Source organism: Streptomyces sp. NPDC107521 (genome assembly GCF_055598485.1).
In genome coordinates, this window is record NZ_JBVKAT010000021.1 from 1 (window position 1) to 114,594 (window position 114,594).

Sequence of the window (114,594 nt, forward strand, 5' to 3'; positions counted from 1 at the left end):
GCCCCGTCGCCGCCCTCCTCGACGTCACCCCCACCACCCGCGTCCTGCGCCTGGCCCGCGTCCGCCGCACCGACCAGGGCCCCGTCGCCCTCCTCCTCAACTTCGTCCGCACCGACCTCGCCCCCGGCATCGAACGGACCGACTTCACCACCGCCAGCCTCTTCGGCACCCTCGAGGGCACCTACGGCCTCAAGATCACCACCGCCCGCCGCACCTTCAGCGCCGAAGCCGCCACCCCCGACGTCGCCCACGCCCTCGACCTCCCCGAGCACGCCCCCGTCCAGTACCTCCAGCAGGTCACCCACCTCGCCGACGACCGCCCCGTCGAATACTCCGACGTCTGGATCCACAGCGGACGGCTTCGCGCCGCCCCCTTCCTGCTGCGCCGCTGACGGGCCCCGCCCCGCGGTTCCGGGCCGGGCCGCCACGCGGCGCACCCGGGCCCGCCGCGCGCCGCCGCCCCCTTCGCGGCGGTCTCCTCCGACTGCCGTCCCCGCCCCTCGTCCCGGGGTGTCCCGGGTCCGGTGAACCGCGGCCGGCGGTCCCCTGAATTCCGGCTGCGACGTATTTCCGGCGGATGGTGGGGCGGGAGTGTTCGGGGTGTGTACCGGACGGGTGTGAGGTCATTTCCCGGGCCTTTTCCGTCCCTCTCGGAATGTGTCCCTTGAGGTGTGCCGCGGCGCCTGTTTCCGGTGCGGCAAAGGGGCGGACCGTGGCGGACGGGCCGATATTGACGCTCTTGAAAGCGCAGGTCACAGAGGTGTGCCTCGGGTCAACGGCTTATGTGAGTAGGCCCCGCTACCCGAGTGCGCAGTGGCCACCCGGCGGTTTGCGCGCCTAGGGTGATCGCGTCCTCGTGTTCCGGTATCCGCTGTTCGGAATCCACCTTGCCCTGAATCCTTTGATCACTCAGGGAAGAGAAAGGAAACCTTGTGGCTATAGGCCGCGATTTTCCGCTCACCTCGTACCAGAAAGACATCTGGGCCGCCGAATCCCAGACCCCGGACAGCCCCCAGTTCAACGTCGTGATCTGTGAGACGGTCACCGGGCCCTTGGACGCCGAAGCGCTGCGCACCGCGCTGGCCGGGACCCTCGCCCGGCACGAGGCCTTCCGGCTCCGCTTCGGTGAGCGGGACGGCGTCCCGTACCAGTGGGTCGAGGGGACCCCCGCCCTCCTCGACGACCCCCGCACGGTGGAGCTGGTCGACCTGTCCGGGGAACCGGAGCCCGGGCCGGCCTGGGAGGGCTGGCGGGAGGCCGCCTTCGTCCGGCCGTTCCCGCTGCTCGGCGCCCCGCTGTTCCGCGCGGCGCTGGTCCGGCAGGGCGCCGGGGTGCTGCACCTCCACCTCGCCGCCCACCACCTCGTCGTGGACGCCTGGACCCTCAACGCGGTCAGCCGGGACACCTGGGCCGCGTACGCCCGGCGGGCCCCGGACACACCGGCGGGCGAACCGCTCCCGCCTGCCCCCTCGTACCGGGAGTTCGCCGCCGCCGACGCCGCCTACCGGTCCTCCCCGGAGCGCGCGGCGGCGCGGGAGTTCCACCGGGCCGCGCTGGACGGCGTGGCCCCCGCCCTGTTCCGGCGCTCCCCCGACCGCCCGGCCGTCGCGCGGCGCGGCCACCACACCCTCACCCTCGGCGGCGACCTCGTCGCCCGCATCCGGGCCGGCGGCTCGACTCCCTTCGCGTACCTCGCCGCCGCCTTCGCGACCCACCTGGCCCGGGTGCACCGCTCGGACGAGACCGTCCTCGGCGTCCCCTTCCTCAACCGGACCACCGACGGCGAACTGGCCACGGCCGGACAGTTCGCCAACAACCTGCCCCTGCGCGTCCCGGTCCCCGCGGACGCCACCCTGCGCGACCTGGCCGCCCTCGTACGGGAGCGGGCCGGGGCGCTCAGGACCCACCAGCGGCTGGCCCTGGGCGACGTCCTGCGCGACCGTCCGGCGACCGGCTCCCGGCAGTTGTTCGACGTGGTCGTCTCGTATCTGCGCGGTCCGAGCCCCGAACTCCCGGAGGGGGTGGAGCGGGAGACGGCGCTCACGGCCCCGGTCCACGAGCAGGACGCCCTCTCCGTGATGATCCGGGCCGTCGACGACGACGCCGACCTGCGGATCGAACTGGACTACGCGGCGGACGTCTTCGACGACGACCTCCCCGTCGAGGCGTTCGCCGGCCAGCTCCTGACCCTGGTGCGCAACGGACTGGACGCGCCCGACCGGCCCGCCGCCGAGCTGCCGGTCCTGACCCCGGCCGAACGGCGGGCCCTCGTCGCGGCGCAGCAGGGTCCCGAGGCCCCCTACCGGTCCGACGCCACCCTGCACGGCCTCTTCGAGGAACAGGCCGACCGCACCCCCGACCGGGTGGCCGTGACCGCGGCCGACGGCGCCGTGCTGACCTTCGCCGGACTGGAGGCCCGTGCCAACCGTGTCGCGCACGCCCTGCGCGCCGAGGGGATCGCCCCCGGCGACCGGGTCGCCGTCCTGCTGGAGCGCGGGCCGCTGACCGTGCCCGTGCTGCTCGGGGTGCTCAAGTCCGGTGCCGCCTACGTGCCCGTCGACCCCTCGTACCCGGCCGGGCGGGTCGCCTTCCTGCTCCGCGACAGCCGCGCGCGGGCGGTGCTCACCGGCCCCGGGGCGGCCCCGCCGGACCTCCCCGCCGGGGTGCCCGTGCTCGACGCGGGCCCGCTGGTGGAACAGGGCCCCGCCGCCCGCCCGGAACCGGCCGCCGGACCCCGGGACCTGGCGTACGTCATCTACACCTCCGGCTCCACCGGGCGCCCCAAGGGCGTCATGGTCGAGCACCACTCCGTCGTCAACCGCCTGACGTGGACACAGCAGCGGTATCCGCTCGGCCCGGACGACACGCTGCTCCAGAAGACCCCGGTCTCCTTCGACGTGTCGGTCTGGGAACTCTTCTGGTGGGCGGTGCGGGGCGCGGGCCTGGCGCTGCTCCCGCCGGCCGGGGAGCGCGACCCCCGGGTGCTGCTGCGCACCGTCGAGGAACGCCGGGTCACCGTGGTGCACTTCGTGCCGTCCATGCTCGGCCCCTTCCTGGACCTGCTGGAGGCGGAGCCCGGTCTGGCCGCCCGGCTCTCGGGCCTGCGCCGGGTGTTCTGCAGCGGGGAGGCGCTGCCGCCCGCCCGGGTGGAGCAGTTCGCCCGGGTGCTGGGGGCGCTGCCCGGCGGCGGCCCCGCCCTGACCAATCTGTACGGCCCCACCGAGGCCACCGTGGACGTCTCCTACCACGACTGCCCCACCGGCTCCCGCCGGCCGGTGCGCAGGGTTCCGATCGGCCGCCCCGTCGCCAACACCGCGCTGCGCGTGCTCGACCCGTACGGCGAGCCGCAGCCCGTCGGAGTGCCGGGGGAGCTCTGCGTCGGCGGTGTCCAGGTGGCCCGCGGCTACCTGGACCGCACCGAGCTGACCGCCGAGCGGTTCACCGGGGACCCCTTCGCCCCCGGCGGGCGCCTGTACCGCACCGGCGACCTCGCCCGGCTCCTCGCGAACGGCGAGATCGAGTACCTGGGCCGGATCGACGGACAGGTCAAGGTCCGGGGCAACCGGGTCGAGCCGGGCGAGGTGCGCGACGCCCTGGCGTCCCTGCCCGGGGTCCGCGACGCCGTGGTGGTCGACCACCACGACACCGCCCTCGGCACCCGGCTGATCGGCTACTACGCGGCGGAGGAGGAGCACGACCCGGTGGCGCTGCGCGCCGGCCTCGCCCGCTCCCTGCCCGAGTTCATGATCCCCGCGGTCTTCGTCCGCATCGACGCCGTGCCGCTCACGCCCAACGGCAAGGCCGACCGGCGGGCCCTGCCCGAGCCCGTGGCCGCCCCCCGGCACGCCCGCACCGAACCCAGGAACGCCACCGAGGCCGCCCTCGCCGAGACCTGGGCCGAGGTCCTGGGGTCCGGACGGGTGGGGGTGCACGACGACTACTTCGCGCTCGGCGGCGACTCCGTCCTCATGCTCCGGGTCCGGGCCCTGGCCGAGCGGCGCGGCTACCGCTTCGACCTCAGCGACCTCGTGCGCAACCCCACCGTCGCCGCCCTGGCGCCGCTCACCACCGCCGGCGGCCCCGCCCCCGAGGAGCCCGCGCTGGAGCCGTTCGCCCTGGTCTCCGGCGTGGACCGGGCCGGTCTCGAGGGCCACGAGGACGCCTGGCCGGCCAACCGGCTCCAGCTCGGGCTGCTCTTCCACAGCCGGGTCGAGCCGGAGTCGGGGATGTACCGCGACGTCTTCCGCTACAGCCTCGCCCTCGGCACCTGGGACCCCGGCGCCTTCACCGCCGCCCACCGGCTGCTGGTCGCCCGGCACCCCGTGCTGCGCTCCTCCTTCGACGTGGGCGGCCGGGCCGAGCCGCTCCAGATCGTGGACGCCGCGATCGAGGGCGCCCTGGACATCGCCGACCTGCGGGACGTCCCGGCCGAGGAGGCGGAGCGGGTCATCGCGGCCCACGTCGAGGAGCGCCGCCACCACGGATACGTCTTCGACCGGCCCCCGCTGCACCATCTGCGCGTCCACGTCCTGCCCCGCGGCGTCGAGCTGGTGCTCAGCTTCCACCACGCCATCCTGGACGGCGGCAGCGTCGCCACGCTGATCCGGGAACTCCTCCAGGACTACGTCCACCTGCTGGGCGGACCCATCGGCGCCGTCCCCGCCGCCCCGGAACGGATCGCCGCCCACCACGCGCTGGCCGAACGGCGGACGCTGCGCTCCGAGGAGGCCCGCGACCACTGGGCCGGCTACCTCGCCGGGGCGCCCCGGCTGCCGCTGCCCGCCTTCCGGCTCCACGAGGCACCCGGCGGCGGGGGGCGGATCACCCGGCGGCTGGACCTGCCCGACGACCTCACCGAGGCCGTACGCGCCTTCTCCCGCGCCCACACCCTGCCGGTGAAGTCCGTGCTGTTCGCCGCCCATCTGCTCACCCTGCGGATGTTCTCCGGCCAGGACGACCTGGTCACCGGCCTGGTCACGCACGGCAGACCGGAGCTGGAGGGGGCCGAGCGCGCCACCGGGCTCTTCCTCAACACCCTGCCCGTCCGGGTCACCGGCACCCCGGCGAGCTGGCTCGACGCCGTCCGGGACGCCTTCCGCCAGGAGCAGCACAGCCACCCGTACCGCCGCTACCCGCTCAGCGCCATCCAGGAGGACGCCGGCCACAACGTCCTGGACACCGCCTTCAACTACCTCCACTTCCACCAGCTCGCCGAGGTCTTCGCCCTGCCCGGCGTCGAGTCCCTGGACTTCCGCACCTGGGAGGAGACCAACTTCGCGCTCCTGGTCAACGCCGTCACCGAACCCGGCGGCGGCGGGATCTGGCTGCGCGTCGACTACCAGGGGCAGCAGTTCACCGAGGACCAGGCCACGCTGCACGGGCGGGCCCTCACCGGCATCCTGGAGCGCGTCGTCCGCCACGGCGACGAGCCGGTCGACTTCGGCTTCCTGGCCGAGCCCCTCGGCCCCGTCCCCACCGCCCGGCCCGCCCCCGACGTGGTGCGCGCCTTCGAGGAGCGGGCCGCCCGCGACCCCGGCGCCCCCGCGCTGGTCCACGGCGACCGGCGCTGGAGCTACGCCGAACTGGACGCCGCCGCCGACCGCGCGGCCCGGCGGCTGACCGGACTCGGCGCCGGGCCCGGCACCCGCGTCGCCACCGCCATGGAACGCTCACCCGAGGTCGTCGCCGTCCTCCTCGGCATCCTCAGGGCGGGCGCCACCACGGTGCCCCTGGACACCGCCTACCCGCCCGAGCGGATCGCCGCCATGCTGGAGCAGGCCGCCCCGGTGGCCGTGGTCACCCACAGCACCACCGGCACCGACCCCGCCCACCTGCCCGGCGACGGCGGGACGACGCCCCTCGTCCGGGCCGCCGCCCTTCTCGCCCCGGCGCCCGGGGACACCGCCGAGGGCACCCCGCCCGCCGCCCTCGACCCCGCGTCCGCCGCCTACCTCCTCTTCACCTCCGGCTCCACCGGCGCCCCCAAGGGCGTCGAGATGCCGCACCGCTCCCTGGCCAACCTCGTCGCCTGGCAGAACGGCCAGCCCAGCGGCGTCACCGGGGGCATCACCGCCCAGTACGCGCCCATGAGCTTCGACGTCTCCTTCCAGGAGATCTTCTCCACCCTCTGCGGCGGCGGCACCCTCCTGCTCCTCTCCGAGGACGAGCGCCGCGACCCGCCCGCGCTGCTGCGGCTGCTCGACCGGGAACGGGTCGAACGGCTCCACCTGCCCTACGTCGCCCTCCAGCAGCTCGCCGAGGCGGCACAGGCGCTCGGCGTGGTCCCCGGCTCGCTCCGGGCGATCATCTCCTCCGGCGAGCAACTGCGGGTCACCGACGAGATCCGCGCGCTCTGCGCCGAGCTGCCCGGGGTGATCCTGGAGAACCAGTACGGCCCCACCGAGTCCCACGTGGTCACCCGCCACACGATGACCGGCGACCCGGCGGCCTTCCCGCCGCTGCCGCCCATCGGCACCCCGGTCGACGGGGCCGAGGTGCTCGTCCTGGACGCCCGGATGCGGCCCGTGCCGCCCGGCGTCACCGGCGAGATCCACCTCGGCGGGATCTGCCTCGCCCTCGGCTACGCGGGCCGCCCGGACCTCACCGGCGAACGGTTCGTGCCGAGGCCCGGGGGAGGCCCCGACGACCGGCTCTACCGCACCGGCGACCTCGGCCACCTCCTGCCGGACGGCTCCGTGGTGTGCACCGGACGGTCCGACTCCCAGGTGAAGGTGCGCGGCTACCGGGTGGAACCGGCCGAGGTGGAGCTGGCCATCACCCGGTTCGCCGCCCACCACCCGGGCCTGGCCGAGACCGCCGTGGTCGCCCGGCGCCGGGACGGCAACGACTCCTTCCTCGCCGCCTTCCTGGTCGGCGACCCCGACCGCACCGATCTGCCCCAGCTGGTCAAGCAGTTGCGCTCCGCCCTCCCGGACCACCTGGTGCCCTCCCACTTCCAGTGGCTCGACGCCCTGCCGCTCACCCCCAGCGGCAAGCGCGACGACCGGACCCTGCGCGAGATCCCGCTCACCACCGCCACCGGCTCCTCGGACACCACCGAACCCCGCGACGCCCACGAGACGGCCCTCATCGAGATCCTGCGCGAACTGCTGGGCGTGCCGCGGCTCGGCGTCCACGACGACCTCTTCGCCCTGGGCGCCACCTCCCTGACCGCGATGCGGCTGGTCGTCCTGATCGAGCAGCGGTACGGAACGGCCGTGCCCCTCTCCGAGTTCGTCGCCGCGCCCACCGTCGCCGAACTGGCCGCCCGGCTGCGGGCCGGGGGCGGCACGGCCGGCTTCGACCCCCTCGTCCCGATCCGGACCGGGGGCGCCGCCCGCCCGCTGTTCTTCGTCCACCCCATGGGCGGCAACGTCCTGTGCTACGTCCGGTTCGCCACCCATCTGCCGCCGGACCGCCCCTTCTACGCGCTCCAGGCGGCGGGCGTCGACGCGGGCACCGAACCCCTGCGCGGCGTCCCGGAGATCGCGGCGAGCTACGTCGCACGCGTCCGCGAGACGCAGCCCGAGGGGCCGTACCTGATCGGCGGCTGGTCCTTCGGCGGCTTCGTCGCCTTCGAGATGGCCCGTCAACTGCGCGCCCAGGGCCAGGAGGTGCGCCGGCTGGTGCTGCTGGACACCACCGCCCTCAACCCGGGCCGCAGGCTGCGCACCGGCGACGACGCGCTGCTGCACTGGTTCTTCTGGGAACTGCTCTGGCTGCGGCGCGGCGGCGACTCCCCCGAGGAGGTGATCCCGCCGGAACTGGTCACGCTGGACGAGAAGTTCGCCTTCATCGCCCAGCTGGCCGTCGACGAGGGAGTGCTCCCGGCCGGGGCCACCGGCGCCGTCGTCCACCGCCTGTTCCAGGTGTACGAGGCCAACTGGCGGGCCGCGTTCGCCTACCGGCCCGACGTGGTGGACCAGGACCTCGTCCTGATCCACGCCACCGAGCCGCTGCCCGAGGTGCTGGACACCATGCACACCGCGATCCAGTCCATGCACCGCGATCCCACCAACGGCTGGCGCGAACGCACCAGCGGCGAACTGACCGTGATCGACGTGCCCGGCGACCACCTGACGATCATGGAGGAGCCGCACATCGCGCACGTGGTCCGGGTCGTCACCGAACTGATCGGGGAATGAGATGACAGCGCGAACCGGAGGCAGTGGAATGGGCAGGCGCAGGGCCTTGGTCATCGGAGCCGGCATCGGCGGACTCACCGCGGCGGCAGCGCTGCGGGACGCCGGCTGGGACGTGGAGATCCACGAACGGGCCGCCGAACTCAGGGCCGCGGGGTCCGGGCTCTCGGTCATGAGCAACGCCGTCGGGGCACTGCGCTCCATCGGCCTCGACCTCGGCCTGGAACGGCGCGGACAGATCCTGGAGTCCTACCACGTGCGCACCGCGCGCGGCCGGCTGATCAGGGAGTTCCCCTTCCCCGCGATCATCCGGCGGCTGGGGGTGCCCAGTGTCCTGATCACCCGCTCCGCGCTCCAGGGAGCGCTGCTGGAGGCCACCGACGGAATCCCCCTGCACCTGGACTCCACCGCCCGGGACTTCACCACCGACCCCCGGTCCGGCGAGGTCACCGTCCGCTTCACCGACGGCCGGGAGGCCCGCGGCGACGTGCTGATCGGTGCCGACGGGTTCCAGTCCGTGATCCGCAGGCAACTGGCCGGGCCGGAGGAGTCCCGGGACAGCGGCTACATCGTCTGGCTGGCCCTCACCCCGTTCCGCCACGAGCGCTTCACCCCGGGCTCGGTCACCCACTACTGGGGCAGCGGGCAGCGGTTCGGCCTGGTCGACATGGGCGGCGGGCTCCTCTACTGGTGGGGCACGAAGAACATGCCCGCCGCCCGCTCCCACGACTGGCGGGGCGGCAAGGCGGAGGTGGCGCGGGCGTTCTCCGGCTGGGCCGAGGAGGTCGAACAGGCCATCGCCGTCACCCCGGAGGAGGACATCCTCTCCGTGCCCTCCCGCGACCGCGTCTTCCTGCGGCGCTGGGGGAGCGGCCCGGTCACCCTGCTCGGGGACGCCGCGCACCCGATGCTCACCAGCCTCGGCCAGGGCTCGGGCATGGCGATCGAGGACGCCGCCGTCCTCGCCCGGCGGCTGCGGGGCGCCACGGACGTCCCGGAGGCGCTGCGGGCCTACGAGGACGAACGCCGCGACCGCACCCGGGCCATGGTGGCCTCCTCCCGGTCGGTCAGCGACTTCGAGCAGTCGGAGAACCTGCGCCGGCCGCTGCGCGACGCGTACTTCCGCTTCATGCCGGACCGGAAGCTGACCGGCATCCTGGAGCAGTCCCTCACCTTCACCCCCGAACCCCCCGCGCTCACCGGCGCGGCGACGGAGGGAGGCCGGTGACCGTCGCCGACACACCCCGGCGGGGCGCCCGGCCGCGCCCCGCGCCCCGGACCGCCCCGGTGGTGCCGCACGGCCGGAACGTCCTGGTCACCGGGGCCTCCAGCGGCCTCGGCCGCGCCACCGCGCTCCACCTGGAGCACCTGGGCTTCCGGGTCTTCGCCGGGGTGCGCAGGGAGGCCGACGGCGACGCGCTGGCGGCGGCCTCGGCCCACGGCCGTATCGAGGCGGTGCGGATCGACGTCACCGACGCGGAGTCCGTCCGCTCGGCCGCCCGGCACCTCGCCGGGCGGACCGGCCCCGACGGGGCGCCGGACACCGGCGGCGCCCTGTGGGGCCTGGTCAACAACGCGGGGGTGTGCGTCTCGGCGCCGTTGGAGTGCGTACCGGCGGACCGGCTGCGCTGGCAGCTGGAGACCAACGTGGTGGGGCAGCTCGCCGTCGTCCAGGAGTTCCTGCCGCAGCTCCGGCGCTCCCGGGGCCGGATCGTCAACATCACCTCGGGCCTGGGCACGGTGGCGCTCCCCTACCTCGGGGCGTACGCCGCCGCCCAGTACGCCAAGGAGGCGCTGAGCGACGTCCTGCGGCGCGAGCTGAGCGGCTTCGGGGTCTCGGTGAGCGTGGTGCAGCCGGGTGCGATCGACACCCCGATCTGGGGCAAGCTCAACGAGGTCGCCCAGGAGGCGCTGCGGCACGCGGGCGACGACGTGGCCGCCCTCTACCGCGAGCGGTTCACCGGCTTCCTCGCGGGCAACGAGCAGGGCGCGAAGGAGAGCCGCACCGCCCCCGGGGACCTGGCCCGCGCCGTCGCCCGCGCCCTCACCGAGGCCCGCCCCCGGACCCGCTACCGGGTGGGCGCCGACGTGCGCAGGCTGGCGGTGCTGGCCCGGGTGCTGCCTGACCGCCTCCTGGACCGGTACCTGCGCCCGCTGACGGGCTGACGGGCTGACGGGCGCCGGCGGCCGACGGGCCCGGCGGCGGAAGGAGCCTCCCGGGGCACCGGCGGGTCCGGCGCCCCGGAGGCTCCACCGGGTCCGGGCGGAGGGGTCAGGAGGAGCGGTCCCCGGCGCGGCCGGCGCCGGCCAGGAAGTCCGTGACCAGGCGGGCCCAGTCGGCCGGCCGCTCGGCGGCGATGGCGTGGCCGCAGTCCAGGATGGCCAGTTCGGCGCCGGGGATGCCGTCCGCCAGCTCACGGGAGTGGAAGGGGGTGGCGAGCACGTCCTCCCGCGGGGAGACCACCAGGGTGGGCACCCGGACCGAGGCCAGGTCCCCCGTCACGTCGACGGTCTCCAGGAGGGCGAGCTGCCGGTCCGTGCCCGGGGGGAGCCCGGCGGCGAACTGGGCGAGCTGCTCCTCCAGTTCCTCCGGGGCGCGCTCGTCCAGCCAGCTCGCGCCGCCCACCACCAGGGACAGGTAGGCCGCCAGGGAGCGGCCGTCGCCCGACCGGCCGAGGGCCCGCCAGACGTCGACGACCAGGCGCAGCCGGGCGTTGGGCCGGGCGAACCCGGAGGACAGCACCAGCGCGGTCACCCGCCCGGGATGCCGCACCGCCGCCCGTACGGCGACGGCCGTCCCCATCGAGAAGCCCGAGACCGCGAAGGTCTCCGCCCCCGACCGCAGCCCGGCCGCCACCACGTGGTCGGCCAGCGCGTCCAGGGTCAGCGGGGCGTCGGTGAGCGGGGTGCCGCCCGAGCCGGGGTAGTCGGGCCCGATCACCGTGTGCCGCGCGGCCAGCGCGTCCAGGACGGGCCCGAAGCTGTCCCGCACGTCGCTGCCCGCGCCGTGCGCCAGGACCAGGGCGGGGCCCGAACCCAGGACCAGGGGGGCCGACGAACCGTACTGAGAGATCGTCATCCGCCCACGCTAGCGGGGGCACGGGGCTGGCCGGCGGGCGGTTTCACCGGGTTCGCGGGGGTGTGCCCGGCCGCGCTACTCGAACTGGTAGCCCGGCCCCCCGCCCCCGCGGAGCCCGGGGGCCAGTATCAGGGTCGCGGCCAGCGAGGCCGCCGCCGTCGTTACCATCCCGGTGGCCGGTGACGTCAGTTCGGCCACCGAACCGGCCACCGCCGCACCGATCCCCTGCAGGGTGAGCATCCCGGAGCTGTGCAGGCCCAGCGCCTGCCCGCTCAGCGCGTCGGGTGTCAGCGCGATCAGGCGCTCCTGCAACAGCAGCCCCGCCGCGTACCCCGGAGCGGCCACGGTGACCAGCACCAGAGCGGTCGGCAACCCCGGGCCCAGCGAGAAGAGCAGGTAGGGGGCGGCGAGCAGGACGCACAGCGGGACGGTCAGCCGCTCCCGCCACCGAGGCGGCAGGAAGCGGCCCGCGACGACGTCCCCGATCAGCATCCCCAGGGCTCCGAAGGCGAGGAGGAGGCCCGCGCCGCCCGGCGAGTAGGGGACGTAGAGCGACTCCACCCCGACGATCAGACCGTTCGGTACCCACAGCGCGAGGTAGACGTACCGGCGGGGCACCGAGGACCAGAGCCGTGCGTTGGCGCGCCACGTCGCGGCGATCGTCGCCCTCCCGGAGCCCCGGGGCGGCCGCCCGCCGAGCCCGCACCGGGCCACCAGGGCGGTCAGCGCGTACAGCCCGGCGGCCAGCAGCAGCGTGCCGCGCGCCGAAACGGCCGTCACCAGCGCCCCGCCGAGCGCGAAGCCGCAGATCTGGACGACCCCGGAGGACATGCCGAGCACGGACCGCCCCAGCAGATAGCCGTCCCGGTCCAGGATCTCGTGGAGCAGCCCGTACCGCACCCCGCCGCCGACCGACCCGATGACGCCGAGCCCCAGCAGGACGGCGAACACGGCGGGCACCGGCAGCCCGGGAACGGCCTGGACGGCCGTGCCCGCGCCGAAGAGCAGGCCGAGGCCCGTCAGGGCGGCGCGCGGCGGCAGCCGGTCCGCACCGGACAGCACCGTGACCGCCCCCACCACCTGGGCGAACGCCGTACCGAACATGGCGAGGGAGGACAGCAGCGGCGAGCCCGTCCGCTCGTACACCAGGACGCCCAGGGCCAGTCCGCCGACCGTCTGGGCGGTGGTCTGCCCGGCCGAGGCGAGGAAGAGGGGGGTGAACTCGCCGGTACGGAAGAGTTCGCGATACGAACGCATGGCGGTGAGCCTCTCCGACGGGGAACACCGGACGTCAGACTTTCGCGGGGAGGCGAAACCACATGAGCTGGTGGCGGGTCGACACGGACACCCTCGCCGGGAGCCGCTTCGTCGTCTCGCCGCTGGCGGAGGCCCTCGCCGCCCTGAAGACCCTGCACCGGGGCCGCGCCGCCCACCCCGGTGAGCACCGGTGGCTGACCGCCCACCTCCCCGGCTACCGGGACCGCCTGGCCGGTGACCCGGTCACGGCCGCGCTGGTCGGGGCCGCGCTGGGACGCCGGTGGAACGCGACCTTCCTCACCCCCACGCCGCCGGGCGACGGTGCCCGCCCGTTCGCCGAGGAGCTGGAGCGGGTCCGCGGCACCCCGCCCGCGGCGGCCCGCGCCGACCTGGAGGAGTCGCTCGCCCGCCCGCTGCCGGCTCTCCTGCGCCGCGACGACCTGCCCCGGCGGGCCGCGGACGTGCTGGAGTGGGTGTGGACCGAGGCCGTCGAGCGCTCCTGGCCGCGCCGCCTGCGGATCATCGAGGCGGACATCGTCGCCCGCACCGCCCGGCTGGGGCTGCACGGCTGGGCCACCGCCCTGAACGAGATGCGCCCGGGGATGCGCTGGCTCGGGGACGACCGCTTGCAGACCACCGAGTGCGACGGCCCACCGCTGGAACTCGCCCGGGGGCGGCTGATGTTCGTACCGGTCACCCCGGACCAGAGCTGGCTCTGCTGGGACGTCCCGCCGGCCGGCCGCCGGCCTCCGCCCGCCGTCCTGCGGTACGCGGTCGTCTACCCGTGCTCGGGGGTCCTGGCCGACGACGGCCTCCGCGCGGCGCCCAGGGCCCTGGCCGCCCTCCTCGGCACCGCCCGGGCCGGGCTCCTCACCCTGCTCGACACCCCGAAGACGACCACCCAGCTGGTGGCCCTCACCGGGCTGCCCCTGGGCTCGGTGGGCCGCCATCTGCGGATCCTGCGCGAGGCCCGTCTGGTCCAGCGCCGGCGCTCGGGCCGCTCCGTCCTCTACTTCCGCACCGCGGCGGGTCAGGGACTCGTGGCAGCGCAGTTCCCCGGACCCGGCGGTCCGTGACGGACCCGGCGGTCCGTGACGGACGGGCCCGCTCCCGTCCGGACGCTCCGGTGAGGCGGGGTGGCCGGCCCGGGGTCCCGGGGCGCTGGTGTCGGCGGCGGCGGGCGCGACGACCGCCCGGTCCCGGGCGCGGCACGGCGAACGGCCGTCCCACCGCCGTTCGGCATCCGCAGGGGCGAGGGCGAGGCCGAGGGCGCGGGCGCGGGACGGGCGGGACCGCGTCTCCACCGCCCGGCCCGCCGCCCGCCGCCCGGCCCCCGCCGCGCCCCGCCCCGTCCGTCCCCCTTCAGCGCCCCGCCCCGGCGCCGCCCGGAGTCCCGTCCCCGTCCCGCGCGGCCGGGGCTCAGGGACGTGGGGCGGCGTCCCGGCGCGACGGGCGCCGGGGGCGGGAGCGGCCGTCGCGCCGGAAGGCGGACGGGTCGACCGACGCCAGCCGTCTGACCGGCCCCGGCACGAACGCGCCCCGGTCCTCCCGCCCCTCCAGCGCCCGCTGCGCCGCCAGGGCCACCCGGGACCCGGCGTACCGCAGGGGCTCGCCGGGTATCGACCCGCCCGGGGTGCGGGCCAGGGCGGACCCGGACCACTCGTCGTCGGTGCCCAGCACCAGCGACGCCAGCACCTTGGCCATCAGCTTGGAGGGGCCCACCCCGTCGCCGGAGTACCCGGTGGCATAGCAGACGCCCGGCACCGAGCGCAGCCACCCGGCGAACGGCACGGAGGTGACCGCGTACTCGACCGGTGCCGTCCACATCATGTCGACCGGCACGTCGCGCAGGTCGGGGAAGAGCCGGAGGAACTGGCGCCGCACCTCGTCGGGGCGCAGGGCGCGGCCCCACATGGTGTCGACGCCCGTGTTGCCGCGGGCGAGCCCCACCCCGCCCTTGCCGATGAGCAGGCGGCCGTCGGCCGTGGTGCGGTAGTAGTTCAGCCGCTTGCGGGCGTCGCACACCGAGGTGGCGTCCCGCCAGCCGATCGCGTCGAGCCGGTCCGGCACCGGCACGGTGAGGACGGTGTCGCTGGCCACCGTGACCATCAGGTCCGCCAGCTCCCCGAGCCGCCCCGCCCAGGCGTTGATGGCCAGCACCACCCGGTCGGCGCGGACGTCGGCGTCCGGGGTCACGGCCACCGTGGCGCCGTTCTCCCGCCGGAGCGCGGTGAGCGGCGTGTGCTCGTGGACGCGCACGCCCCGGTCCAGCGCCACGCGGCGCAGTCCGCGCACCAGCTTGGCGGGCTGGAGCGTGGCGCAGTGCGGGTCGACCACGGCTCCGTGGTGGGAGGGGGTGCCCACCGCCCGCCGGGCCCGGTCGGCGGTCAGCTCGCGCAGCGGCTCCACCCCGGCCCTGGACAGGCTCTCCAGGGTCGTGTTCCAGGCGCCGCGCTGGGCCGCGGACGAGGCGGCCCACATCCACGGTCCGCGCCGGTGCTCCGCGTCGATGCCGTGGGCCTCGACGAAGTCGAGGATCTCGTCCACGGCGCGTTCGGACGCCTCGCCGATCCGGCGGGCCTCGGCGTGGTCGCTGATGGCCACGAGGCTGGTGAACCGGGCCCACATGGGCATCAGATAGCCCGCGTTGGCGCCGCTGGCGCCGCCGCCGCAGACATCGGCGTCGACGAGGACGACGTCGGTGCCCGGGGCCCGGTCCAGGATCTCCAGGGCGGTCCAGAGACCGGTGTAGCCGCCGCCGACCACGCACACGTCGCAGCGGACGTCCTCCTTCAGCGCGGGGGACCTTCCGTCGTCGGGTTCGGTCGCGAGGGCGTCGCGCAGCCAGGCCGTCCGGGCGGCGGGGGCGGGCAGGCGGGCGGGCCGGGAGATGGGGAGCGTCTCGGTGGTCATCTGCTGTCTCCAGGGGGAGGGAGGGGGAGGGGCCGGGACGGGGGCGTCAGCCGCGCGGGGCGGAGGAACCGGCGCCGGACAGGGCCGACGGGGGTACCGGCGCGGCCGTCGCCGGGGCGGCGGCCGGGCGGGGGGCCAGCGGTGCCAGCAGGGTGGGGGCGAGCGGGGCGCCGTCCGGGCCCGCCCCGGGCGCGACGGGGGCGCCGGCCGGGGGCCGGTGGTGTTCGGCGACCGCCCGCAGCAGGTCGATGCGGGAGTTCACCCCGTAGCTCTTGAAGAGCCTGCGCAGGTGGTAGTTGACGGTGTGGGGGGAGAGCCCGAGGCGGGTGGCCGCCTGGCGGTTGGTCAGCCCCTGGGAGACCAGGAGGACCAGCTCCCGCTGTCGCCGGTTGAGCAGCGGACCCGGGACGCCGTACCGCGGCGGCTCGGCCTCCGCCTCCCGGAACCCGTCCGGGGCCACCGTGCCGGGCGGGACCGGGGACCCGTCCGGCACGCCCCCTCTCGCGGCCCGCTCCGCCGCGGAGAACGGCCAGTGGCCGCCGGGCGGGCAGCCGTCCCAGGGGCCGGGACCAGGGCCGGGTCCAGGGCCGGGTCCGGCACCCGCCCCGGGGAGGCGCCGGACCGTCGTCGCGGGCGGCGGGGCGGCCCCGCCGTCCGGGACCCGGACCCCCGCCCGGAACGGGGCGCCGGGCCGGGCACCGCCCGACGCGCGCAGCAGGGCCGCCTCCTGGCGCAGCACCCGCTTGAGCGCGTCGGGCACCGCGTCCCGGACCGCCTGGCGCATGAACCCGCTGTGGAAGGCGAGCCGGTCGGCCGCGTGCCGGACGACTCCGGTGGCGCACGCCTCCTCCATGACCGGCAGCAGCGCCGACAGCGGGCGGCCGAGCATGGCCGACAGCTCGGTGTACTCCACCTCGGTGCCGAGCACGGCGGCCACGTTCAGGAACTGCCTGCACTCCCGGGAGTACTGGGCGAGGGTGGTGCGCAGCCGGGTGCGCACCCGGTCCGGCAGCCGCGTCCCGGTCAGCCGGGCCCGGCCGCCGTCGACGCGGAGGGTGCCCTCCTCCCGCATCCCGGTGAGCAGTTCGGTGAGCAGCCAGGGGTGGCCGCCGGCCCGCTCCACGAGCCGGGCCACCGAGGGGCCGGGCGGTGCGCCCAGCAGATCCGCCGCCAGCCGCAGTGCGGCGTCGTCGCCGAGCGGGCCCAGGACCAGGTGTTCGTGGCGGCGGCGGGGGTCGGAGAGCAGGACGCCGCGCGGGTCGTGGCCGGTGTCGGTACGGCGCGCCGCCAGCCAGACGACCCGGTCGTGCGGGAGGCCGTGCCGGGGGAGGAGCCCCGCTCCGGTCCCGGCGGCCGGGTCGGGGCCCTGGAGCCCGTCCAGGACGACCAGGACGGGGTCGCCGCCGGGGTGGCCGGTGCGGCCGGCCGGGGCCGTCCCGCCGGGTCCGGGGAGCGGGCCGGGCGCCTGGGGGCCCGCGGCGTGGCGCGGGGGAGGGCAGGGGAGGCCGCCCGGTCCGGCCAGGGTGTAGCCGAGTTGCTCGCCCAGGGCCATGGCGGCGCGCAGCAGCCGTGTCTTGCCGTGGCCCGGGGGCGCCTCGACGAGGATCAGGGCGGTGCCGCCCCGGAGGGCCGCCTCCAGGACGGCGGCGATCCGGGCCAGTTCGCGCGCGCGGCCGCGCAGCGGGAGATCGAGGGTCGGGGTGGGGGTCGAGAGCATGGGGGGTCACTCCCTGAGGGTCAGGAGGATCGCGGAAGGGGGACGCGCGGTGAGAGGCGGAGGCGGAGGGGGAGAGGGTGAAACGGCCGGGTGGGGGTGCCGCCGGGCGCGGGGGCGCGGGCCGTCCGTGTCCCCGGGACGGCCGGTGGGAGGGCGGGTGGGGAGGGCCGTCGTGTGCCGTCGTCGCGGGGCGTTCCAGCGTGGGCCGGTGGCGCGGGGGCGCTCAGTCCGGGGAGCGGTGGCGGCGGACGCCCACCGTGTGGAAGCGGCCGCCGACGAAGGCGGCGTCGCAGTAGACCGCGTCGGCCGCCGGGTTCAGCCCCGTGCCGTGCAGGTCCGAGTAGACGGCGGACTGGGTGATGTACCAGTGGCCCATCAGGTTGAGGGACAGCATGACGCCCGCCTCGGCACAGGCGTCCTCCAGCGCGGCCCGTGTCGCCGGGGAGACGGTCCAGGCGCCGGCCGAGAGCGAGCCGCGCTCCCGGGCGGTGCGGGCCAGCAGGTCGACGCCCGCCCGGGCGGAGTCGACGGCGACCGCGAAGTGCACGGGGCCCAGCCACTCGGCGGACAGGGTGGCCAGGTCGCCGGGGCGCGCCGCGTCGAGGGCGACCACGGCGGGGGTCCGGACCACCGCGTCCGGGTGGCCGGGGTGGACGATCCGGCGGGGGGCGACGGCCACCGGGCCGAGGGCGCCGGACGCGGCCCTGTCCACCCGGGCCAGCACCTCGGGCGAGAGCAGGGCGCCGAGGACGGAGACGGCGGACGCGGGGTCCGCGAGCAGCTCCGCCAGCGCGCCGCCGAGGTCCGTCAGCACCTCGTCGAAGGACTTGTGCCCCTCGTCGGTGGCGATGCCGTCCCGGGGGACCAGCAGGTTCTGCGGGCTGGTGCAGAGCTGGCCGCTGTAGAGGGCGAGGCCGAAGGCCAGGTTGGCCAGCATGCCCCGGTAGGCGTCGGTGGACTCGATGAGCAGGCTGTTGACGGCCGACGTGCTGGTGAAGACCCGGGCCCCGGAGGCGTTGCGGCGCAGCCAGTCACCGAAGCCGGTGGTGCCCGAGTAGTCCACGATCCGCACGTCGGGGTGGACGGCGAGCCGCCGGGCGAGCCCCTCGCCGGGCCGTTCGGGGGCCAGGCACACCAGATCGGGGTCGAACCCGGTCTCCGCCAGCACCTCCCGGGCGGTGCGCACGGTCAGCGCGAGCGGCAGCACGGCGCTCGGATGGGGCTTGACGAGGACGGGGTTGCCGGTGGCGAGCGAGGCGAAGAGACCGGGATAGCCGTTCCACGCGGGGAAGACGCTGTTGCAGACGAGCAGCGAGACCCCGCGGGGCCGGAGGGTGAACGTCTTGTCCAGGACGAACGGTCCGCCGTCCGGCATCGGCTTGCTCCAGACGACGGAGCCGGGCAGCCGGGTCTGCTCCGCCACGGCCTGGGCGACGGCCTCCAGCCCCCGGTCCTGGGCGTGGACGGCCCCGGCGTGGAAGGCCATCACCGGGTTGTGGCCGCTGGTGTGCTCGGCGGCCAGGGCCAGTTCGTGCGAGGCGGCGTTGAGCCGGGCCAGGATCTCCGCGCAGACGGCGGCCCGCGCCGGGACGCCCGCCTCGCGCCACCGCGGCATGGCCCGCCGCATGGCGGCGACGAGGACGTCGGGGTCGTGGTGCGGGTAGGCGATGCCCAGTTCGGGCCCGTAGGGCGAGCGCTCGCCGCCCTCGGCGGGGGACGGGCCGACGAGTCCGTCCCGGCCCGGCTGGCCGAGGTCGAGGGTACGGCCGCGCAGGGCCGCGAGGGCGTCCCGGGCGGACGCCGCCGCGTCGGGGCCGTAGGCGGCGGGGTCCTCCGGGTAGGGCGACCAGTGCGCCCGGGTGCGGAGGGTCTCGCGGGCCCGGTCGAGGGTCGGTCCGTGCCGCCGCGCCAGCTCCCCGAGAAGGGCCGCCGGGGACGTCGCACCCCCGGCCGGGGGTAAGGTTCCGGTCTTTTCCACTTCTGTGCCCCTCCCGTCGTTCGAGACACGGTCGGAGCTCCGCCGGGGCCGGCCCGGTGGGTGTCACCCGGCCCGGACGCGTCCGCGCGGCCGGATCGCGGCGGTGCGCGGACGTCCTTCCCCCGATTCCCGTGATCGCGTCTCGTCTCCATGGACCGAACGACGTCCATCCCATCACAACAAGAGCCGCAGAACGCAAGAGTTGATAGCGAATAGGTATGGAAGGAAATATTCCGTCCATACTTCGGCATACCCCTCACACGCTGCGGTTACGGCGGCGCCATGTCCAAAGGGCGGGGAGCGGGCGGGGAGCGGGCGCGGAGGGGTGCGGTCCGGTGGCCGACGGGGGACGAGGGACCACCGGACCGAGCCGGACGGCCCATGGGGAGCCGTCCGGCCGCTCTGCTCACTCCTGCGGCGCCACCGCGGCGGCCGGGGAGGGGGCCCGCCCGAGTGCGCTGACCAGGAGCGCGCCGAGGGCCAGCGCGCCGCCCAGCCAGAGCACCGACTCGATGCCCGGACCGTCCGCGGCCCGGCCGCCCGCGAAGGCGCCCAGGGCGATGGCCCCGTTGAACACGCCCACGAACAGGGAGGTCACGCCCTCCCGCGCCTGCGGTGCGGCCAGCGCCAGCCAGGTCTGGGTGCTCACCGACACCCCGCCGTAGGCAAGTCCCCACACCACCAGCAGGATCGCGGCACCGGTCACGGAGAGCCCCAGCAGCGGGACCAGCAGCACCGAGGCCGCCAGCGCCGCGCTGATCACCACGAGGACGCCCCGCACCGACCGCCCGACCCGGGCGCCGACCAGGAAGTTGCCCGCGATGCCCGCGATGCCGTAGACGAGCAGCAGGGTGCCGATCGTCGAGTCCCGGACGCCGGACACGTCCTCCAGGACCGGCCTGACATAGGTGTAGGCGGCGAAGTGGCCGGTCACCAGCAGGGCCACCACGGCGAGTCCGGAGGCCACCCGGGGGTTGCCGAACAGCCGCAGCACACCGCCCAGGGCGACCGCCCGCTCGGCGGGCAGCGGGGGCAGCAGCACCGCCATGGCGACCGTCACCACCAGCGCCAGCCCGGCGATGGCGAGGAACGCCTCGCGCCAGCCCGCCAGTTCACCGATGTACACACCGGCCGGGACGCCCAGCACCGAGGCGATGGCGATTCCGCTGAAGATCATGGAGGTCGCCGGTCCGACGGACCGGGCCGGGACCAGCCGGACGCCGAGCCCGCCCGCGAGCGACCACACGCCGCCCATGCCGACGCCGACCAGCACCCGGGCGGCCATCATCACCGCGAAGTTCGGCGACCAGGCGGCCAGCACATTGGCCAGCGCCAGGAGCAGCATCAGGGAACAGAGCACCACGCGGCGGTCGAGCCGCCCCACCGCCGAGGTGACCAGCGGCGCGGAGAAGGCGCCGACCAGCCCGGTGACGGTGAGCGTCAGCCCCGCCGTCCCCTCGCTGACGTCCAGCGCCCCGCCGATCGGCGTGAGCAGTCCCACCGGCAGCATCTCCGACGTGACCACGGTGAACGTTCCGGCCGCCACCGCGACCACCGCGGGCCACCCGCGGCTCCCGGCCCCCCTCGACGCGGGCTGCTGTACGGACAGATCCTCAACTTTTGCCATGGTCCCAGCCAACTCGGCGGCCGGAGGCGGAACAAGCGTGAACTTCTCATGCTTCCATGAGGTGGGCTAATCGATCGGCGCGCGGAGCGGACACCCGGCGACCGCGCGTGCGCGCAGTGTGGGAGGCATGACCATGACCGTCATCGGTCCGGGGGTCCCCGGGGGGAACCCCCCGTCGGGGGGTTCCGTGGAGATCCGCGAGCTGGAGTGCTTCCTGGTCCTCGCCGAGGAGCTCCACTTCGGCCGGACGGGGGAGAGGCTGTACGTCTCCCAGGGCCGGGTGAGCCAGCTCATCCGCGCCCTGGAGCGGCGCATAGGCGCCCGCCTGGTCGACCGCACGAGCCGCAGGGTGCGGCTCACCCCCCTCGGCGAGGACTTCCTCGGCTCCCTGCGCCCCGCCTACGCCGCCCTGCGCGCCACCGTCGAGAACGCCCGCGCCGCGGCCCTCGGCGGCGGGCCCCTGCGCATCGGCTTCCAGGGCGTCGCGGGGTACGGCTTCATGGAGGTGGTGCGGGAGTTCGAGGACCGCCACCCCGGCTGCGAGTCCCGGATCACCGAGCTGCCGCTCTCCGACCCCTTCGGGCCGCTGCACCGCGACGAGGTGGACACCGCCGTCGTCCTGCTGCCGGTCCAGGAGCCCGACTTCGTCCTCGGGCCGGTCTTCTCCCGCCAGCCGCAGTACCTGGCGGTCTCCCGGCGCCACCCCTTCGCCGGGCGGGCCGTCCTGGACGCGGAGGAGCTGGCCGACTCGCCCCTCGTCGGGGTGGCCGCCCCGGCGCCCGGCTACTGGCGCGAGGTCCAGGCGCCCACCCGCACCCCGGGCGGTGCCCCGGTCCCGCAGGGCCCGGCGGTGGGCACCCTCCAGGAGGGGCTGTCGCTGGTCGCGGCGGGCCGGGGCGTGATGCTGCTGTGCCGGCCGACCACCGAGTACCACCACCGCCGGGACGTGTCGTACGTCCCGGTCACCGGGGTCCCCGAGTCCGCGCTCGGCCTGGTCTGGCACGGTGACCGGGAGAACGCGCGGGTCCGCGCCTTCGCGGAGGCGGTGGCGGGCGACCTCTCCCGGCTGGGGCTCTGAGCCCGGCGCCCGGCTCCACGGGCCCGGGTTCCACGGGCTCCCCGGCTCCCGGACGGCGATCGCGGCCCCGGCTCCCGGCTCTCCGGCGGCGACCGCCTCCCCGGCTCCCGGCCCGGGGACCGCGCTTCACCGCCGTCATCGCACCCGGTCCCCGCGCCGTCACCGGGCGCTCCCCCGGCTCTTGCCCGGCGGGCGGAAAGCCGCCACACTGGTACCGAACGAATGGTCGGTTGGGAAGCTGGTACTCGATGACGACGACACACTCCACCGGGGCGCCGGACACCGCCCCGGACCCGCTGCTGGAGCACTTCGACGCCACCATCGCGCGGGACCGGCGCGTCGAGCCGCGCGACTGGATGCCGGACGCCTACCGGGCCACGCTCGTGCGGCAGATCGCCCAGCACGCGCACTCGGAGATCATCGGCATGCAGCCCGAGGGCGAGTGGATCACCCGCGCCCCCTCCCTGCGCCGCAAGGCGATCCTCTTCGCCAAGGTCCAGGACGAGGCCGGCCACGGGCTCTACCTGTACTCGGCGGCGGAGACCCTGGGCGTCGACCGCGCCGACCTCACCCAGCGGCTCGTCGAGGGGCGCCAGAAGTACTCGTCGATCTTCAACTACCCCACGCTCGGCTTCGCCGACGTCGGAGTGATCGGCTGGTTCGTGGACGGCGCCGCCATCTGCAACCAGGTGCCCCTGTGCCGCAGTTCGTACGGCCCCTACGCGCGCGCGATGGTCCGCATCTGCAAGGAGGAGTCCTTCCACCAGCGCCAGGGCTACGAGCTGCTGATGACCATGATGCGCGGCACCGACGCCCAGCGGGAGATGGTCCAGGACGCGGTGGACCGCTGGTGGTGGCCGTCCCTGATGATGTTCGGGCCGCCCGACGACGCCTCGCCCAACTCGGCCCGCTCGATGGCCTGGAAGATCAAGCGGCACAGCAACGACGAACTGCGCCGGCGCTTCGTCGACATGACCGTCCCCCAGGCCGCCCGGCTCGGCGTCACCCTCCCCGACCCCGAGCTGCGCTGGAACGAGGAGCGCGGCCACCACGACTTCGGCACCCCCGACTGGGACGAGCTGACCCGTGTCATCAAGGGCGACGGCCCGTGCAACGCGCAGCGGATGGAGCGGCGCCGCACCGCCCACGAGGAGGGCGCCTGGGTGCGCGAGGCCGCCACCGCCCACGCGGCCAAGCGGGCCGCCCGTGCCGGGAAGGGAGCCGCGGCATGACCGCCGGACAGCAGGGCTGGCCGCTGTACGAGGTGTTCGTGCGCGGCAAGCGCGGCCTCAACCACGTCCACGTCGGCTCGCTGCACGCCGCCGACGACGCGATGGCGCTCACCCACGCCCGGGACCTCTACACCCGGCGCAACGAGGGCGTGAGCATCTGGGTGGTGCGCTCCGAGCACATCGCCGCCACCACGCGCGACGAGAAGGACCCCTTCTTCGCCCCCAGCGCCGACAAGGTCTACCGCCACCCCACCTTCTACGACATCCCCGAGGACGTCCCGCACATCTAGGAGCAGGGCATGAGCGACGACCACGTCTACCTGTCCCTCACCGAGGGGCACGAGGACGACGCCCGCTGGGCCTACGGCACCGGCTTCGAGTCCCCGCTGCACGGTGTCGACACCACCGTGCCCGAGGGCGTCGACACCGCCGCCCTGGCCGCCGGGTGCGTGGCCCTCGGGGACGACGCCCTGGTCCTCGCCCAGCGGCTCGCGGAGTGGACGACCCGGGCCCCCGAGCTGGAGGAGGAGGTCGCGCTCGCCAACATCGGCCTCGACCTCATCGGCCAGGCCCGGCTGCTCTACTCCCGCGCCGGACAGGCCGACGGCACCGGCCGGGACGAGGACGCCTACGCCTACTTCCGGGACGCCGACGCCTTCCGCAACGTCCGCCTGGCCGAACTCCCCAACGGCGACTTCGCGTTCACCGTCGTCCGGCTGCTGGTGCTCGCGAGCTGGCGCCTCGCGCACTTCGAGCGGCTCCTCCCGCACCCCGACCCCGTCCTCGCCGCGGTCGCCGCCAAGGGCGCCAAGGAACTGGCCTACCACCGCCAGTACGCCGCCGAGTGGGTGGTGCGCCTCGGTGACGGCACCGAGGAGTCGCACCGCCGCACCCGCGCCGCCCTGGAGCAGGTGGCCCCCTACCTGGACGAGCTGTTCGCCGCGTACGACGTGCGCGCGCAGGTCGACGCCGTACTGCGGCAGGTCACCGAGGAGGCCGGCCTCCCCGCGCCGCGGGGCCCCGGGCTGCCCGGCTCCGGCCGCGACGGCGTCCACACCGGCCATCTCGCGCCCCTGGTCGAGGAGTTGCAGAGCGTGGCCCGCGCCCACCCGGAGGCGACATGGTGACCACCCCGCCGGACGTCCGCCGCGCCCGCCGCGTCGCCGGACGGGTGCCGGACCCCGAGCTCCCCATACTCACCCTCGCCGACCTCGGCGTGCTGCGCGGCGTCGAGATGACCGGGGACGGCACGGTCGTCGCGAGCCTCACCCCCACCTACTCCGGCTGCCCCGCCATGGCCGAGATGCGCGCCGACGTCGCCGCGCGGCTGCGCGGGGCGGGATACCCCCGGGTGGAGATCCGCACCGTGCTCAGCCCGCCGTGGACCAGCGACTGGATCACCGAGGAGGGCCGCCGCAAGCTCGCCGAGCACGGCATCGCCCCGCCCGGCGCCGCGCCCCGGGGCCCGGTCCCCCTGGTGCTGTCGCCCACCCGGCGCACCGTGCCCTGCCCCCGCTGCGGCTCGGCCCGGACCGAGGAGACCTCCCGCTTCGCCGCCACGGCCTGCAAGGCGCTCTGGCGCTGCCTGGACTGCCGCGAGCCGTTCGAGTACCTCAAGGAGATCTAGATGGCCCCGACCGCCCCCGCCGCGCGGACCCCCGCCGGCGTCCGCCGCCGTCCCCGCTTCCACCGGCTGCGTGTCGCCGCCGTCCAGCGGCTCTGCGCGGACGCGGTGGCCGTCGGCTTCGAGGTGCCGGACGAGCTGGCCGGGGAGTTCGCCTTCGCGCCGGGCCAGTCGCTCACCCTGCGGCGGGAGGTCGACGGCCGGGACGAGCGGCGCACGTACTCGATCTGCTCCCCGGCCGGATCGCCGCCCCGGATCGGGGTGCGGGCGGTGCCCGGCGGCCTCTTCTCCTCCTGGCTGGTCGACGGGGTGCGCCCCGGCGACACCGTGGAGGTGATGGCCCCCACCGGCCTGTTCACGCCCGACCTGACCGTCCCCGGGCACCATGTGCTGATCGCGGCCGGCTCCGGCATCACCCCCATGATGTCCATCGCCGAGTCGGTCCTGGCCGCCGACGACCGCTCCACCGTCACCCTCTTCTACGGCAACCGCCGCACCGACACGGTGATGTTCGCCGACGAACTGGCCGACCTCAAGGACCTCCACCCGGCCCGCTTCCAGCTCGCCCACGTCCTCTCCCGGGAGCCCAGGGAGGCCGAGGTGCTCTCCGGACGGCTCGACGCGGAACGGCTCGCGGCCCTCGTCGGCGCCCTCGTCGACGTACGGGCCGCCGACCACTGGTGGCTGTGCGGCCCGCACGGCATGGTCCGCGACGCCCAGCGGGTCCTGACCGGGCTGGGCGTCCCCGCCGGCCGGGTCCACCGGGAGCTGTTCCACGCCGACGACGAACCCGTGCGGGAGATGCGGCACGAGGACGCCGGTCCCGACGGGCCGGTCAGCGAGGTCACCCTCACCCTGGACGGCCGCTCCACGACCCTCACCCTCCCCCGGGACCGGACCCTCCTCGACGGGGCCCAGCGGCACCGGCCCGACCTGCCCTTCGCCTGCAAGGGCGGCGTCTGCGGCACCTGCCGCGCCCTCGTCACCCGGGGCACGGCCGACATGCGGCGCAACTTCGCCCTCGAGGAGTCCGAGGTCGACGCCGGTTATGTGCTCACCTGCCAGTCGTACCCCGTCTCCGACACCCTGGCGGTGGACTACGACGGCTGACGGCCCGGGCGTGCCCTCCCGGGTCCGGAGGGCACGCCCGCCACGGTCACCGAACGTGACCGTTTCCGATCGGGTCCGACCGGTCGGACCCCCTTGGGGAACGGATGCTTCACCGGGTTATCGGGCTGTCGTACGACGCCTCATTCCAAGGCGGGACGCGGCCGGGGGACTTTGTCAACTGGCCACCGGGCAGGTCGCTCGGGCGACTACTGTCGGTGCCCGTCGGCCGACGCGGGACCGGGCCTCCGGTCCGTTCGGCCGGCGCCGCGATGACGCGTGCCCGCGTGACGTCGCGTGCCCGCGTGGCGTCCGCCGTACCCCGAGCGGCCGCCCAGGCCCGACGGACCAGTACGAGGATCCTCGATGTCTCACCTCCGCGCCCCCGCCGCGCGAGCGGACCGCCGTGAGGGCGGACGGCACGGCCGCCCCGCCGCCCGTACCGCCCCCGCGCTGCCCGAGACCCACATACGGCCCCAGCTCCTGCGCCTCGCCGTGCTGCCGCCCATCGCGGTGGCCCTCGGCGGCTGCGCGGCCGTGCTGTTCACCGTCCGGTCGACGGCCGTCCCGCCCGGCCCCGCGCTGTGGGGGGTCCTCGCCGGGGCCGTCTCACTGACCCTCGCGGCCGTCGCCATCGCGGCCATCGCCGCCGACCGCGCCGCGCGCTCCGTCCACGAGCGGGTCGGCGCGCTGCGCCGCGACACCGTGCGCGACGAGGGCGAACTGCGCGCCGTGGTCGAGGCGATGCGGCGCGGCGAGGGCCCGCCCCCGCGCACCCCGCGCGGCGGCCCCCCGAAGGACGCCGACGACTTCGACCTGCTCGCGGGCGACCTCGCCCGGGCCCACGACGGCGCCCTCACCGCCGTCGTCGAGGCCGCGCAGCTCTCCAGCCAGACCGGCAGCGAACAGAAGCTGGAGGTCTTCGTCAACCTCGCCCGGCGGCTGCAGTCGCTCGTGCACCGGGAGATCTCGATCCTGGACGAGCTGGAGAACGCGATCGAGGACCCGGACCTGCTCAAGGGCCTCTTCCACGTCGACCACCTCGCCACCCGCGTCCGCCGCCACGCCGAGAACCTCGCCGTGCTCGGCGGCGCCGTCTCCCGCCGCCAGTGGAGCAACCCGGTCGACATGACCGAGGTGCTCCGCTCGGCCATCGCCGAGGTCGAGCAGTACTCCCGGGTCCGCCTGGTGCCGCCCATCGACGGCACCCTGCGCGGCCACGCCGTCGCGGACGTCATCCATCTGCTGGCCGAACTCGTCGAGAACGCCACCGTGTTCTCCGCGCCCCACACACCCGTCCTGCTCCGCGCGGGCCTCGTCACCTCCGGGCTCGCCGTGGAGGTCGAGGACCGGGGGCTCGGCATGCCCGCCGACGAGCAGCACCGGATGAACGCCCTGCTCGCCGACCCCGACCAGGTCAACGCCGCCCGGATGCTCGCCGACGGCCGCATCGGGCTCTACGTGGTCTCCATGCTGGCCAGACGGCACGGGATCACCGTGCGGGTGCAGTCCAACATCTACGGCGGGGTCCAGGCCGTCCTGGTCCTGCCGCAGGACCTGCTGGGCGCGGCGGCCACCGGGCCCGCCGACGGGCTCCGTCCGGAGGAGGCGCCCGGCGCGGCTCTCGGCGCGGGTCCCGGCGCCGGGGCGTCGGCGGGGGCGGTGGTGGAGGCGGTGGCCGTGGCACCGCCGGTGGAACCGCGCCCGGCGGTGCCCTCCCCGGCCGCCGCGCCGCGGGCCGCCGGGGACCGGACCGCCGGACACCCGGCCGCCGCGGGGCCGGACACCGCCGGGCGGAACGGTTCCGCCCCGCACGTCCCGGCGCCCGGGGTGCCGCCCGGGAACGACGGAGCCCCGCCGCGGCTGCCGGTGCGGGGGGCCCGGGGGGAGCGGTCCGGATCGCCCGCCGTGTTTTCGCCGTCCGCTGCCGTGCCGTCCGTCGCCCCGCCGTCCGCTGCCGCGCCGTCCGTTTCCGGGCCGGACGCCCGGTCCGACGGTGCCCGGGGCCCCGGGGGTTCCGTCCGCCCCGTCGGAACCCCGGCCGCCCCGCCCGCGCCCCGAGGTCTTCGGGACGGGGCCGCGGACCGGCCCCGGCTGCCCCGCCGCCGGGCCCTGGAGCATCTGGTGCCGCAGTTGCGCGGCGGTCCCGCACCGCGCCAGGAGCCCCGCCCGGAGCACCCGGCCGGGCACGACCCCGGTCTGATGGCGGCCTTCCGGCGCGGTATCGGCCTCGCGGAGGCCCGGCACGCCCTGACGGACACCGACGCCCCGGTGGCACCGGACCCCGGGGCGGGCCCTGCCCCGGAACCGGGCCACGGCTCCATGGACCGATCTCCGCTGCTCCCGCTCCGAGGGGAACCGCGCCCCCCGGCGCCCGGGTACAACGGGTCCGGGCCCATCGGCCCGGGGCACACCGGGGCCGGGGACACGGAGCCCGGCCGTACGGAGCCCCGCCTCGCGGACCGCGGGGAGCCCGGTCCCGGTCACATGGACCCGAGCTTCATGGAGCGGGGCCTCAGGGACTCCGGCCACGCGGAACCGGGCTTCCTGGAGCAGGGCCATGGGCAACCGGGCCTCAAGGCAGAGGGATCCGGTCACGGTGAACCGCGTCCCGTGGAGTCCGGCCACCGTGAAAGGGGCCCCTTGGGGTCCGGCCACGGCGAACCGGGCCCCGTGGAGCCGGGCCACCCGGCGATCGGGTACGAGGGGAGCGGGCGGTTCCTTCCCGCTCCCAGGGACCCCCGTCACCCGGAACCCCCTCGCCCGGGGGCCGGTCCGGCCGAACCGGGGCGGAGCGGCCCCCGTCCCCCGGAGCCGCGCCCGGCGGAACCCTTGCGGACGGAACCCCGTCACATGGAGGCCCGTCCCCTGGAACCCCGTCACATGGAGCCCCGGTACAGGGAGTTCAGCGACATGGAGACCCGCACGGCGGACCCCGGTCCGCGGCATGCCCCTGCGGGGGAACCCCGTCCCACCGACCCCCGGCACGCGGCACCCCGTCCGCCGGAGCCCGGTGGCCCCACGGCGCCCCCGTACCCGGCCCCCGGCTCCGTGGACAGCGCGCACCCCGGCCTCCTGGAGCCGTCCCGTGCCGCCTGGCGCCGCACGGCACCCGCCCGCACCACCCGGGGCCGGGCGGAGGACGGAACCGGAACCGGCGCACCGGCCCGCGGCGAGCCGCCCCACCGGGGCGCGGCGCGGGACCTCCCCCCGGACGCGCCCCCCGCGGCCCCGCCTCCCCCCGGCGGACCCGTGCCCGCGCCGCCCGCTCCCGGGGACCCCGCCGGATGACCGCCCCGCCGGGCGGCCCGGCCCTCCCCGTCCGTCCGACCACCGCCCCCACCAGGGCTCCCGCAGCACTTCCCACCCCAAGGAGTCGATCCACCATGGCGAGCGACGCGCCGACGCGCCCCGCATCCGACCTCGACTGGCTGATGAGCGGCCTCGTGCAGCGCGTGCCGCACACCACCAGCGCGGTGCTGCTGTCCTGCGACGGACTGGTGAAGTCCGTCCACGGGCTGGACGGGGACAGCGCCGACCACATGGCGGCCCTGGCCTCCGGCCTGTACTCGCTCGGCCGCAGCGCCGGAGTCCGCTTCGGCGACGGCGGCGACGTGCGCCAGGTCGTCGTCGAACTGGACTCGACCCTCCTCTTCGTCACCACCGCGGGCTCCGGCACGTGCCTCGCCGTGCTGGCGGGCCGGGAGGCCGACGCCGCCGTGCTCGGCTACGAGATGGCCATGCTGGTCAAGAGCGTCCGGCCCTATCTGGTCACCGCGCCCCGCCAGCACACCGGCGAACCCGCGGCGATGAGGCCGTGAGCGTGTCCGTCGCCGACGAGCCCTGGATCGACGACGCGGCCGGACGGCTGGTCCGCCCCTTCACCATCAGCAACGGCCGTACCCGGCCCAGCGTCGCGCTCGACCTGATGTCCCAGGTGCGGGCCACCGGAGCCGTCCCGCTCGGCTATCTCGGGCCCGAGCACACCCAGGCCCTCGCCCTGTGCCGGGCGCCCCGCGCGGTGGCCGAGCTGGCGGCCCGGCTCAGGCTCCCGGTGGCGGTCGCCAAGGTGCTGCTGTCGGACCTCGTCGACTGCGGCGCCCTGACCGCCGGGCCACCCGCCGCGTTCCACCACCACCCCACGGACCGGGCCCTTCTGGAGGCAGTGCTCGATGGACTACGACGACAGCTCTGACCGCGCCCGCACGGGCGGCCCCGAACCCTTCCCGACCGCGCTGAAGATCCTCGTGGCCGGCGGCTTCGGGGTCGGCAAGACCACCTTCGTCGGCGCGGTCAGCGAGATCGCGCCGCTGAGCACGGAGGAACTGCTCACCACCGTCAGCGCCGCCACCGACAGCCTGGACGGCATCGAGAACAAGCACGAGACGACCGTCGCCATGGACTTCGGCCGCATCACCCTCGACCGCGAGCATGTGCTCTACCTGTTCGGCACCCCCGGCCAGGAGCGGTTCTGGTTCATGTGGGACGAGCTGTGCGAGGGGGCGCTCGGCGCCGTGGTCATCGCCGACACCCGCCGCCTGGAGGAGTCGTTCGCCGCCGTCGACTTCTTCGAGGAGCGCGGGCTCGGCTTCGTCGTCGCGGTCAACGAGTTCGACGGCGGCCACCGCTACGACCCCGAGGAGGTGCGCGCCGCCATCGACCTGCGCCCCGACGTCCCCGTCGTGCCCTGCGACGCCCGGATCTCCAGTTCCGGGGTGCAGACCCTGGTGACCCTCGTACGCCATCTGATCGCCCGTACCCCGGCCGGTGCGGCGGGGCACGGCGTCCGCCGGTGACCACCCCCGCTCCCGCCGAACCCACCCCCACGGAGGCGCACATGACGCCCGCCCACAGCGACGGAGCCCGCCGATGAGCCACGACCCGCCGCGCCCGGCCGGACGCCTGCTGCTCACCCCGGAGGACCGGGAGGCGCCGGCCCGCGTCGGACGACTGCGCCTGCTCGGGCTCGCCGACGGCCCGGACCCCGCGCTCGACGCCTTCGCCGCCCATCTCGCCGCGCTCGTCGAGGCGCCCTACGCGATGGTCAACTTCCTGGTGGACAACGGCCAGTACTACGCCGGGCTGTGCGTGCCCGAGCCCGCGCCGCCCTCCCGCTCCGCGTCCGTCGCGCCCACCGGGGGCGCCCGTCCCGTCCTCCACCGCCTCCAGCCCCGCGACCACGGCTTCTGCCCCCATGTCGCGGTCCGCCGCAAGGCGCTGGTCCTGGACGACGTGCGCGACTACCCGAGGTTCGCCGGGAACTCCGTCGTCGACGCCTTCGGTATCCGCTCCTACCTCGGCGCCCCGCTCATCGACAGCACCGGGACGGCGCTGGGGACGGTGTCCGCCGCCGATGTGCGGCCCCGGACCTGGGGCCGGGCCGGTCTGGAGACCATCAAGGCGACCGCCGCCGATCTGGTGCGGCGCATCGAGCGCAGCGCGGAGGACGGCTTCCCGCTGTGACCGGCCGCGCCGGGCCGCGGAGGCGTGCGGCCCGGTGACGCGGGGCCACCGCGACGGAGGGCGGCCGGTGACGCGAGGGGCCGGTGCGACGCCGCGCACCGGGTGACCCCGGCGGCCCCGGCGCCCCGGCGGTGACCGCCCCGCACCCGGCACCCGCGCCCGGGAGCACCTGCGCCGGGGGCACCCGCGCCCGGGAGCACCCGCGCCAGGGGCACCCGCGTCCGGCACTCGCGCCGGGGGCACCAGCGTCCGGGCCCCTTCGGGAGCACCACTCCGGAGGCGCCGTCCGGAGCGCCCGGCCCGCCGGTGTCCCGCCGGTGCCCGCCCGGCGGCGTGAAGGAAAGCTGGGGCCGGGGTTAAGAAACGCTCGATGGACCGGGGCCGGTGCCGTACGGCAGATTGCTGTGCGCATCCACTTCCCTCCCCGGCCCCGGGTGCCTTCGGCATGCCCGGCGCCGGGACCTCACCCTCAGGAGCCCCGCGTTGAAGGCGCTGGTCAAGGACAAGGCGGAACCGGGGCTCTGGCTCGCGGACGTGCCGGAGCCCGCCGTCGGACCCGGCGACGTGCTGATCAAGGTGCTGCGCAGCGGCATCTGCGGCACCGACCTGCACATCCGGGACTGGGACGGCTGGGCGCGGCAGGCCGTCCGCACCCCTCTGATCGTCGGCCACGAGTTCGCCGGCGAGGTCGTGGCGACCGGCCGGGACGTCGTCGACGTCAAGACCGGCGACCGGGTCAGCGGCGAGGGCCACCTCGTCTGCGGCAAGTGCCGCAACTGCCTGGCCGGACGGCGCCACCTGTGCCGGGCCACGGTCGGCCTCGGCGTCGGCCGGGACGGGGCGTTCGCCGAGTACGTCGCCCTGCCCGCGTCCAACGTCTGGGTCCACCGCGTGCCCGTCGACCTCGACGTCGCCGCGATCTTCGACCCGTTCGGCAACGCCGTGCACACCGCGCTCTCCTTCCCGCTGGTCGGCGAGGACGTGCTCATCACCGGGGCCGGGCCGATCGGCCTGATGGCCGCCGCCGTGGCCCGGCACGCCGGGGCGCGCAACGTCGTGATCACCGACGTGAGCGAGGAGCGGCTGCGGCTGGCGCTCAAGGTCGGCGTGAGCCTCGCCCTCGACGTCTCGCGGGCCACCATCGCGGACGGCCAGCGCGACCTGGGCCTGCGCGAGGGCTTCGACGTCGGCCTGGAGATGTCCGGCCGCCCCGAGGCGCTGCGCGACATGATCGCCAACATGACGCACGGCGGCCGGATCGCGATGCTCGGCCTGCCCGCCGAGGAGTTCCCCGTCGACTGGGCCCGGATCGTCACCTCGATGATCACCCTCAAGGGCATCTACGGACGGGAGATGTTCGAGACCTGGTACGCCATGTCGGTACTGCTGGAGGGTGGACTGGACCTCACTCCGGTGATCACCGGGCGGTACTCCCACCGCGATTTCGAGGCGGCCTTCGCCGATGCCGCGAGCGGCAGGGGCGGCAAGGTCATCCTCGACTGGACCGCTTAATCCATCCGTCTCTTCAGGAGCCAGTGAGATGTTCGACTCCGTGCGCGACGACCTGCGCGCCACCCTCGACGAGATCCGCGCCGCCGGGCTGCACAAGCCGGAGCGGGTCATCGGCACCCCGCAGTCGGCGACCGTCGGCGTCACCTCGGGCGGCCGGCCCGGCGAGGTCCTCAACTTCTGCGCCAACAACTACCTCGGCCTCGCCGACCACCCCGAGGTCGTCGCCGCCGCCCACGCTGCCCTGGACCGCTGGGGCTACGGCATGGCCTCCGTCCGCTTCATCTGCGGCACCCAGGAGGTGCACAAGGAACTGGAGGCCCGGCTCTCCGCGTTCCTCGGCCAGGAGGACACCATCCTGTACTCCTCCTGCTTCGACGCCAACGGCGGCGTCTTCGAGACCCTCCTCGGCCCCGAGGACGCGGTGATCTCCGACGCCCTCAACCACGCCTCCATCATCGACGGCATCCGCCTCAGCAAGGCCCGCCGCCTCCGGTACGCCAACCGCGACATGCACGACCTGGAGACCCGGCTCAAGGCCGCCGGGGACGCCCGCCGCCGGCTGATCGTCACCGACGGCGTCTTCTCCATGGACGGCTACGTCGCGCCGCTGCGCGAGATCTGCGACCTGGCCGACCGCTACGACGCCATGGTCATGGTCGACGACTCGCACGCCGTCGGCTTCGTCGGCCCCGGCGGGCGGGGCACCCCCGAACTGCACGGCGTCATGGACCGGGTCGACATCATCACCGGCACCCTCGGCAAGGCGCTCGGCGGCGCCTCCGGCGGCTATGTCGCCGCCCGCGCCGAGATCGTCGCCCTGCTGCGCCAGCGCTCCCGGCCCTACCTGTTCTCCAACACCCTCGCCCCGGTGATCGCCGCCGCCTCCCTGAAGGTCCTCGACCTGCTGGAGTCCGCCGACGACCTGCGCGTGCGGCTGGCGGAGAACACCGCGCTGTTCCGCCGCCGGATGACCGGGGAGGGCTTCGACGTCCTCCCCGGCGACCACGCCATCGCCCCGGTGATGATCGGCGACGCGGCGCGGGCCGGACGGATGGCCGAGCTGCTGCTGGAACGCGGCGTCTACGTGATCGGCTTCTCCTACCCGGTGGTGCCGCAGGACCAGGCGCGCATCCGCGTCCAGCTCTCCGCCGCGCACTCCGCGGACGACGTGAACCGCGCGGTGGACGCCTTCGTGGCGGCCCGGGAGCAGCTCGACGCCTGACGGGGGCGGTGCCGGGGCCGGGCCGGTGCCAGGGCCGCGACCTGGCAGAATCGACGGTGTGATCGAAGCGCGGCGGCTGCACATCCTCCGGGCGGTGGCGGACCACCGCACCGTGACGGCGGCGGCCGCCGCGCTCTACCTCACCCCCTCGGCGGTGTCCCAGCAGCTGACCGCCCTGGAGCAGGAGACCGGGCACCGTCTCGTCGAGCGCGGCGCCAAGGGCGTCCGGCTGACCCCGGCCGGGGAGATCCTGCTCCGCCACACCAACGCCGTCCTCGCCCAGCTCGAACGGGCCGGGGCGGAACTGGCCGCCTACGGCTCCGGCGCCGCCGGTACGGTCACCGTCGCGTCCTTCGCCACGGGCATCGCCCTGGTCGTCGCCCCCGCGCTGGCCCGCCTCGCCGCGTCCGCTCCGGGCATCCGCATCCGCGTCCACGACGCCGAGGGCGACGCCAGCCTGCCCATGGTGCTGGACCGGCGGCTCGACGTCGCCGTCGCCGTCGAGTACCGGGGGGCGCCGCCCGCCGACGACCCGCGCCTGACCCACGTGCCGCTGTACGCCGAGCCCTTCGACGCGGTCGTCCCGGTCGCGCACCGGCTCGCCGGAGCGGCCGAGGTGCCGCTCGCCGAGCTGGCCAAGGACCCGTGGATCGGGCCCTACCCGGGCAACCCCTGCCACGACGTGGTGGTGCTGGCCTGCGAGAGCGCCGGGTTCCAGCCCCGTCTGGAGCACTCCTCCGACGACTTCCGCGCCGTCGTCTCCCTCGCCGCCGCCGACGCCGGGGTCGCCCTGGTCCCGCGCTCCGCGCTGCTCGGGATGGATCTGGCCGGGGTGGTGGTCCGCCCGGTCGACGGCGTCGCCCCCACCCGCCGGGTCTTCGCCGCCGTGCGCCGGGGCGCCGAGGAGCACCCGCTGATCCGCCCGGTCCTGGGCGCGCTGGAGGCGGCGGCGGGGGAGTAGGACCGGGGCACGGCCCCGCGGTCCGGGAGCGGCCCCCGGGGCACGGCCCCGCGGTCCGGGAGCGGCCCCCGGGGCACGGCCCCGCGGTCCGGGAGCGGCCCCCGGGGCACGGCCCCGCGGTCCGGGGTGCGGCCCCCGGGGCACGTCCCCGCGGTCCCGGGAGCGCTTCCCGGACCGCTCCGCCCGGCGCCGCCGCCCGGGGCGCGGCTGTCAGTGGCGGCGGTTACGGTGCCTCCCATGCCGGATGCCGAAGACGTACGCCGTATCGCCCTGTCCCTGCCGGACACCACCGAGAAGACCGCCTGGAGCATGCCCACCTTCCGGGTCGCGGGCAAGATGTTCGCCACCCTGCCCGAGGACGAGACCTCCATGGCGGTGCGCTGCCCCAGGGACGAGCGCGACGAACTGGTGCTGGCCGAGCCGGAGAAGTTCTGGATCGCCGGTCACGAGGCCCAGTTCGCCTGGGTGCGGGCCCGGCTGGCCGCCCTGGAGGGGGAGGACGAGCTGCGGGACATCCTCGCCGACTCCTGGCGCCAGGCCGCCCCCGTCCGGCTGCAGGACTCCCACCCCCGGTTGGGGCTGCCCGGGGAGTGAAACCCCCTCGGGCACCGCCGGTGCCCCGTGGCATGATCCGTGGACACGCGCGGCGGCCGGGACCGGAGGGGGATCCCGGCGGCACAGGGGGCGCGGCGGTTTCCGGGGACGGCGGCAGCGGCCGGGCCGGGACGGCGATGTCACAGGGGCCGGCGGGACCGGCCGGGAGGGAAGCGGCGCGGGATGACCGGAGCCAAGCCAGCAGAGCCCACGTCCGACGGAGCGGCCGGGGCGGGTGGTGCGCGCCCGGTCTGGTCGCGGGACTTCTCGCTCTTCTTCGTCGCCCGCGCCGTCGCCCGGCTCGGGGACACCATGCTCCCCGTCGCCCTCGCCGCCGGACTCCTCCAGCACGGGTACGGCGCCGGGGCCGTCGGCCTCGCGATGGCCGCGACCGCCGCCGCGTTCGCCGGGCTGGTCGTCTTCGGCGGGGTGCTGGCCGACCGGTTCAGCACCCGCAAGCTGATGATCGGCGCGGATCTGGTGCGGCTCGGCACCCAGGCCGTCGCCGCCGCCCTGTTCTTCTCCGGGCACGTGGTGCTCTGGGAGATCTGCGCCATCGGCTTCGTCAACGGTGTCGCGGGCGCCGTGTTCCAGCCCGGCGTCGCCAGCACCGTGCCCCGGCTCGCCTCCGACATCCAGGGCGCGAACGGCGCGATACGCGTCGCCGAGTCCGCCGCCCAGCTCGCCGGGCCCGCCGTGGCCGGACTGCTGGTCGGCTTCGCCTCGCCGGGCGGCGTCTTCGCGGCCCACGCCGCCACTTACGGCGTCAGCGCCCTGTGCCTGCTGCTGCTCCGCCTGCCCCCGCCGGTCCCCGGCGCGGCCCCCGCCGCGCACGGTTCCGCCGGGGCCCGGGGATGGAAGGCGTTCCGCGGCGATCTCGGCGTGGGGTGGCGGGAGTTCCGCGCCCGCACCTGGCTCTGGGGCGTCATCGCCGTCTGGTGCGTCTACATGGTCACCGTGTGGGGGCCCACGATCCCGCTGGTGGCGACCGAGGTGGTGCAGCAGCACGGCCCCCGCGCCTACGGCCTGCTCAACTCCGCCCTCGGCGCCGGGACCGTCGTCGGCGGCCTGGTCGCGCTCCGGCTGCGCCCGCGCCGCATGCTGCGCGCCGGAGCGGTGGCCCTCTTCGGCTTCGCGGCCTTCCCGGCGGCGGTCGGTGCCGGTCTCGGGCTGCCCGCGATGTCGGCCGGGGCGGCCGTCGCCGGGGCGGGCCTGTCCTTCTGGGGCGTGATGTGGGCGACGAGCGTCCAGACGCAGGTGCCGGGCGAGGTGCTCAACCGCATCCACGCCTACGACGTGGCGGGCTCGCTGGCCATGGTGCCGGTCGGCCAGGCCCTCGCCGGTCCCGCCGCCTCGCTGCTGGGCGCCGGGAACGTGCTGCTCGTCGCGGGCTTCATGAGCCTCGTCGTCCCCGTCGCCCTGCTGCTGATCTCGGCCGTGCGCGGCCTGGTCCGCGTGGACGCGCCCCGGGCCGTGTCGACCGCCGCGGCGGAGCCGGAGCCCGCCTCCCGGCCCGGCCCCGGACCCGCTCCCGGCGCGGAACCCGCCCAGGGCCCGGCCGGGACCGCCGGGTCGGCCTGCGGCAAGCGCCGCTGACCGGGCCGGGAGGCGCCGCCGCGGAAAAGCGGTGCACGACCACCGGCCCGAGTGCGGTATGGTTTTCCTGCACGTTCGGCCGGGGGAAACCCCAGGTCAGGCGGGCATCGGGACGTGGCGCAGCTTGGTAGCGCACTTGACTGGGGGTCAAGGGGTCGCAGGTTCAAATCCTGTCGTCCCGACTTTACGAAGTCGCAGTTCAGGGGCCGTTTCAGAGCAATCTGGAACGGCCCCTGAGCCGTTTCCGGAGTCCGTCGCGCACGGGCCGGGACCGGCGGCGCCGGACCGGACCGCGGCGGGCCGTGACCGGCCGGGCCGGTCGCGTACGCCTTCCGTGGCGCGGCCCGAGCGTCCGCCCCGCGCGTCCCCGGTCTCCCGTGGCGGATGGCCGCCCTCCCGGGAGGCCGACGGGCGCCCGGTGCCCCGGCCGCGGCGCTCGTGCCACCGCCGCGGGCATGGGGGCGAGCGGCGCCCGGACGGTCGCCCGGGTGCCGCTCGCGCCGGTGGCCGGACGGGACGCACCCCCGTCGGGCACGGCGGCGGGGCCGGGAGGGGGCGGACGGAAGCGGAAGCCGCGTGCCGGCCCCGCCGCCCCGAGTCCGCCCCGGCCCCAGGGGGGGGCACCACGGCCCCGGGTCATCCGGCCCTCCGGCCGCCCCGGCGCCCCGGAGGTGCTCCGCCGCCCCTGGTCACGCCGCCCGGTAGAGCCCCGGGGCCAGGTACACGGAGAACCTGGGCTTCGGGCCGCCCCGGTACGAGACGAAGTTCTGGGTGAGCGACTCGGTGAGGGGGCCGTCCGCCAGGTCGTCCAGGAGCTTGGCGTAGGGGGCGGCGGCGGGCGAGCCCTCGGCGCGCAGGAAGGCCACGACCCGGTCGCGCGCGGCGGCGTCGTGGTCGTGGACCGGGATCATCGGGACGTACAGCGTCGCGCTGGGCAGATCGTGGACGGTGTCGAGGGTGAAGGTGGTGACGGGGGGCTTGCGCTGCCACGCCCCGGTCCCGTCGGGGCCGTTGATGCCCTCCAGGGCGCGGGCGAAGAGCCCCGGCTCGTGGTCGCGGGCGACGGCCGACCTGGCGTCGATCCCGGCCGCGCCCACCCCGGAGTGGGCCACGTACACCTGGGCGCGGAAGTCGCGTCCCCCGGTCAGGTCCAGGGCGACGGCCACCGGCTCGTGGGCCGGTCCGAAGGCGCCGCCCAGGTGGTCCACCAGTGCCCGCCAGGGGGTTTCCAGGCCGAGGGCGCGCATGGCCTCCCCGGTGCGCCGGGCGGAGTCCTCCCGCCCGGCGACCGCGGGGTTGAGGAAGACCTTGTACTGGGGGTCGGCGCCGGGCCGCCAGGCCACGGCGTGGGCGAAGGTGAAGTAGCCCTGGGGGTCGTCCCGGGCGAAGAGGTCCTCCACCGCCAGCAGCCGGTCGACCGAGACACCGGGACGTCCGGCCAGCCGCCGGGTGAGGGCCATCGCGTCGCGCATCCGGGAGACCGCGGTGCCGTCGCCCGGCGGTTCGAGGGAGATCCGGACGCCCGGGACGTCACCGGCCCAGGCGACGGAGGGCTCGAAGGGCGATCCGTCGATGGAGACCCAGCCCGCGCGCGCGGGCGGCGTGCCGACGGGGAGCCGTCCCCAGGACCCGGTTATCTCCTGGAGCAGGGCGTGTATCGCCTCCCGGCCGTCACCGCTGACGCCGAGGCTCCGCTGGGCGCGCCAGACGCGGTCGGCGGCGACCTCCGCGTAGGTCTCGGTGGGCGCGTGGCGCCGCGAGGCGAAGCGCATGGGGCGGCCGACCATCTCCGCGCTGACTCCGGTGTCCGGGCGGAAGCCGTCGCTCGTCAGTGTGGCCGTGGCGGCGGGTGAGGCGGTGGGATCCGGGGTGACCATGGGGACTCCATCGGGTGAGGGCGCTCCGGCGGACGCCGGACGCGGTGGGATCGGGCGGATGGGCCGGGGCGTGCGGGGAGGGCCGTCCGGCGCTCCCGGGCGTCCCGGCCGTGTGCGGTGCGGAGGGGGGCCGCCGCTTCTCAGGGAGCGGGCGGCGAGGTGTGCCCCCGGCTGGCGGGCGGTGTTCCCGCCGCCGGACAGGATCCGGTGCGCGGGGCGGCGCGGTGGGCCGGGAACCGCGCCGGTACGGGCGCGGCGGACGGCCGTGGCCGGGCCCGACGCGCCGGGCCGGCCGGCCCGTGCGGGAGGCCGCCCCGCCGCTGGGGAGGGGCGGTGTCGGTGACGGGTCCGGCGGGACCGTCCGCCTTCCGGCGCGGGGCCGCGGGCCCGGGTGCGTGCGGGCGGACGCCTCCCCGTCCCGCCGGTGAGCCGGTGCGGCGGGGGTGCTCCCGTACGGCGACGGAGCCCCGGCCTCCGCGCCGCGGGTGACGCGGGCGGGTCGACTCAGCCATGGGTGAACTCCTTGTCGGCATGCGGGAGTACGGGCCCGGCGCGGACGCCGGGCGCGGTACGGGAGGGGGAGCGGGCCGGAGTGGGGCGGGTCCGGCGCGCGATCTTCTCACCGGGTGGCGGTCCGTGACCGGGGTTTGCCGAAGGTTGGCCCCCGGGAGGGATCTCCGATCGCTGCTTCCGGCCAATGTCGCCGGTGCCGATGTGACACGAGGGAGCCGAGGGGAGTCTTCCGGTGGGGACGTCCTTGCGCGGAATGAACCTCTCCGTCCCCGGTACCAGCGTTCTTACCGATAGCAAACGGTAAATGACGCTTTGTGCGCAGATGAGCTGAAAGAGTGACCATGACGCAACGCTGCGTGACATTCTTTGTCGCGATCTGCGCACATCGTTGAACAGCCTGTACCCCCAGCCCGTCTGGTGTCCGTCCCCACGCCCCCGACCGGACCGCCGCTGCCGCCGTGTCCCCGTCGGGTGCGCACAGGAGTACAGAGGAGTTCCGTGCACCTGTCCGACCCGCGCCCCTCGGGGCGCCTTCGTGAGCGCCCCGAGGGGCGCCTCGCCGAACGTCCCGCCGACCGCGGCGCGAGCCTCCCCGAGGCGTTCGCCCGACAGGTCCGGCGCACCCCCGGAGCGACCGCCCTGGTCAGCGGGGCCCTGACCCTGACCTACCGCCAGCTCGACGCCCGCGCCGCCGCGTTGTCCCGGCGCCTGGTGGAGGCCGGGACCGGTCCGGAGTGCGTCGTGGCCGTGTCGCTCGACCGGTCCCCGGAACTGGTGGTCGCACTGCTCGCCGTCGCCCGCTCGGGCGGCTGCTACCTGCCGCTCGACCCGCGCCAGCCCTCGGCGCGCCTGGCCGGGATGCTGGAGGGGACCGGGGCCCGGTTCCTGCTGACCACCGGGGAACTCCCGGTGCCGGAGGCCGCCGCCGGCCTGCGCGTCCTCCTGGTGCCCCCGGCCGCCGGCCCCGAGCCGGAAGCGGCGCCCGAGGACCACGGAACCACCGTCGACGGCGGGAGGTTGGCCTATGTGATGTTCACCTCCGGGTCCACCGGCGTTCCCAAGGGCGTCGCCGTCACCCACCGGAACGTCGTGGACCTCGCCGGGGACCGGGCCTGGACGGGCGGCGCCCACGCCCGCGTCCTGCTGCACTCGCCGCACGCCTTCGACGCGTCGACCTACGAGCTGTGGGTGCCGCTGCTCACCGGCGGCGCGGTCGTGGTCGCCCCGCCCGGCGAACTCGACGCCGCCGCCGTCGCCTCGGCCGTCGGCGGCCAGGGCGTCACCGCGCTGTGGGTGACCGCCGGGCTGTTCGCGGTGCTCGCCGAGGAGGACCCGGGCTGCTTCGCCGGACTGCGCGAGGTGTGGACCGGCGGCGACGAGGTCCCGGCCGCCGCCGTGCGCCGGGTGCTGGCGGCCTGCCCCGGAACGGCCGTGGTCAACGGCTACGGACCCACCGAGACCACCACCTTCGCCACCTGCCACCGGGTGAGCGACCCCGGCACCCTCGGCGGGGCCGTGCCCATCGGCGCCGCCATGTCCGGCATGCGCGCGGAGGTCCTCGGCCCGGACCTGCGCCCCGTCCCGCCGGGCGAGGTCGGCGAGCTGTACCTGGGCGGCTCGGGCCTGTCCCGCGGCTACTGGGGGCAGCCCGCGCAGACCGCCCAGCGCTTCGTCGCCGACCCCTGCGGCACCCCCGGCGCCCGGCTGTTCCGCACCGGCGACCTGGTGCGCCGCCCCGCCGACGGGAAGCTGGAGTTCGTCGGCCGCGGCGACGACCAGGCGAAGATCCGCGGCTTCCGGGTCGAGCCCGGCGAGGTGGCGGCCGTCCTACGCACCCACCCCGGCGTCGCCCAGGCCGCGGTGGTCGTCCGCCCCGACCCCGCGGGCCAGCGGCGGCTGGTCGCCTACGTCGTCCCCACCGAGCGGACCGGGGACGGGACCGGGACCACCGACGGGACCGGGTCCGGACCCGCGGCCGGGTCCGCGGACGGCCGCGCCGACGACGACGAGTCCGTCGCCCAGTGGCGCCAGATCTACGACACCCTATACCAGGACACCGCCGCCACGGCCTTCGGCGAGGACTTCTCCGGCTGGAACAGCAGCTACGACGACCGGCCCATCCCGCCGGAGCAGATGCGCGAGTGGCGCGACGCCACCGTGGCCCGCATCCGTGAACTGCGCCCCCGCCGGGTGCTGGAGATCGGTGTCGGCACCGGCCTGCTGCTCTCCCGCCTCGCGCCCCACTGCGAGGCGTACTGGGGCACCGACCTCTCGCGGGAGGCCGTCGCCGCCCTGCGGACCCATGTGGGCCGCGACCCCGCCCTGGCCGGCCGGGTCGAACTGCGCCACCTGCCCGCCCACCGCACCGGCGAACTGCCGCACGGCCTCTTCGACACCGTCGTCGTCAACTCCGTCACCCAGTACTTCCCCGACGGCGACTACCTCGCCGAGGTGCTGACCGCCGCGGTCGAGGTGCTCGCCCCCGGCGGCACCGTCTTCGTCGGCGACGTGCGCAACCTGCGGCTGCTGCGCACCTTCCACACCGACGTCCAACTGCGCCGCCCGGGACGCCCGCAGGACCACGAGGCCCTGCGCGCCGCCGTCGAACGGAGCCTGGTCCGGGAGAAGGAGCTCCTGGTCGACCCGGCCTTCTTCACCCGGCTCGCCGGAACCCTGCCGGACGTGGTGGGCAGCGAGACCCGCGTCAAGCGCGGCCGGTACGCCAACGAACTGACCCGCTACCGCTACGACGCGGTCCTCCGCAAGGCCGGCGGTCCCGGCGACCGCCCCGCGGCGCCGCCCCCGGACGTCCGGGAGCTGGTGTACGGGCGGGACGTCACCACCCCCGCCGGCCTCGCCGGACTCACCGGCCCCGCCGGACCGGCCGGGCCGGCGACCGGGCGCGGCGGGGTGACCCTCCGGCTGACCGGCGTCCCGGACGCCCGGCTGCGGTCCGTGCACCGGACGGCGCGGGCCCTGGCGGAGGACGGGGAGGCCCCGGCGGCGGCCCGATTACCGGAGGCCGACGCCTCCGGCCCCGAGGGCGGTCCCGGACCCGGGGACACCCCGGGGCTCGGGGACAACCGCGGCACCGCCGGCACCGGCGGTGCGGACGCCACGGCCGGTTCCGGCGCGACCCCCGGTCGGGATGTCGCCCCCGGTCCCGATGTCGCCCCCGGTCCGGAGGGGTCCGGCCCGCAGGACGGTCCCGTCCCGGGGGACACCCCCGCGCCGGAGGAGCACCTGGAGGAGTTCCACCGGGCGGCCGAGGCCCTGGGTCTGCGGCTCTCCGCCCTCTGGTCGGCCACCACCCCCGGCACCCTCGACCTCGTCCTCACCGACCGGCCCCCGGGAACCCTGGTCCCGGGCACCCCCGACCCGGCGGACGCGGCCCCGGCCGCCCTGGTCAACGCCCCCGCGCGGGCCCGTGACACCGGCCCGCTGCTCGCCTCGGTCCGCACCCATCTCCGCGACCGGCTGCCCGAGTACCTGCTGCCCGCCGCCACGGTGGTGCTCGACCGTCTGCCGCTGACCGCCAACGGCAAGGTCGACCGGCGGCGGCTGCCCGAGCCCGGCACCGGCGCCGCCCCCGGCGGACGGCCGCCGCGCGACCCGCTGGAGCGGCTGCTGTGCGAGCTGTTCGCCCAGATCCTCGGCGTCGGCGAGGTCACCATCGACGACGGCTTCTTCGCGCTCGGCGGCCACTCCCTGTCCGCCACCCGGCTCAGCACCCGGCTGCGCGCCCTCCTCGGGGTGGAACTGCCGGTGCGCGGCGTCTTCGAGACCCCCACCGTGGCCGGACTGGCGGACGTGGTGCGGCGGGCCGAGGCCGGGCGGCGCCCCGCGCTCACGGCGGAGCGGCGGCCCGCGCGCGTACCGCTGTCGTACGCCCAGCGGCGGCTGTGGTTCCTCGACCAGCTCGACGACACCGGCGCGGCCTACCACGTGCCGCTCGTCCTCGACCTCGACGGGCCGCTGGACCGGGACGCCCTGGAACGGGCGCTGGCCGATGTGGTGGCCCGGCACGAGAGCCTGCGCACCGTCTTCCCGCAGACCGGCGGCGTCCCGTACCAGCAGGTCCTGACGGGCGCCGCGGCCCGGCCCCCGCTCGACGTGACCGACGTCCCGCACGGTGCGGTCCCGCCGCAGGGACGGCCCGCCGACGGCACACCCGCGGACCGCGCACCCGCGACCCCCGTACCACCGGACCGCGTACCCGCCGACCGCGTACCGGCCGACGGAATACCAACCGACCCCATACCAACCGACCCCATACCAACCGACCCCATACCAACCGACCCCATACCAACCGACCCCATACCGGCGGACCTCATGTCCGACGGCACACCGGCCCACGGCACCTCGGCCGACCGCACGCCGGCCGATGGTCCGGCGCCCGGCGCGCCGCCGCGTGGCGGCACGCGCACCGACGTCACGCGCACGCGCACCGGCACCGACGGCACGCGCACCGAGGAGTCCGCCGCCGACCGCGCCCGCACCGACGCCGCCGTCGCCGCCCTGGTCCGCGAGCCGTTCGACCTCGCCCACGACCTGCCGGTCCGCGCCCGGCTGCTGCGCCTCGCGCCCGAACGGCACGTCCTCGTCCTGGTGGTCCACCACATCGCCTGCGACGGCTGGTCCCTGGCGCCGCTCTGGCGGGACCTGGCCGACGCCTACGCCGCGCGCCGCGCCGGCCGCGCCCCCGACGCCGCGCCCCTGCCCGTCCAGTACGCCGACTACACGCTCTGGCAGCGGCGCCTGCTGGGCGGGGCGAGCGAGCCGGACAGCACGGCGGCCCGGCAACTCGCCCACTGGCGCAAGACGCTGGCGGACCTGCCCGGCCGGACGGCGCTCCCCGTCACCCGGCCCGCCGGCCAGTCGGTGCCGAAGGGCGGTCCCGGCACCCCGGACGGCCCCGGCGGCACCGTGCACTTCACCCTGGACGCCGACCTCCACCGGCGGATCGCCCTGCTGGCGGAGGAGCTCGGCGCCACCGTCTTCATGGTGCTGCACACCGCCCTGGCCGTGCTGCTGACCAAGCTCGGCGCGGGCGACGACATCGTCGTCGGCACTCCGGTCGCCGGACGCACCGACCCCGCCCTGGACGACCTCGTCGGGTTCTTCGTCAACACCCTCGTCCTGCGCACCGACACCTCGGGCAATCCCTCCTTCCGGGAGCTGCTGGCCCGGGTCCGCGAGGGCGACCTGGCCGCCTACGCCCACCAGGACCTGCCCTTCGAGCAGCTCGTCGACGCCGTCGCCCCCGTCCGCGAGGCGGGCCACCACCCGCTGTTCCAGGTGCTGCTCGCCCTGCAGAACGCGCCCGGCCGGGCCGCGCGCCTGTCCGGACTGGCCGTCACCCCGCGCCGCGCCGACACCGGCGCCTCCCGCTTCGACCTCTCGGTGAGCCTGGAGGAGCACCACGGGCCCGACCGGCGGGCGGACGGCATGACCGGCGTCGCGGAGTACCGCGCCGACCTCTACGACCGGACCGCCGTCGAGCGGCTGCTCGACCGCTTCCTCCGGCTGCTGACCGGCGCGACGACCGACCCCGGGCAGCGGATCGGCTCCCTCGACGCCCTGCTGCCCGGGGAGCGCGACCTGCTGCTCGCCCGCAGCGGCCGGCCCGACGAGGACGTGCCGCTCGGCACCCTTCCCGAGCTGTTCCACGCCCGGGCCCGCCGTACCCCGCGCGCCACCGCCGTGCGGTACGACGACGGCACGGGACGCGTCCGCACCGTCGACTACCGCACCCTGGACCGGCGCTCCAGCCGACTGGCCCGGGAGCTGATCGCGCGCGGGATCGGACCGGAGCAGGTGGTGGGCATCGCCCTGCCCCGCACCCCGCAGGCGGTCGTCGCGGCCCTCGCCGTCACCAAGGCGGGCGGCGCCTACCTCCCGCTGGACCCCGGCTACCCGGCCGCGCGGCTGACGCTCATGGCCGAGGACGCCCGCCCGGTCCTGCTGCTCACCGACACCGCCACCGCGCCCGCCCTGCCCGGGACGGCGGACGCGCCCCGGCTCGTCCTGGACGCGCCGGGGACACGGCGGGCGGTGGCCGGGCACCCCGGCACCCCCGTCACCGACGCGGACCGGCGCGCCCCGCTGACCCGGGCGCATCCCGCGTACGTCGTCTACACCTCCGGCTCCACCGGCCGCCCCAAGGGCGTGGTGGTCACCCACGCGGGCATCGCCGGCCTCGCCGGGGCGCAGAGCAGCCGCTTCGGGGTGACCGAACGCAGCCGCGTCCTCCAGTTCGCCCCGCACGGCTTCGACGGCGCGGTGTGGGAGCTGTGGGGCACCCTGCTGACCGGCGCGACCCTGGTCATGGCCCCCGCCGAGGCCACCGCGCCCGGCCCCGCGCTCACCGCGCTGGTCGCCCGGCACCGGGTCAGCCACGCGACCCTGCCCCCGGCCGCGCTCACCGTCCTGGAACCGGCCCGGCTGCCCTCCCTCACCTCCATGATCGTCTCCGGTGAGGCGTCCTCCGGCGACACCGTCCGCCACTGGTCCCCGGGCCGCCGCCTGTACAACGGCTACGGCCCCACCGAGACCACCGTCTGCGCCACGCTCAGCGGAGCGCTGTCCGCCCCCGTCGCCCCGCCCATCGGACGCCCCACCGTCAACGCCCGCGTCTACGTCCTCGACCACGGCCTGCGGCTGGTGCCGCCCGGCGTCGTCGGCGAACTGCACGTCGCCGGTGCCGGGGTGGCCCGCGGCTACCTGGGCCGCCCCGCGCTGACCGCCGACCGCTTCGTCGCCGACCCGTTCGGCGCACCCGGCGGCCGGATGTACCGCACCGGCGACCTGGCGCGCTGGAACGCCGACGGCGACCTGGAGTTCGCCGGGCGCGCCGACGACCAGCTCAAGATCCGGGGCTTCCGGGTCGAACCCGGCGAGGTGGAGGCGGCGCTGCGGGCGCTGCCGGGCGTCGCCGAGGCCGTCGTCGTACCGCGCCCGGACCGGCACGGCGGCATCCTGCTCGCCGGGTACGCCGTGCCCGCGGACCGGGTCCGGGCCGCCGACGGCCACGCGCTGCGCGCCCGGGTGTCCGCCGTCCTGCCCGACCACCTGGTCCCGGCCGTGATCACGGTGCTGGACGCGCTGCCCGTCACCGCCACGGGCAAGGTGGACCGGGCGGCGCTGCCGGAGCCGGACTTCGCCGCGCTGCCGGCCGGGCGGGCACCGGTCGGCGCCCGCGAGCGGCTGGTGTGCGAGGTGTTCGCGGACGTCCTCAAGGTCGAGCACGTCACCCTGGACGACAGCTTCTTCGCCCTGGGCGGGCACTCGCTGCTCGTGCCCCGGCTGATCAGCGAACTGCGGCGGCGGACGGGCGCGGCGGTGGGCGTGGGCACGCTCTTCGAGCACCAGACGCCGGCTGCGCTGCTGGCCGTGCTGGACGCCGGGACCCGACCGGCGTCCGCGGCCGGGCCCGGGGCCGCCGGTCCCGCCCGCCTGAGCGCGGACGCCCGCCTCGGCCCCGCGTTCGCCGTGCGGCCCCGCCCGGCCGGCCCGGGGCATCCGTCCGGCCCCGGTCACCCGTCCGGCCCCGGTCACCCGTCCGGCACGGGACACCTCCCGGGGGCCGTCCCGCCGCCCGGCACGGGGGAGCCGTCCGGTCCCGGCCACGGGTCCGGCGTCCTCCGCCCGTCCGGCCCCGGCCGCCGGGAGAGCGTCCTGCTGACCGGCGCCACCGGGTTCCTCGGCGCGTTCCTGCTGCGGGAGCTCCTTGACCGCACCGGCGCCGACGTCCACTGCCTGGTGCGGGCGACGAGCGAGAAGGACGCCCTCGCCCGGATCCAGGCCGCCCTGGACACCTACGGGCTGACGGTCGACGCCCCGTCATGGGGCCGGATCGTGCCCGTCCCCGGCGACCTCACCCGCCCCCTGCTCGGGCTCGACCCGGGGGACTTCGCGGAGCTGACCCGGCACCTGGACGCGATCTACCACAACGGCGCCCGGGTGAGCGCCGTGGACTCCTACGACCTGCTCGCACCGGCCAACGTGTCCGGCACCGCGGAGGTGCTGCGGCTCGCGGCCGAGGCGGGCGGGGTGCCCGTGCACCACCTGTCCACCGCTGCCGTGGCCGTGGCCCGGGACGACGGCGCGGACCGGGACGCGGGCGGCGGCCCGGAGCCGGGACCCGTCCCCGAGGCGCTCCGGCTGGACGCCCGGCGGCTGATCCCCGGCGGCTACCCGGCCAGCAAGTGGGTGGCCGAGGAACTGGTGTGGGCGGCGGGGGAGCGCGGCGTCCCCGTCAGCGTCTACCGCTGCGGCCGGATCGGCGGCGACACCCGCACCGGGGCCGGCTCCGACCGGGACGTCTTCTGGCACCTGGTCCGCGCCATGCTGATCGTCGGCGCGGCCCCCTTCCCCGAGCGCGACCCGCGCGGCCCGCTCCTGGTCGACATGGTGCCCGTCGACCGGGTCGCCGCCGCCGTGGTCGCCCTCTCCCGCCGCCCCGGCGGCACCGGACTGGCCCACCACCTGGTCTGCCCCGACCCCGTCCCCGTCACCGGCGTACTGGACACCCTCCGCGCCCGCGGCCACCGGCTGGACGCCATGTCCCCCGAGGAGTGGACCCGCACCGTGCGGGAGCGGGCCGACGCGGGCACGGCGGACCTCGACGCGGCGCTGCTGCTCGCCGACACCCTGCCCGCGCTCCACCGGCTCGGCCGGCTCCGCTTCGACCGGGCCAACACCACCGCCGGACTGGCCGGCACGGGCATCGACCTGCCGCCCCTCGACGCCCGGCTGCTGGGCGCCTACGTCGACCACTTCACCGGCACCGGCTTCTTCCCGCAGCCGGACCCCCGCCGGTCCGCGTGACGGCGCCGCCGCCGCGCACCGGCCCACCGCCCACCACCATCCCCCGCACCGTGGAAGGACGACACCCGTGAGTGTGAGCAACCCCTGGGACGACGCCGACGCCGTCTTCCTGGTCCTGGTCAACGACGAGGACCAGCACAGCCTGTGGCCGGCCACGACCCCCGTCCCCCCGGGCTGGCGCACCGCCCACGGACCCGCCGCCCGCTCCGCCTGCCTGGCCTACGTCGAGGAGAACTGGACCGATCTGCGGCCCAGGAGCCTCGCCGTCCCGCCCGCCCGAGTCCCGGAGGCCCGCACCGCATGAACGAGAGCACCGCGTCCCAGCCGTCCTGCCCGATGGACAGCCCCCCGGCCTATCCCTTCACCGAGGCCGTCGCCCTCGACGTCGACCCGCTCTACGAGCGGCTGCGGGAGAAGGAGCCCGTCCTGCGGGTCTCCTGCCCGTACGGCGAGGACGCCTGGCTGGTCACCCGGCACGCCGACATGAAGACCATCCTCGGCGACCCCCGCTTCAGCCGCGCCCTGGCCGCCGAGCACGACGAGTCGCGGCTGACCCCGCTGCCCATCCACACCAGCATCCTGGGCATGGACGGCCACGACCACGCCCGGCTGCGGCGGCTGCTGGCCAAGGTCTTCACCATGCGCCGGGTGGAGCGGCTGCGCCCGGGGATCGAGCGGGAGGCCGCCTCCCTGATCGACGCCCTGGAGAAGGAGGGCGCCCCCGCCGACCTGATGGAGGGCTTCGCCGTCCCCTTCGCCGGCACCGTCATCTGCGACCTGCTGGGCGTGCCCTTCGAGGACCGCGAGCAGTTCCGCGGCTGGCTCGACGCCTTCTCCGCCACGACCGTGATGTCACCGGAGGAGATCGAGGACGACACCGACCGGCTGTACGCGTACATCGGCGGACTGATGGCGCGCCGCCGCGCGGAGCCGCAGGACGACCTGATCAGCGCCATGGTCCGGGCCAGCGACGAGGAGGACAAGCTCTCCGAGCAGGAACTGGTCGAGCTGGCCAGCGTGCTGCTGATCGCCGGCCACGAGACGGTCTCCTCCCAGCTCATCGACTCCCTCCACGTCCTGCTCACCCACTCCGCCGAGCTGGCCCGGCTGAGGGCGGAGCCCGCGCTGCTGCCGGGCGCGGTCGAGGAACTCCTGCGCTACGTCCCCCTGATCTCCCACGTCACCTTCGCCCGCTACGCGAGCGAGGACGTGGAACTGGGCGGGACGCTGGTGCGCGCGGGCGAGTCGGTGCTTCCCGCCATCCCCTCGGCCAACCGGGACGCGGCGGTCTTCGAGGACCCGGACCGCTTCGACCCGGCCCGGGAGCCCAACCCGCACCTGGGCTTCGGCTACGGCATCCACCGCTGCCTCGGCGCCCCGCTGGCCCGGCTGGAACTGCTCGTCGCCATCGACGCCCTGCTCACCCGCTTCCCGGACCTGCGGTACGCGGTGCCGGTGGAGCGCCTGGAGTGGAAGGACGGGATGCAGGTGCGCAGCCTGCTGCGGATGCCGGTGGCCTGGTGAGCCCCCGCCCCGCGGCCTGACACCGCGGAACGCCCGCCCCTCGCCCGCCGGTCCGGCCGGGGGAGGGGCGGGCGTTCCGCGCCGCGTCAGGACAGCCGCCACTCCGGATCGGCGGGGCTGCTGCTCTCGGTGGCGGCCGGGTCCCGGTTCGCCACCGGGCCGAGCGCCTCCTCCACGGCCGCCACCACCCCGTCGTCGAGCCGGGCCTCCAGGGCCTTGACGTTGTCCGCGAGCTGTTCCGGACGGGAGGCGCCGAGCACGGCGGACGACACGCCCGGGTGACGCAGCACCCAGGCGAGGGCGAGCTGCGCCAGGGTCAGCCCGAGGTCCTCCGCGACCGGGCGCAGCCGCTGGACCCGCTCCAGGACGTCGTCCTTCAGCCACGGGGTCAGTACCTCGCTGCCGTCGTTGGCGTCCGCGGCCCGCGACCCCTCGGGCCGGCTCGTCCCCGGCAGGTACTTGCCGGTCAGCACCCCCTGGGCCAGCGGCGACCAGACGAACTGCCCGATCCCCAGCTCCTCGCAGACCGGCATCACCTCCGCCTCGGGCACCCGCCAGAGGGCCGAGTACTGCGGCTGGTTGGACACCAGCGGGATCCTCAGCTCACGGGCGAGGGCGTGGCCGCGCCGGATCTGCCCGGCGGTCCACTCGGACACCCCGATGTAGTGCGCCTTGCCCGAGTGCACCACGTCGGCGAACGCCTCCATGGTCTCCGCCAGCGGAGTGGAGGGGTCGTACCGGTGAGCCTGGTAGACGTCCACGTACTCCATGCCCAGGCGGCGCAGCGAACCGTCGATGGACTCCCTGATGTGCTTGCGGGAGAGCCCCATGTCGTTGCGGCCCGGGCCGGTGGGCCCGAACACCTTGGTGAGCACCTCCACCCCTTCGCGGCGCACGCCCCTGAGGGCCCGCCCCAGCGACTCCTCGGCCGCGCCGTCCGCGTAGAGGTCCGCCGTGTCGAAGGTGGTGATGCCCAGGTCCAGCGCCGCCCGGACGCACTCCTGATCGGTCTCCGCACTCCTCGAAGGCCCCCTGGTCAGCCAGTTGCCGTATGCCAGCCGACTCACGACCAGCCCGCTGCTCCCCACATGACTGAACTTCATGCGGCCACGCTAGCAACGGGCCCCGGCCCGCCGGCGCCGCTTGCGGCAACCGGTGGGGGACGGGTGGTCTCTGCCAACTTCTTTGAGACAGAAGTGAATTGACGCTATGTCAGCTACACCCCGGGGCGCTTCGGACGGTAGCCGGGCCGGGGCGACGACGCCCGTCCGGCCCCTCGGGCGCGGGGGCGGCATCCCGGCCGGCGGGTGCCACGGGGCCGGCGGCACCCGCCCCCCCCGTACGGCCCCGAGCCGCGGGGGAGCCGCCCGGGCCGGGGCGCGTGCCGGACGGCCGGGGCGACCGGGCGGTGGCGCCGCGGACGGCCCGCGATGCCGCCAGGCGGGTGCACCTGCGGCCGGGTCACCGGAATCCGGCCCCGCCCTGTCCACACTGGGCGGTGTGAGAAAGGCCCGTCCCCACGACCACGACCGCGACCGTCACCACGGCGAAGAGCACGGGGACGAACGGGACCCCGTGCCGCCCGGTCCCTTCGGCGCGCTGCCGGGGCTCGACGAGGAGCAGCTCCGGGTACTGCGCCGGGTGGGCCGCCAGTGGCGCCGGGCGGTGCCGTCCCCGGGGGCGGCGCGCCGGGCGCTCCCCGTCGACCCGGACACGGGCGCCTTCCCCCCGGCGGCGGAGATCCGCCCCACCCGGTTCGGCCAACTGGCACACATCACCTCCCGGGGCGGACCGGCCCCGCCGGGCGGGGAGACCGAGGACGCCGGGGACACCGCGCGCTCGCGCACGGGCCGCCTCGCGCACCGCGCCCGCCGGGTGGTGCTCGGCGCCCCGCTGCGGAGCACCGCCGTCGTGCGGGAGAGCATGCGCAAGCTCGTCGCGCTGCCGGTGCTGTCGGCCGACGCCCTCTCCTCGGTGGCCTACGGCCCCGAGGCGATGCTGGCGGTGCTGGTGCTCGCGGGCACGGCGGGACTGTCGTACTCCCTGCCGATCGCCGCCACCATCGCCTTCCTGATGCTGGTGGTGGGGGTGTCGTACCGGCAGACGATCCGCGCCTATCCGCACGGCGGCGGCTCGTACATCGTCGCCGGGGACAACCTGGGCCTCCTGCCGGGGCTGGCCGCGGCGGGCGGCCTGCTGATCGACTACGTGCTCACCGTGGCGGTCTCCATCGCCTCCGGGATCGCCGCGATCACCTCCGCCGTCCCCTCGCTCGCCTCCGCGACGGTACCCCTCGGACTGGCCATGATCGGCCTGCTGCTCGCCGGGAACCTGCGCGGCGTCCGGCAGGCCGGCGTCCTGTTCGCCGCGCCCACCTACGCCTTCGTCCTGGCCATGGCGGCGCTGATCGCCGGGAACCTGGCGGACGCGGCCGGGCAGGGGTTCCGGGCCGCTCCCGCCCCGCCCCTGCACGCGTCCGAGGGCGTGGGCCTCCTGCTCGTCATGCGCGCCTTCGCCTCCGGCTCCACGGCCATGACCGGCATCGAGGCCATCTCCAACGCCGTACCGGCCTTCCGGCCCGTCCGGTGGCGCAACGCCCGGACCACCCTCACCTGGATGACCGGACTGCTCGTCACCCTGTTCGCCGGGGTCGTCGCCGTCGTCCACCTGCGCGGCGTCGTCCCGCGGGCCGGGGAGACGGTCCTGTCCCAGCTCGCCCGGCTGACCTTCGGCTCCGGCCCGCTCTACGTGTACGTCCAGACCGCCACGGCGGCCGTGCTGCTCCTCGCCGCGAACACCGCCTACAACGACTTCCCCCGGGTGCTGTTCCTCCTCGCCCGCGACGGCCACGCCCCCCACCTGTTCCTCCGGCAGGGCGACCGCCTGGCCTTCAGCAACGGCATCGCCCTGCTCTCGGCCGCCTCCGCCCTGGTCTTCGTGGTCTTCGCCGGCGAGACCAACGCGCTGATCCCGCTCTACGCCGTGGGCGTGTTCCTCGCCTTCAGCCTGTCGCAGGCCGGGATGGTGGTGCACTGGCGCCGCGTCCGCACCCGGCACTGGCGCAAGAGCCTCGCCTTCAACGCCACCGGGGCCGTGCTCTCGGTCCTCGTCCTGATCACCGCCGCCATCACCAAGTTCACCGCCGGAGCCTGGATCGCCCTGGTGGCCATCGGACTCTTCTTCCTCCTGGCCACCCGCATCCGGCGGCACTACCGGACGGCCGCCGAGGCGCTCCGGCTGCGCCCCGGCGCCGCCGAGGCACCCGCCGCCGCCGGCGCACCCGCCCGTGCCCCGGCGGCACCGCCCGCGCGGCCCGCCGCCCCGCCGGGCGCCCGGCCCGGCGCGGTACGGCCCGACGGCGACGGCGCGGGGGAGGAGGCGGAGGAGGAGGAGACACCCCAGGCCGTGCACCACCTGGCGGTGGTCGCCCTCGCCACGCTCGACCTCGCCGGGCTGCGGGCCCTCGCCTACGCCGCGTCGCTCCGGCAGCCCACCCTCGCCCTGCACATCAGCCCCAGCGAGGAGGAGGCGAGCAGGTTCCGCGACCAGTGGACCGTCTGGGGCGACCACCTGCCGCTCCACGTCGTCCTCTCCCCGTACCGGGCGACCGTCGCACCGCTGATCCACTACGTCGAGGCGCTCCACCGGCAGCGCCCGGACCTCACCATCACGGTGATCCTGCCGGAGATCGTCACCCTGCGGCTGCGCCACCGCCCGCTGCACAGCAAGACCGCCGCCCGGCTGCGCCGCGCCCTGCGGCCGCTGCCCAAGATCGTCGTCACCAGCGTGCCGTTCCACGTGCCCTGAGCGTCCGTGCGCCGGGCGGCCGGCGCCCCGGCCGGGGTGCGCGCCGGTGGCGCGGCGCGCACCCCGCGGCGGTCAGTCCACGTGGCCCACATGGGCGAGGGCCTGCCTGAGAAGGATGCCGTGGCCGCCCGGCATCTCGTTCCGCACCGCCGGGGACAGGGCCTCGCGGGGGCTGAACCAGACCAGGTCCAGGGCGTCCTGGCGGGGCCGGCAGTCACCGGTCACCGGCACCACGTAGGCCAGCGACACGGCGTGCTGCCGGGGATCGTGATAGGCCGTCACCCCCTGGGTGGGGAAGTACTCGGCCACCGTGAACGGCTGGAGCGAGGACGGGACGCGGGGCAGGGCCACCGGACCGAGGTCCTTCTCCAGGTGGCGCAGCAGCGCGTCGCGCACCCGCTCGTGGTGCAGGACCCGGCCGGAGACCAGCGTCCGGCTGACCGTGCCGTCCGGCCCGATCCGCAGCAGCAGGCCGACGCTGGTGACTTCCCCGCTGTCGTCGACCCGCACGGGAACGGCCTCGACGTACAGGATCGGCATACGGGCTCTGGCCATTTCCAGCTCGTCGTTCGTCAGCCAGCCCGGTGTGGTTTCGGTCATGTCAGACATCGCTTGATCATACTTTCAGGGTCTCGTGCTTCCTGGTCGCCGTGCGGGACTGTGACCGTCCCCACGCCGCCCAGCCTTCGTACGGCACGCGGCCGTTCCCCCCTCGCGGCCCCCTCCTCCCGTCGCCGCCCGCCCCCGGCCCCGTCCGCCCGCGGGCCGGGGACCCCGCGTCGGAGAGCGTGCCGCGCGCCCCGCGGACCCGCCCCGCTCGGCCGGGGCGGCGGGACTCCGGGCGATGGGATCCGGCCACCTCCCGCGCGCCGGAGCGGTACGGCGGAGCGGTGCGCCGGAGCGGTGCTTCGGCGCGGTGCGGCGGTCCGCGGAACGGCCCGGACCCGGAGAGGCGGTCCGCGACCGGAGCGGCGGCCCGGTGGGCGCCCCGGGCGCGGCGGGCATCTCAGTACACCCAGCGGTAGGCCGCCGCCAGCCGCTCGTCGTCCAGCCCCTCGGCCGCCGCGATCTCCCCCCGCCGCACGGCGACGACCGCGTCGGCGAGGACCGGGCCCAGCGAGCCCCGCACCACCGGGTCCGCCCGGAACGCCTCGACGGACTCCGCCAGCGACTCCGGCAGCCGCCGCACGCCCCGGGCCGCCGCCGCGGCCGGGTCCAGCCGGGCGGGATCGCCGGTGATCTCCCCGGGCAGCGGCGCCGACGAGGCGATCCCGTCCAGCCCGGCGGCGATCGCGCAGGTGAGCGCGAGATACGGGTTGGCCGCCAGGTCGACGGGTTTGATCTCCAGGTTCGCCGCCCGCTCGCGCACCCCGAGGGTGCCGGTGACCACCCGCAGGGCGGCCTCCCGCGTCTCCCGGCCCCACGCGGTGAACACCCCCGCCCACTGGGAGGGCCGCAGCCGCAGCCGGCTCGCCGGACTGGGCGCCGTCACCGCCGTCAGCGCCGGGAGGTGGGCGAGCACCCCGGCCACGAACGACTCGGCCTCGGCGGTCATGCCGTACCGGCCGTCGCCGCCCGCGTGCAGGTTCCGCCCGTCCCGCCACGCCGACAGATGGAGGTGCCCGCCGTTGCCGACGCCCTCGGCCCCGACGGCGGGGGCGAAGGAGACGCGCAGCCCGTGCCGCCGGGCCACGGCGCGCACGGTCTGCCGGACCAGCAGGCTGCGGTCGGCCGCCGCCACCGGGTCCAGGGCGCCCACCGAGACCTCGAACTGGCCCGCCGCGTACTCGGGGTGCAACTGCTCCACGTCCACGCCCTGCGCGGCGAACGCCGCCAGCAGCTCGGCGGCCCAGTCGCTCAGCTCCACCTGCCGGACCGCCCCGTACGCCGGTCCCGGGGCCACGGGGACGAAGGCGCCGCCGGGCGCGTCGCCCCGGCCGAGCATCCACTCGACCTCGACGGCGGCGCGGAAGGCGAGGCCGTGCCGTGCGGCGGCGTCCGCGACGGTCCGGCGCAGCACGGTCCGGGCGCAGGCCGGGTGCGGTTCACCCTCCTGGGTGATGCGGTCCACCGGGGCCCAGGCCCATCCGGGCTGCGCGGCCAGCACGGTCAGCCGGTCCAGGTCCGGGTAGAGGCGCAGATCGCCGTCGGGGGAGCCGAGAACGTCCGTGGCCACGTGGGAGTCGTCCGCCAGGAAGGTGTCGAACACCGGCGACATGCCGACGCCCCAGGCGGCGGCGGAGGCCAGCTTCGCGGTGGGGACGGTCTTCACCCGGGTGATCCCGGCGGTGTCGGTACAGGCGAGGACGACACCGTGGACGCCCCGCGCGGACAGCTCGCCGCACAGGGCCGTGGCCCGCTCGACATCACCGGGACGGCCGCCGGGGACGGGGTCGGCAAGGGTGGTCATACTCCTCCAGGACGGGCGGACGGGGACCATTGTGCCGCCGGGTGATCTTCCTGTCCTGGAAACGGAAGAGGAACATCCGTGTCCATCGGTCACCCCGGAGGTCATGGCCGGCGTTCGGGCGGGAGCCTGGGCAGGGGGCTCGGGCGACGGGTCGGGGCCGGACGCCGCGGCTCCGGTGCGGGGCGTTGAGGCCGGGCGCGGCCGGGGGTGGGGGTCCAGACCGGGGGTGCGCCCGGGCCCGGGTGAATCCCGTTGCTAGGGGCGGGAGTTCGGGCCCGGTGGACCCCGGGTGTCTTGAGGCGGTGGTCCCCCGGAGGGTCAGGACGCGAGCGCGGACCGAGGCCCCCGGCCCCCGAGTGGGGCCGGACTCCGGCTCCCGCACCGGGGCGCCGGGGGAGGCGTCAGTCGAACTGGGAGGGGTTCGAGCTGGGGGTCTTGCCCGCCAGGACGGTCTTGAGCCGTTCGGTGCCCTGCTCCACGCCCCGCGACACGGACTCCGCCTGGCCGCCGCCGAGTCCGCCGCCGGTGACGGTGAGGGCGTTGTCGCCCACGCGCACGGTGGCCACGTCCAGGGTGAGCGTGGTGGGTTCGCCGTTGGCGGTGCCCTTCACGGTGACCCGCAGGCCCTGGCGGGCATCGCCCACCTCGGGCATCGGGGTCTCGATGACCTGGACGGTCCGCTTGCCGCCCGGACCGCCGGTCGCGGTGAACTCGTCGCAGGTCCGGTGCAGCGAGCCGAACCACCTCCAGGCGTCGTCGAGCGCGCCGTCGTACGCGGCGACCTGCTCGAACAGCCGTGATTCGCCCTGCCGGAAGCCGGTGACGGCGGAGGCGCCGGACGGCTTGCCCAGGGCCTCCTGGGAGTAGAGCCGGTCGAGCAGCTTCTGGCACTCCTGCGCGTCGGCCTTCGCGGTGAGGAAGTCCGCGACGTCGACCTTGCCGACGAGCAGGGAGTCGCGCCAGGTGTCCGCGTCGTCGACCTGGGTCCAGTCGGCCTCCAGGTCCGCCTCGGTGATCAGGGCGGCCTTCGCCCCGGCCTCGGTGAGCGTGCCGGGGGAGGCGCCGGGCGAGGCGGCGGCCTCGTCCGCGGCGGGCGGCACGACGGCGGCGGAGGCCGGACGGGCCTGCTCGGCGGTGTCGGGGGCGGCCCCGGAGCCGCCGCCGTCCGAGCAGGCCGCCGTGGCCAGCAGCGCGCCCGCCGCCAGCGCGGAGGCGAGGAGACGGACGGGACGGGGCGGTCGACGGCTCATCACGGGGGCCTCCTGGGAACGCGGCACGGTGTCCCCAGGGCATCACCCCGCCCGCGCCCCCACCAGCGCACGGGGCCCGACCGGGGGACGAGTCCTGGCCCGGGGGCGTGCGCGGCGGTGGCGCCGGGCACGGACGACGGCCCCGGGTCACGCCGCGGTGAGCGAGTCCCGGGTGATGTCCTTCTCCAGCGCCGCCCGCACGAGCGCGGCGGCCAGCACCGCCGGTTCCGTGCGCCCGGCCAGGCCGAGCAGCCGGTCCGGATCCTCGGGCAGGCCCAGCCGCCCGGCTCCCTCCAGGGCCTTGCGGTCCAGACGGGGAGCCGCCTCCGGCCAGACCCGCTGGGCCTCGCGCAGGAAGATGTCCGCGCCCGCCGGTCCCATCCCGGGGAACTCCTGGAGCAGCCGCCGTTCCTCCGCCACCGTGCCGTCGGCCTCCCCGCGCAGCCGGCGCAGATCGCCGCGCCACCGGTCCAGCAGCAGTTCGGCGCCCTCGCCGAGCTGGGTGGCGGTGCGCTCGTCGTAGCGCCGGTAGCCGCCGCGGCCCAGCGCGTCCACGCGTTCCTGCCAGTCGGCGTCCGCCATCCGGCGCGGGTCGCGCAGCCCCGCCTCGGACAGCGCGCGGGCGGTGGCCACGGCGACCGAGCCGCGGATGCGGGCGCTGAGCAGATGGGCGAGGACCAGCAGCCGGTACAGGGGCTGCGGGGTGTCCTTGAGCCGGATGCCCGCCTCCTCGGCGAACGTCCGCCCGTGCGCGGCGACGAGTTCCCGCACGACGCGCGCGTCGCCGCGCACGGCCGCCGACCCGGCGGGACGGCCGGACGCCGCCGCGCCGGTCCCCGGGGCTTCTGCCATGGGATGCCCCTCTCCTGGCGCGGGCGCGCCCTCTGGGCCGTTCGTGCGGGGCGGGTGCCCGGGGCCGGGCCCGGGAAACGCGGGGCGCGGTCTGCGGGTGCGGGGGTCCGGGGGGCGGTCGAGGTCGTCGAGGTGCGGCCGGGCGGGGTGGGGCGCGTCCCGGAGCGGAGGGTGCGTTCCGGTCCGCCCGCGAGGGGTCCGGTGCGCGCCGTACGGGTGTCTCCCGGAGGATCTTCCCAGGGTGTCGGCCGCGGTCTATAGTCCGAAACTAGCGGTGCTAATTAACTCCGGGAGGACCCGGAGCAGCACAGGCTCGGGAGACCGGCGGGCGCCCCTCCGCCCGGTGACCGAGCGACGACGAACAGGAGACCCCTCGTGCGTCCCGTCCACTTCGCTGCCGCCCGCCGCACCCCGATCGGCAAGCTCCGCGGCGCCCTGTCCACCGTGCGTCCCGACGACCTCGCCGCCGCCGTGATCCGCGATCTGGTCGCCGGGGTGCCCGCGCTCGACCCGGCCCGCGTCGACGAGGTCTACTGGGGCGCCGCCAACCAGGCCGGGGAGGACAACCGCAACGTCGCCCGCATGGCCGTGCTGCTCGCCGGGCTTCCCGACTCGGTGCCGGGCGCCACGGTGAACCGGCTCTGCGCCTCCGGGATGGAGGCCGTCACCGCGGCGGCCCGCACCATCGCCGCCGGGGAGGCGGACATCGTGCTGGCGGGCGGCTCCGAGTCCATGAGCCGGGCCCCGTTCCTGCTGCCCCGACCCGACGAGGCCCTGCCGCACCGCATGGAGACCGCCGACACCCGGCTCGGCTGGCGCCTGGTCAACCCGGCGATGAAGGACCTCCACGGTCTGCTGGCCATGGGCGAGACCGCCGAGGAGGTCGCCGAGCGGTACGGCGTCTCCCGCGAACGCCAGGACGAGTTCGCCCTGCGCAGCCACCAACGGGCGGCCGGAGCACGTGAGAAGGGGTACTTCGACGACGAACTGATCCCGGTGGAACGCCCCGACGGCGTGGTCGTCGACCGGGACGAGTGCGTGCGCGAGGACACCTCCGCGGACAGACTCGCCCGGCTCAAGCCGGTCTTCCGCCCCGGCGGCACGGTCACCGCGGGCAACGCCTCCCCGATGAACGACGGCGCGGCCGGGCTCCTCCTGGTCAGTGAGGAGGCGCTGGACGGGCTCGGTCTGGCGTCGCTCGGCCGCTATGTCGCCGGGGGCTCGGCCGGGGTCCACCCCGATGTGATGGGCATCGGGCCGGTGCCCGCCACCCGCAGGGTCCTCGCCCGCGCCGGCTGGAGCGTCGACGACCTCGCGGAGGCCGAGGTCAACGAGGCGTTCGCCGCCCAGGCCCTCGCCTGCGTGGACCGGCTCGGCATCGACCCCGATCTGGTGAACCCCACGGGCGGTGCCATCGCCCTGGGCCACCCGCTCGGCTGTTCCGGCGCCCGCATCCTCACCACCCTGCTCCACCGGATGCGTCGCACGGGGGCCGCCCGCGGGCTCGCCACGATGTGCGTCGGCGTGGGCCAGGGCAGCGCGGTGCTGGTGGAACGGGCCTGAGGCCCGGGCCGGGGAAGGGCGGACCCGGACGGACCGGGAGGTGTGGACCGGGGAGGCGCGGGCGGCGCGCGGGCCCGGTGCCACCGGGTGGACGGGGGTCGCCGACCGGGGGTTCCGCAGGGCCCGAGGGCCGACGGCGGAGTGGCCGGTGGTGGCCGGTGGTGGCGGCCACCGGCCGTCGCGGCCACCGGCGCGGTCGCCAACACCCCGTGTGGAGAACGGCGTTGGCGGCCGGTCGCCGGATGGCGGGCCGTGCCACCGGACACCCGGTTCCGTGGACGCCGGAAGATGTGCGAGGGTCGGCCGATGGCCACTTCCGCACACCCCGACGCCCCCGCCCCGAACCCCGTGACCGCGTTGCTGCGTCGGCAGTTCGACCTGACCTGGGCGCTGTTCGAGTACCACCTGGAACGGCTGGGTCCCGACGACTTCCTGTGGGAGCCCGCCGGCGTCTGCTGGACGATGCGCCGGGACGGTGACGGCGCCTGGGTGCCGGACTGGGCGGAGTCCGAGCCCGACCCCGTCCCCGTGCCGACCATCGGCTGGCTGAGCTGGCACATCGGATGGTGGTGGGGCGTGGCCGCCGACCACGCCCACGGCCGGGCGCCCCGGGAGCGCGAGGCCGTCGTCTGGCCGGGTGAGGGCGCTCCGACCGTGGAATGGCTGCGCGGCCTGCGCACCGACTGGCTCGCCGCGCTGGACGGTCTCACCGCCGCCGACCTGGACGCGACCGCCCCGTTCCCCCCGCAGGACGACCCGGCGTACTCGGTCGCGGACATGGCCGCCTGGGTGAACGCCGAACTGATGAAGAACGTCGCGGAGATCGGCCAGCTCCGGCTGCAACGGGCCGCCGGCCCCCTGCGGTGACCGCCCGCGGCGCCCAGGGATCCGCGACCGCGTGAGCGCCCGGGAGCCGCCCGGTCGGCACCGGGGCCGCTCCCGGTCGGTGCGGGCAGTCCCCGGGAGAGCGCCCGCCGCGCCGGGGAACGGACGGCCGCGCGGACCGACGGCACCCCGGTGACGGAGCATCGGTGACGGAACGGTGGCGAACGGGCGGGGAGCGATGACGGCCCGGCGGGTTGATGACGGCCCGGCGGGACGGCGTATCCGCGGTCCCCGACGTCCTCCGGCCCTCGGGCCAGGGCCTCTTGTTTGGATCATGCCGGGCCCACGGTCCCTGGCAGCGCACCTCGCCGCGTTGCCGTCGGTCGCCAGGGCTCCGCCCCGACTCCCTCCTCCGCCTCGCGACGCACGGCGCCGGACCCCGCTCCCTGATCCGGCCTGGTCCAAACGAAAGACCCTAGGCGTCGTTGGGGCGGCGCCGCAGCAGATAGGTGTCCATGATCCAGCCCTTGCGCTCCCGGGCCTCCGCGCGCAGCCGCTCGATGCGCGGCCCGGCCTCGGCGATCGGGCCGGACTCCAGGATCTCGTCCGGGGTGCCGAGGTAGGCGCCCCAGTAGATGTCGATGTCCTGGTCCGCGTACCGGCGGAAGGTCTGGTGGGCGTCGAGCATCACCACCACGTCGTCCACCCCCTCGGGAAGCCCCTCCGCCAGCCGCCGCCCGGTGGTGATCTGCACCGGGCGTCCCACCCGGTTGAGCCCCGTGCGGTGCCGGGCGACCAGCGAGGAGACACTGCTGACACCGGGTACGACCTCGTAGGTGAACTCGACCTCGCCGCGCTCCAGGATCCCGTCCAGAACGGCCAGTGTGCTGTCGTACAGGGTGGGGTCGCCCCACACCAGGAAGGCGCCGGTGCCGTCCTCGGCCAGTTCCCCGGCGATCAGCCGCTCGCAGATCTCGGACCGGGCGCCGCGCCAGTCGTCGACGGCCGCGGCGTAGGCGCTGCCGCCCGCCGTACGGTCCCGGTCGGGATCGCGGGCCTCCACGACCCGGTACGACCCCTCCGGCAGATGCGCCTCCAGCATGTCCCGGCGCAACCGGGTCAGGTCGGCCTTCACCTCGCCCTTGTCCAGGACGAAGAACACATCCGTGTCCCGCATCGCCCTGACCGCCTGGAGGGTCAGTTGATCCGGGTCGCCCGCGCCGATACCGATGACATGAATCTTCCGCACGCCCCGAGTCTGCCGTACCCCGCGGGCACCACCGGTACCGGGGGGCGCCCACGGGCGGGGGAGGGGCCCGGCCGTGGGCGCCGCCCCGCGGTGGGAGGGGCCCGCGCGCTCAGCCGCGCAGCCGGGGCGCCCGCGCGCCCGCGTCCACCGCCACGCCCTCGTCCACCTCCTCGGCCAACTCCCGCGCCCAGTAGGTGAGTCCGGCGACATCGAGCCCGTACGGCCGTTCCCGCCCGGTCGCCGACGCCGTCCACCGGGTCACCGCGGTGGCGCCGCGCCGCAGCAGCCTGGCGCCGCCGACGGCGTTGCCGCGCGCCGCGTGCGTCAGCCCCACGGCGAGCTGGGCCATGCCCCGCCACAGCTCCCGCTCCCCGGCGGGACCCGACTTCCAGGCGTCCTCGAACACCTCGTGCGCGTGGAAGGGCCGGCCGCCGTCCAGCAGCCGCTGCGCCTCGCCGACCGTCTCCTCGGGCGTGCGCACCACGCCCTCGGGCTGCCGCTCCACCCCGGGCGCGCCGTACGGCAGGGGCCGCCCGAGCCCGTCACGCGGCCGGGCGTTGCGGGCCCGCCCCTGCTCGTCGCGGTCCCGCGCGTCACGCTCCCGCGCGGCCACGGGGCGGGGCGGGACGCCGCCGGCGTCCCTCGGAAGATCGCTCGGACTGTCCATACCCCGATTGTCCCGCGCCTCCGTCGGCTTCGGGATGACCGGGTGATTGGGGTACAGTGCTCCGCGTGACCGCGCGCCCACCGCGCGGAACCACCACCGGGACGTGGCGCAGCTTGGTAGCGCACTTGACTGGGGGTCAAGGGGTCGCAGGTTCAAATCCTGTCGTCCCGACGGTGAAGTACAAGGTCAGAGGGGTCCTTCGGGGCCCCTCTTGATCGTTTCCAGGGCCGCCGTCTCACAATTTCTCACAAACGCTGTTGATCAAGGTCAGCCGAGCAGTTCGGCCAGCTTCTCCGAACCCGCCTTCAACGACTGCGGGTCGGGGTGCACGTAGGTACGCTTCGTGAACCCGAGGTCCGAATGACCGGCCCACGCGGAGACCACCGTGTCCGGCACCCCGTTGTTCGCCATCCACGACAGGCAGGCGTGCCGTGCGTCGTACAGCCGCACCTTCCGCACGCCCGTGGTGGCCATCAGCTTGTGCGCCTCGCGCCGGAGCTTGTCCGTCTTCCACGGCTGCCCCAGCTCGTCCACGAGGACGTACCCGCTGTCCTCGTACGCCTCCCCGGCGGCCAGCTTCTCCGCCGCCTGAGCGGCGCGGAACGCCTTCAGCGCCCGCAGGACCGGCTTCGGTAGCGGCAGGGTGCGCTTCCCGGCCTCGGTCTTCGCCCCCTTCTCCACGACCTTGTTCCGTTGCCCCCTCTCCTGGGTGCGGTCGTAGACGATCGTCCGCGTGTTGGTGCCGACGGCGATCGTCCCGGCCGTCAGGTCCACGTCCGGGCTCCAGCGGGCGCCGCACACTTCCGCCGGACGCTCTGCGATCAGGGCGAGCAGCATGGGGGCGTAGGACCGGTGTCCCTGAATGCCCTCCAGGAACCGCTTCACCTCGTCCTCGTTCCACGGCTTGTGCGTGGCCGCGTTCTTCTGCGCCTTCTCCTTGGCCTGCTTCGAGATCGTCACATGCTCCGCCACGTTGCGAACCACCAGGCCGCGCCGCACCGCGAGGTTCAGCGCCGAGCGCAGGCGCCCCAGGGTGAGGCGCACCGACCGTATGCCGAGGCCCGTTCCAGGCTTGCCGCCGCGCTGCCGCCCCTCGGACACCATCCAGTCGATGAACGCTTCCACGTCCTCTTCGCTCAACTCTTGGACGGGCTTGTGCCCGAGGTACTTCCGCACGGGCCGTAGAGCGTTGTTGTAGTTGCTGGCCGTGGCCTCTTCCACGTCGCGCGTGGCCGACTTCAGCCACAGGTCCAGCAGGGCGCTGACGGTCATCTTCGCGGGGGCCACGTACGTGCCCGCGCTGCGCTGGTGGCGGATGCGGGCCAGCTCGTCCTTCACCGCCGTCTTCGTGTCCTTCGTGATGGTGAGCTGCTTCCGCTTCATCTTCGGCTCGCCGGTGGCCGGGTCGGTGATCACTTCGCCGGTGGCCTTGTCCGTCTGCGGCTCGTAACCGATGTCGATCACGGCGCGGTACCTGATCTGGCCCCTTCGGTTGGGCGGCAGCTTCTTGATCGGGTCGGGCATGGTCAGTCCCCCAGTTCCTCGGTGTGGCCGCAGTCGTTGCAGGTGCGCGGACCGGGGCCTGTGATCTTGCGAGCGTCGTAGCTGTGGCCGTAGACGGCGCACGGATCGGCTTCGGGGGTGCCCGAGGAGAGCAGGGTCGTGGGGTGGACGCCGAAGACGGCCGCGAGGGCTTCCAGGTCGTCCACGGTGATCCGCCGCCCGCCGCTCTCCAGGCGGGCCACTCCGGACTGCGCGAGTGGATAGTCCGCTTCGGTGAGCCGACGGGACAGGTCGTCGGTCGTCCACTGGCGTCGTTCTCGCAGGTCACGCACGGTGCGTGCGACCTGCTTCGTCAGTTCGCCCCAAGGACGTGTGGTTTTGGGCATAGCAGCAAGGTAGCACTGATGCGAACTTCGCATCAAGGCGATGCGCATTCCGCATCTAGAGCGTTTACACGTCCAATGTTGCACTGTGAGATTTTGCCATCTCGTTATGCTCGACTAAAGGCCCTGATCAAGGGAGCTGCCAAGCTACCAAGCTCCCCAGTGCAGGCCCGTATCTACATCCTGACCTGCGCATCTAGTGTTCCGGACCTTCCTGTATCTAGTGATTACCTGGAATCACACGGAACGACCGACCGAGGATCGGAAGGGACTGGAAATGACGACGGCTGTAACCGCAAATTCGGCTCCGACCCTGGCGGAGATCAAGACCTGGCCCGCCACCATCAGCATCACCCGCTGCGCCCTGGCGCTCGGCTGCGGGAAGTCCGCGCTGTACGACCAGATCAAGCGCGGGGACCTGCCCGTCCGGACGATCCGTGTCGGGCGCCGTACGGCCGTTGTGACGGCCTCTCTGGTGCGCCTGCTGGAGACCGGCGACCCGGACCCCACCCCGCCCGCTGCGGCGCTCGTGGCGGCCTGACGTGGCCGCCCTGGAGTCGCGCTACGTGCTCTGCGCCGACGGCGGCGGGCGCGTGGAGACCTCCAACCACCCCGACCGCCCCGGCGTACGGGTCTGGGCCTGCACTTCGTGCGGGGACCGGGGCGAAGGCACCGATGCGGCCCGCACGCACGCGGCCGGGTGCACCACCACCCCCAGCGGCTACCTGCCGCGCCACCACTTCAGCTAGGAGCTGATCATGAACTTCAAGACCGACGGAGACGGCCGCATCGTGGCGGCCCCCGCACAGGAAGGCCCCCTGGCCAACATCACCCGCGAGGAGCGGTACGAGCTGATCGACGCCGAGTGGCAGTACGACCTGTCCAACGCGGCCGGTGACCACGAGGTCTCGAAGGCGCCCGAGCGCGGCGACCACATTGGCAAGCAGTACCGCACCGTGGGCGGGAACATCGTCACCACGGCGCGCACCGCCGAGGGCGAGGTGTCGTACTACCACTGCGCCGGGTGCGGAAAGCGCGACGAACTGGGCTACGGCTGGGACGACGTGGCCCGCGAGCGCGCCGAGGCCCACGCGGCGAAGTGCCGGGCGGTGTGACGTGTCCTGGACGCCGGTGGACGGCTCCGTGAGCGGCCCGAAGCAGCCGGAGAACCCCGACGGCTACAGCACCCGCCAGGGCGGCCGTGTGCGTGTCCAGGGCGGCCGGTGGGCCTGCTCCGGCTGCGGCCGGTCGGAGACCACCGACGACCCGCACCACGCAGCGCAGCATCACGGCCGGGAGTGTCTGGCCGTGTCCTTCAACGCACCCGGAGGTGCAGCGTGACGCAGCAGCAGATCGCCCCGGTGGAGCGCGAGTTCCGCGCCGTCCACACGGACGCTCGGGTCACCGTCACCGAGGACGAGATGGGGCCGCGCTGGGAGTGCTCGGGGTGCGGCCACGGACGGCGCGACGACGGCGCCCTGGAGGTGGCGCAGGACCACGCGGAGCACTGCGCGGTGCTGCCGCTGCCCTGACCCCGGAAACGCGAGAGCGGCGCCCCTGGAGGTGAACGCCGCTCTAGCTGACGAAGTGCAGACCGACCCGCTGGGAGCCCGGTATCTACGCCTTCAGGATACCGCCCCTCTCGCCTGGTCTCCGGTCTCCCCAGACGATCCCCATCGGCCCGCACCGGATACGCCAACTGCCGCGTAGAGGGGCCGAAATGAACAAGTCCAGTGCTCACGAGGGGCGCAACTGGAAGCCGTCCAAGACGGACGAGCAGTACAACGCGGAGATCATCCGCGACTCCTGCGACGCCTTCGAGGCTGTGGCGCGGGAGACCGGTCAGCCGGTGAACGAACTGCGGGTCGTCATCGCTATGCGCCCCACCAAGGAGGGCTCGCCGTGGACGTGATCCGCAACGAGACGGCCGGAGAGCCGGAGCCCTCCGGCGGCCGGGTGCACGAAGTACGGGCGAGCGCTCCGGCGGACCCGTGGGATGCCTTCTGGCGCCGCCTGGCCGAGCTGTTCGAGCAGCAGGCGGGGAGCGAGTCGTGAAGTACGAGAAGGGTGCCGAGCGCCCCGAACCGACCCCGGCGGCCCCGGAGTCCACCGAGGCCGGGAACGGCGCTCTGGCGGACCCTGATGGCCTGCTGGCGGCGGCCCTGGCGCTCGCGGCCGAGGGCATCAAGGTCTTTCCCGCGCACCGTGTGACCGAGGACGGGTGCACCTGCGGCAGCTACGCCTGCAAGTCGCCCGGCAAGCACCCGCGCGACTGGAAGGGCAAGGGCGGGGTGTGGCACCGGAACGGCTCGAAGGACGCCACCACCGACCCCGACGAGATCCGCATGTGGTGGATGAAGTGGGGGCCGTCCGGGCTGCTCAACATCGGGCAGACCCTCACCGGCCGCGCCGTCGTGGACGTGGACGTGGCCGGGGGCAAGCCGGGTGAGGCTACCTGGGAGGCGCTGAGCGCCGATCAGGACATGCCCAAGACGCTCACGTACCGGACGGGGCGCGGGGGCCTCCAGATGGTCTTCCGGCTCCCCGAGGGAGAGACCGGCGGCAAGACGGACGGCTACTCGAACGCGCTCGGGGAGGCCGTGGACTTCAAGACGGGTCCGCGTGCCTACGTGATGGTGCCGGGGTCCAAGACGGACGACGTTTACACGGTCGTCCACGACGCCGAACCGGCGCCGCTGCCCGGCTGGGTGGCGGAACTGGCCTGCACGGCGCAGCCCGGTACGGGTGGCAGCGTGGTAGCTGGCCGGCCGTCGGGGTCTCAGCTCTCCCACCTGCTGTCCCTTCCGGCCGACGACCCGGCGCGCGGGAACAACTGGCTGGCGGCCGTGGCCGGGCACTACGCGGGCGACGCCTGGAAGTTCGCCCCGCCGCGCGGGTGGTCCTGGTACTCGGACATGGTGCGCGCCGCCAACGCCGCGTCCGCCGACCCGATTGGGGAAGCGGACCTGCTGAAGACCATGCGGTCCATCTGGGACACCGAGACACGGCAGCACGAGCAGGCCGAGGTGGCTGCCGTGGTGCAGTTGCTCCAGCCCGGCGGGGCGTTCTTCCACAACGTCCCCGAGGTGCCTCCGGCGGTGTGGGGACACGGCGAAGAGATCCTGTGGGCCGAAGGTGAGGCCCTGCTGATCGGGGCTCCGCAGGGAGTGGGCAAGACGACGCTCGCACACCAGATCATCCGGGCGCGCATCGGCCTTCAGCCGACGGTGCTCGGGTTCCCGGTGGCACCCGGTAAGCGGGTCCTGCTGCTCGCGATGGACCGCCCGGCGCAGACCCGGCGGGCCGGGGCGCGCATCTTCGCCGGGGACGACCCGCACCGGCTGAGCGAACGCCTCGTGGTGTGGGAGGGGCCGCCTCCGGCGGACCTCGCCCGCCACCCCGAGACCCTGATGTGCATGTGCGAGCAGGCCGGGGCGGACACCGTGGTCGTGGACTCGCTGAAGGACGCGGCCATTGGGCTGTCCGACGACGAGGTGGGGGCCGGGTGGAACCGGGCGCGGCAGTTCGCGCTGCGGGAGGGCGTGCAAGTGCTGGAACTGCACCACACGGTGAAGCGTGGCGCGAACGGCGCCGAGCCGAACACCCTCGCGGACATCTACGGCTCTACGTGGATCACGTCGGGCTCGGGCTCGGTGATCTCGCTGTGGGGTGAGGCGGGCGACCCGATCGTGAGCCTGCGTCACCTGAAGCAGCCGTTCGCGGAGGTGGGCCCGTTCCGTCTGCTGCACGACCACACCACCGGCACCACGACCGTGCACCACACGGCGGATCTCGTGGCGCTGGCCGGTGCGAGCCGGGGCGGGATCTCCGCCCTGGACGCGGCCAAGGCGATCTTCGAGACGGAGAAGCCGAGCGCGGCGCAGAAGGAGAAGGCGCGGCGCCGTCTGGCCAAGCTCGTGGAGGCCGGGCAGTTGGAGGCGAAGGCCGGTCCGGCGGGCGCGGGCACGGTCTACCGGGCCCCGTCCGGCGCCCTGTTCTGACCGCCCGCACGAGGCCGTGCAGGGGTGCACGAACAGGTGCACGCGGCGTTTTCGGCGTGCAGGTGCACGCGGGGCACGCCGGGTGCACGGTCCCGGCAAAGCCGCAGGTCACAGCTACACGCTCAGGTGCACGCGGTACACGCGGCCGAGGTGCACGTTTCCGCCCCCCCCTGAAAGGGGGGCGGAACGCACAGCAAGATCAACAACAGTTGAGGAGCAAGATCATGAACCAGTCCATGATGCTGAGCGCCTGCGCCGGGAGCGCGGCCACGACCGGCGTGCTGATGTTCAGCGTGTGGTGGCACGGCACCCACCGCGCGGGGCGCCCCGAGGTGCAGCCGGAGGACGGCCAGGGCGCAACCGTGGTGCCGCTGGAGCGCCCGGCGGCAACCGGTCCGGTCCTGGGCGTGAACGGCCGTCAGGCGGGCGTGCAGGGCGCCCGGAAGGGAGCCGAGGCAGCATGAGCGCGAACGACCCCATGCGCGCGTCCGGAGGGCGCGGACCCCGTGCGCGCATCCAGTCGGCCACCGGCGGCGGAATCGGCCCGGAGACGCCCGAGGACGGCCGCTGTACGGCCCGTACGCGGTCCGGCGGCCGGTGTCGTGGCATGGCGGTCACCGGGGCGACCGTGTGCCGGATGCACGGTGGCGCAGCACCACAGGTGCGGGCCGCTGCGCAGCGCCGGGAGGCCACGGCCGAGTTCCTGCGCACCTACGGGGACGTGGACGGTCCGCAAGAAGACCCGGCGGTCGTCGTCTCCCGGCTCATCCGGCAGGCGGCGGGCCACGTGGCGTGGCTGCTGGAGCGGGTGCAGGAGACCGAGGCGGACGCCCTGGTGTGGGACATGACCTCCGAAGTGGAGCGCCAGGGAGGGGAGTTCCCCGGCGTGGACACCACGTACAGCGCGGCCGTGAATGGCTGGGTGCGGCTGTACGGGGAGGAACGGGACCGGCTGCTGAAGATGTGCGACCTCGCGGCCCGCATGGGCGTGGAAGAGCGCCTGGTGACGCTGGCCGAGGTCCAGACGAAGATCATGTTCGAGGCGATGAACCGGGCGCTGGACGCCCTGGAACTGACGGCCGCGCAGCGCGCCCGCGTCCCGGAGGTGATGGCCGGTCTCCTGCGGGGCATGGCCGCCGAGGGGCGGCCGGAACTCCCCGCCGCCTGAACACCAGGAAGCCGTAGCCCGTGAGCGCTGCGGCTTCCTGCGTGTAACGAGAACCCAGGCGAGCCGATTGATCAATCAGATTCCTCGAAGACTCGTTTCACTACGTCATCTGGGCACCCCAGGATTCTCAGTGAATGAGCCCGTACTGCCAATTCGAGGATGCGCACCACTTCATCAAGTTCGAACGCATCGTAGCCTCGCGTGCCGTGCGCAAGGTTATTCCGAACGATGCGCAGCGCATTTGCCGGTGTTTTTACTGAGGGGTTGGACATGGCCTCTGTAACGAGTGAGGTCGCCGCAATGCGGTCCATGATGTCAACAGGGAGCGCGCCAGTCATGGACTTCAATACGGCATCGAGGCTCGTGGGAGGGTTCTTCGAAAGGAACTTCTTCAAGAATTGCATCACGTCGCGGTCAGCTACGCTGCTCAGGCTGTCAATGACCTGATCTCGCTTGGATAGATGGCTAAGCCGGCGTTGGTCGTACTCGTTGCGGGTTTCGTATCCGTGCAGACCTTCCAATGCTTGGATTAGCAGCAAGAAGCGCGACCGTGGGTGCTGGTCGTGTGCGTGCAACATTGAGCCATATGTTTCCACCAAAGGGTGGTGCTCTGCTGAATATTTGCGCCATTCGAGAACCAGGTCCAAAAGGGATAGTTCGTCAGCTTTAGCTCTGATGGCACTCCGGTGATTCCTAACGTCTTTTTCTGAGCTAGCAAATGGAGCCTGCGTGATACCGGTGCCGTACACCTGGTACTGACCCGCAATGTCAGTCAGCCTTACTGCTACGTACGTCAGATCCTGGGGCTTACCAGTTGCGATTGAGCTGATCCGTCGGAGCGGCTCTATGAACTCGTCAAATGCAACCCGAAGCGATACGCCTCGTTGAAAGGTGACCGTCGCTACCGGGCTAAAACAAAGGCGAAATTCAAATCCGTCTGCGGTTCGCATTCGGCCGTTGTAGCCAACGGAAAGCTCCACGCCTTCCTTTGACCACTCAGCTCGTGCTTCCAGGTTAAGATTGGCACTCCACAAACCCTTGGGATTGTCCGGATGTACGCCTGGAGTCTGCACGCTCGCGATTGGTGCAGTTCCGGTAAGTGCATCGAGTGCTGTTATCTGAAATTCTATTGACGACACAAGGGGGATTTCATTGTCATGTTCGGGCGCCATTTGTGGACTGCGCCGACCAAAGAATTCCCCACCTTTGCTCAAGAGGGCCGCGCTGCCAGTCACGTGCCCTTGGTTCATGGTCCAGTAAGTAATGTGGGCGTCAAGAAGGATTACTGATCCACCATTGGCCAATGTCCCTGATAGGACTGGAGCTTCTACAACCTGCGGGAAAGAGAAGGAGAACACTCCTTCTTGGGGCTCGTCGCGGTTTAGCGGAAGGCGGCCATACACGGAACCCTTTGGCGCACGGTTCGGCAGTACTTCCAATTGGCCTGGGAGTTCAGTGCTGCCCCCCTTTCCGTCGGGGATATTCCATGTGCACAAATAGTCATCCGGCTCGTATGACAGGCGCAGTGGTGTCTGCTGATCGGGCAAAGTTCCTCTTTCCTCGACGCCTTCGCTGAAGGCACTTTGCTAGCTTGACCGACCGGAAACGAGTGGCGTACCCCTAAGCCAGCAGCAAGTGTCCGTAGTCGGCCAGTACTTCGCGCGCCTCGGGCACGTCCTCGTAATCCTTCAGCCGGTGGAGGACCGTCCGGGCCCGTTCCGCCGTGCGCTCCGAGGAAAGATCGCCGGACGTGTCGATGACGCGGCGGGCCTCTTCAGCAGCCTGCTCGGGCTCGTTCGCGTCCGCCAGCGCCACGGCCAACCATGAGCGGTACAGCGCGACCTCCCGGGCGTGGGTGGCGTCGTAGCGTCCCAGCACGTCCTGGAGTAGCGGCACCGCGCGCAGCGGGCGGCGCAGCTCGGTGAACACCCGGGCGTCCATGACCTCCAGCTCCTCGCGGTTCACCCAATAGGCCCACGTCGGCGCGGGAGGGCCGTCCGTGGCATCCAGCGCGGCGTGGGCCTCCCCGAGAGCCCGCAGGGCCGGTTGCGCCTCCCCGGCACGCGTGTGCGCCCAAGCCACGCGGTCCAGGAACAGGGCGCGGGTTGTGGCCGGAGCGTCCGGCCCGGCCTCGGAGACCGCTGCCTTCGCCAGTTCCAGGCCCTTCCGTTCCCGGCCGCTGTTCGTCAGGTGGTAGGCGAGGCTGCCCGCGAGTTGTGCCACCAGCGGCGCGTCCCCGGCCTGGCGGGCGGCCGAGAGTCCGAGCCGGTAGGCGTGCTCCGCGTCGTCACCCCGACCGGCGTCGGAGGCGATCCATCCGGCGATCTGGCCCAACTCCCCGATCTGTACGAGCAGGCCGCGCCCCGTCTCCTCGGAGTGCTCGGACTCGCGGTACAGGCGGACGGCGGCGCGCAGCTCGCGGAAGGCGGGGGCGATCAGGTCTCCGCCGGACAGCACATCGTCCGCGAGCCGGAGGCCGTGGACGCGAGCCGCCAGGCCGTCCACGGTGGTGGCGCCGATCCGACGGCCACGGGGGGTCGCCAGGGGCTCCAGCGCGTCCCCGTCGGGCAGAAAGTCCGCGAGGGTGGCCGCGACCCCGGGAAGGGTGGCCTGAGCATCCCCCCGGGCGTACGCGGCGGCCTGCTCCAGCTCACGCAGCGGCACACCGAGTACCTGGGCGAAGGTGGGCAGCCACGCGTCCGGGATGCGCTCCCCGCGCTCCCATCGGGAGACCTCGTGCCGTGTGATCGACTGGGCGCCGGACACGGCGCACAGCACGGCGGCGAACTGCCGCTGCGAGCGGCCGGAGTGCCGCCGCAGATCGGCGAGGTAGGCGCCGAACTCGCGGCGTCGCTCGGTGGTGTCGCTCATGGTGGCCCCCTTCCGTATCTAGTGTGGCCCCTCCCTGGCCCCCTGGTTGGCTCCTCCGCATGATCACGCACCCCGGTTACCTGAACGCGAAGCGCCCCGGCGACCGCGCGAACGGCCCCGGGGCTGGCCGATCTGAAGGAAGCAGACCGACATGCCGCAACCTACAACCCGGGCCCGCCAGACCGGGCACCCCGGGTACAGCGAGACCCTGCCGAGGCAGCCCGAGAGCGCAGCCACCGCGCGGCGCCTGCTTCGTACCGCCTGTGCCGTCTGGGGGCTGGACGCATTGGCCGAGGACGGGGCGCTGATCGTCTCCGAGTTGGTGGCCAACGCCGTGCAGCACGCCCGGCGGGAATCCATCCGGGTCGTCATCGACCGTCCCGGCGCTGCGCGGGTACGTGTCGGCGTCGCGGATCTCTCCCGGGCGCGGCCGTTGCAGCGCGAAGCCGACGACAGTGAAGAAGGCGGGCGCGGTCTGCGCCTCGTGGCGGTGCTGGCCGCCGACTGGGGCACGGATGAGCGGCGCTGGGGCAAGATCGTGTGGGCGGACCTGGAGGGGCGCGGGTGACCACGGGAGAGACCCCCGGCCGCAGCGCGGCGCGCGCCCATCTGTCCCAGTTGATCGAGCTGTTCGGCACGGACGGATGCCTGCGGATCAGTACGGCCCCGGCTGAACCCGAGCCGCCCGCCGTCGGCGCAGAGGCCGAGGGCGACGAGCAAAACTGACCGCCCCAAGGCGCGGCGAAGCCCCGGCCGGTGAACTCCACCGAGCCGGGGCTTCGTCGTCTCACGCAGATCTCACGGACTCCGTGGAACGAGCCGGAAAAGCTGGCCCTGACCTGGACGTTTGTGCACTCCCCGGAACTCACAGACCTCTGTGGACGGTGTTTCGTTCACTGGGGGTCAAGGGGTCGCAGGTTCAAATCCTGTCGTCCCGACTGGAGACAGTCGCGGGTCGGGGCCGGTTCCGGAGTCATCCGGAACCGGCCCTCGGTCATTTCCGGGCACCGGCCGGGGACCGGCGCCCTCGGCCGGGGCCGACGGGCCACGAGGGACGGACCCGGCGGGGCGGCTTTCGGCGGCCGTGTCCGGCCCCGGTCCGGGCCGCTCCGACCGCTGTCCGGCGCGCTCCGACGTGCCTCACCGCGGCGCCCGCCCCCGCGCGCGGCCGGCGAGACCGCAGTCGCCGCACTTCGAGCCGTCCGGCGCGCGGTAGTAGAGGCAGCAGCTCAGGCGGCGGAACGTGAGGTCGGGGCCGGTGAGCGTGCCGGTGCCCGCCAGGCGTCCGGTGTCCAGCAGCGTGGTCGTGAGGTCGGTGAGCGGTCCGCGTGCGGCGGGGCGGTGCGCCAGCAGGGCGCGGGCCGCCTCGGCGAGCGCCGACGCCGAGTTGCCGTCCAGCAGCCGCGGGGCGACCTTCACGCGCAGGCCGTCGGCCAGCGCCGACAGATGGCGTGTCACCTGCTGGTACAGCGCGTGGGCGGGGCCGTCGTCGAGCCGGTCGACGTGCAGTCCGGCGGGCCGGGGCAGCCGGAGGGCCGGTCCGTCGTCGGCCCGTTGCAGCCCGTCGAGGTCGAGCACGATCCCGTGCAGGACGACGCAGGCCAGCGCCGGTGACCAGAGGCGCGCGGCATGGCCGAGCTGGGCGATGGAGACGTCGACGCGCGGCTCCCGGGTGCGGTGGCGGCGGGCGACGGCTTCGGCGAGGTCGGTGAAGCCCTCCGCGTAGGAACGGGCGACCGGGTGCCAGCCGTCGTCCCGTCCGCCGGTCCGCAGGGCGAAGAAGCCGCCGAGATCCGCCACGTCCCGCAGCGCGGCGGTGACGGACGCGGACGAGGCACGGGCCCGGTGCGCGGTGCCGACTCCTCCCCGGTTCTCCGTCCGCACGATCACGAGGCCGTACGCCGTCGGGCCGTACGCCGTCGCGGCGGCGTGATGGCGTAGAGGTCGAGGATGTCCGGCAGGGGCGCGACGCCCGGTCCGCCGGCGCGTGCCCAGGCGGCGACGTCCTCGGTCGCGTCCGGGTCGTTGACCAGGCCCAGCCAGACGGGCCGGGCCCCGGCGGCCCGGCCCGCGGCGGAGGGCAGTACGACGACGACGTTGGCCTGGTCGCAGACGTCCAGGCAGGCGGACACCCGCACCGGGACCTGGGCGCGCAGACGCGCCGTCTGGGCGGCGTGGTCGACGCCGGTCACCTTGGGGCTGCCGCAGCAGCAGTCGCGGCACACGACGACACGGCACGGCACGGGGCCGTCCGCCGCTCCGGTGGGGGTGCCGTCAGTGGTTCGTCCGGTCGGCGTCGCGGGCATGCGGTGCCGTTCCTCTCTCCGGGGAGATCCGCCCCGTGGTTCGTCGAGGGGGCGACCGCGTGAGTCTCCTGGCTCTCGGGTCGATGCCCGTCCCGGCCTTCCGGCCCGCTGGGGCCGTGGCCGTCCTGGGATCCGCTCGCCGATCACAGTGGCGGGACCGCGCCGGATTCACACCGGCTTCCTCGTTCCGCCGTCGCCCTTGTCGCCGGCCATCCTGCCATCGCGGGGCGCGCCCGCACCACGGTGCCCCACCCGGCCCGGTGGAGCCGGGACCGCGCGGCACCGCCCGGGACCGGCACGGCGGGCGGCACGGAAGCGGCGGAGGGGTCAGACGAACGCGTCGGCGAGCATGAAGGCCGCGACCGCGAGCAGGGCGTAGGCGAAGACGCGCTGCAGCGTGTTGCCGCTGAGCCGTCGCGCATGGCGTTTGCCGTCCCAGGCACCGAGGATCGCGGCGGCGGTGAAGGGCGCGATGACGGCCCAGTCCAGATGGACTCCGGTACCGGCCCGGGCGCCGAGCGCGGCGGCGGAGTTGATGGTGATGACCAGCAGACTGGTGCCGATGGCCCGGCGCATCGGGAGGTTGAGCACCCGCGTCAGGGCGGGCACGGCGAGGAATCCGCCGCCCACACCCAGCAGCCCGGTCACGGCGCCGAGCCCGGCACCGGCGGCACCGGCCCCGACGGGGCGCACCTCGCCCCCGGCCGCGGCGGACGAGGGACGCAGCATGCGCAGCGCGGCGAGTCCCGCGACGGCGGCGAAGGCGACGGTCAGCCCCGCCTGGGGCAGATGCCCGGCGGCCGTACCGGCGAGCATGGCGGGGACGATGCCCGCCGCCGCGAACAGCAGTCCGGTCCGCCAGGCCACGTTGCCGTCCCGGGCGTGCCCGGCGAGCGCGGTGACGGACGTCAGGGTGACGATGATCAGGCTGGTGGTGATCGCCTCGGCGGGCTCCATGCCGATCAGATAGGTCAGGGCCGGGACGGCCAGAACGCTGCCGCCACCGCCGAGGCCGCCGAGCGCCAGGCCGACGACGGCTCCGGCCACCAGCGCGAGGATCAGGGCGGTCATGCCACCGAGCCCTCGTCGCCGCTTCCGCCGACCACCGGGTATCCGGCGGCGGCCCACTGCTTCATCCCGCCCTTGACGTCCACCGCCTCCGCGCCGCGCGCACGGAGCAGCTCGGCGGCCTTCTGCGAGCGGTTCCCGCTGCGGCATATCACCGTCAGCGGCCTGCCCCGGGCGGCCTTCGGCAGCGCCGCCCCCGTGACCAGGGCGGACAGTGGCGCGTGCATCGCGCCGGGCGCCCGCCCGGCGGTCCACTCGCCCCGCTCGCGGACGTCCAGCAGGACGTCCGGGGCGTCGGCGCCCAGGGTGCGCCGACGGGCCTCCTCGACGGTGACGCGCTTCTTGTCTCGGGAGAACGGGAACATCACGGGACCTCTTTCGTGCGGTCGTGCGGGTACGTCGTGCGGGAGCCGGAGCGGCCACCGGCGGCCCGGGACCGGGTGCGGTACCGGGCGGCCGCCCGCTGGGCCGGTGACGACGGGCCGACCCGGTGGCGGAGCGGAGTCGTCGACGGCGACCGCCCCACCGGCGGCGGCGTCGAGAACGGGGAGGCGTCGAGAACGGGGGGAGGCGGCGGTTCCGCCGCGCGATGCCTCCGCGAGGGGCTGCCGGGACCTGGGCGGCCCGCTCCGCGTGGCGCGGACGGTGCCCTCGGCGGCCGGCCCCGCGCGGTGCCGCCCGCCGGGCCCGGCCCCCGGCCGAGCGGGACGCCGGCGGGGCCGGGGGAGGACATCGGGGCGGCCACCGCGAGCGGGGTTCCCGGGACGGCCCTCAGCCCGGGGCCGTCGGCCGGGGCGGCCGCGGGACGCTCAGGACCCGCTCCCCGACGCTCGGGACCCGCTCTTCAGGGAGGCGACGACGGTGCCGACATCGGTGCGCGGGCCCCGGTTGTACGGCAGCTTGGACAGCATCATGCCCAGGGCGCAGGTGTTGCTGAGCGCGGCGAAGGTCAGCCCGGCGCCGATCGCGGTGCCGATCAGGTGCACGCCGGGGACGAAGAACCCCACGACGCCGCTGACGAGCACGATCGAGCCGGCGACGAGACGGACCTGACGCTCCAGTGCCCAGCGCTGCCGACCGCGGTCGACCGGGGCGCCGGAAGCCTCCCAGGCCATCATGCCGCCGTCGAGGACCCGCAGGTTCGGCAGGCCCGCCTCGGCGAGCGCCTCCTCGGCCTGCGCCGCGCGGGATCCGGCGCGGCAGACCAGCACCACGTCCTCGTCCAGGTGCCCGCGCAGCTCCGCACGGTGCTCGCGCAGGGTGTCCAGGGGCACGTTGTGGGCGCCGGGGATGTGGCCGGTCTCGAACTCGCCGGACGTCCGCACGTCGATCAGACGGGGGCCGTCACCGGTCTCGATCAGGTGCTGAAGGGCGGCGGGGGTGAAGACGGAGGTACGGGAAGCGTCGGTGGTCATGAGGACTACTCCGTGGAGAGGCAGCGGAACGGGAACGGAACGCGGGAGAGCGGGCGCGCCCGCACAGGGCTCGCCGGAAGGAGGTCCCGTGCGGGACGCCGGCGGTGGGAAGAGGGGAAGGCGGCGGGTCAGGCGGCGGCGGGCGTGTTCGCCAGGGCCCAGGCGGCCCAGCCGCCGAGCACGTCGGAGACGTCGTCGAAGCCGTGGTGGCGCAGCAGGCTCGCGGCGATCGAGGAGCGGTGACCGCCCGCGCAGTGCAGGACCAGCGGCTTGTCGCGCGGGATCTCGTCGAGGCGGCGCGGCAGCTCGCCCAGGGCGATGTGCAGGGCACCCTCGATGAACCCGTTCTCGCCGCGCTCGCCGCAGTTGCGGACGTCGACGACGACCGGCGGGTTCGGCCCGTCCAGCTCGGCGCGGAGCTGGACGGCGGTCAGGCGGCTGGCCGGGGAGACCTCGTCGGCCATCGCGGCGAGCGCCTCGTCGGGTGCGGCCAGATACCCGGCGACGCGGTCGAAGCCGATCCGGGCGAGCCGGGTGACGATCTCCTCCTCCCGGTTCTCCGGCGCCACGACCAGCAGCTCCGCACCGGACGGCAGCACGGTGCCGGCCTGCTCGGCGAACCGGCCGTCCGCGGGCACGTTGACCGCGCCGCGCGCGTGACCGGCGGCGAACTCCTGCGGATCACGCGCGTCGACCACCACCGCGCCCGCCGCGCGCCGGGCCAGGAAGTCCGCCACGCCCAGCGCCCGCGACGCGCTCGCCGGGTCGAACAGCTCCCGCTCCCGGCGGTTGAGGTCCGCGTCGTAGGCGAAGTAGCCGGGGGCCGCCGACTGGCCGGCGGTCACGAGGGCGACGAAGTCCCGCTCGCTCATCGGCGCACAGGCGTAGTTCGTCGCGCGCTGCTCGCCGATCGTCGACTGCCGCTCGGTGGACAGGTTCTTGCCGCAGGACGAACCGGCGCCGTGGGCGGGGAAGACCCGTACGTCGTCGGCCAGCCCCATCAGCTTGTTCTGCACGCTGTCGTGCAGCATCGCGCCCAGCTCGTCGGCGGTGACCCCGACCGAGGCCAGCAGGTCCGGGCGGCCGACGTCGCCGATGAACAGCGCGTCACCGGTCAGCACGCCGTACGGGACGGCGTCGTCGGCGTGCTCGTACACCAGGACGCTGATCGACTCCGGCGTGTGGCCCGGCGTCTCCATGATCTTCAGCGTCACGTCGCCGAGGCCGATGACGTCGCCCTCGGCGAGCCCCCGGATCGCGTACTCGGTCTCGGCCCGGTGCCCGTAGCCGATCCACGCGCCGGTGCGGTCGGCCACCTCCAGGTGACCGGCGACGAAGTCCGCGTGGAAGTGCGTGTTGATGACGCCCACCACGGTGAAGCCGTGGGCCTCGGCGTCGTTCAGGTACTCCGACACGTCCCGGCGCGGGTCCACGATCACGGCCTGGCCGGTGGTCTCGTCGGCGATCATGTACGACGCCTGGGACAGGCACTCGAGGTAGTACTGCGAGAAGAACACGGAACCTCCGGAACAGGACGGGATCTATACCCTGGGGGGTATTCGGCAGATCGCGGGGCGGCCCGGTGCGGGGGTGGGCGCACGGGGTGGCGGTCGCACCCGGCTCTCGGCCCGCCGGGAACCGGCGTGGCGGCGGCCGTGAGTGCCGGATCGCGATGGATACCCTATGGGGTATCGCTGATTCGACCGTACGGAGTGCCGCCCGCGATGTCAAATACCCTGGGGGGTATCGACTGGGGCGGGGGCGGGTGGGGTCGTGTCGGCCGGTGTGCGCCAAGAGGGGTTCGCCCCGGAGTCGAGGCCGCGGGCCTCGCCGGCGAAGCCCCGGTGGGGGCGACGGGGCTCCGGAGTGGATACCCCCCTGGGTATTATGGTCGGGACCGAAGGGGAATCACGTGCACATGGACGAAGAATCGACGCGCCCCGTCCTGAACCGCCTGCGGCGGGCCCAGGGGCGGCCGACCGCCGTGATCGCGATGATCGAGGCGGGCCGTGGCTGCGAGGACGTCGTGACACGGCCGGCCGCCGTCTCCCGTGCCCTGGACCGGGCCGGGTTCAAGATCGTCGCCAACGGGATGCGGCAGTGCCTCGCGGGGGACTCCGGCGCCCCGCCCATGTCGCAGGAGGAGCCGGAGAAGCGCTTCCTCGCCCCGGCGTGACCGCCGGCGGGGCCCGCGAAGCGGCCGTCGGTCCTCGAAGGCCCCGCCACGCACGACCGCTCCCTCCATGGGTGCTGCGCCGGGAGGTGGGTGCGGGTCGCGTTCCGGGCCCCCGGTGTCCCGGACCTCCGCGTCGCGGGCGCGTGACGTCGCCCGCGTCGCGGCCCTGCTCGCCACCGGCACGCCCCGCCGCCCGTCGCGCCCGCCGCACGGTGGCCCGGGCCGTGGGCGGTCCCGCGGTCGAACGTCATGTCACGGTTTCACATTTCCTTCACGTGAGCGCTAACGTCCTCTGATCCGCACCCATCTGACGGGGGATCAATGACCCATCCGTACGCTCCCGTGCCGCCGTCCACCCCGGGGCGCCTCGCCCCCAAGTGGGCCCGCAAGCGGTACGTCCTCCCCGCTCTCGGGCTCGTCTTCCTCATCGGCGTCGGAGCGGGCGCCGGTGACTCCGGGTCCCGGGACGACGCGAAGGCCGTGGCCGCGGCCCCGACGGTGACCGCCACGGCCACGGCCACCGCGACGGTCACGGCGAGCCCCACCGCCGAGCCGGAGCCCGCGCCCACCGTCACGAAGACCGTCGAGGTCGAGGTGGAGGTGACGGAGACCGTCACCGAGCGGCCCGCCTCCGACGGCGGCTCCGCCTACGGAGACGACAGCGACGGCGGCGGCGGGAGCAGTGTGTACTACCGGAACTGCGCCGCCGCCCGGGCCGCCGGTGCCGCCCCCGTCCACCGCGGCGAGCCGGGGTACGCCTCCCACCTCGACCGTGACGGCGACGGCATCGGCTGCGACCGGGGATAGCGGAGGCGGCGGACGGGATCCACGGCGGGACGGCGCGGCCGGACCGGTCGCCGCCCCGGCGTGCGGGGAGCCGTTCACCCCGTCCGGCTGCGGGGCCGTGCCGCGGCCCCGCCGCGCGGGGGCCGCGTCCCTCCGTGCCCGGCGCGACGGCGGCCTTCCCGCCGGTCAGCCGCCGAGGAGCGCGCGCATGCTCGTCAGGTCCTCGTCGTCGGCGCTGCGCCGGGTGCGCGGCCCGCATCCCGCGATCAGCCGGGTGAAGTCGGCCGCCGCGGCGTCGACGCGGGCGGCCAGCGCGGAGCCCGCCGCGGCCGTGCCGAAGTCGTCGGTCGCCGCGTACACCCCGCGGGGCGAGACGATGGCGTGCAGATAGGAGAACATCGGCCGCAGGGCGTGTTCGAGCACCAGCGAGTGGCGTTCGGTGCCGCCGGTGGCGCCGATGAGTACGGGCATGTCCGCGAGGGTCTCCTCGGGCAGCACGTCGAAGAACGACTTGAACAGCCCGCTGAAGGAGGCGTTGAAGGCGGGGGTCACCGCGATCACGGCGTCCGCCCCGGCGAGCTCCCCGAAGGCGGCCTCCAGCCGCTCGGAGGGGAAGCCGGTGAGCATCGCGTCCATGATGTCGTGCCCCAGGGGCCGCAGTTCCAGCACCGTGGCGTCCACGGTCCGCCCCTCGGCCTCCAGCGCGGCCCGCGTCGCGGACTCCAGCCGGTCGGCCAGCAGCCGGGTGGAGGAGGGCTGGCGCAGACCGCTGCTGAGGGTGACCAGTCTCGTCATGGCGGATCAGCTCCTCGTCCCGGTGTCCGCTCCGGCCCCGGCACCCGCCTCCGCGAGGGCCCGCTCGCGCAGCAGGGCGTGCGTCGGCGCCGGTGGCACGTCGGCGGGCCTGCCGACGGCGAACTCCTTGCGGAGCACGGGCACGACCTCCTCACCCAGCAGGTCGAGCTGCTCCAGGACGGTCTTGAGCGGCAGTCCGGCGTGATCGATCAGGAAGAGCTGGCGTTGGTAGTCACCGGCGTACTCGCGGAATCCCAGGGTGCGTTCGATCACCTGCGCCGGGGAGCCGACGGTCAGCGGGGTGAGGCTGCTGAAGTCCTCCAGGGACGGACCGTGCCCGTAGACGGGGGCGTTGTCGAAGTACGGGCGGAACTCGTCCACGGCCTGCTGGCTGTTGGGCCGCATGAAGATCTGTCCGCCGAGGCCCACGATGGCCTGACGGGCGCTGCCGTGGCCGTAGTGCTCGAACCGCGTGCGGTAGAGCTCGACCATGCGCTGGGTGTGCGAGGCGGGCCAGAAGATGTGGTTGGCGAAGAAGCCGTCGCCGAAGTACGCGGCCAGTTCGGCCACCCCGGGGGTGCGGATGGAGCCGTGCCAGACGAACGGCGGAATGCCGTCCAGCGGGCGCGGAGCGAGGGTGAAACCCTGGAGCGGGCCCCTGAACTCCCCTTCCCAGTCGACCACTTCCTCCCGCCACAGTCTGCGCAGCAGCGTGTAGTGCTCGACGGACAGCGGCATCGCCTGCCGGATGTCCTGCCCGAACCACGGGTAGACGGGACCGGTGTTGCCCCGTCCGAGGATGATGTCGGTGCGCCCGCCGGAGAGGTGCTGGAGGACCGAGAAGTCCTCCGCGATCTTGACCGGGTCGTTGGTGGTGATCAGCGTCGTCGAGGTGGACAGCACGATCCGCTCGGTCAGCGCGGCGATGTGGCCGAGCAGGGTGGTGGGGGAGGACGGCACGAACGGCGGGTTGTGGTGCTCGCCGGTCGCGAAGACGTCCAGGCCGACCTCCTCGGCCTTCCTCGCGATGGCCACCGTGTCCTGGATGCGCCGGGCCTCGGTGGGCGTGACGCCGGTGGTGGGATCGGTGGTGACGTCGCCGACGGTGAAGATCCCGAACTGCATGCCGTCCGCCGAGGAGGGTTCCATGAGCGATTCCTCCGGATCACTTGCTCACCTGCGTGCCCCCCGTTCTCCCGCGGCGCGGGAGCGGTCCCGGCGCAGGGCGGTCCCCCGCCACCACGCTCCTCCACCCCCCGGCATTCCGCAACCGTGCGCGGCACGGACCCCGGGCGGCCGCGCGGAGCCAGGCCCCCGGCGCCGTGCGCGGTACGGCCCCGGGCGTTCCGCGCCGCGCTGGAGGGGCACCCGGCGGGGGAGCCGACGCCCCCGGGGGCCCGGTCCGCCGGAGACCCCTCCCGGGTCTCGGGGGAGCCGCCCCCGGGCGCGGCGGCGTACGGCGCGGGAAGGCCCAGGGTGCCCGGCAGCCCCGGCAGCCCCGGCAGCCCCGGCAGCCCCGGGCGCACCGCCGGGCGAGCCGGGCACCCGGCCCCCTTCCGATTCCGATGTGAGAGCGAGCTGACGGATCATGAGCGGTTCAGTGGCGGTTCTGGGAGCGACGGGCGGGCAGGGCGGCGCGGTCGTCGACGCCCTGCTGGCCCGGGAGGTGCCCGTGCGGGCGGTCGTGCGGTCTCCCGGTTCGGGACGGGCGGAGGCGCTGCGGCGACGCGGTGCCGAGGTGGTCGCGGGGGACATGGGGGACGTGGAGAGTCTGACCGCCGCGTTCACCGGGGTCCGGGCGGCGTTCGCCGTCACGACCCCCTTCGAGGAGGGCGTCGACGCGGAGGTCCGCCAGGGCCGGGCCGTCGTCGCCGCCGCGGGCGCGGCACGGCTGCCGTACCTCGTCTTCTCCTCGGTGGCGGGCGCCGACCGGGAGACCGGGGTGCCGCACTTCGACAGCAAGCACCGCACCGAGGCCGTGCTCCACGAGTCCGGGCTCGACTGGACGGTCGTCGCGCCGACGTACTTCTTCGACAACATCCTGGGGGACACGGCCGCCCTCAGGGACGGCCGGCTGCCGCTGCCGCTCGCGCCGGACCAGCGGCTCCAGCAGATGGCCCGGCACGACCTGGGGGAGTTCGTCGCGCATCTGGTCGGGGACCCGGGGCCCCATGCGCACCGGCGGATCGAACTCGCCGGTGACGAACCGACGCCCACGGAGATGGCCGCGGACGTGGGCAACACGCTGGGGCGGCAGGTGCGTCCGGTGAGCGTTCCCCTCTCCTCCGTGTACGCGGGCAGCGACGACATGGGCGCCATGTGGACCTTCCTGCGCGACCACGGCTACCGGGTCGACATCGCGGCGCTCAGGTCCGCCCATCCGGACGTGGGATGGACGAGCTTCGCCTCGTGGGTCGCGCGGGAGCCCGCCCTCGCGGGGTGAGGCACCGCCGCTCCGGCTCCCACCGGACCGGATGGCCCGGGGCCGGGCGGCGCTCGCGGGCCCGCGCCGTCGTCGTCCGGCGGGTGCGGCCGTTCCGGTGCCGCGGCGGCCGGGGGCCGGTTCCGGACCGTTCCGGAACCTGCCCCCGGCCGCCGCGGAGGACGCACGGGCCGTCCGGGCGCCGGTCGGGGGCGGTCACCGCACTCCGGTGACGTCCTGACCCCAGCCGTGCGCCCAGCTCCACGGGTAGTCGGCGTCCTCGATGCCGGCGGCGGCCTCGCCGAGGAAGAGCGGGCGGAACGTGTCGATCATGACCGCGGTCTCCTCCGTGCGCGTGGCCGACAGCGACTTCTCCAGGCTGCCCGCCTGCGGACCGTGGATGTAGCCCGCCGGATGCAGGGAGATGGAACCCTGCGCGATGCCGGAACCGGCCCGGCTCATGAAGTCGCCGCCGGAGTAGAAGAGCACCTCGTCGGAGTCCACGTTCGCGTGGGCGTAGGGCACCTTGACCGCTTCCGGGTGGTAGTCGAACATCCGCGGGACGAAGGAGCAGATCACGAAGCCCGGGGCCTCGAAGGTGATGTACGTCGGCGGCGGCAGGTGCAGCGCGCCGGTGGAGGGCATGTAGTCGGCGATGTTGAGGGCGTACGGGTAGTTGTACCCGTCCCAGCCGACGACGTCGAAGGGGTGGAAGGCGTAGCTGTAGCGCGTGACACCGGTGCGCGTGCGCACGAGGACGTCGGCCGGGCCGGTGCGCGTCTCGATCAGCCGCGAAGGACCGCGCACGTCGCGCTCGTTGTACGGGGAGCCGTCGAGGAACTGGCCGAGCGGCGACATGAAGCGCTTGGGCGGGCGGATGTGGCCGCCGCCGCTGGACTCGACGATCAGCAGGCGCAGGCTCTCGGAGGTCAGCCGCCACCGGTGGGTGGTGGAGGTGGGGATGACGACGTAGTCACCGCCGCGCACCTCGAGTTCGCCGAAGGAGGACTCGACGACCGCCTCGCCCGCCTCGACGTACACCAGTTCGTCACCGACCGCGTTGCGGTAGAGACCGCCGCTCTCGGTGGCGTGCACGTAGGAGACGGTGAGGTCGCTGTTGCCCATCAGACGGTGCCGGCCGAGGACGGTGTCGGCGGCCGGGGCCAGTTCATGGGTGCGCAGGTGCCGGGGGAGCAGCGGCTCGTTCGCGACGCCGGGCGGCCCGGGCTGGTCGACCGACTCGGCACCGGTGATCACCGTCGGCGGGTTCTGGTGGTAGAGGAACGACTGGTTCCAGGCGAAGCCCTCTTCACCCTGCATCTGCTCGTAGTAGAACTCGCCGTCGGGCTTCCGGAACTGCGTGTGGCGCTTCGGCGGGACAGTGCCGAGCCGCTGGTAGTAGACCATCTAGGGTTCTCCGATAATCGGCGACACAGTGCGAATAGCGAGAGTATGTGTCAGTCATCCGGTGCTGTCAACGGGGCGCGGAATGGTTGACAGGTCGCCGAGGCGTCGGTGTAGCGTGAGCTTGCCTAAATAACGAAGCTAAAGCTCGATAATCGGATGTGGGAATGGCTGTGCGGCAGCGAGAACTGTTCATGGTGCCGATGGGCACCGGCGCCCGTCCGAGCGAGGTCTACTCCGGCGTCGCCCGTATGGCCGGGGTCCTCTGGTGCACCCGGGTACGGGCCCAGGAGGGACGCCGTGCCGACACGGCCGTCGTGGTCGTGCACCCCTCATCGAACTTCCTGGGGCACTACGCCCTTGAGGCATGGGCCGACCGCGGCGTCGACGCCGTGGCCATGACCACGCGGTACATCGGCAACGACACCGTCCTCCTCCTGGAGAACTGCGTGCTGGACGTCGCCGCGGTGATCGGCCAACTGCGGCTGGAGGGCTACGACAAGGTCGTCCTCGTCGGCAACTCCGGCGGCGGCGGGCTCATCTCCCTCTACCAGGAGCAGGCGGGGAAGGCGACCATCACCTCCTCCCCCGGAGGCGCGGGACCGGACCTCACCCAGTGCGAACTGCCCCCGGCGGACGCCCTGGTGACCCTCATGGCCCACCCCGGCCGGGCCAACCTGCTGGCGGAGATGCTCGACCCGGCGGTCCGCGACGAGGACGACCCCTTCGACCGGGACCCGGAGCTGGACCTGTTCGCCGAGGGACGCGAGGTGCCCCTGGACCCGGAATGGGTCGCGACGTACCGCGCGGCCCAGCTCGAACGCAACCACCGCATCACCGAGCTGGCCCGCACCCGGATCGCCGAGATCGTCGAGCGGACCGACGGCGCGCTGATGGACGCGCCGATGGTGGTCCACGCCACCTGCGCCGACCCGCGCAACGTGGACCTGTCGATCGACCCCACCGACCGCGAGCCCGGCACGCTCTGGGGCGAGCCCGCGGTGGCGAACCTGCTCCCGACGACACTGGGGCACTTCACCTCGCTCCAGTCCTGGCTCTCCCAGTGGTCGATGCGCACCTCGAACGGCGACGGGCCGACGCGGATGGGCGGCGTGGACGTCCCCGTCCACGTGATCTACGGAACCGCCGACCAGGCGTGCTTCCCCGAGCACGCGCGCCAGCTCCACGACGGCGTGCGGCACGACCGCAAGCGGATCACCCCGATCGTGGGCGGCAAGCACTACCTCAACGGCCAGAAGGAACTGACCCGTCAGATGTCCGAGGTGCTCGTCGACTGGGTCCGGGAGGTGCTGTGAGCACCGTCGAGCGGATCGAGACCAGCCACCACGCCATCCCGCTGGGCGCCGGCCGGGGCGGCTCCGGCGCCACCGAGGTCGATCTGATCCTGGTCCGCGTGACCGACGACGAGGGGGCCGAGGGCCTCGGCCTCACCTTCGGGCTCACCGGCGGCGCGGGCGCGGTCCGGCACCTGATCGACCACGACCTGACCGAGCTGTGCCGCGGGACCGCGCTCGACCACTGGCCCGCGACCTGGGAGAAGGCCTGGGCCCGCACCCACCGCCTCGGGCGCGGCCACGCGCTCCCCGCCCTCTCCGGGATCGACATCGCCGTCCACGACCTCCGGGCACGCCGCAGCGGCCTGCCCCTCTACCGGCACCTCGGCGCCCATCGCGACACCGTCCCCATCTACGGGAGCGGCCGTGCCACGCACGCGATGAGCGTCGACGAACTGATCGAGGGATCCCGCTCCTACGTCGCCGAGGGCCTCGACGCCGTCAAGCTCCGGGCGGGAGCGCTCGGCGCCGAGGAGGACGTGCGCCGCGTCGCCGCCGTGCGCGAGGCCCTGGGCCCCTCCGTGCGGATCATGGTCGACTGCAACGAACGGCTCGACCTCCCCACCGCGCTGTGGATGGCCCGGCGACTGGCCGATCTCGGCGTCTACTGGATGGAGGAGCCGCTGCGCTCCGACGACATCGAGGGACACCGGCAGCTCGCGGAGCGCGGCGGGGTGCCCGTCGCCGTCGGCGAGCACCTGCAGGGGAGGTTCGAGTTCGCCCAGTACCTGCGGCGCGACGCGGCCTCGGTCCTGCAGCCCGACCCGCCGCTGGGCGGCGGCGTCACGGAGTGGCTGCGCGTCTCGGCCGTCGCCGAGGCGGGGTCGGCCGTCCTGTCACCGCACTTCCTGCCCGAGCTCAACGTGCATCTCGCACTCGCGGTGCCGAACTGCCCGTACGTCGAGCACTTCCCGCTCATCGACGGGGTGCTGACCGAGACCATCGAGATCAGGGACGGCCATGCGCTGGCGCCCGACCGGCCCGGACACGGGCTGTGTTTCGATGAGGATCTGCTCGAGAAATACCGCATCTGACCACCAACGCATGGATGAAGGAGGCAGGCCGTGGCCAAGCCGTTCGCATCGACCGGAGACACCACCGCCAAGACCGAGACCCTGGAGCAGGTCGGGGAGGGCATCTGGGCCCTGACCGCCGAGGGCGACCCCAACGTGGGCGCCATCGAGGGCGAGGACTTCCTCGTCTGCTTCGAGGCCCGGGCGACCCCGCTGATGGCCCGCCGCTGGCTCGACCGGCTGCGCGAGCACACGGACAAGCCGGTCAAGCACCTGGTGCTCTCGCACTACCACGCCGTGCGCGTCCTGGGCGCCTCGGGCTTCGAGGCCGAGGAGATCATCGCCTGCGCCGAGACCGAGCGCCTGGTCCGCGAGCGCGGCCAGGAGGACTGGGACGTCGAGTTCGGCCGGATGCCGAGGCTCTTCGAGGGCCACGAGGGCATCCCGGGCCTGACCTGGCCCACGCGCACCTTCGACAAGCACCTCAGCATCGACCTCGGCGGCGACCGGGGAACGGTGGAGCTGAGCTGGCTCGGCAACGGCCACACCTCCGGCGACATCGTCGCCTACGTGCCCGCCCAGAAGGTGCTGTTCGCCGGTGACCTGGTGGAGAACGGGTCGGCCGTCTACACCGGCGACGCCTACCACCAGGACTGGATGACCGGCACCCTGGACCGCGTGGCCGAGTTCGACACCGAGGTGCTCGTCGGCGGCCGGGGCCGGATCGCCCGAGGCAAGGAGGAGGTGGCCCAGGCCATCCACCTGACGCGGGACTTCATCACCCGGCTGTTCACCTCCGTGGCCAAGGTCAAGGAGGCCGGCGGCGACATCCGCGCGGCCTACCAGGCGGCGCGCGCCGAACTGCTGCCCGACTACGGCGGCATGCCCGTGTTCGAGCACGCCACGGTCTTCGACGTGCAGCGGGTCTGGGACGAGCTCAACGGCGAGGCCCCGGCCATCTGGACCGTCGAGCGCGACCACGAGGTGTGGGACAGGCTGACCTGAGCCCCGGCCCGGGGAGGGCATCCCCGGGCCGCGCGGTGTCCCCTATATAGGGGACACCGTAGGGAGGGGACACCATGGTGAGGGGTGCGCCCGGGGACCACGTCCCCGGGCGCGCCCCTTTGCCGGCTCCCGGGGTGCCCGCGCGCCGCGCCCCGCGGCCCTGACCGCTGTGCGGTCGGTGCACGTCCGCCGTGCGGCCCCGTGCCCGGCCGCTTGCGCGGCTGCCCCGGGGCGCCCCGTCCGAGGGGCACGGCCTCGACCCCGACGGCGGTGCGGTCGTCACCCGCCCGCCGTGCCGTGTGTGTCACCGCCGGTCGCGCCCACGCCGCCGACGCCGTCCCGCACCCGCCCGCCGCGTACGACCCGCCCTGCACGCCTGCCCCGGGACCGCCGGCTCCCGCGTCCCGGGGGATGCGTGCGCGCACGCCCGCGGTGCTCCGGGCGGGGCGTACGGGAGGCGGCTGCGCCGGCCGGTGGGCGCCCCCGCCCCGCAGCGGACTCCGCCGCCGGCGGCACACCGCCCCGTACCCGCCACGCCACCCGGCCTCCCCCGGCAACGCGAAAGGCGGGTGAGGGGGACCCTCACCCGCCTTCCCGGCCGTCCCGGCTCAGAGGACGGTGATCTCGCTGGTCAGTTCGATCGACCCGCCGATGCTGCGGGCGATCGGGCAGTGCCGGTGGTGCCGGTCGTGGACCTTCTCGATGTCCTCGACGGACACCTCGGGCGCGCGCTCCAGTTCGTACCGGACGTGGATGGCGGAGATGCGCAGCACGCCCCCGTCGCGGATGACGGTGCCCCGCGCGGACGTCGTCAGCGCACCGTCCAGCACGGGCTGGCCGAGCGCGCCCAGCATGCCGCCCAGGGTGCCGGTGAGGCATCCGGCGGCCGCCCCGACGAGGTAGTCGAGCGTGGTGGCGTTCGGCTCCACGTCGGCCGAGTCCACCCGGTAGTGGGCGCTGATCTCGTCGCGCATGCCCATGGGCACCTCGCCCGCCAGTGGCAGCCGCACCATCTTCGTGCGGCCGGGTGCCGGGCGTACGGACACCTCGATGGTCTGGACGATGTCGTCGCTCACAGGGAAGCCGCTTCCACTCGGGGGGTGTCGGTGACGGGACGGCCCAGGGCCCGGTCGAGGGCGGCCCGGACCCCGGTGCGCCAGTCGTCGGAGGCGGTGAAGGCCGCCGCGACGTAGCAGTCGGGACGGACGAGGTAGACGCGGTCGCCGGCCGCCCTGAGCACGGGGCCGCTGTCCTCCTCGTGGACCAGGGTCGTGGCTGGGTGGCGGTCCGTGCCGGGGTCGGTGGGCGCGGTGTAGCGCAGCGGCGCTCCGGCCGCCGCGGGCACGTGGACCAGGGTGAAGTCGCCGTCGAGCAGATGCCGGAGCGGGCGCCGCCCGTCCCCGGACGAGACCAGCACGTCGGGCATCAGGTCGCCGGGGCGCGGCCCGGGGCCGTCGTCGCCGTCGGCGGGGGAGGTCAGCGGCGAGTCCCGGTAGGGGAACGGCTCGTAGAGCTTGCCGCTGTCGACCCGGGACCCCTGGCCGCTGTCGGCCGCGGCGGCGGCCAGGATGTCGTTGCGCGCGGCCAGGCCCTCGGCGGTGCCCGGCGTCATGAACTTCATCGACGCGCCGGTGATCGCCACGTGGTGCGTCGCGGCCGAGGCGCGTTCGTGGTGGTAGGAGTCCAGCAGTCCGCCGCCCGCCTCCCCGCGCAGGACCGCCGCGAGCTTCCAGACGAGGTTGGCGACGTCCTCCATACCGGAGTTCATGCCGCGCGCGCCGAACGGGGAGACCACGTGGGCGGCGTCGCCGACGAGGAAGACCCTGCCCCGCTGGAACTCGCCGGCCCGGCGCTGCTGGAAGGTGTAGCCGTTGCAGCGCAGGATCTCCGTCTCCAGCGGACCGACCCCGGCGTGTTCGAGCACGTCCGCGATCCGGCGGGTGACGCGCCCGGACCGGTTCTCCTCGGCCGGGTCGAGGTCGGGGGAGACCTGCCAGTCCAGCCGCCAGGTGTCCTGGCCGATGTTGTGCATCAGCACGATGCCCTCCGGATAGAACGGAGGGGAGAACCAGAGCCGGCGCTCGCTGGTGAAGGGGAGCGCGGCGCGGAAGTCGCAGACGAGGAAGTGGCCGTTGGTGGCCTCGCCGTCGTAGTCGATGCCGAGCCCCTTGCGGGTGGGGCTGCGCACGCCGTCGGCGGCGATGACGTACCGGGCGCTCAGCTCATGGGTGGTGCCGTCGGCGTCCTCGTACCGGACGAGGGCCCCGTCCCCCTTCTCACCGGGGTCGACGACGGTGGCGGTGACGCCGTGGACGATCTCGGCCTCCGGGGCTGCCGAGACGTGCTCGTGCAGCAGCTCCTCGATCCGGAACTGGGGGAAGTTCACGAACGGGGGGTTGGGCGAGGTCTCCGGGACGGGCCAGCGGAGGGTCACGACCTCGGCGTCGCCGTAGTACGTGCGGCCGATGGACCAGCGGGCGCCGTCGGCCCGGATCTCCTCGGCGATGCCCAGCCGGTCGTAGAGGGAGAGGATGTCACCCTGGACGGTGACGGCCCGGGACTGACCGCAGCTTGGGGTGGTCCGGCGCTCGAGGACGGTGCTGCGGATTCCAGCGCGCGCGAGCAGGGCGGCGGCGGCGAGCCCAGTCGGGCCGCCTCCGATGATGATCACAGGAGCAGAGTCACGCTGCACGGGGTCACTCTCTTCGATAATCGGGCGGTCCGTTCTAATATTGAGTAGCACCATTAAGTGGGTGTCGACGTGGGTTGTCAAGGTCGTCGGTAAGGTTGGCGCGGCATAGCGTGACCCGGCGCCGCGACGGCCGGTGTCGGTGGCGCGGTTGGTTCAGAGGAGGAGACACGTGGCGGGCGAAGCGAAGGCTCCGGGCGAGTTGGCCCAGACCCTCGATCGCGGTTTGCGGGTGCTGGAGTACCTCGGTACCGCCCCGGAGGGGTTCACGGCGACCGAGGTGGCCCAGTACATCGGTGTCCATCGCTCCATTGCGGCGCGGTTGCTGGTGACGCTCACCCATCGAGGCTTTGCGTCGAAGATGACGGACGGGAGGTACATCGTCGGCACCAGCGTCTTCCGGCTGGCGCGGATGGTGGCGCGCGATCTGGTGTCCGTGGCCCAGCCGATGCTGCGCGACGCGACGGACCGGACGATGGCCACGTCGGTGCTGCACATCGCCGACGGCGACGAGGTGGTCACCCTGCTGTCGATAGAGCCCCCCTCCGCGACCTTCCGGGTGGGGATGCGGGTGGGTGCCCGCGGCCCCCTGGACCTGGCGGCGCACGGGGTGGCCATCCTGGCCGGGCGCGACCCCGTCGAGGGCGAGCGCGTCGAGATCGCCCGGGCCCGGGAGCTGGGCTACGCCGTCACGACCGGCGTGGTGGTGCCCGGGTATACCGGGATCTCGGCGCCGGTGGTGGTCTCCGGGCAGGTCGACGCGAGCGTGGGGCTGGTGGTCCCGGACTCGCGCGCGTCCGAGCTGGACATTCTGACCGCCGAGGTGCTCGGGCTGGCGGAGGCGCTGTCGCTGGCCGCGGGCTGATCGCCGGCGTCCGAAGGTGAGGTCCCGGGGCTGAGGCCCCGGGACCTCATCGTTGTTTTCCCCGACGTTTCACCTCTTGACAGGCTTCCGGCCCCAGTGTTGTGTTCTCGTTTAACGAACGGTTCATTCGTTTATCGGTTAAGGGAGAAGCCGTGGCCAGTACCTCTTCCACCCCGTCGGAGAGCGCCCCCGCCCAGAGCGAGCGAGAGGGGTCCCTGGCCAGCCTGAGCCGGCAGCTGGCCGACTTCGCCGCCACGGTCAAGCGCCCGGACGAGGCCAAGAAGGCGATCAACGAGGCATTCGAGGAGATCGAGGCCAAGGGGCTCGTGCCGGGCCTGGAGATCGGTGACCTCGCCCCCGACTTCACGCTCCCCGACGCCCGCGGCGGACAGGTCGGTCTCTCCGAACGTCTTGCCAGGGGCCCGGTCGTCCTGATCTTCTACAGGGGGTCCTGGTGCCCCTACTGCAACCTGGAACTGCGTGCCTACCAGGCCGCACTCCCCGAGTTCGAGCGGGCCGGCGCCAGTCTCGTCGCGGTGAGCCCGCAGCGCCCGGACGACACCCTGTCCATGGCCGAGAAGAACGAGCTGGCCTTCGACGTCCTCTCCGACGCGGAGCAGGAGGTGCTGGAGGCCTACCGGATCCGCTTCGAACTGCCCGAGGGGATCACCGAGCACATGCTCGAGGGCACCCTCGCCGCGCTGGCACGCCAGCAGCCCAACGGCCGGTTCAGCCTGCCGGTCCCGGCGACCTTCGTGATCGACCCCCAGGGACGTGTCCGCGCACGGCACGTCTCGATGGCCTACCGCACCCGGATGGAACCGGCCGACGCGCTGGCCGCGATCCGGGAGATCCGGGCCGAACACTCCTGACCGTCCCACGAGATGCCCGCGCGGGTGGGCGCGCTGATGACACGTGCAACCAAATCGTCCACGGCCAGAAGGAATTCAAGATGAGTCACCAGATCGTTCGACGCCGCAGCCGGGTCCGGGGGATCGGCACGCTCCTCCTCGCGGGAGGACTGACCCTCACCGCCTGCGCCACCAGCAAGACCTCCGTGGACGCATCGCCCGGTGTCACCAAGGACAAGATCACCCTCGGTGTGCTCACCGACATCACCGGTCCCTTCAAGGCGATCGACGAGCAGCAGAACCTCGGCGTCAAGCTCTACTGGGACGAGAAGAACCGCACCGGTGACACCTGCGGCCGCAAGGTGGAGATAGCCACCCGCGACCACGGCTACGACCCCCAGAAGGCGCTCTCCCTGGCGGGCGAGCTGAACAAGGACGTACTGGCCTACCAGGTCACCGTGGGTTCGCCGCCCACCTCGGCCGTCCTCCCCGAACTGGAGGAGCAGAAGATCATCGGCGTGGCCATGAGCTGGTCGCCGGTGCTCGGCGCCTCCGACGCCCTGATCATCCCGGGCACCTACTACAGCGTCGAGATGGTCGGCGCCCTCGACTACCTCGTCGAGCAGGGCACGGTGAAGTCCGGCGACTCCGTCGGCCACATCTACTTCGCGGGCGACTACGGCGAGCCGGCCTTCGAGGGCCTGAAGCACTCCGCGGGCCAGCACGGCGTCAAGGTCGTCGGCTCCCAGATCGACCCCTCCGTCACCGACGTGACCTCCCAGGTCGCCGCGCTCCAGGCGAAGAAGGTGAAGGCCGTCTTCATCAACGCCTCGCCCACGCAGCTCGCCTCGCTCGCCAGCCTGACGGAGTCCAAGGGGCTGGACGTCCCGATCGTCTCCTCCGCCCCGGCCTTCGCGCCCCAGCTCCTCGACACCAACGCGGCGAAGATCCTGGAGAAGCGCGCGCTGGTCGTCAGCAGCGTGATCCCGTTCTCCGGCGACACCCCCGCCGCGAAGAAGGTCGCCGAGCTGTACGGCAAGTCCGGCAGCAAGGTCCCGGCCAGCATGTGGGTCGTCCTCGGCTACGCGGCCTCCAGCATCATGGACCAGGCGATCACCGCGGCCTGCGAGGACGACGAGGTCTCCCGCGACTCCCTGTGGGACGCCTACCAGAAGCTCGGCAAGGTCGACACCGACGGCGCCACCGTCGACCTGGACTTCAGCCGCAACGGTGAGACCCCGTCCCGGAGCATCAACGTGCTGCGCCCCTCGACCTCCGTCAAGGGCGGCCTCGAACCGGTCACGGAGGGCTTCGTCGGGAAGAACACCGAAGGGTACGGGTCCAAGTGAGTTCCCCCGACCTCTCCCGGGAGTCGCCGCCCCCGATCCTGGCCCTGGACGGAGTCGGCGTCCACTACGGCGCCGCCACCGAGGCACTGAGCGGGGTCTCCCTGACGGTGCGGCCGGGCTCGGCGGTGGCGCTCCTGGGGAGCAACGGCGCGGGAAAGAGCACCACCCTCCGCTCGATCTCGGGCGTGCTGGTCGGACACGGCGGACGCCAGACCTCCGGGACGATCCACTACGAGGGCCGGCCGCTCGACGGGGTCCCGGCGGACCGCCGGGTCCGCATGGGGATCGTGCAGGTGCCGGAGGGGCGGCAGATCTTCACCAGCCTGAGCGTGGAGGAGAACCTCCGGATCGGCCGCCACGGCAAGCGGGCCGACCGGTCCGGAACCCAGGCCGACCTCCAGCACGCCTTCGAGATGTTCCCGATCCTCGGGGAACGCCGGCACCAGGCGGGCGGCCTCCTCTCGGGCGGCGAGCAGCAGATGCTGGCCATCGCCCGGGCGCTGATGGCGAGCCCCCGGCTGCTGGTGCTCGACGAGCCCTCGCTCGGCCTGGCACCGAAGATCGTCGACCAGATCGCGGGCATCGTCCGCCGGATCAACGAGGACGGCACCTCGGTGCTGATCGTCGAACAGAACGCCCATGTGGCACTGGAACTGACCGAGTACGCCTATGTGCTCGCCGGAGGAAAGGTCGTGGTCGAGGGGGCCTCGGCCGACCTGAAACGGAGTGAGGACGTGCAGCGTGCCTATCTCGGAGGCGACCTGGTGCCGACGGGCGAACAGGTGAGGGGGGCAGGATGACCGGGGCATCCCTGAGCGTCAAGGACGTCACCCTGCGGTTCACCGGCGTGGTGGCGCTGTCGGAGGTCACCTTCGAGGTGGAACCCGGCACCGTCCACGCCGTCATCGGACCCAACGGGGCCGGCAAGTCCTCGCTGTTCAACGTGTTGTCGGGGCTCTACCGGCCGCAGACCGGCTCGGTCGCGCTGGACGGCGTCGAGCTGATCGGCCGGCGGCCGCACCGGATCGCCCAGCTCGGCGTCGGGCGGGCCTTCCAGAACGCCTCGATGTTCGACGACCTCACCGTCGCCGAGCACCTGATGATCGGGCAGCACCGCTTCGGCCGGGGCGGACTGCTCGCCTCGGGGCTGCGGCTGCCGTACGAGCGCCGCGCGGAACGCGAGGCACGCGCCGTCGCCGAGGAGGCCGCCGCCTACTTCGGACTGACCGAGCACCTGGACGCGCTCGCCGCCGACCTGCCCTACGGGCTGCAGAAACGGGTCGACCTCGCCCGGGCCGTCGCCACCACGCCCAAGCTGCTGCTCCTCGACGAGCCGGCCGCCGGGCTGCACACGCACGAGAAGGTGGAGATGACGGGGGTGATCAAGCGACTGGCCGCGGAAAGGGACCTGAGCGTGCTCCTGGTCGAACACGACATGCCACTGGTGATGGAGCTGGCGGACAGCCTCACGGTGCTGGACTTCGGCTCGGTCATCGCCTCCGGCGAACCGTCCGTCGTCAGCCGTGACGAGCGGGTCGTCGCCGCCTACCTCGGCACGGCGGCGGAGGCGACGGCATGAACTTCTTCATGAGCCTGCTGATCTCGGGCATCTCGGTGGGCGCGCTCTACGCGCTGGTCGCCCTCGGCATCGTGATCGTCTACAAGGCGTCGTCCGTCGTGAACTTCTCCCAGGTCTCCTTCCTGATGCTGGGCACCTACGTGGTGGCCAGCGCCTACACGACCTACGACCTGCCGTTCTGGGCGGCCCTGCTGCTCGGAGCGGTCTTCACCGTGCTGCTCGGCCTGGTGGTGGAGCGGCTGCTCATCCGCCGCTTCACCCGCACCAACTCGGTGGTCGCGGCGAGCATCATGACCATCGGGCTGGACATCGCCATCGCGACCGAGGTGCAGCGCCGCATCGGCGCCAGCATCCTGCCCCCGGGCGACCCGTGGGGCGACTCACTGGTGACGGTCGCCGGCATCACCGTCCCGCAGGTGCGGGTCGTCGCCCTGGTGCTGAGCCTGCTCTTCCTCGGACTGTTCCAGCTCTGGCTGCAGCGCTCCGACTTCGGCATCGCCATGCGCGCCACGGCCGAACGGCCCGACACCGCGGCCCTGATGGGCATCCGCCTCTCCTGGGTGGCTGCCACCGCGTGGGGCCTGGCCGGCCTGCTCGCCGTCCTCGCCGGTGTCTTCCTTGTCGCGTTCCCCAGCCCGGGCCTCGACGGCGGCGTCACGCACCTGGCGCTGCGGGCGCTGCCCGCCGCGATCATCGGCGGACTGCGCGCCACCTCGGGCGCGATCGTCGGCGGTGTGATCGTCGGGGTGACCGAGTCGATGGTCCTCGGCTACCACGACCAGTTGTCGTTCCTCGGCCAGGGCCTGGAGACGGTGGCGCCGTACGTCGTGATGCTGATGGTCCTGTTGTGGAGGCCCAACGGCCTCTTCGGGGCGAAGGAGTTGAGTCGTGTCTGAGCAGGTCGTCATCCGCAGTGAGCCCGCGGTGCCGGACGCCCCGGCGTCCGCCGCCGTGACGACGCGGCAGGGCACCGGCCGCCGGTGGCCGCTCCTGACCGGGTCGCGGTGGAAGGGGGTGGTGGTCGCCGTCGCGGTGGTGGCCGTGCTCCTCGCCGTCCCCTACTACCTCGGTTCGTTCTGGCTGAACCTCGGCACCTTCGCCGCGGCCACAGCCATCGGCGCCATCGGGCTGACCGTGCTCTACGGCAGGGTGGGCCAGCTCTCGCTCGCGCACTCCTTCTTCCTGGCGGTCGGTGCCTACGGCTACATCTTCTTCGCCGCCGAACCGGGGTCCGGCCAGTGGGGCCTCGGCCTTCCCCCGTTCCTCGCGGTGATCGCCGCGGTGGTCCTCGCCGGTGTCTGCGGACTGCTGTGCAGCCCGATCGCGGCCCGGCTGAAGGGGATCAGCCTCGGTGTCGCCACCATCGCCCTGGTCTTCATCGGTCAGCACGTGCTCTTCTCGGTGCCCGCGCTGAGCGGCGGCTTCAACGGCCGCGCCGTCCCCGCGCTCACCGTGGGGGGCGTCGAACTCCTGGGCACCGAACCGGAGCTGGTGATCGGGGGCGTCCCGTTCGAACGGGCGGAGCGGCTCTGGCTGCTGTGCGCCCTGGCCCTGGCGCTGACCTGGTGGTTCACCCGGCGCGCCCTGCACAGCCGGACCGGGCGCGCGTTCGTCGCGATCCGCGACGGTGAGCACCAGGCCGCCGCGCTGGGCATCGACGTGGCGCGGGTACGGGCGATGGCGTTCCTGTTCTCCGCGGTGCTGGCCGGTCTCGCGGGCGTCCTGCTCGCCGTGGCCTTCCGCAGGGTGGTTCCGGAGTACTGGAGCCTCATGCTGGCCCTGCAGTTCCTGGCCATGATCGTGATCGGCGGGGTCGGCTCCCTGGGCGGTGCCGTCGGCGGCGCCCTGTTCGTCACCCTGCTGCCGCTGCTGCTGCAGCGCTACGGCTCGCAGATCCCGGGCCTGGACACGGACCCGGGCGGGGCGTTCCCCCCGTCGGTGGTCGCCCAGCTCGCGTTCGGTGTGCTGATCGTGCTGATCATGCTCGTCGAACCCAAGGGCCTCACGGAGATCGCCCGCCGGGTGGTGCGTTCCGTCACCGGCGCGGAACGGGTCCGGCGGCTGGTGCCGCCCCGTTTCCTCGCGGGCTCCCCGGCCCCGGCCCCGGAGCCGTCGCCCGGGCCGTCCGGATCACCGAATCGCAGCGAGTAGCACGACACGGCCGAGCCGGGCCGATCGGCCCGGCCGAGGAGGAGTGGGTGTGGACAAGGTAGTGGGATCCGCCGCGGAGGCGGTGGCCGGCATCCGCAGCGGCATGTCGCTCGCGGTGGGCGGATTCGGACTGTGCGGGATACCGGCGGTGCTGATCGAGGCCCTGCTGGACGCGGGGGTCGACGGACTGGAGGTCGTGTCCAACAACTGCGGCGTCGACGACTGGGGGCTGGGCCGGCTGCTGGCGGCCCGGCGCATCCGGCGCATGGTGTCGAGCTACGTGGGGGAGAACAAGGAGTTCGCCCGGCAGTACCTGGCCGGCGAGTTGCAGGTCGAACTCACCCCGCAGGGCACCCTGGCCGAACGGCTGCGCGCGGGAGGGTCGGGCATCCCGGCCTTCTACACCCGGACCGGCGTGGGCACCCAGGTCGCCGAGGGCGGCCTGCCCTGGCAGTACGACGCCGCCGGCGGGGTCGCGGTCGCCTCCCCGCCGAAGGAGACCAGGTCCTTCGGGACCCCGGACGGGACCGCGCACTTCGTGCTGGAGAACGCCATCGTCTGCGACGTCGGGCTGGTCCGGGCCTGGCGCGGCGACCGGCACGGCAACCTCGTGTTCCACCGCTCCGCCCGGAACTTCAACCCCCTGGTGGCCATGTCCGGGCGGTTCACCGTCGCGGAGGTGGAGGAACTCGTGGAACCCGGCGAGCTGGACCCGGACGCGATCCACACCCCCGGTGTGTACGTGCAGCGCGTGGTGCCCCTGACACCGGAGCAGGCGGCGGACAAGCGGATCGAGCGGCGGACTGTGAGGGAGCGCGCATGACCGGCTGGACACGCGACGAGATGGCGGCGCGGGCCGCCCGCGAGCTGACCGACGGGTCGTACGTCAACCTGGGGATCGGGCTGCCGACCCTGGTGCCCAACCACGTCCCCGACGACGTGGAGCTGGTGCTGCAGAGCGAGAACGGCATCCTGGGCGTCGGCGCCTACCCGTACGACGAGGACGTCGACCCGGACCTGATCAACGCCGGGAAGGAGACCGTGACGCTCAGACGGGGCGCCTCCTTCTTCGACTCGGCGACCAGCTTCGGCATGATCCGCGGCGGCAAGATCGACGCGGCGATCCTGGGCGCGATGCAGGTCTCCGCCAAGGGCGACATCGCCAACTGGATGATCCCCGGCAAGATGGTCAAGGGCATGGGCGGCGCCATGGACCTGGTGCACGGCGCCAAGAGGGTGATCGTCCTCATGGAGCACCTGGCCAAGGACGGCTCGTACAAGATCGTCGACGAGTGCTCGCTCCCCTACACCGGCAAGGGCGTGGTGCAGCGGATCATCACCGACCTGGCCGTCATCGACATCACGGAGGAGGGGCTCCGCCTGGTGGAGACGGCTCCCGGCGTCACCGAGCGGGAGGTCCGCGAGGCCACCGAACCGCCCCTGCTCACGGGCTGAGCCCCGTCCACGGGATCGGACCAGACAGCCGGGGCGGGAGCGGCCGGGGCGGTCGGAACGGTACGGCCCGGCAGGGCCCGTGCCCGGCGGTCCGCGCCGTCCGGTCCCGGCGGTCCGTGTCCCTCCGGGTCCCGGCGGTGCGACCGCGCGGCCCCGCGACCCGTATCCGGTCCGGGCCCCTTGGATCACAACTGCACAAGAGACATTGAGGAGTTGGGGCGAGCGTCCGCCATCGGTCCGTGTATAGGGTTGGTGCCTGGAGGGATCTTAAGGACCGGCCGACGAGGGGGACCGATGGAAGCGTTGCAGCCCGGCGATCCGCGCCACGTGGGCACCTACCGGATCGTGGGCCGGCTCGGCGCCGGCGGCATGGGGCAGGTGTTCCTCGGGCGATCGGCCGGGGGGAGACCCGTGGCCGTCAAGGTGATCCGACCCCAGTACGCGGCGGATCCGGGCTTCCGGCGGAGCTTCGCCCAGGAGGTGGAGGCGGCCCGGCGGGTCGGCGGGTTCTTCACCGCGCAGGTGGTCGACGCCGATCCCGACGCCGAACAGCCCTGGCTGGTCAGCGCCTTCGTGCCGGGACCCTCGCTGCAGGCGGTGGTGGCCGGGCACGGCGGGCTGCCGCCCGGGGCGCTGCGGGTGCTGGCGGCCGGTCTGGCCGAGGGGCTCGAAGCCATCCACCAGTGCTCCCTCGTCCATCGCGACCTGAAGCCGAGCAACGTCATCATGGCCGCCGACGGGCCGCGCGTCATCGACTTCGGCATCGCGCGGGCGCTGGAGGCCACCTCGCACACGGTCAGCGGGGTGATCACCGGCACCCCGGCCTACATGTCGCCCGAACAGGCCCGCGGCGATCGGGAGATCGGCCCGGCGAGCGACGTGTTCGCCCTCGGCTGCGTGCTGTCCTACGCGGCCTCCGGCAGCGCTCCCTTCGGCGACGGGCACCCCGCCGCGATGATCTACCGCATCGTCCAGGAGGAGCCCGACCTCAGTCTCGTCGACCACGAGATGCGCGGCCTGGTCGCCGCCTGTCTGGCCAAGGACCCGGAGGCCCGGCCCACCGCCGCCGGGATCCTCGGCTCCGTATCCGGCGACACCTCCGACGGCGACTGGCTGCCCGCCCCGGTCACCGGCATGATCAGCGAATTCGGGGCCGCCCACCGTGTGCCGGACGGGGACGGGGGCACCGGCGCCACCGTGCCCGCCGCCGACGGAGCGGACTCCGCCCGGACGGCCACGCCCGACCCCGGGACCAGGGTCCACGGGACCGGTCCCGACGCCCCGCCCGCCGCTCCCCGGCGGCGCCGCGGTCTGGCGCGGCTGTTCCCCGCCCGCCGGGGCCGGGACGAACCGGTGGACGCGGTCCCGTCCACCGACGCGCGCTCCCTCACCCAGGGCTGGAACGGGCTGCCCTGGGGAGCGGGCGTCGCCGACTTCACGGCGCGGTTCGCCGGGGCCGGGCAGCAGAACGGCGAGTGGTGGGTCACGGGCCTCGGCCCCGAGACGTTCTGCGGGATCACCATGGACACGCAGTACGCCTTCAACGGGCGCGGCCGGTTCTGCATGGTCGTCTTCTACCCCGAGCCCGAGGACCGGGAGCGGCTGACCGTGGCGGTGCTGGAGACGATGGGCGCGCCCGACGGCACGACGACCAAGTGGACCCGGGGCAAGGTCGTCGTGGACGTGAAGGTGGCGGGCATCGCGGCCACCATGACCCACACCGGCTTCGACGCGCACTGACCGGCCCCCTCCTCGGGGGCACCTGCCGGGGAGGGGGCCGGGGGCGCGGAGCCGCGGGTCATGGCACGCGGCTCAGCGCGCTCCGGAACGGCGTTCGAGACGGGTGCCGTCGCGCAGGGTGACCGACATCAGGTCGCAGGGGCCCTCCGGTTCGAGGCGGTGCCGGCGGCCCCGGGGCACGACGACGGCTGTGCCCGCCCCCAGCCGGAACGTCTCCTCGTCCTCGTCGGGGTTCGTCGGGCGCAGGACGAGGCGGACCGCGCCGCTGAGGCAGCACACCGCCTCGTCGGCCGCCGGGTGCGTCTCCCCGTGGTCGGCGTGCACATCGGCGCCGGTCTCGACGTGGAAGAGGGCGATCTGCCAGGCGTCGGTGCCGTCGCCGGCCATCCGGCGTCCGGCGGCCCGGACCCCGCCGTCGTGGTGGAGGCGCAGGGCCGAGGCGAACAGGTCGACGGTGGTGGCGGTGGTCATGAGGGGGTTCCTTCCAACTGGTCGTCCTTGGGGGCGGGGTCGGGGGCGGGGGAGCGGGGCACGGCGGTCCGGCCGCGCGGCAGCACCCACAGCGCCACGGCCGCCGCGAGCACGAACAGGACGGCGGAGACGGCCAGCGCCAGGGCGTAGCCCTCGTTGAGCGCGGCGGGGCCGGCGGCCGTGCCGGTGCGGTGCGCGGCGACGGTGGCGAGGACCGCCAGGCCGACGCAGCCGCCGAGCTGGCGGGAGCTGTTGAGGAGACCGGAGGCCATGCCCGCCTCGCCCGGGGCGACGCCCGTGGTCGCGGCGGCGGCGACCGGGGCCAGCACCAGCCCGGCGCCGACGCTGGTGACCAGGGACGGTCCGAGCACATCGGTCAGGAAGCCGCCGTCGGCCCCGATCCGCGAGAACCAGGCCAGTCCCGCGGCGGCCAGCAGCGCGCCCGGCACCAGGGAGGCCCGGGGCGAGCGCGCCGCGGTGATCCGGATCGCGACGACCGTTCCCGCCACCAGACCCACGGAGAAGGGCAGGAACGCGACGCCGGTCGCCGCCGGGCCCATGCCCAGCACCTGCTGCATGTACAGGGAGACGAAGTAGAACGCCGTGAACTGCCCGGCGGCGGCCAGGAACACCAGGATGTTGGCGCCCGCGATCCAGCGGCCGCGCAGGAGGCCCGGACGGAGCAGGGGCGAGGAGGAGCGCGCCTCGGTGCGGGCGAACGCGGCGAGCAGGACGGCGGCGACGGCGAGCGTCGCCCAGGTGACCGGGGAGCCCCAGCCCAGGGCGTCGGTGCGGACGACGCCGAGCACCAGCAGGCCCACCCCGCCGGTGGCGAGGACGGCGCCCGGGACGTCGAGCCGCTCGCCCCGGACGGGCGGCGTCCCGGCGGGCACCCCCGCCGGGACGAGCGCCAGGGCCAGCGCGACGACGGGCAGGTTGACCAGCATGACCCAGCGCCAGCCCGCGTACTCGGTGAGCACTCCGCCGGCCAGGACCCCGAGCGCGCCGCCCGCGGCGTTCACCGCGCTCCACACCCCGAGCGCGCGCACCCGGCCGGGCCCCTCGGGGAAGGCGGTGGTGAGCAGTGCCAGCGCGGCGGGCGCGACCGCCGCGGCGCCCAGGCCCTGCCCGGCGCGGGCGGCGATCAGTTGCCACGGCGCCTGGGCCAGGCCGCCCGCGAGCGAGCACAGCCCGAAGACGGCCAGCCCGGCGACGAACACGCGCCGCCGCCCGTAGAGGTCGCCGGCGCGTCCGCCGAGCAGCAGGGCGCCGCCGAAGGCGAGCGCGTAGACGTGCACGACCCAGGACAGGCCGAGGGGTGTGAACCCCAGTGCCGAGCGGATGGCGGGCAGCCCGACATTGACCACGGACATGTCCAGGGCGACCACGAACTGGGCGACGGCCGCAGCCGCCAGCACCACGCCCGGCCTTGCTCCAGAGTTTCTATACATGTAAGAAAACTACGCCGCCCAGGCCCGTCTGACAATTCCCGCCGCCGTGCGGCGGCCGCGCGGCGTCGGGTGCGTCCGCCCGGCACTCGGCCCCGCGCCCACGTCGGGACGTGTGCGAGTCCCGGGCCGGTGCGGCGGGAGCGCGTGCGAGGCGTCGTGACGCGGACGGGAACTGCCGGACGGGCCCGGGCACCGTCTGTCGGCAGCCGGGGGGATGATGGGGGCATGCCGCAGCCATCCGCACCCCGCAGGTCCCCGGGCCGCCCGCCCCGCATCTCCCGGGAGGAGATCGTCCGGGCGGCCCGCCGGATCGTCGCCGAGACGGGCGCGGACCGGCTGACCATGCGGCGGCTGGCCGCGGAGGTGGGCAGCACGCCCATGGCCCTCTACCACCACGTCCGCGACAAGGAGGAACTGCTCGTCCTCCTCCTGGACGACTACGCCGCGCGGACCCTGCGCAGGTTCGAGCCCCCGGCCGATCCCCGCGAACGGGTCGTCGCCGCCGCCACCGCCATCCACACGGCGCTCGCCGACTGCCCCTGGATCGTGGAGGTGCTGACGGCCGACGACCTGATGTCCACGTCGGCGCTCTGGTTCGTCGAGCAGATCGTCGACGGGCTGGTCGACGCCGGGCTCTCCGCCGACCGGGCCGTCCACGGCTACCGCGCGATCTGGTACTACACCGCCGGGGAGATCGTGGTCCGGACGGCCTCGGCCCGGCGGCGCGCGGACGGCGGCCGCGCGACCTACCGGGAGCAGGTGTTCGCCGGGCTGGACCCGGAGGAGTTGCCGCGCCTGGCCGGGGTCGCCGACCGCTGGGCGCCGCTGACCGCCGAGGACACCTACCAGGACGGGCTCAGGGCCCTGGTGCGCGGACTCCTCGCGGACGCCTGACACGGGCCGCGGGTCCGCCGACGGAGGGAGCGGCGGTGTCGATCAGGGGCGGCGGAGGCATCCGCCGGGGCCGCGGCAGCCGGGCGGGGCGGTCCGACCGGGCGGCGGCCCGGGGGCCCGCCGGACGGCGGGGGCCCGCACCGCCGGGTGGTGGCGCGGGGCCCGCACCACCACCCGGCTCGCCGGCACCTGCCAGTGGCCGGGGAGCCGGTCAGCCCCGGCCCGGGGCGGCGCTCCCGGCGGCCGTGCGGTCCCGTACCCGGAACGGCCGGGCGTCGCACAGCGCGACCGCTCCCACATGGGCGGGTCCGGCGGGCAGGTCCGCCACCGTCCAGGTGCCGGGCAACCCGGGCGGCCCGTGGACCACCCGGGGCCGGGGCCCGGTGCCCACCGCCAGCCCCAGGCCCCGCACGAGCCGGCCCCCGGCCGCCTTCACGCACGCCTCCTTGCGGGTCCACAGCCGCAGGCACCTGCGCACCCGGTCCGGCTCCTCGCCCCCGGCCACCCAGGCGCTCTCGTCCGGCGGGAACCAGCGGGCGGCGAACCGGACGGCGTCCCGCTCCGGGCGGACCTCCTCGACGTCCACCCCGACCTCCCGTCCCTCGCACAGGGCGAGGACTGCCAGGTCACCGGAGTGGGAGAGGCTGAAGTGCCAGCGCCCGGCCCCGGTCCCGCCGTCCGGGAAGGGCTTGCCGTGCGGGCCGAAGCGCAGCCGCACCAGCGCGGGAGGGACACCGAGCCGTTCCCCCAGCACCAGCCGGGTGCGGGCGTGGGAGACGGTGAAGCGCCGCCGGTGCCCCGGGTCGCGCAGCCCGGCCCGCCGCTCCCGCTCCCGGGCGTCGAGCAGCCCGGCCAGCCGCTCCACCTCGGGAGCGGGGAGGTCCAGCGGGAACCGCCAGACCTCCACGGACGCGGCGGCCCCGCTCACCGGGGCGAAGGACCCGGGACGCCGAGCCCCGCCACGGCCGGGAAGTCCGCCGGGGCCACCTCCCCCGCGGCCAGGGCGAGCAGCACTCGTTCCAGACCGCGCAGGAATCCCTCGATCCTGGCGGGCGGCATCCGGGAGGTGTCGCCGAGCAGGGTGATCCGGATGAGCCCGGGATCGCCGAAGACGTCGAACGTCTCCAGGAAGAACGCCACTTCGTCCTGCTCCAGGCGGTCCGCCCAGCGGAACTCCGACTCCCGGGCCGCCTCCGCGAGTGCGGCGGCGGTGAGGACGGGGCGGTCGTCGTCGTCCCGGGTCGTCGACCAGAGGTCGTTCACCAGGCAGTCCACGGCCACCCCCGCCTCCCCGGTCAGGGCGCGGGCCCGTTCGGGACGGAACTGCCCGTTGCGGTGGGCCCCGAGAGTGGCGGACCACACACTGCGCAGGGCGTCCGCGAAGGAGTCCCCGGACACGTCGACCGCCACGAACACCTCCTGCGCCAGGTTGCCCACCGCGTGGTGGAGTTCCGGCCGGAAGCGGTTGGCGGTCACCAGCCTCAGTCCGCAGGCGTCCAGGCCCTCGCCGCGGGCCAGCAGCGTCGCGGTGGCGGCCAGCAGCACGTTCGGGACGGTCGAGCGGTGCCGCGCGGCGGCGGCCCGCAGGGCCTCCGGCACCGCCCGCGACACCAGTTCGCCGCGCCAGAACCGCGGCTCCTCCGGATCGCCGGGCGGCCGGGGGAAGTTGTCCGCCGGGGCCCGGTCGAGCTGGGTGCTCCAGTGGCGGAGCGCCTTCTCCTCCATGCGGAGGCCCGCCGGTGAGTTCTCGAACTCCGCCTGCTCCAGGGGTTCGCGGGCCGGGGAACGGGGCGGCGGGGCGGTGCCCGCGGCGAGGGCGGTCAGCAGCGCGTCCAGCTCCGCGATCAGCAGCCGGACTCCGGTCAGGTCGGCCGCGAAGTGGGACAGGCACAGGACGACGGCCTGCGGCGCCCCGTCCAGCACGCCGACCAGGGCGCGGAAGGGCACGTCGGCGGTGGTGTCGAAGCCCCGGGACTCCAGCCGCCGCGCGGCCTCGGTGAAGTGCACGCGGAGCTCCGCGCCGTGCTCGGCGCCGGTCAGTTCGAGAACGTCGGCATCGAATGCGCCCTCGGCGAGGACCCGTTGCTCCAGCGCCCCGTCCGCTCCGGGCACCGCCAGGGTGCGCAGCGACTCGTGGCGGGCGACCAGTTCGGCCAACTGCTCCAGTACGCCGGGGAGACCGACGCCCGGCGGGACGAAGGTCACCTGGGCGACGTTGAAGAACGCGGTGTCGGGCAGCATGGCCACGATGTCCCGCCAGATGTGCCGCTGGCCCCAGGTGGCCGGGCCGGTGGCGGCGCGTTCGCCGCGGAAGGCGATCCGGTGCCTCACGGGATCGGGTGTCGGGTGCGTCATCTCATCCCCCTGTGCGGGTCGTTCGGTGCGAGTCGTGCGGGTGTGCGTCGCGCGGTCGTGCGGGTCCGGGGACCCGTGGGCCGTGCGGGCCGTGGGTCTCGTGCGGGCGGGCGGATCGGGCGGGCACGCGGATCGGGTGCGCCGCCCGGTGCGCGGGCCATGGGTGCCGTGTGCGGTGCGGGTCGTACGGGAGGGGCCGCGCGGGGGCGCGGCCGGTGGCCCCGTGGAGCGTGCGCGGGGGTGGCGGGGCGGCCGTCACCGGCCGGGTGTCCGGGCGCCCGCCGCCCCGGGCCGGGTCAGGGGCCCGCCGTACCACCCCCGGCGACGGGACCCCGGTCCGGGACCGCCGCACCGGCCGCCGCCACCCCGCCGGGGGCGTCCCCGTCCGGGGCGGCCCCCTCCCGGGCGGCGACCCGGCGGACGAACAGCACGGTCGCCACCACCGCCGCCACCCCGAGCCCGTTGAAGGCCGCGATGGTCCGGTAGAGGGCGACGGGCCCCGACGAGGCGGCCAGCCACCCGCCGACGCTCACCGCGCCCACGAAGTACACGGCGTTCATGGCCAGCGCCGCGGGCCCGCCGCCGACCTGTTCCAGGACCGTCAGCGCGGCCAGCACCAGGCCCATCAGCAGATAACTGAGCCCCACCGTGCCCAGGTAGAGGGAGGTCTCGGCGGCGATCCGAGGATCGGCGGACATCAGCCCGGCGAACTGGTCCCGCCCGGCGTAGGAGACCGCGGCGAGCACCGTGTACGCCCCGGCCGTGATGCGCAGCCCGGCGTGCAGCGCGGGGCCCAGCGACCGGCTGCGGCCCGCGCCGCGATGGCCGTTCAGCACGATGGCGGTGGCCGAGCCGAGCACCAGCCCCGGCATGATCAGCAGCGTCTGCAGCGTCGCCGCGTTGGCGTAGCCGGACTGCACCGACGGGCCGAACGGGGCCAGGATCCGCATCAGCGCCAGGTTGGAGGCGCAGATCACCAGGTAGGAGGCGCCGACCGGGACGCCGACGGCCAGCAGCCGCCGGGCCGCGGCCCGCACGGGCACCGGCCCCGGCCGTCCGGCCGCCGGGCCGAGCAGCCCGGCCCGGCGCAGCAGCACCCAGCCGAGCGCCGTCCCGGCCAGCCCCGACAGCGCGACGGCCGGCGCCACCCCGTCGATCCCGAGACCCGCGCCCATCCCGAGCAGCGCGACCCCGCCGACCTCCGTCAGCGCCGCCAGCAGGGTCACCGCCGCCGCCTGCCGGGCGAGACCGCAGCCGCGCAGGGTGGTCGCCGTCAGCGCCGGTCCCAGCAGCAGAGCCGAGGCCGGGGCGATGGCCCGCAGGAACGCCGTGAAGTCGTCCCGCGCGGCGCCGGAGACGCCCATCAACTCGCCCAGCAGCGGGGCCAGGACGATCAGCAGCACGCTGAACGCCGCCCCCGCGCCAGCCGCCAGCCGGGCGTTGGCGCGCAGCGCCGCCCCGGCCGCCCGGAGGTCCCCGGCACCGTGCGCGACGGCGGCGGCCACCTGGTTGCCCGCGCCGGTGCCCGCCGTGAGCGCGAGGAACAGGAACTGCACCGGCATGAACAGCGCCCGCACGTAGTGCGCGTCCCCGTCCATCCGGCCCATGAGCGCGAGCACGGCGAGGGGGACGAGGACGGCGACGACGTCGGCGGGGAGCATCGGCACGGCGATCCGCAGCACGGACCGGGCCGGGCCCCGGGCCGCCCCCGCCGGGTCAGTCACGGTCGATCTTCCCCTGGGACAGCCCCTGGAACAGGTTGAGCCGCTGGATGTTGCGGGTGCCCTCCATGAACTCCACCCCGCGCGCGTCCCGGGCGAACTTGTCCAGCAGCGGATGCTCCAGGCGGGCCCCGGGACCGAAGTACTCCAGGGCCTCCAGGGTGACCTCCTCGGCCAGTTGGGCGGCCCGTGCCTTCGCGGCCGAGGCCAGGGCGCCCAGCCCCGGGTCGTCCAGGTCGACGGCCGCGCCGGCCCGGTACACCAGCCGCCGCACCCCCTCGATCCGCAGCGCCATGCGCTCCAGCGCCGCCGCCTCGTGCGCGCGCGGTGCCCGCCGGTTCGCCACGACGTACTCGTACGCGCCGCGGGCGATGCCCAGGGCGAGGGCGGCGACCCCGGGGCGCAGCCGGTTGAAGCCCTGGACGGCGCCCATCAGCCCGCGCCGGGTGGGGGACAGATGGCGGCCGAGGACCCGCTCGGCGGGCACCTCGACATCGGTGAGGCGGACCTCGCAGATCTGGTTGCCGCGCAGCCCGACCGTCTCGAACGGCACCGCCTCGAAGCCCGGCCGGCCGGTCTCGACGAGCGCCGCCACCACACCGAGCGGGCCGGGCCGGGTCCGGGCGAAGACCACGCCGAAGTCGCTGCGCGCCGCGTTGCCGATGAACCGCTTGGCGCCGTTGAGCAGCAGCGGACCGTCCTCCTCCCCGGGAGTGAGGGCGGTGGTGAGCGAGGCCGCGTCGGATCCCCGGTCGGGCTCCGTGAGGGCGAGGAAGGTCCACGACGGACGCTCCATCAGCCGCCCGTAGAACCAGGACTGCTGCTCCCGGTCCCCGAGCAGGGCGACCAGGACACCGGAGAGCGACGGGCCGGGCGCCGCCAGCAGCATCCCCGCGTCGACGGCGGCGATCTCCTCGCAGAACACCACCCGCTCCAGCCCGCCGGTGCCGTAGTACGCCTCCCCGTCGACCCTGATCGGGTCGGGCTGGTACTCGCGGGGGACGGGGGTGCGGGACAGGTAGGAGAACAGCGGCAGGTCCAGGTGGTCGCGGACGCGCTCGGGGTCCTCCTCCAGCGGGAGCGCCAGCGGGCGGATCTGCTCGGCCCACTCCCGCGCGGTGTGCCTGAGGGTGCGGAGCCGTTCGTCGAGCAGGGTCACGGGGCAACCTCGTTACCGGCCGGGGCCGCGGCGTAGACGTCCGCGAGCAGTTCGGAGACGTGGGCGCTCTGGCCGGGGCCGTCGGCCCGGAAGCCGTGGCCGCCGAGCAGCCGCAGCAGGACGCGGTCGGCGCGGGTCACGGCGCGGTGCAGGGCGGTCAGCTCCCCGGCCGTGAACCGGGCCCCGGGGCCGAGCAGCCCACGCAGTTCAAGGTGTTCGGTCAAGGCCTCGGCGAGGCCGTCCCCGACCAGTTGCCGCACCAGCAGCGGACTGCCCCCGAAGGTGCGGGCGGACAGGTACTCGACGCAGTCGTCGAGCAGGGCCTCGGACAGGCCGAGCCGCAGCCGGGCCAGGCCCAGCACCCATCGGTCGCACGGCTCGTCCGGGCCGGGTGGCAGCGGATGGCGCAGCGCGACGAGCACCTCGCCGTGCAGCCGCACGGTCCGCGGCGCGGACTCGGCGGCCCGGTCGCGCGGGGCGGCGCGCCCGCCGCGCAGCACCTCCCGCGCGCTCCCGGCGGGGCCCGCCGGCAGCAGGGCGTGGCCCGCCGGGCCCAGCGGGAGCGCGTCGGGCGCCACCCCGGCCTGGAGCGCGGTCAGCGCCGCCACCAGCCCGTGCTCGCGCGCGGTACGGCGGATCGTGTCGCCGGGTTCCTCTCGGACGGCGGTCATCGGCCGGTCTCCTCTTCTCGCGGACGCAGGGTCACCGAGCACAGGCAGAGGTGGCCGAGCGCCCGCTCGTACTCGACGAGGGTCACGCGCTCGGGCGCGCCGCCCGGGGCGGGCACCAGACGGGCGAGCTCCTCCCACACCCCGGTGCAGGGCAGTCCCCGGGCGGTGGTGACCAGCCGCCCGGCGCCCCCGGCGGCACCGGGGAGGTCCCGGCCCGGGTCCACACCGGCCCCGGCGAGCAGCACCCCGGGGGCCGGTTCCGCGGCGAGGGCCCCCGCCAGCAGTCCCGCCACCGCCTCCGGTCGTACGCCGGTCCACTGGGCGAGGCGGGTGTCGGCCTCCTCGTCGGCGGTGAGCAGCAGCCCCACCGCGCAGTCGGCGGTGGCCGCCCGCTCCGGCGGCACGGGTGCCGTGTACGGGCGGCTGGACTGGTCGAGGGCGATCAGGACCGCCCGGCCGGGGCCGCCGGAGCGGATGTACTCGCCGGTCAGCCGCAGTGCGGTGAACGGGGCCGCGGAGCCCTGGTCGCTCACCCCGACCGGCAGCGGGTCGCCCGGGAGCAGCTCGCAGACGTAGCCGGTCGGCGAGCGTTCCATGTCGGAGTCCTCGACGGCGTGGGCGGTGGCCAGCAGGTCGACCGGGCCGTCGAACGGGCCTAGGGTGCCCACCACTTCGGCGGCCATCTCGGCGTAGCTGTTGCGGGTCGTGCCGTCCAGGAAACCGGGGCGCAGCCCCACGCCGTGGATCTCGGACAGGTCGGCGAAGTAGTGCTCCAGCCAGGGGACCGGGCCCCCGCGGACGAACCGCCGGCCGGGCCCGAAGCGCCGGGCCGTGATCCCCCGCACCCGCAGGGGCAGGCGGACCGGGCCCGGCCCGGGGGCTGCGGCCAGGGTGGCCGCGGCGCTCAGGTACATGGGTCAGGCCTGCTCGATCACGTAGTCGGCGAGGGTGCCTACGGTGTCGAAGTGGTGCTGCTCCAGCGAGTCGGTGTCGAACTCGATCCCCAGTTCGTCCTCCAGCCGCATCAGCAGTTCCAGCACGCTGGTGGAGTCCAGGCCGAGGTCGTCGAAGAGGCGGGGCGAGTCGTCGCCGGGCTCCAGGTCGCGCTTGAGGACCTGGCCGAGCGACTCGTTGATGCGGGTGACGACGGTGGCGCGGGTGAGGTCGGACATGGTGGTCAGTTCCCTTCGGTGCGGGTCCCGGCCTCGGCGGCCGGGGGGTCGTAGCGGTGCTGGCGGCCCAGCAGGTCGTCGGTGGTGTCGCGGTCGCGGACCAGATGGGCCCGGCCGCCGTCCACGAGGACCTCCGCCGGGTAGCCGTGGCTCAGGAAGAAGACCGGCGAGGCGGTGGGCCCGTAGGCACCGGAGCGGTCGACGCCGATGAGGTCGCCGACCCGGACGGGCGGCAGCATGACGTTCTTGCCGATGGTGTCGTTGGGGGTGCAGAGCGGACCGGTGACCACCCACGGCTGGTCGGCGGGCTCGTCGAGGCGGTTGAGGAGCCGCATCGGGAAGTTGCGCTTGACGAAGGAGCCGATGCCGACGGCCGCCATGTGGTGGTTGGTTCCCCCGTCGGCGACGGCGAAGTTCTCGCCCATCGAGGTCTTCACGTAGCGGACCCGGACCACGTAGGTGCCGGCCGGGGCGGTCAGGTAGCGGCCCAGCTCCAGCAGCAGCCGGGTGCCCGGGTGGGCCCGGGTGAAGCTCTCGACCAGGGGGTTGAGACCCCGGGTCAGCACCTCCGGGTCCAGGTCCCGTTCCTTCTCGAAGTACCCGACGCCCAGGCCCCCGCCGATGTCGACGAGTTCGAGGGCGAAGCCCAGCCGGGCCGAGACCCGTTCCGCGAGGTCGAGGACGCGGGCCGAGTTCTCGACGATGACGTCCTCGCTCAGGATGCGGGTGCCCAGATAGGCGTGCACCCCCATCAGCCGTACGTGGGGGTGCCGTTCGGCCAGGTCCCCGGCGGCGAGCAACTGCTCCTCGTCGATGCCGAACTGGCGGGGCTTGCCGCCCATGGTGAGACCGGAGCCCTTGACCGAGAAGGTCGGGTTGACCCGCAGGGCCACCGGCGCCACCACGCCCCGTGCCGCCGCCAGTGCGTCGACCAGTTCCAGCTCGCCGAAGGACTCCACCACGATGGCGAGGACGCCCTCGGCGAGGCAGGCGTCGATCTCCTCGCGGCTCTTGCCGGGACCGAGGAAGATGATGTCGTGCGCCGGGACCCCGGCCCGCAGCGCGGTCACCAGCTCGGCCATGGAGGAGACCTCGGCCCGCGCGCCCAGCGAGCGGAGCAGGGCGCAGACCGAGACGTTCGGGTTGGCCTTCAGCGAGAGGAACATCTCCAGCGCCGGGTGCAGCCGCGAGCGCAGCCCGTCGAACTGCGCGCGCAGCACCGCGCCGTCGTACAGGTACAGCGGAGTGCCGTACTCCTCGGCGAGCCGGCCGACGCCCAGCCCCTGGATCCGGAACTCACCCGTCATGACCGTCCTCTTCCCTGAGCGCGGCCAGCCGGGCCGTGATCGCTTCGTCGATGGTGTCCAGGAACCGGGGGGAGTCCCCGATCAGCAGGCCGTGGAGCCTGCCCTCGTAGGAGGTGCCGTCCCCGGTGGCGGCCGCGTTGACGGTCGCGAAGTTGTTGATCAGCAGTCCGCCGCCGGAACCGGTGAACAGCAGGTCGCCCAGCAGGCCGCGCAGCCGCCCGAAGCCGAGCGGCGTCCGCAGCCGGACCGGGTAGTGCCGCGCCAGCGCGTGCAGCCCGGGGCCGATGAATGCCTCCTGCAGCCGCGACTGGTACGTCGACATGTTGTGCCGGGCGTTGATCTCGACGACCGGGTAGACGCCGCCCCCCGGGTCGGTCATCGCGTCGACGCCGACGACGCCGAAGTACCCGTCCGCGGCCAGCCGTTCGCCCAGTGCCTCGGCGGCGTGCCGCACGGCGTCGTGCTGGAGCGGGGTCAGCCGTGCCGGGAAGCGGTGCCCCTTGTGCACGCCGCCCTCGGTGATCGCCTCCTTGACGAAGTCGAAGTGGACCGAGCCGTCCCGGCCCACGGTGAACTGGTAGTTGAGGTCGGCGGCCTTGTCGACCCACTCCTCCACCACCAGCACCACCCGGTCGTCGCCGGAGCGCTCCGCGCGCCGGGCGATCATCCGCCGGAGCGTGTCGAGCCGGCGCTCGTCGTCGAGGACGCTGATGCCCTTGCCGGACACGCCGAAGGCGTCCTTGACGACGGCCCGCCGGCCGGACCGCAGCAGGGCACGGGCCCGGTCGAGGGCGGCGTCGAGTTCGGTGAGGTTCCCGCAGGTCCAGCCGGGGGCCTGGCGCAGCCCGGCGGCGTCGGCCGCCCCCCGGCTGTAGATCTTGCTGTTGACGGCCTTGCAGAGGGCGGCGGGCGGGCCGCCCAGGGGCAGTCCGGTCAGGGCGGACAGCTCCTCCTCCAGGACGGAGGTGCCGTGCGGGACGATCCGGGCGCCGGGCCCGAGCGCGCGCAGCGCCTCCTGGAGGGCGGGGTCCGCGAGGGCGTCCCGGGTGACGGTCTGCCGGGGGTCGCCGCCGGAGACGGTGTGCACCCGGGGCAGGTCCAGGCCCAGTTCCTCCAGATAGCCCAGGTGTTCCGGGTCGGGCGCCGCCTTGAGGACGACATGGTCCCCCTTGCCGGCCAGCAGCAGCGTGAACTCGTCCATGCGGTGGACGACCGCGCTGCCCCCGGTGAAGGCGACCCGCGGCAGCCCGGGCTCGCCGCGGGCCCATTCGTCCTCCACCTCGAAGTTGCCGAGGAGGACGAGCGGGGTGTCGGGCGAGCCGGTGAGCGCCGTCCGCAGCCGGCCCATGAAGTCCTGCATCGCGGTGACCGCTCCTTTCTGTCGGGTCCGGTGGCCGGTGCCGCCGGGTCCGGTGGTCAGTGTTCGAGCACCATGGCGGAGAAGGTCGCGCCGAGGCCGACCGCCGCCATCAGATAGCGGTCGCCGGAGCGCAGCAGTCCCCGGTCGGCGGCGGTGCGGTAGTTGAGGAAGGGATCCGCGCAGAAGCAGTGCCCGGTGACGGGCACGTTGTCCAGCAGCACCTTGTCCAGCGGGACGCCGAGGTCCCGGCAGAGCCGCACCCAGGAGACCCGGTTGACGTTGTGCGGCAGGATCAGCGCCAGGTCGCCGAGGGCCGTCCCGGCCCGCTCGGCGGCGGCGAGCAGCACCTCGGCCAGGGCGGCGGGGTACGCCTGCTGGAACTGCGCGGCCACCTCGGGGGTCAGCGAGAGGGCGGCGTTGAACCGTCCGTGGGTGCGGGTCGCGTAGCCGAGCACCCGGTCGCGGTCCCCGCCGACACCGACCAGGACCGCGGCCGACGCCTCGCCGTTGACGGCGGTGCCGGGCACCGTCCGCGCGGCCGGGGTGAAGGTCTTCTCCCCGGTCAGCACGAGGGCCAGCGCGTCCGGGTCACCGTCGGAGGCCAGCAGCTTGCCGCACAGGTCCACCGCGAGCAGACCGGAGGCGCAGGCGTGCTGGAAGACGCTGAACACCTGGGCGTGGCCCAGGCCGAGCGCGTCGCGCACCTCGTGCAGCGGATTGACCGGGTAGGGCGCCACGGCCGGCATGGTGCGGGCCTGGACGACATAGCGCACCAGATGCTCGCGCCCCCGCAGGGCCGCCATTCCCCGGGCGGTGGCGAGCATCAGGTCGGCCACCGTGCCCTCGGGCTCGCGCAGCACCTGTGAGAGCCCGAACACCCGGCGCATCACCCGGAGCTGGTCGTCGGAGAGGTCCAGTTCCTCCTGGAGGTCGGCCACCGGCACGCTTTGGGAGGGGAGGTGGGCCGACACGGCCCGCAGCGCGGTCACGGCGTGCCCCGGGGCGGGTCCGCGCGGTGCTCCGCGGCCACACCGGCCAGATGGGCCGACAGCTCCTCGACGCTCTGGTAGTCCCAGACGACCGTGGGGTCGATGGGGAAGCCGAGGTGGTCCTCCAGGTCGCCGCAGAGCACGAAGGCGTAGACGGAGCCCAGCCCGTAGTCGCTGAGCGGGATCCCGGGGTCGATCTCCTCCGGGGCGCACTCCAGGTAGGAGGC

Annotated in this window: 96 protein-coding genes, 2 tRNA genes, 1 pseudogene and 1 riboswitch (1 of these 100 only partly in view); of the genes and pseudogenes, 57 read left to right on the forward strand and 42 right to left on the reverse strand. The window is 74.7% G+C overall.

The genetic code is table 11. From position 1 onward, the window contains the following. From ACZ7LB_RS25980 to ACZ7LB_RS25995, 4 genes are all read left to right on the forward strand, one after another. Positions 1–392, forward strand: a 392-nt coding sequence (locus ACZ7LB_RS25980) for a GntR family transcriptional regulator (RefSeq protein WP_471471633.1), incomplete at its 5' end; no start/stop codon positions are given. A 540-nt stretch (positions 393–932) separates the two neighbouring features. Next, positions 933–8,144 carry an amino acid adenylation domain-containing protein gene (locus ACZ7LB_RS25985; RefSeq protein ID WP_471471634.1) on the forward strand — a complete coding sequence of 2,404 codons (7,212 nt, stop codon included), beginning with the start codon at positions 933–935 and terminating at the stop codon, positions 8,142–8,144. A gap of 28 nt (positions 8,145–8,172) precedes the next feature. Beyond that, a complete protein-coding gene (locus tag ACZ7LB_RS25990; protein ID WP_471471635.1) occupies positions 8,173–9,369 on the forward strand; it encodes an FAD-dependent monooxygenase in 1,197 nt (398 codons plus the stop codon). Then, positions 9,366–10,307 carry an SDR family NAD(P)-dependent oxidoreductase gene (locus ACZ7LB_RS25995; protein WP_471471636.1) on the forward strand — a complete coding sequence of 314 codons (942 nt, stop codon included), beginning with the start codon at positions 9,366–9,368 and terminating at the stop codon, positions 10,305–10,307. Before ACZ7LB_RS25990 ends, ACZ7LB_RS25995 begins: the two co-directional genes overlap by 4 nt. Before the next feature lie 106 nt (positions 10,308–10,413). Here ACZ7LB_RS25995 and ACZ7LB_RS26000 read toward each other — a convergent pair whose 3' ends face one another. After that, positions 10,414–11,220: an alpha/beta fold hydrolase gene (locus ACZ7LB_RS26000; RefSeq protein ID WP_471471637.1), complete on the reverse strand. Its 807-nt coding sequence runs from the start codon at positions 11,218–11,220 to the stop codon at positions 10,414–10,416. Positions 11,221–11,295: 75 nt separating this feature from the next. After that, positions 11,296–12,477 carry an MFS transporter gene (locus ACZ7LB_RS26005; RefSeq protein ID WP_471471638.1) on the reverse strand — a complete coding sequence of 394 codons (1,182 nt, stop codon included), beginning with the start codon at positions 12,475–12,477 and terminating at the stop codon, positions 11,296–11,298. Between the two features lie 62 nt (positions 12,478–12,539). Between ACZ7LB_RS26005 and ACZ7LB_RS26010 the strand changes: the two genes are divergently transcribed. After that, a complete protein-coding gene (locus ACZ7LB_RS26010) occupies positions 12,540–13,553 on the forward strand; it encodes an ArsR/SmtB family transcription factor (RefSeq protein ID WP_471471639.1) in 1,014 nt (337 codons plus the stop codon). A 343-nt stretch (positions 13,554–13,896) separates the two neighbouring features. Here ACZ7LB_RS26010 and ACZ7LB_RS26015 read toward each other — a convergent pair whose 3' ends face one another. From ACZ7LB_RS26015 to ACZ7LB_RS26030, 4 genes are all read right to left on the reverse strand, one after another. After that, positions 13,897–15,390 (reverse strand): NAD(P)/FAD-dependent oxidoreductase, encoded by a 1,494-nt coding sequence (locus tag ACZ7LB_RS26015; protein WP_471471640.1) that lies wholly within the window; start codon positions 15,388–15,390, stop codon positions 13,897–13,899. Positions 15,391–15,436: 46 nt separating this feature from the next. Next, positions 15,437–17,107, reverse strand: coding sequence for a response regulator transcription factor (locus tag ACZ7LB_RS26020; protein WP_471471641.1), 1,671 nt, complete (start codon positions 17,105–17,107; stop codon positions 15,437–15,439). A gap of 223 nt (positions 17,108–17,330) precedes the next feature. Continuing rightward, positions 17,331–19,085: a phenylacetic acid degradation protein PaaN gene (gene paaN / locus ACZ7LB_RS26025; protein WP_471471642.1), complete on the reverse strand. Its 1,755-nt coding sequence runs from the start codon at positions 19,083–19,085 to the stop codon at positions 17,331–17,333. A gap of 406 nt (positions 19,086–19,491) precedes the next feature. Beyond that, complete coding sequence (locus tag ACZ7LB_RS26030) at positions 19,492–20,640, reverse strand: MFS transporter (RefSeq protein ID WP_471471724.1); 1,149 nt, start codon at positions 20,638–20,640, stop codon at positions 19,492–19,494. Positions 20,641–20,845: 205 nt separating this feature from the next. Here ACZ7LB_RS26030 and ACZ7LB_RS26035 point away from each other — a divergent pair, with 205 nt between their 5' ends. The 17 genes and pseudogenes from ACZ7LB_RS26035 (at position 20,846) to ACZ7LB_RS26115 (ending at position 37,283) form a co-directional block, all read left to right on the forward strand. Next, on the forward strand, positions 20,846–21,790 hold the full coding sequence (locus ACZ7LB_RS26035; RefSeq protein WP_471471725.1) for a LysR family transcriptional regulator: 945 nt from the start codon (positions 20,846–20,848) through the stop codon (positions 21,788–21,790). A 248-nt stretch (positions 21,791–22,038) separates the two neighbouring features. After that, entirely contained in the window at positions 22,039–23,022 is a 984-nt protein-coding gene (paaA, locus tag ACZ7LB_RS26040) for a 1,2-phenylacetyl-CoA epoxidase subunit PaaA (RefSeq protein WP_471471643.1), read from the forward strand. Further along, positions 23,019–23,312, forward strand: coding sequence for a 1,2-phenylacetyl-CoA epoxidase subunit PaaB (gene paaB, locus ACZ7LB_RS26045; protein ID WP_161227743.1), 294 nt, complete (start codon positions 23,019–23,021; stop codon positions 23,310–23,312). Before paaA ends, paaB begins: the two co-directional genes overlap by 4 nt. 9 nt (positions 23,313–23,321) lie before the next feature. Further along, complete coding sequence (gene paaC, locus ACZ7LB_RS26050; RefSeq protein ID WP_471471644.1) at positions 23,322–24,149, forward strand: 1,2-phenylacetyl-CoA epoxidase subunit PaaC; 828 nt, start codon at positions 23,322–23,324, stop codon at positions 24,147–24,149. After that, complete coding sequence (gene paaD / locus ACZ7LB_RS26055; protein ID WP_471471645.1) at positions 24,143–24,649, forward strand: 1,2-phenylacetyl-CoA epoxidase subunit PaaD; 507 nt, start codon at positions 24,143–24,145, stop codon at positions 24,647–24,649. Before paaC ends, paaD begins: the two co-directional genes overlap by 7 nt. Then, on the forward strand, positions 24,650–25,756 hold the full coding sequence (paaE, locus tag ACZ7LB_RS26060) for a 1,2-phenylacetyl-CoA epoxidase subunit PaaE (protein ID WP_471471646.1): 1,107 nt from the start codon (positions 24,650–24,652) through the stop codon (positions 25,754–25,756). A 363-nt stretch (positions 25,757–26,119) separates the two neighbouring features. Continuing rightward, positions 26,120–28,042: pseudogene (locus ACZ7LB_RS26065) on the forward strand (sensor histidine kinase); the annotation flags it as partial. Between the two features lie 1,097 nt (positions 28,043–29,139). Next, positions 29,140–29,574: a roadblock/LC7 domain-containing protein gene (locus ACZ7LB_RS26070; RefSeq protein WP_471471647.1), complete on the forward strand. Its 435-nt coding sequence runs from the start codon at positions 29,140–29,142 to the stop codon at positions 29,572–29,574. After that, positions 29,571–29,948, forward strand: coding sequence for a DUF742 domain-containing protein (locus tag ACZ7LB_RS26075; RefSeq protein ID WP_471471648.1), 378 nt, complete (start codon positions 29,571–29,573; stop codon positions 29,946–29,948). Before ACZ7LB_RS26070 ends, ACZ7LB_RS26075 begins: the two co-directional genes overlap by 4 nt. After that, a complete protein-coding gene (locus ACZ7LB_RS26080; protein WP_471471649.1) occupies positions 29,926–30,549 on the forward strand; it encodes a GTP-binding protein in 624 nt (207 codons plus the stop codon). The genes ACZ7LB_RS26075 and ACZ7LB_RS26080 overlap by 23 nt, the downstream gene beginning before the upstream one ends. A 73-nt stretch (positions 30,550–30,622) precedes the next feature. Further along, complete coding sequence (locus ACZ7LB_RS26085; RefSeq protein ID WP_471471650.1) at positions 30,623–31,216, forward strand: GAF domain-containing protein; 594 nt, start codon at positions 30,623–30,625, stop codon at positions 31,214–31,216. A gap of 483 nt (positions 31,217–31,699) precedes the next feature. After that, a complete protein-coding gene (gene tdh / locus ACZ7LB_RS26090) occupies positions 31,700–32,728 on the forward strand; it encodes an L-threonine 3-dehydrogenase (protein ID WP_471471651.1) in 1,029 nt (342 codons plus the stop codon). 28 nt (positions 32,729–32,756) lie between these two features. After that, positions 32,757–33,950: a glycine C-acetyltransferase gene (locus ACZ7LB_RS26095; protein ID WP_471471652.1), complete on the forward strand. Its 1,194-nt coding sequence runs from the start codon at positions 32,757–32,759 to the stop codon at positions 33,948–33,950. Between the two features lie 58 nt (positions 33,951–34,008). Further along, positions 34,009–34,911: a LysR substrate-binding domain-containing protein gene (locus ACZ7LB_RS26100; protein WP_471471653.1), complete on the forward strand. Its 903-nt coding sequence runs from the start codon at positions 34,009–34,011 to the stop codon at positions 34,909–34,911. Between the two features lie 237 nt (positions 34,912–35,148). After that, the gene (locus tag ACZ7LB_RS26105) at positions 35,149–35,505 is read left to right on the forward strand and encodes an MmcQ/YjbR family DNA-binding protein (RefSeq protein WP_471471654.1); all 357 of its coding nucleotides are present in this window, start codon (positions 35,149–35,151) and stop codon (positions 35,503–35,505) included. A 183-nt stretch (positions 35,506–35,688) separates the two neighbouring features. Next, positions 35,689–37,101 (forward strand): MFS transporter, encoded by a 1,413-nt coding sequence (locus ACZ7LB_RS26110; RefSeq protein WP_471471655.1) that lies wholly within the window; start codon positions 35,689–35,691, stop codon positions 37,099–37,101. 108 nt (positions 37,102–37,209) lie between these two features. Then, a tRNA-Pro gene (locus tag ACZ7LB_RS26115) sits at positions 37,210–37,283 on the forward strand. Positions 37,284–37,790: 507 nt separating this feature from the next. Here ACZ7LB_RS26115 and ACZ7LB_RS26120 read toward each other — a convergent pair. Next, entirely contained in the window at positions 37,791–38,978 is a 1,188-nt protein-coding gene (locus ACZ7LB_RS26120; protein ID WP_471471656.1) for a hypothetical protein, read from the reverse strand. A 1,011-nt stretch (positions 38,979–39,989) separates the two neighbouring features. On the opposite strand from ACZ7LB_RS26120, the gene ACZ7LB_RS26125 reads away from it, so the two are divergent. The 3 genes from ACZ7LB_RS26125 to ACZ7LB_RS26135 all read left to right on the forward strand — a co-directional run bounded on the left by ACZ7LB_RS26125 (position 39,990) and on the right by ACZ7LB_RS26135 (position 49,844). Beyond that, the gene (locus tag ACZ7LB_RS26125) at positions 39,990–48,320 is read left to right on the forward strand and encodes an amino acid adenylation domain-containing protein (protein WP_471471657.1); all 8,331 of its coding nucleotides are present in this window, start codon (positions 39,990–39,992) and stop codon (positions 48,318–48,320) included. A 73-nt stretch (positions 48,321–48,393) separates the two neighbouring features. After that, positions 48,394–48,624, forward strand: a complete 231-nt coding sequence (locus ACZ7LB_RS26130; protein WP_471471726.1) for an MbtH family protein — start codon at positions 48,394–48,396, stop codon at positions 48,622–48,624. Next, a complete protein-coding gene (locus ACZ7LB_RS26135) occupies positions 48,621–49,844 on the forward strand; it encodes a cytochrome P450 (RefSeq protein WP_471471658.1) in 1,224 nt (407 codons plus the stop codon). Before ACZ7LB_RS26130 ends, ACZ7LB_RS26135 begins: the two co-directional genes overlap by 4 nt. Before the next feature lie 86 nt (positions 49,845–49,930). Here the strand turns inward: ACZ7LB_RS26135 and ACZ7LB_RS26140 are convergent, their stop codons facing one another. Continuing rightward, positions 49,931–50,947 (reverse strand): aldo/keto reductase family protein, encoded by a 1,017-nt coding sequence (locus ACZ7LB_RS26140; RefSeq protein WP_471471659.1) that lies wholly within the window; start codon positions 50,945–50,947, stop codon positions 49,931–49,933. An 820-nt stretch (positions 50,948–51,767) separates the two neighbouring features. Between ACZ7LB_RS26140 and ACZ7LB_RS26145 the strand changes: the two genes are divergently transcribed. After that, positions 51,768–53,651, forward strand: coding sequence for an APC family permease (locus ACZ7LB_RS26145; protein WP_471471727.1), 1,884 nt, complete (start codon positions 51,768–51,770; stop codon positions 53,649–53,651). Between the two features lie 72 nt (positions 53,652–53,723). Here the strand turns inward: ACZ7LB_RS26145 and ACZ7LB_RS26150 are convergent, their stop codons facing one another. The 4 genes from ACZ7LB_RS26150 to ACZ7LB_RS26165 all read right to left on the reverse strand — a co-directional run bounded on the left by ACZ7LB_RS26150 (position 53,724) and on the right by ACZ7LB_RS26165 (position 58,163). Further along, the gene (locus ACZ7LB_RS26150; RefSeq protein WP_202551455.1) at positions 53,724–54,260 is read right to left on the reverse strand and encodes an NUDIX hydrolase family protein; all 537 of its coding nucleotides are present in this window, start codon (positions 54,258–54,260) and stop codon (positions 53,724–53,726) included. Positions 54,261–54,657: 397 nt separating this feature from the next. After that, positions 54,658–56,061: a type I glutamate--ammonia ligase gene (locus ACZ7LB_RS26155; protein WP_471471660.1), complete on the reverse strand. Its 1,404-nt coding sequence runs from the start codon at positions 56,059–56,061 to the stop codon at positions 54,658–54,660. Positions 56,062–56,462: 401 nt separating this feature from the next. Next, complete coding sequence (locus ACZ7LB_RS26160) at positions 56,463–57,311, reverse strand: hypothetical protein (RefSeq protein ID WP_471471661.1); 849 nt, start codon at positions 57,309–57,311, stop codon at positions 56,463–56,465. 147 nt (positions 57,312–57,458) lie between these two features. Beyond that, positions 57,459–58,163, reverse strand: coding sequence for an HhH-GDP family DNA glycosylase (locus ACZ7LB_RS26165; protein ID WP_471471662.1), 705 nt, complete (start codon positions 58,161–58,163; stop codon positions 57,459–57,461). 375 nt (positions 58,164–58,538) lie between these two features. Between ACZ7LB_RS26165 and ACZ7LB_RS26170 the strand changes: the two genes are divergently transcribed. Both ACZ7LB_RS26170 and ACZ7LB_RS26175 read left to right on the forward strand, forming a co-directional pair. After that, complete coding sequence (locus ACZ7LB_RS26170) at positions 58,539–59,726, forward strand: thiolase family protein (protein WP_471471663.1); 1,188 nt, start codon at positions 58,539–58,541, stop codon at positions 59,724–59,726. A gap of 306 nt (positions 59,727–60,032) precedes the next feature. After that, positions 60,033–60,593: a DinB family protein gene (locus ACZ7LB_RS26175; RefSeq protein WP_471471664.1), complete on the forward strand. Its 561-nt coding sequence runs from the start codon at positions 60,033–60,035 to the stop codon at positions 60,591–60,593. 433 nt (positions 60,594–61,026) lie between these two features. Here ACZ7LB_RS26175 and cobF read toward each other — a convergent pair whose 3' ends face one another. Next, a complete protein-coding gene (gene cobF / locus ACZ7LB_RS26180) occupies positions 61,027–61,800 on the reverse strand; it encodes a precorrin-6A synthase (deacetylating) (RefSeq protein WP_471471665.1) in 774 nt (257 codons plus the stop codon). Positions 61,801–61,909: 109 nt separating this feature from the next. Further along, positions 61,910–62,467, reverse strand: coding sequence for a DUF309 domain-containing protein (locus tag ACZ7LB_RS26185; RefSeq protein WP_471471666.1), 558 nt, complete (start codon positions 62,465–62,467; stop codon positions 61,910–61,912). Between the two features lie 97 nt (positions 62,468–62,564). Between ACZ7LB_RS26185 and ACZ7LB_RS26190 the strand changes: the two genes are divergently transcribed. Then, positions 62,565–62,638, forward strand: a tRNA-Pro gene (locus ACZ7LB_RS26190). Positions 62,639–62,734: 96 nt separating this feature from the next. Here ACZ7LB_RS26190 and ACZ7LB_RS26195 read toward each other — a convergent pair. Next, the gene (locus ACZ7LB_RS26195) at positions 62,735–63,991 is read right to left on the reverse strand and encodes a tyrosine-type recombinase/integrase (protein ID WP_471471667.1); all 1,257 of its coding nucleotides are present in this window, start codon (positions 63,989–63,991) and stop codon (positions 62,735–62,737) included. Positions 63,992–63,993: 2 nt separating this feature from the next. Then, positions 63,994–64,356, reverse strand: a complete 363-nt coding sequence (locus tag ACZ7LB_RS26200; protein WP_471471668.1) for a helix-turn-helix domain-containing protein — start codon at positions 64,354–64,356, stop codon at positions 63,994–63,996. Positions 64,357–64,630: 274 nt separating this feature from the next. Here ACZ7LB_RS26200 and ACZ7LB_RS26205 point away from each other — a divergent pair, with 274 nt between their 5' ends. The 9 genes from ACZ7LB_RS26205 (at position 64,631) to ACZ7LB_RS26245 (ending at position 69,522) form a co-directional block, all read left to right on the forward strand. After that, positions 64,631–64,894 carry a DNA-binding protein gene (locus ACZ7LB_RS26205; protein ID WP_451782802.1) on the forward strand — a complete coding sequence of 88 codons (264 nt, stop codon included), beginning with the start codon at positions 64,631–64,633 and terminating at the stop codon, positions 64,892–64,894. A 1-nt stretch (position 64,895) separates the two neighbouring features. Then, positions 64,896–65,102, forward strand: a complete 207-nt coding sequence (locus tag ACZ7LB_RS26210) for a hypothetical protein (RefSeq protein WP_471471669.1) — start codon at positions 64,896–64,898, stop codon at positions 65,100–65,102. A gap of 9 nt (positions 65,103–65,111) precedes the next feature. Beyond that, positions 65,112–65,468, forward strand: coding sequence for a hypothetical protein (locus tag ACZ7LB_RS26215; RefSeq protein WP_471471670.1), 357 nt, complete (start codon positions 65,112–65,114; stop codon positions 65,466–65,468). A 222-nt stretch (positions 65,469–65,690) separates the two neighbouring features. Further along, a complete protein-coding gene (locus tag ACZ7LB_RS26220; protein WP_471471671.1) occupies positions 65,691–65,885 on the forward strand; it encodes a hypothetical protein in 195 nt (64 codons plus the stop codon). A gap of 188 nt (positions 65,886–66,073) precedes the next feature. Continuing rightward, on the forward strand, positions 66,074–66,265 hold the full coding sequence (locus tag ACZ7LB_RS26225; protein WP_471471672.1) for a hypothetical protein: 192 nt from the start codon (positions 66,074–66,076) through the stop codon (positions 66,263–66,265). Beyond that, positions 66,256–66,408: a hypothetical protein gene (locus tag ACZ7LB_RS26230; protein WP_471471673.1), complete on the forward strand. Its 153-nt coding sequence runs from the start codon at positions 66,256–66,258 to the stop codon at positions 66,406–66,408. Before ACZ7LB_RS26225 ends, ACZ7LB_RS26230 begins: the two co-directional genes overlap by 10 nt. Continuing rightward, a complete protein-coding gene (locus ACZ7LB_RS26235; protein ID WP_471471674.1) occupies positions 66,405–68,354 on the forward strand; it encodes a bifunctional DNA primase/polymerase in 1,950 nt (649 codons plus the stop codon). Before ACZ7LB_RS26230 ends, ACZ7LB_RS26235 begins: the two co-directional genes overlap by 4 nt. Positions 68,355–68,578: 224 nt before the next feature. Then, entirely contained in the window at positions 68,579–68,818 is a 240-nt protein-coding gene (locus ACZ7LB_RS26240) for a hypothetical protein (RefSeq protein ID WP_471471675.1), read from the forward strand. A 173-nt stretch (positions 68,819–68,991) separates the two neighbouring features. Further along, entirely contained in the window at positions 68,992–69,522 is a 531-nt protein-coding gene (locus ACZ7LB_RS26245; protein WP_471471676.1) for a hypothetical protein, read from the forward strand. A gap of 71 nt (positions 69,523–69,593) precedes the next feature. Here ACZ7LB_RS26245 and ACZ7LB_RS26250 read toward each other — a convergent pair whose 3' ends face one another. Both ACZ7LB_RS26250 and ACZ7LB_RS26255 read right to left on the reverse strand, forming a co-directional pair. Beyond that, positions 69,594–71,069: an ApeA N-terminal domain 1-containing protein gene (locus ACZ7LB_RS26250; RefSeq protein WP_471471677.1), complete on the reverse strand. Its 1,476-nt coding sequence runs from the start codon at positions 71,067–71,069 to the stop codon at positions 69,594–69,596. Between the two features lie 73 nt (positions 71,070–71,142). Further along, complete coding sequence (locus tag ACZ7LB_RS26255; protein ID WP_471471678.1) at positions 71,143–72,393, reverse strand: helix-turn-helix domain-containing protein; 1,251 nt, start codon at positions 72,391–72,393, stop codon at positions 71,143–71,145. Between the two features lie 151 nt (positions 72,394–72,544). Between ACZ7LB_RS26255 and ACZ7LB_RS26260 the strand changes: the two genes are divergently transcribed. Both ACZ7LB_RS26260 and ACZ7LB_RS26265 read left to right on the forward strand, forming a co-directional pair. Then, the gene (locus ACZ7LB_RS26260; RefSeq protein ID WP_471471679.1) at positions 72,545–72,961 is read left to right on the forward strand and encodes an ATP-binding protein; all 417 of its coding nucleotides are present in this window, start codon (positions 72,545–72,547) and stop codon (positions 72,959–72,961) included. Beyond that, positions 72,958–73,119, forward strand: a complete 162-nt coding sequence (locus ACZ7LB_RS26265) for a hypothetical protein (RefSeq protein WP_158693656.1) — start codon at positions 72,958–72,960, stop codon at positions 73,117–73,119. Before ACZ7LB_RS26260 ends, ACZ7LB_RS26265 begins: the two co-directional genes overlap by 4 nt. Before the next feature lie 414 nt (positions 73,120–73,533). On the opposite strand, the gene ACZ7LB_RS26270 is transcribed toward ACZ7LB_RS26265, so the two are convergent. The 6 genes from ACZ7LB_RS26270 to ACZ7LB_RS26295 all read right to left on the reverse strand — a co-directional run bounded on the left by ACZ7LB_RS26270 (position 73,534) and on the right by ACZ7LB_RS26295 (position 78,699). Then, positions 73,534–74,283 (reverse strand): (2Fe-2S)-binding protein, encoded by a 750-nt coding sequence (locus ACZ7LB_RS26270; protein ID WP_471471680.1) that lies wholly within the window; start codon positions 74,281–74,283, stop codon positions 73,534–73,536. Continuing rightward, positions 74,280–74,699: a (2Fe-2S) ferredoxin domain-containing protein gene (locus ACZ7LB_RS26275; RefSeq protein WP_471471681.1), complete on the reverse strand. Its 420-nt coding sequence runs from the start codon at positions 74,697–74,699 to the stop codon at positions 74,280–74,282. Before ACZ7LB_RS26275 ends, ACZ7LB_RS26270 begins: the two co-directional genes overlap by 4 nt. A gap of 62 nt (positions 74,700–74,761) precedes the next feature. Further along, a riboswitch (cobalamin riboswitch) is annotated at positions 74,762–74,882 on the reverse strand. 144 nt (positions 74,883–75,026) lie between these two features. Then, positions 75,027–75,770, reverse strand: coding sequence for a sulfite exporter TauE/SafE family protein (locus ACZ7LB_RS26280; protein ID WP_471471682.1), 744 nt, complete (start codon positions 75,768–75,770; stop codon positions 75,027–75,029). After that, entirely contained in the window at positions 75,767–76,132 is a 366-nt protein-coding gene (locus tag ACZ7LB_RS26285) for a rhodanese-like domain-containing protein (RefSeq protein ID WP_471471683.1), read from the reverse strand. Before ACZ7LB_RS26285 ends, ACZ7LB_RS26280 begins: the two co-directional genes overlap by 4 nt. 444 nt (positions 76,133–76,576) lie before the next feature. Then, entirely contained in the window at positions 76,577–77,182 is a 606-nt protein-coding gene (locus ACZ7LB_RS26290) for a rhodanese-like domain-containing protein (RefSeq protein ID WP_471471684.1), read from the reverse strand. Positions 77,183–77,310: 128 nt separating this feature from the next. After that, positions 77,311–78,699, reverse strand: a complete 1,389-nt coding sequence (locus ACZ7LB_RS26295) for an MBL fold metallo-hydrolase (protein ID WP_471471685.1) — start codon at positions 78,697–78,699, stop codon at positions 77,311–77,313. Between the two features lie 401 nt (positions 78,700–79,100). Here ACZ7LB_RS26295 and ACZ7LB_RS26300 point away from each other — a divergent pair, with 401 nt between their 5' ends. Next, positions 79,101–79,358, forward strand: coding sequence for a metal-sensitive transcriptional regulator (locus ACZ7LB_RS26300; RefSeq protein ID WP_471471686.1), 258 nt, complete (start codon positions 79,101–79,103; stop codon positions 79,356–79,358). A 321-nt stretch (positions 79,359–79,679) separates the two neighbouring features. Beyond that, the gene (locus tag ACZ7LB_RS26305; RefSeq protein WP_471471687.1) at positions 79,680–80,165 is read left to right on the forward strand and encodes an excalibur calcium-binding domain-containing protein; all 486 of its coding nucleotides are present in this window, start codon (positions 79,680–79,682) and stop codon (positions 80,163–80,165) included. A 165-nt stretch (positions 80,166–80,330) separates the two neighbouring features. On the opposite strand, the gene ACZ7LB_RS26310 is transcribed toward ACZ7LB_RS26305, so the two are convergent. Both ACZ7LB_RS26310 and ACZ7LB_RS26315 read right to left on the reverse strand, forming a co-directional pair. Further along, positions 80,331–80,939 (reverse strand): CE1759 family FMN reductase, encoded by a 609-nt coding sequence (locus tag ACZ7LB_RS26310; RefSeq protein WP_471471688.1) that lies wholly within the window; start codon positions 80,937–80,939, stop codon positions 80,331–80,333. A 6-nt stretch (positions 80,940–80,945) separates the two neighbouring features. Beyond that, a complete protein-coding gene (locus ACZ7LB_RS26315) occupies positions 80,946–82,064 on the reverse strand; it encodes an LLM class flavin-dependent oxidoreductase (RefSeq protein WP_471471728.1) in 1,119 nt (372 codons plus the stop codon). Between the two features lie 463 nt (positions 82,065–82,527). Here ACZ7LB_RS26315 and ACZ7LB_RS26320 point away from each other — a divergent pair, with 463 nt between their 5' ends. Further along, the gene (locus ACZ7LB_RS26320) at positions 82,528–83,382 is read left to right on the forward strand and encodes an NmrA/HSCARG family protein (RefSeq protein ID WP_471471689.1); all 855 of its coding nucleotides are present in this window, start codon (positions 82,528–82,530) and stop codon (positions 83,380–83,382) included. A gap of 195 nt (positions 83,383–83,577) precedes the next feature. Here ACZ7LB_RS26320 and ACZ7LB_RS26325 read toward each other — a convergent pair whose 3' ends face one another. Next, positions 83,578–84,768, reverse strand: coding sequence for a homogentisate 1,2-dioxygenase (locus ACZ7LB_RS26325; protein ID WP_471471690.1), 1,191 nt, complete (start codon positions 84,766–84,768; stop codon positions 83,578–83,580). 164 nt (positions 84,769–84,932) lie between these two features. Here ACZ7LB_RS26325 and ACZ7LB_RS26330 point away from each other — a divergent pair, with 164 nt between their 5' ends. From ACZ7LB_RS26330 to ACZ7LB_RS26340, 3 genes are read left to right on the forward strand one after another with little or no spacing between them, the layout of a single operon-like run. Further along, positions 84,933–86,081, forward strand: coding sequence for an alpha/beta hydrolase (locus tag ACZ7LB_RS26330; protein ID WP_471471691.1), 1,149 nt, complete (start codon positions 84,933–84,935; stop codon positions 86,079–86,081). Further along, positions 86,078–87,154 (forward strand): mandelate racemase/muconate lactonizing enzyme family protein, encoded by a 1,077-nt coding sequence (locus tag ACZ7LB_RS26335; protein ID WP_471471692.1) that lies wholly within the window; start codon positions 86,078–86,080, stop codon positions 87,152–87,154. Before ACZ7LB_RS26330 ends, ACZ7LB_RS26335 begins: the two co-directional genes overlap by 4 nt. A 30-nt stretch (positions 87,155–87,184) precedes the next feature. Further along, positions 87,185–88,138 carry an MBL fold metallo-hydrolase gene (locus ACZ7LB_RS26340; protein ID WP_471471693.1) on the forward strand — a complete coding sequence of 318 codons (954 nt, stop codon included), beginning with the start codon at positions 87,185–87,187 and terminating at the stop codon, positions 88,136–88,138. 608 nt (positions 88,139–88,746) lie between these two features. Here ACZ7LB_RS26340 and ACZ7LB_RS26345 read toward each other — a convergent pair. Continuing rightward, positions 88,747–89,214 (reverse strand): OsmC family protein, encoded by a 468-nt coding sequence (locus ACZ7LB_RS26345; RefSeq protein WP_471471694.1) that lies wholly within the window; start codon positions 89,212–89,214, stop codon positions 88,747–88,749. Beyond that, on the reverse strand, positions 89,211–90,809 hold the full coding sequence (locus ACZ7LB_RS26350) for an FAD-dependent monooxygenase (RefSeq protein ID WP_471471695.1): 1,599 nt from the start codon (positions 90,807–90,809) through the stop codon (positions 89,211–89,213). Before ACZ7LB_RS26350 ends, ACZ7LB_RS26345 begins: the two co-directional genes overlap by 4 nt. Before the next feature lie 190 nt (positions 90,810–90,999). On the opposite strand from ACZ7LB_RS26350, the gene ACZ7LB_RS26355 reads away from it, so the two are divergent. The 10 genes from ACZ7LB_RS26355 to ACZ7LB_RS26400 all read left to right on the forward strand — a co-directional run bounded on the left by ACZ7LB_RS26355 (position 91,000) and on the right by ACZ7LB_RS26400 (position 100,817). Next, a complete protein-coding gene (locus ACZ7LB_RS26355; protein WP_471471696.1) occupies positions 91,000–91,692 on the forward strand; it encodes an IclR family transcriptional regulator in 693 nt (230 codons plus the stop codon). A 152-nt stretch (positions 91,693–91,844) separates the two neighbouring features. Continuing rightward, positions 91,845–92,564, forward strand: a complete 720-nt coding sequence (locus ACZ7LB_RS26360; protein WP_471471697.1) for a peroxiredoxin-like family protein — start codon at positions 91,845–91,847, stop codon at positions 92,562–92,564. A gap of 80 nt (positions 92,565–92,644) precedes the next feature. Beyond that, positions 92,645–93,892, forward strand: coding sequence for an ABC transporter substrate-binding protein (locus tag ACZ7LB_RS26365; protein ID WP_471471698.1), 1,248 nt, complete (start codon positions 92,645–92,647; stop codon positions 93,890–93,892). Further along, complete coding sequence (locus ACZ7LB_RS26370) at positions 93,889–94,692, forward strand: ABC transporter ATP-binding protein (RefSeq protein ID WP_471471699.1); 804 nt, start codon at positions 93,889–93,891, stop codon at positions 94,690–94,692. Before ACZ7LB_RS26365 ends, ACZ7LB_RS26370 begins: the two co-directional genes overlap by 4 nt. Then, the gene (locus ACZ7LB_RS26375) at positions 94,689–95,471 is read left to right on the forward strand and encodes an ABC transporter ATP-binding protein (protein WP_471471700.1); all 783 of its coding nucleotides are present in this window, start codon (positions 94,689–94,691) and stop codon (positions 95,469–95,471) included. Before ACZ7LB_RS26370 ends, ACZ7LB_RS26375 begins: the two co-directional genes overlap by 4 nt. Then, entirely contained in the window at positions 95,468–96,367 is a 900-nt protein-coding gene (locus tag ACZ7LB_RS26380) for a branched-chain amino acid ABC transporter permease (RefSeq protein WP_471471701.1), read from the forward strand. The genes ACZ7LB_RS26375 and ACZ7LB_RS26380 overlap by 4 nt, the downstream gene beginning before the upstream one ends. After that, a complete protein-coding gene (locus ACZ7LB_RS26385) occupies positions 96,360–97,622 on the forward strand; it encodes a branched-chain amino acid ABC transporter permease (RefSeq protein WP_471471702.1) in 1,263 nt (420 codons plus the stop codon). The genes ACZ7LB_RS26380 and ACZ7LB_RS26385 overlap by 8 nt, the downstream gene beginning before the upstream one ends. Before the next feature lie 49 nt (positions 97,623–97,671). Next, positions 97,672–98,445 (forward strand): CoA transferase subunit A, encoded by a 774-nt coding sequence (locus ACZ7LB_RS26390; RefSeq protein WP_471471703.1) that lies wholly within the window; start codon positions 97,672–97,674, stop codon positions 98,443–98,445. Next, on the forward strand, positions 98,442–99,077 hold the full coding sequence (locus ACZ7LB_RS26395; RefSeq protein WP_471471704.1) for a CoA transferase subunit B: 636 nt from the start codon (positions 98,442–98,444) through the stop codon (positions 99,075–99,077). Before ACZ7LB_RS26390 ends, ACZ7LB_RS26395 begins: the two co-directional genes overlap by 4 nt. 294 nt (positions 99,078–99,371) lie before the next feature. Further along, positions 99,372–100,817, forward strand: coding sequence for a serine/threonine-protein kinase (locus ACZ7LB_RS26400; protein ID WP_471471705.1), 1,446 nt, complete (start codon positions 99,372–99,374; stop codon positions 100,815–100,817). 72 nt (positions 100,818–100,889) lie between these two features. Here ACZ7LB_RS26400 and ACZ7LB_RS26405 read toward each other — a convergent pair whose 3' ends face one another. Next, positions 100,890–101,288, reverse strand: coding sequence for a cupin domain-containing protein (locus tag ACZ7LB_RS26405; protein ID WP_471471706.1), 399 nt, complete (start codon positions 101,286–101,288; stop codon positions 100,890–100,892). Further along, positions 101,285–102,739 (reverse strand): MFS transporter, encoded by a 1,455-nt coding sequence (locus ACZ7LB_RS26410; protein WP_471471707.1) that lies wholly within the window; start codon positions 102,737–102,739, stop codon positions 101,285–101,287. Before ACZ7LB_RS26410 ends, ACZ7LB_RS26405 begins: the two co-directional genes overlap by 4 nt. A gap of 225 nt (positions 102,740–102,964) precedes the next feature. Here ACZ7LB_RS26410 and ACZ7LB_RS26415 point away from each other — a divergent pair, with 225 nt between their 5' ends. Then, a complete protein-coding gene (locus ACZ7LB_RS26415; protein WP_471471708.1) occupies positions 102,965–103,633 on the forward strand; it encodes a TetR/AcrR family transcriptional regulator in 669 nt (222 codons plus the stop codon). A gap of 211 nt (positions 103,634–103,844) precedes the next feature. On the opposite strand, the gene ACZ7LB_RS26420 is transcribed toward ACZ7LB_RS26415, so the two are convergent. From ACZ7LB_RS26420 to ACZ7LB_RS26470, 11 genes are all read right to left on the reverse strand, one after another. Further along, on the reverse strand, positions 103,845–104,561 hold the full coding sequence (locus tag ACZ7LB_RS26420) for a 4'-phosphopantetheinyl transferase family protein (protein WP_471471709.1): 717 nt from the start codon (positions 104,559–104,561) through the stop codon (positions 103,845–103,847). After that, positions 104,558–105,988 carry a condensation domain-containing protein gene (locus ACZ7LB_RS26425; RefSeq protein WP_471471710.1) on the reverse strand — a complete coding sequence of 477 codons (1,431 nt, stop codon included), beginning with the start codon at positions 105,986–105,988 and terminating at the stop codon, positions 104,558–104,560. Before ACZ7LB_RS26425 ends, ACZ7LB_RS26420 begins: the two co-directional genes overlap by 4 nt. A gap of 296 nt (positions 105,989–106,284) precedes the next feature. Then, positions 106,285–107,712 (reverse strand): MATE family efflux transporter, encoded by a 1,428-nt coding sequence (locus ACZ7LB_RS26430; protein ID WP_471471711.1) that lies wholly within the window; start codon positions 107,710–107,712, stop codon positions 106,285–106,287. Next, on the reverse strand, positions 107,705–108,868 hold the full coding sequence (locus ACZ7LB_RS26435; RefSeq protein ID WP_471471712.1) for an acyl-CoA dehydrogenase family protein: 1,164 nt from the start codon (positions 108,866–108,868) through the stop codon (positions 107,705–107,707). The genes ACZ7LB_RS26430 and ACZ7LB_RS26435 overlap by 8 nt, the downstream gene beginning before the upstream one ends. After that, positions 108,865–109,539 carry a hypothetical protein gene (locus ACZ7LB_RS26440; protein ID WP_471471713.1) on the reverse strand — a complete coding sequence of 225 codons (675 nt, stop codon included), beginning with the start codon at positions 109,537–109,539 and terminating at the stop codon, positions 108,865–108,867. The genes ACZ7LB_RS26435 and ACZ7LB_RS26440 overlap by 4 nt, the downstream gene beginning before the upstream one ends. Then, positions 109,536–110,453 carry a hypothetical protein gene (locus ACZ7LB_RS26445; RefSeq protein ID WP_471471714.1) on the reverse strand — a complete coding sequence of 306 codons (918 nt, stop codon included), beginning with the start codon at positions 110,451–110,453 and terminating at the stop codon, positions 109,536–109,538. The genes ACZ7LB_RS26440 and ACZ7LB_RS26445 overlap by 4 nt, the downstream gene beginning before the upstream one ends. Positions 110,454–110,456: 3 nt before the next feature. Further along, positions 110,457–110,711, reverse strand: coding sequence for an acyl carrier protein (locus ACZ7LB_RS26450; protein ID WP_414930665.1), 255 nt, complete (start codon positions 110,709–110,711; stop codon positions 110,457–110,459). A 5-nt stretch (positions 110,712–110,716) separates the two neighbouring features. Further along, positions 110,717–112,018: a type III PLP-dependent enzyme gene (locus tag ACZ7LB_RS26455; protein WP_471471715.1), complete on the reverse strand. Its 1,302-nt coding sequence runs from the start codon at positions 112,016–112,018 to the stop codon at positions 110,717–110,719. Then, positions 112,008–113,378, reverse strand: a complete 1,371-nt coding sequence (locus tag ACZ7LB_RS26460) for a preATP grasp domain-containing protein (RefSeq protein WP_471471716.1) — start codon at positions 113,376–113,378, stop codon at positions 112,008–112,010. Before ACZ7LB_RS26460 ends, ACZ7LB_RS26455 begins: the two co-directional genes overlap by 11 nt. Before the next feature lie 56 nt (positions 113,379–113,434). Further along, the gene (locus tag ACZ7LB_RS26465; protein ID WP_471471717.1) at positions 113,435–114,367 is read right to left on the reverse strand and encodes a 3-oxoacyl-[acyl-carrier-protein] synthase III C-terminal domain-containing protein; all 933 of its coding nucleotides are present in this window, start codon (positions 114,365–114,367) and stop codon (positions 113,435–113,437) included. Beyond that, positions 114,364–114,594, reverse strand: partial view of an acyl carrier protein gene (locus tag ACZ7LB_RS26470; protein ID WP_471471718.1) — the 3' portion only. 54 nt of this gene lie beyond the right edge of the window; 231 of the gene's 285 nt are visible here — the last part of the coding sequence; its start codon lies off the right edge, out of view; it ends in the stop codon at positions 114,364–114,366. The genes ACZ7LB_RS26465 and ACZ7LB_RS26470 overlap by 4 nt, the downstream gene beginning before the upstream one ends.

Coding starts and splice junctions, on each gene's coding strand:
- ACZ7LB_RS25990 (WP_471471635.1), top strand. CDS start 8,173: ATGGGCAGGCGCAGGGCCTTGGTCATCGGAGCCGGCATCGGCGGACTC.
- ACZ7LB_RS26000 (WP_471471637.1), bottom strand. CDS start 11,220: ATGACGATCTCTCAGTACGGTTCGTCGGCCCCCCTGGTCCTGGGTTCG.
- ACZ7LB_RS26005 (WP_471471638.1), bottom strand. CDS start 12,477: ATGCGTTCGTATCGCGAACTCTTCCGTACCGGCGAGTTCACCCCCCTC.
- ACZ7LB_RS26010 (WP_471471639.1), top strand. CDS start 12,540: ATGAGCTGGTGGCGGGTCGACACGGACACCCTCGCCGGGAGCCGCTTC.
- ACZ7LB_RS26015 (WP_471471640.1), bottom strand. CDS start 15,390: ATGACCACCGAGACGCTCCCCATCTCCCGGCCCGCCCGCCTGCCCGCC.
- ACZ7LB_RS26020 (WP_471471641.1), bottom strand. CDS start 17,107: ATGCTCTCGACCCCCACCCCGACCCTCGATCTCCCGCTGCGCGGCCGC.
- ACZ7LB_RS26035 (WP_471471725.1), top strand. CDS start 20,846: ATGACCGTCATCGGTCCGGGGGTCCCCGGGGGGAACCCCCCGTCGGGG.
- paaA (WP_471471643.1), top strand. CDS start 22,039: ATGACGACGACACACTCCACCGGGGCGCCGGACACCGCCCCGGACCCG.
- paaB (WP_161227743.1), top strand. CDS start 23,019: ATGACCGCCGGACAGCAGGGCTGGCCGCTGTACGAGGTGTTCGTGCGC.
- paaC (WP_471471644.1), top strand. CDS start 23,322: ATGAGCGACGACCACGTCTACCTGTCCCTCACCGAGGGGCACGAGGAC.
- paaD (WP_471471645.1), top strand. CDS start 24,143: ATGGTGACCACCCCGCCGGACGTCCGCCGCGCCCGCCGCGTCGCCGGA.
- paaE (WP_471471646.1), top strand. CDS start 24,650: ATGGCCCCGACCGCCCCCGCCGCGCGGACCCCCGCCGGCGTCCGCCGC.
- ACZ7LB_RS26070 (WP_471471647.1), top strand. CDS start 29,140: ATGGCGAGCGACGCGCCGACGCGCCCCGCATCCGACCTCGACTGGCTG.
- ACZ7LB_RS26080 (WP_471471649.1), top strand. CDS start 29,926: ATGGACTACGACGACAGCTCTGACCGCGCCCGCACGGGCGGCCCCGAA.
- ACZ7LB_RS26085 (WP_471471650.1), top strand. CDS start 30,623: ATGAGCCACGACCCGCCGCGCCCGGCCGGACGCCTGCTGCTCACCCCG.
- ACZ7LB_RS26095 (WP_471471652.1), top strand. CDS start 32,757: ATGTTCGACTCCGTGCGCGACGACCTGCGCGCCACCCTCGACGAGATC.
- ACZ7LB_RS26105 (WP_471471654.1), top strand. CDS start 35,149: ATGCCGGATGCCGAAGACGTACGCCGTATCGCCCTGTCCCTGCCGGAC.
- ACZ7LB_RS26110 (WP_471471655.1), top strand. CDS start 35,689: ATGACCGGAGCCAAGCCAGCAGAGCCCACGTCCGACGGAGCGGCCGGG.
- ACZ7LB_RS26120 (WP_471471656.1), bottom strand. CDS start 38,978: ATGGTCACCCCGGATCCCACCGCCTCACCCGCCGCCACGGCCACACTG.
- ACZ7LB_RS26135 (WP_471471658.1), top strand. CDS start 48,621: ATGAACGAGAGCACCGCGTCCCAGCCGTCCTGCCCGATGGACAGCCCC.
- ACZ7LB_RS26140 (WP_471471659.1), bottom strand. CDS start 50,947: ATGAAGTTCAGTCATGTGGGGAGCAGCGGGCTGGTCGTGAGTCGGCTG.
- ACZ7LB_RS26145 (WP_471471727.1), top strand. CDS start 51,768: ATGCGCAAGCTCGTCGCGCTGCCGGTGCTGTCGGCCGACGCCCTCTCC.
- ACZ7LB_RS26150 (WP_202551455.1), bottom strand. CDS start 54,260: ATGTCTGACATGACCGAAACCACACCGGGCTGGCTGACGAACGACGAG.
- ACZ7LB_RS26155 (WP_471471660.1), bottom strand. CDS start 56,061: ATGACCACCCTTGCCGACCCCGTCCCCGGCGGCCGTCCCGGTGATGTC.
- ACZ7LB_RS26160 (WP_471471661.1), bottom strand. CDS start 57,311: ATGAGCCGTCGACCGCCCCGTCCCGTCCGTCTCCTCGCCTCCGCGCTG.
- ACZ7LB_RS26165 (WP_471471662.1), bottom strand. CDS start 58,163: ATGGCAGAAGCCCCGGGGACCGGCGCGGCGGCGTCCGGCCGTCCCGCC.
- ACZ7LB_RS26175 (WP_471471664.1), top strand. CDS start 60,033: ATGGCCACTTCCGCACACCCCGACGCCCCCGCCCCGAACCCCGTGACC.
- ACZ7LB_RS26185 (WP_471471666.1), bottom strand. CDS start 62,467: ATGGACAGTCCGAGCGATCTTCCGAGGGACGCCGGCGGCGTCCCGCCC.
- ACZ7LB_RS26195 (WP_471471667.1), bottom strand. CDS start 63,991: ATGCCCGACCCGATCAAGAAGCTGCCGCCCAACCGAAGGGGCCAGATC.
- ACZ7LB_RS26200 (WP_471471668.1), bottom strand. CDS start 64,356: ATGCCCAAAACCACACGTCCTTGGGGCGAACTGACGAAGCAGGTCGCA.
- ACZ7LB_RS26205 (WP_451782802.1), top strand. CDS start 64,631: ATGACGACGGCTGTAACCGCAAATTCGGCTCCGACCCTGGCGGAGATC.
- ACZ7LB_RS26215 (WP_471471670.1), top strand. CDS start 65,112: ATGAACTTCAAGACCGACGGAGACGGCCGCATCGTGGCGGCCCCCGCA.
- ACZ7LB_RS26225 (WP_471471672.1), top strand. CDS start 66,074: ATGAACAAGTCCAGTGCTCACGAGGGGCGCAACTGGAAGCCGTCCAAG.
- ACZ7LB_RS26240 (WP_471471675.1), top strand. CDS start 68,579: ATGAACCAGTCCATGATGCTGAGCGCCTGCGCCGGGAGCGCGGCCACG.
- ACZ7LB_RS26245 (WP_471471676.1), top strand. CDS start 68,992: ATGCACGGTGGCGCAGCACCACAGGTGCGGGCCGCTGCGCAGCGCCGG.
- ACZ7LB_RS26255 (WP_471471678.1), bottom strand. CDS start 72,393: ATGAGCGACACCACCGAGCGACGCCGCGAGTTCGGCGCCTACCTCGCC.
- ACZ7LB_RS26260 (WP_471471679.1), top strand. CDS start 72,545: ATGCCGCAACCTACAACCCGGGCCCGCCAGACCGGGCACCCCGGGTAC.
- ACZ7LB_RS26275 (WP_471471681.1), bottom strand. CDS start 74,699: ATGCCCGCGACGCCGACCGGACGAACCACTGACGGCACCCCCACCGGA.
- ACZ7LB_RS26280 (WP_471471682.1), bottom strand. CDS start 75,770: ATGACCGCCCTGATCCTCGCGCTGGTGGCCGGAGCCGTCGTCGGCCTG.
- ACZ7LB_RS26285 (WP_471471683.1), bottom strand. CDS start 76,132: ATGTTCCCGTTCTCCCGAGACAAGAAGCGCGTCACCGTCGAGGAGGCC.
- ACZ7LB_RS26290 (WP_471471684.1), bottom strand. CDS start 77,182: ATGACCACCGACGCTTCCCGTACCTCCGTCTTCACCCCCGCCGCCCTT.
- ACZ7LB_RS26300 (WP_471471686.1), top strand. CDS start 79,101: ATGGACGAAGAATCGACGCGCCCCGTCCTGAACCGCCTGCGGCGGGCC.
- ACZ7LB_RS26305 (WP_471471687.1), top strand. CDS start 79,680: ATGACCCATCCGTACGCTCCCGTGCCGCCGTCCACCCCGGGGCGCCTC.
- ACZ7LB_RS26310 (WP_471471688.1), bottom strand. CDS start 80,939: ATGACGAGACTGGTCACCCTCAGCAGCGGTCTGCGCCAGCCCTCCTCC.
- ACZ7LB_RS26315 (WP_471471728.1), bottom strand. CDS start 82,064: ATGCAGTTCGGGATCTTCACCGTCGGCGACGTCACCACCGATCCCACC.
- ACZ7LB_RS26320 (WP_471471689.1), top strand. CDS start 82,528: ATGAGCGGTTCAGTGGCGGTTCTGGGAGCGACGGGCGGGCAGGGCGGC.
- ACZ7LB_RS26325 (WP_471471690.1), bottom strand. CDS start 84,768: ATGGTCTACTACCAGCGGCTCGGCACTGTCCCGCCGAAGCGCCACACG.
- ACZ7LB_RS26330 (WP_471471691.1), top strand. CDS start 84,933: ATGGCTGTGCGGCAGCGAGAACTGTTCATGGTGCCGATGGGCACCGGC.
- ACZ7LB_RS26365 (WP_471471698.1), top strand. CDS start 92,645: ATGAGTCACCAGATCGTTCGACGCCGCAGCCGGGTCCGGGGGATCGGC.
- ACZ7LB_RS26375 (WP_471471700.1), top strand. CDS start 94,689: ATGACCGGGGCATCCCTGAGCGTCAAGGACGTCACCCTGCGGTTCACC.
- ACZ7LB_RS26380 (WP_471471701.1), top strand. CDS start 95,468: ATGAACTTCTTCATGAGCCTGCTGATCTCGGGCATCTCGGTGGGCGCG.
- ACZ7LB_RS26395 (WP_471471704.1), top strand. CDS start 98,442: ATGACCGGCTGGACACGCGACGAGATGGCGGCGCGGGCCGCCCGCGAG.
- ACZ7LB_RS26400 (WP_471471705.1), top strand. CDS start 99,372: ATGGAAGCGTTGCAGCCCGGCGATCCGCGCCACGTGGGCACCTACCGG.
- ACZ7LB_RS26405 (WP_471471706.1), bottom strand. CDS start 101,288: ATGACCACCGCCACCACCGTCGACCTGTTCGCCTCGGCCCTGCGCCTC.
- ACZ7LB_RS26410 (WP_471471707.1), bottom strand. CDS start 102,739: ATGTATAGAAACTCTGGAGCAAGGCCGGGCGTGGTGCTGGCGGCTGCG.
- ACZ7LB_RS26415 (WP_471471708.1), top strand. CDS start 102,965: ATGCCGCAGCCATCCGCACCCCGCAGGTCCCCGGGCCGCCCGCCCCGC.
- ACZ7LB_RS26425 (WP_471471710.1), bottom strand. CDS start 105,988: ATGACGCACCCGACACCCGATCCCGTGAGGCACCGGATCGCCTTCCGC.
- ACZ7LB_RS26440 (WP_471471713.1), bottom strand. CDS start 109,539: ATGACCGCCGTCCGAGAGGAACCCGGCGACACGATCCGCCGTACCGCG.
- ACZ7LB_RS26445 (WP_471471714.1), bottom strand. CDS start 110,453: ATGTACCTGAGCGCCGCGGCCACCCTGGCCGCAGCCCCCGGGCCGGGC.
- ACZ7LB_RS26450 (WP_414930665.1), bottom strand. CDS start 110,711: ATGTCCGACCTCACCCGCGCCACCGTCGTCACCCGCATCAACGAGTCG.
- ACZ7LB_RS26455 (WP_471471715.1), bottom strand. CDS start 112,018: ATGACGGGTGAGTTCCGGATCCAGGGGCTGGGCGTCGGCCGGCTCGCC.
- ACZ7LB_RS26460 (WP_471471716.1), bottom strand. CDS start 113,378: ATGCAGGACTTCATGGGCCGGCTGCGGACGGCGCTCACCGGCTCGCCC.